This is a genomic window from Pandoraea morbifera, assembly GCF_902459575.1.
Classification (GTDB): Bacteria; Pseudomonadota; Gammaproteobacteria; order Burkholderiales; family Burkholderiaceae; genus Pandoraea; species Pandoraea morbifera.
Genome location: NZ_CABPSD010000006.1, coordinates 113,229 through 225,721, shown reverse-complemented (window position 1 = coordinate 225,721; position 112,493 = coordinate 113,229). Strand labels below are relative to the sequence as shown.

Here is a 112,493-nt window from a genome sequence, read left to right as displayed (position 1 = left end):
TTCAGACCCGCCTCGCGACCCGGGCCGCGATAGGACTTGCCCGAGCTACGATTCGCCTTGTCGAACGACGACTTGTAGATGAACGGGATGCCAAGCGCCCCCGTGATTTCCTTGAGCTGCCCCGCCACGTCGATCGTCATTTGCTCCGACTCGACGACGCAGGTGCCTGCGATCAGGAAAAACGGCTTGTCCAGGCCAACCTCGAAACCACACAGTTTCATGCAAACTCCTTGTTTCTCGCTCGCGGCGGCTCAGCCTCAGGCAGCCTTCTTGCGGGCTTGCTGACCGGCCAGCGCTGCTTCGACGTACGCCTTGAACAGCGGATGGCCGTCGCGCGGCGTCGAGGTGAACTCGGGGTGGAACTGAACGCCCACGAACCACGGGTGCACCTGTTGCGGCAGTTCCATCATTTCCGGCAGATTTTCGGTCGGCGTGCGTGCCGAGATCACCAGACCGGCAGCCTCGAGCTGCGGGACATAGTGATTGTTGACTTCGTAGCGGTGACGATGACGCTCGTTGACGGTGTCGCCGTAGATGCGCGAGGCGAGCGTGTCGGCCCTGACCGGCACGCGTTGCGAGCCCAGACGCATGGTGCCGCCCAGATCGGAGTCCTCGGTACGCTGCTCGATCTTGCCGTCGCGATCCTGCCACTCGGTGATGAGGGCGACGACCGGATGCGGCGTCGACGGCTCGAATTCCGTGCTGTTCGCGTCGGCGAGCTTGGCCACGTCGCGCGCGAATTCGATCACGGCAAGCTGCATGCCCAGGCAGATGCCCAGGTACGGCACGCGGTTCTCGCGGGCGAAACGAATCGCCTTGATCTTGCCTTCGGTGCCGCGGCGACCGAAACCACCCGGCACGAGAATCGCATCCAAATGCTTGAGCGCATCGGTACCGTCCTTCTCGATCTGCTCGGAATCGATGTACTCGATGTTCACGCGCGTTTCCGTGTGAATGGCGGCGTGACGCAGCGCTTCGATGAGCGACTTGTACGATTCGGTCAAATCGACATACTTGCCGACCATGCCGATGGTAACGTCGTGCTTCGGATTCTCGACGGCCTGCACCAGACGCGTCCACATGGACAGGTCGGCCGGCTTGGCTTCGATCTTCAGTTCGTCGCAGATGATCTTGTCCATGCCCTGGTCATGGAGCATTTGCGGAATCTTGTAGATCGTGTCGACGTCCCAGACCGAAATCACGGCATCCTGCGGGATGTTCGCGAACAGCGAAATCTTGGCGCACTCGTCTTCCGGAATCTGACGGTCGGCGCGGCACAGCAGCACGTTGGGCGAAATGCCGATCTCGCGCAGTTTCTGCACGCTATGCTGGGTGGGTTTCGTCTTGAGTTCGCCTGCGGTGGCGATGTACGGCACCAGCGTCAGGTGCACGAAGGCCACGCTGTTGCGGCCCAGGCGCAGGTTCATCTGACGGGCGGCTTCAAGGAACGGAAGCGACTCGATGTCGCCGACCGTACCACCGATCTCGACGATGGCGACGTCGGGATGCCCATCCCACGTCGAACGCGCGCCGCGCTCGACGAAGGCCTGAATTTCATTGGTGATGTGCGGAATGACCTGAACGGTCTTGCCGAGATACTCGCCACGGCGCTCCTTGCGGATCACCGATTCGTAGATCTGGCCCGTCGTGAAGTTGTTCGCACGACGCATCTTGGCGCTGATGAAGCGCTCGTAATGGCCCAGGTCGAGATCGGTTTCCGCACCGTCCTCGGTCACAAACACCTCGCCGTGCTGGAACGGGCTCATCGTGCCCGGGTCGACGTTGATGTAGGGATCAAGCTTGAGGAGGGTGACTTTGAGGCCACGCGATTCGAGAATCGCGGCCAGAGATGCGGCAGCAATTCCCTTACCAAGAGAGGAAACCACGCCGCCCGTGACAAAAACGAATTTGGTCATCGCAGTAATTGCTCGCGGGAAAGCCGGATTATACCCGAAAGCCGCCTTGCCCTCGACGTGCGGCGCGGCAAATTTTGGGCTTGACAGGCATCACGCGCGCCGCCCCGGCGCGTGCGGCATGCCCTGCCGCACGCCAACGCTTTTGCGCAGCCACCGACAGCCTCCGCCGCCCCCCGAAGCATCCCGATATTCCCATGCACGCGGATGCACACTGATGCACCCCGATGCATGTTTCTCCGGCCAGCGACAACGCGGTGTACGCCGATTCCGGGGGCCGCGCGTGGCCCCGGCTCAGGCGGCCAGCGACCGACGGTGATCGCCCCGCAACTGGGCGAGCATGTCGCGCAACGCCGATGCCGTCTCCAGTGGCCGCTCCATCGGGAAGAGGTGAGTCCCCTTCACATAACGCAGATGGGTACCGACGATGCGGCGTGTCGCGCCGATCCCCGCCTGTCGGAGTTCACGCGACTCGGTACCGGCGAGAAACCCGGCGGGCACCGGTACGCCGCGCATGGCACGCACGGCAAGCAGCGGCGGCAGCGTGAGATAGATCCGGTACTCGATCTCGCGTGCGAACGCGAGCCGTCGGGTCGCGCCCTCCCCCGTCGGCACGGTTCCGCAGTCGATGTAATCGCGCAGGACATCCGGATCCCACCCGGCGAACGCCGGTTTGCCGGCAAAGTGTCGCCATGCGGCCTCCCAGTCCGGCCAATGATCGCGCCGGCGCTTGGTCACCGCCGCGGGCGACATTCGCTCGTACAGCCCGGTAAGCATGCTCAGTCGCAACATCTGCGTACGCCAGCCGGGTGTCACGATGGGGGAATCGATCATCACCACGCCGCGCACGGATTGCGGCGCCTTGAGCGAAGCCATGAGGCTAAGAAAGCCACCAAGCGAATGCCCGACCAGCCAGACCGGTTCGCCGCCGTACTGACGATCGAGCGTGTCGACGAGTTCGTCGCGCAGACACCGCCAGCCAGGCGTGACCGGATAGCGCGGGTCGTGACCGATGCGGTCGATGGCGCGCACGTCGTATTCGTCGGCCAGCGCGCCCAGCATCTTGCGATAGACGCCTGCGGGGAAGCCGTTGCCGTGCGAAAAATGGATGATGTCTCGTGTCATGGAATTCATTATCGGGGCGAGCGATTGCCGCGCGGTCGCCAGCGGTCGATTCGGTCTCGAATCCAGCCTTGGACGTCGCCTCGACGTTGGCCGGGAACATTGCTTCGGGCCTGGCTTCGAATCCGGTTCGGCATCGCGGCACCTCGCTGTCGGGTCGCACACGCCCGACATCCTCGTCTGCGCGTGGCAAAGAACGCTGGCTGCGGAGCGCTCGCCGACCCATTCTAGCGAACCGGCCACAGCGCACCGGTAGAGGTTTCCGTCGAATCGCTCGGTCAGCACTGCTCTCACGACGCGCGCCGCCGTGTTGCCGTGTTGCCGTGTTGCCGTGTTGCCGTGTTGCCGCTTTGCTGTGTTGCGATTGGCGAAGCTGCCGAATTCAGCATTCTGGACGTCTGCGTCGCCCACGTCGGCGATTTGCCCCGACGGCCATTGCGTGCGAAGGCGGCCCCCGTCACGCGCCCATCAGCTTCGTCACGGGGCGGCGATAATCTCCGCGTGCCAATACCGTCGGCGTTGCTCGCGGAAGGATTCTGCCTCGATGCCGTTGCGATTCAGAGAGAACCGAACGCCGCCGTGAACCGCACTGTCCCAAACGGCCGCCCCGGCGGCTCGGTAGCGTTCCACGACGGACGGTCTGGGATGACGGAATCGATTCCGGTAACCCGTTTGAAACACCACGTGCTCGGGCGCGACCGCCTTCACGAACGCCAGCGTAGACGACGTCTCGCTACCGTGATGCGGCGCGAGCAACACATTGGCGTGCAATTCGGAACCAAAGCGCGCAAGCATCGCACGCTCCTGGGGGGCTTGCGCATCGGCCGCGAGCAACGCGCCGTGGCGCTCGTTGGACACCTTCAGCACACAGCTCACGCTATTGGGGCCGGCGCGTCCCGCCCATCCTGCGCGCAAGGCACTCGGGTCCGGATGCAGGAAGCGGAACGTCACGCCCTCCCATGTCCATTGCTGGCCGGCCAGGCAGGTCCGATGATCCCGTGCCGCGCGGCGCACCCGATGCTCGCCGGGCAATGACGAGAACACTTGCGCGTCCGGATACGCCCGCAAAACGCTGCGCGCGCCGCCAAAGTGGTCGTCGTGAGCGTGGCTCACCACGAGCCGGTCGAGCTGCCGCACGCCGAGTGCGCGCAGATAAGGCACGATCACACGGCGCCCTGCGTCGGTGCGGGCGCCCATTGGCGGACCGGCATCGAACAACAATGTCCGTGTCGCCGTCTCGACCAGCACGGCATTGCCTTGCCCGACATCGAGCATCGTGACCCGAAAGTCCCCAGCGCCCGGCCGAGGCGGCGACGCGAACCACGCCGGCGCAATAAGGACAAAACCAGCGCATCGCCAACCCATGAACCCGGCCAAGCCACCACGCATCCAGCGGGGGAACGGCATCAGGACGACCACCGCCCCGGCGACGGCCATGGCCAGCACCCACGTCGGGGCGACGCCCGCGCGCCACACAGCTCCCGGACCTGACGCCAGCCACGCCAGCCATTCGGCCAGCCAGACGACGACCCAATGGGCTACGGCCAGCGTCCATTGCGCCAGTACCGCTGGCAATACCAGGCTAAGCAACGCCAAAGGGGTCACGACAAGCGTCATGACGGGGATGGCCACCGCATTGGCGACGGGGCCGAGCAACGGCACCGCGCCGAACCACGCGAGCGACAAAGGCACCATGCCGATCGTGACGGCGAACTGAGCTCGCGTCGCACGGGCGACAACCGTCCATGCGCGCCGCGGTGCACTGTGCCGACCCGCCTCGCGCGCGCCGTGGCGCCCGGCGCCCGGGCGACCGCCACGCGCTGGATCCACCGCCCCGCGCCGCCTGCCCGACGCCCCGGGGCGCCACCGCCGCCCCGCCAGCACAAGCGCGGCAACCGCGCCGAAGGAAAGCCAAAGACCTGGCGCCACGACCGCCCATGGATCGAACGCCACAATAACGGCCAACGCCCACGCTAGCGCATACGAAGGCGCGGCAAATCGCCCGCTCAACAATGCAACGACGACGATCGCCACCATGCCGACCGCGCGCCGCGCGGGCACGCCCCACCCCGCCACCGCACCGTACCCGATCGCGGCCACCAGTCCGGCAACCGCCGCCGCCTTCGGCGCCGGCCACCACAACGCCAACGGAAATCGTTGGCACCCTGCGCGTCGCCACATCACGCCCACGAGCGCACCGATGGCTCCTGCCACGAGCGACACATGCAGCCCCGAGATGGCGAGCAAGTGGCCAACCCCCGTATCGGCAAAAACTTGCCAGTCGTCAGGGGCGATCTCGCCGCGCTCTCCAAGCGCGAGCGCCATCAACACGCCACCGTAACGCGCAGACGACGTCGCGAATGTCGAGGATTCGAGTGACACTGATTCCGCGGATGGCGCCGACGACACTGACGACGCTGATGGCGGTGACAATGCTGATTGGGGTGACGTTGCCGACAACCTAAGTGCCGCACGAAAGTCATCGCGCAGTCGCTCGCGTCAGGCCACCCATCGGTATCCTTGCACCGGTCCGACCTCCAGTCGCATCGCCCGCTGCCCTTGCCTTTGGCCTTGTTCTGGGGACGCCCGCCGTTTTCCGTAACCCGCGCGCACGTATCCCGACGCCCGAATGCCGCGCATCAGTGCCGTGAGCTCCGCATCGAATCCGTGCCAATTCGCAACGCCTCGCGGTGCACTGACCTTAACGGGCAAACGCCAGCGTTCCCCTGCACGCGGGACGGTACCTCGCGCCGATGCATCGTCGATGGCCTGCGGCGCTCGTACCTGATCGGACAGGCCGGTGACCTCGTTGCGCCGCCCGCCCCACGCCGGTTGTCGGGACCAAACCAGCTCGATGTGCCGAGGCATCGGCACGTCTGAGCAGGCAGGCGCGGCCCTCCCGTCGCCCCTCTCGTCACGCCCACCCTCGGCAGGTGCCGGCTTCGACGACACCCGCGTGTCGCCCTGGCCCTCGCATCCCCTGCGCGCGACGTATGCCCGGTCCACGTCGAAAGCAAATCGCACGCCGCCGTCCAGGGTTGCGGGCAATCCCGCCACCACGCCCTCGACGATCAGATCCTGCCCCTCCAGCGCCGCCGGCAGCCGGTCACCGAGTCGAAGCTCGGCGCGCCACGCCGCCCATGCATAGCCGAAAACACCGACGCAGACGGCCATCAGGACCATCGCGCATCGGTGCGGCACCCCATTTCCCGAGGCCCCGTGCCCCGCGCGCCATTTCGCACGGACCGCCGCCCAACCGACCCACACGACAAGCACAGCCGCCGCCGCACCGACGGCAGCGCCGAACCCGGCGCCGGACGGCAACACCGACGCCTGTTGAAGCCACCAGACGCCTGTCACCCAGGCAAGCAGCACCAGCCGCACGACGTCAGCGCGTCATGAATCGCGAACCGCGCGGCGCCACCGCGTCAGCGCGATCCGGCGTGGGCAACGAGGGAGTCGGCGGGCGTTGGCCCGTCGCCGGGCGCCATGGCCATGGCGCCCGACAAGCGCGGCAGCACGCGCCAGGCATTCGCGCGCGTGGCGTGGGCCAGCGCCTCGGCGGACATGCTTCGCAGATCCGCGAGCACCTGCGCGATGCGAGGCAATTCGCCCGGGCTGTTGCGCTGCTTGTAGCGCCACTCCGGCGCAATGTCCGGCGCGTCGGTTTCAAGCACGAGTGCATCGAGCGGCAGTTCCACGGCGAGGCGGCGAATCTGCAGCGCCCGGTCGAACGTCATCTGGCCGCCGAACCCGAGGCAAAAACCGCGTTCGATAAACATGTCCGCCTGCTGACGGCTGCCGTTGAACGCATGCGCGATCCCGCCACGCGGCGTGAAGATTCGCAGTTGCTTGAGCAATGCGTCCTGTGACCGGCGCACGTGAAGAATGACCGGCAGATCGAAGTCTCGCGCAATCTTCAATTGCTCGACGTAGAAGAACTGCTGGCGTTCGGGGTCGAGTGTCCTGACGAAGTAGTCCAGACCGATTTCGCCGATGCCGACGAATCGCGGATCGCCGATCGCCGCTTCCACGGCCCGGCGCAATGTCGCGATGTCCTCGTGGCGCGCACGTGGCGTGTACAGCGGGTGGATGCCAAGGGCGTAAGCGCCACCGGGCATCGCGTTCGCTGCCGCCCGTGCCGCGTCGAACGATGCGCACTCGACGGCGGGCACGACGAGCCCCGCCACCCCCGCAGCGGTGGCCTCGGCAATGACAGTGCCGCGGTCGGCGTCAAACTCGGCAGCGTCGAGATGGCAATGGGTGTCGATCCACATGGTCGGATGTCCTTGAGCGTCAATTCTAAGGGGCAGTGACAAGGCTCGCACGAAGCGCGCGGCATGGCCATCGGAGAACACCGCGTCATGGTCTAGGACGTTGCCGATTTCCTCCCCGCGCGCTGCCGCCGGAAAACGCAAAACGCCGGGGAGTCCCCGGCGTTCGCACCCTCGGCCCGTTGTCCGTTACAAACGGTTCACGCCGGCTCCAGCACGCCTTCGCGCAGCCGCAACGCCCGATCGCACCGGCGCGCCAGGTCGATATCGTGGGTCACGATCACGAAGCTGGTCCTGAGCGTCTCCGACAGCTCCAGCATGAGTTCGAACACCGTCTCGGCGGTGTGACCGTCGAGATTGCCGGTCGGCTCGTCGGCGAGCACGCACGCCGGTTGCGTGACCAGCGCGCGCGCCATCGCCACACGCTGACGCTCGCCGCCCGACAACTCCGACGGCCGGTGCTTCATGCGGGGGCCCAGGCCCACGCGCTCGAGCATCGTCTGCGCACTCGCGCGCGCCTGCTCCGTGGGCAAACGACGAATACGCAGTGGCATGGCCACGTTGTCGAGCGCGGAAAACTCCGGCAGCAGGTGGTGAAACTGGTAGACGAAGCCGAGCGACTGGTTGCGCTGCGCTGTCTTGTCCCGCTCGCGCAGCGAGGAGAACGGCTTGCCCAGCAGCGACACCTCGCCGCGCGACGGGTCGTCGAGTCCGCCCAGCACGTGCAGCAGTGTGCTCTTGCCGGAGCCGGACGCGCCAACGATCGCCACTTTTTCGCCGGCAGCGACATCGAGACTCGCGCCGTTGAGCACGGTCACGTTGAGCTGCCCCTGCCGGAAAGTCTTGTGCAGATCCCGGGCGCGCAGTACCGGGCCGTCGTAGGCGAGGTTCGGCACGGGGGCCAGGGATGGGGTCGCATTACTCATAGCGCAGGGCCTCCGCCGGTTTGACGCGCGACGCGCGCCAGCTCGGATAGATCGTCGCCAGCGCCGAGAGGACGAACGAGATCACCCCGATGCGAATCACGTCGGACGATTGCAGATCCGAGGGAAGCTCGGAAATGAAGTAGATGTCCTGGGGCAGGAAGTGAACGCCCAGCAGGTGCTCGATGAACGGCACGATGGTGCCGATATTCACCGAGATCAGGCAGCCGAGCCCCACGCCGAGCAGCGCCCCGGCAAAGCCGATGGTCACCCCCTGGACGATGAAGATCTTCATGATCGAACGCGGTTGTGCGCCGAGCGTGCGCAGGATGGCGATATCCGCATACTTGTCCGTGACCGTCATCACGAGCGACGACACCAGGTTGAACGCCGCCACGGCAATGATGAGCGTCAGGATGATGAACATCATGCGCTTCTCGGTCTGCACCGCCACGAACCAGTTCTTGTTCTGCTGCGTCCAGTCGCGCACCCACATGTTGCCCGAGAGCGTCTTGGCCAGCTCGCGCGCCACCAGCGGCGCCTGCTCCATGTCCTGAATCTTCAGCCGCACACCCGTGGGCCCGTCGAGCCGATAAAGCGTTTCGGCGTCATGCAGATCGATGAGCGCGAGCGAACTGTCGTACTCGTAGTGACCGGCAGTGAAGATCGCGACCACGGTGAACTGTTTCACGCGCGGCAGCACGCCGGCCGGTGTGATGGTTCCCTGTGGAGCGACGAGCGTGATCTTGTCGCCAATGGTCACGCCCAGCCCGCGTGCGAGCTCGCGCCCGAGCACGATGCCGAAACTGCCCGGTGTGAGATTGGCCAGGGTGCCTTCGGTGATCTGCTTGCCGAGATCCGAGACCTTGGCCTCCTCGCTCGGCACAATGCCCCGCAGCACCACGCCGCGCACGTTGTCCTCGCGCGTGAGCATGGCCTGCTCGCCCACGTAGGGGGCGGCGGCAATGACGTTCTTGTTCTGCAACGCCTCGGCGGCCGTGCGCTGCCAGTCCGGCAAGTTGCCGTCCACCGCGAACACTTCGATATGCGCCAGCACGGAGAGCATGCGGTCCCGAACCTCCTTCTGAAAGCCGTTCATCACCGAGAGCACCACAATGAGCGCCGCCACGCCCAGCGCGATGCCGGCCATGGAGATGAAGGAAATGAAGGAGATGAAACCGTTGCCGGATGATCGCTTGCCGGTGCGCGTGTAGCGCCAGCCGATCTGCCATTCGTATGGGAATTTCAAACGGATTCCTGATTCTTGATAAGGATCGATCGGAGCATGCCGGCGCCGGCGGTCTGCACCGGCTTCCGAGCCCGCGGCTCCGGTCCCTGCCCGGGGCGGCGGACGGCACGTTCCGTACCTGACGTCAGGGTCACCCAACTGCCAGCGCGAAGTTTGCCATACAATTCGCCTCGACATGGATACACCTGCCCTGCACTTTCTCCTGCCGTTCGCGCTCCCCGCGTCGGCCCATTTTCCCGCACTGCTGGCCGGATTGGAGTTGCCCGCGCTCGAAAAGTTGCTCGCGCGCGGCGTCCCGTCGGCGCAGGACGTGCCGGAAGACCCGTTCGTCCCCACGCTACCGCACGAACGTTGGCTGTCGGACGCCTTTGGCCTGCCCGGCGTGCCCGCCCGCGCGCCGCTCGCGCCGTTCATGCTGCTCGAGGACAGCGGCGCGCTCGACACCCGCTACTGGTATTGCGCGCAGCCCGCGCACATCCACATCGCCACCGACCACCTGGTGCTCACCGACCCGGCCGAGCTGTCGCTGAGCCCCGAGGAATCGGCCGCGCTCTTTGCCACGGCCCACGCGCTGTTCGCGGACGTCGGCGGCGAGCTGATCGCGCCGCGCCCCGACCGCTGGTACCTGAGCGCACCGGCGCTGGGCGAGCTGATCACGGCGTCGCCCGGGCGCGCGGCAGGCCGCAACGTCGACATCTGGCTGCCGCAGGGCAAGGCCGAGCTGACGTGGCGCAAATGGCAGAACGAAGTGCAGATGGCCTGGTACGACCACCCGGCCAATCAGGCCCGCGAGGCCCGTCGTCTTCCCCCGGTCAACGCCCTCTGGCTGTACGCCGGCGGTCAACGCATCGCCGCGCCGCGCCTGAACCGTCCGTGCGTCACGGTGCTGTCCGACGATCCCGCCACCCGCGGTCTGGCCACCCATCTGCAGATTGCCCTTCACGCCACTCGGGCCGGGCTCGCCGCGACCAACGGGCGCACCGTCGTGCAGATCGACACACTGACCGACCCGTTCCTGAGAGAAGACTGGGCACGCTGGCGCGACGCCCTCGTCGAGATCGACCAAACATGGCTCGCCCCGGCGCTCGAGCGGGTCGCGAAGGGGCAGGCCCGGGAAGTGGCGCTCACGTTGTGTGGCGACAGCCACAGTGTGACGATTCGCTCGCGAAGCGCCGATCTGCGCAAGTTCTGGCGCCGCCAATCGCTCGACGCACGCATGTCGGCCCTCGCCCGGATCGGCGAGGACGCGGCATGACCGAGATCGTCACGCGACAGGTCGACGTCACCACCGCGGACGCCCTCGCACGCGACGGCGTCCACCCGGTCCTCGCCCGGCTGTTCGCCTCGCGTGGCGTGCTGGCCAGCGAAGAGACCGAGACCGCGCTCACGCGCCTGATTCCGCCCGCGCAGCTCAAAGGGGCGCGCGAAGCCGCCGTCTTTCTTGCCGACGCCATCGCCGCGAACCGGCGAATGCTCGTGGTCGCGGATTACGACTGCGATGGCGCGACCGCCTGCGCCGTTGCCGTGCGCGGCCTGCGCATGTTCGGGGCGAAGGTCGAATATCTCGTGCCGAACCGCTTCGAATACGGCTATGGCCTCACGCCCGAGATCGTGGCGCTCGCCGCGCAAGGCAAGCAGGGCCCACCCGACGTGCTCATAACCGTGGACAACGGCATCGCCAGCCTCGACGGCGTGGCGGCCGCGCAGCGCCTCGGCATCGAAGTCGTGGTGACGGATCACCACTTGCCGGGCAGCGAGTTGCCCAACGCCCGCTGCATCGTCAACCCGAACCAGCCCGGCTGCGAGTTCCCGAGCAAGCATCTCGCAGGCGTGGGCGTGATGTTCTACGTATTGCTGGCCCTGCGCGCCGAATTGCGCGCGCGCGGCGTGTTCGACGCGCGCGAGCAGCCGCGTCTCGATACCTTGCTCGATCTGGTGGCGCTGGGCACCGTGGCCGACGTCGTGAAGCTCGACGCCAACAACCGCATTCTGGTGGCGCAGGGCCTGTCGCGCATACGCGCGGGCCGCATGCATGCGGGTATCAATGCGCTGTTCCGCGCCGCGGCGCGCAATGCCCGTCAGGCCGGCAGCTTCGACCTGGGCTTTGGGCTCGGTCCGCGCCTGAATGCCGCCGGGCGCCTGGCGGACATGTCGCTCGGCATCGAATGCCTGCTCACCGACGACGACGCCCGCGCCTGGACGCTCGCGCAGGAACTCGACGCCATGAATCGTGAACGCAGGGAAATCGAAGCCGGCATGCAGCAGGAAGCGCTGGCGGATCTCGCCCGCTTCGATCCGCGTTCGGCCACCACGCTTTGCGCGTTCAACGAGACCTGGCACCAGGGTGTGATCGGCATCGTCGCAGCCCGCCTGAAGGAAAAGTTCTATCGACCGACGATCGTGTTCGCCCCCGGCGACGACGGGCAGATCAAGGGGTCGGGCCGCTCGATCCCGGGCTTTCACCTGCGCGACGCGCTCGATCTCGTCACGAAGCGCGAGCCGGGCCTGATCGGCAAGTTCGGCGGACACGCGATGGCCGCGGGGCTGACCATTGCCGCCGACGCCTTGCCGCGCTTTCAGGCGGCATTCGAGGCGGTCGGACAGGAATGGCTCGACGAGAGGGCGCTCTCGCGCGTGATCGAAACCGACGGCGACATCGGCGACGAGTGTTTCGTGCCGCCGTTCGTGGCCATGCTCGATGCACAGGTCTGGGGCCAGGGGTTCCCGCCGCCGGTCTTTTCGGGAGAGTTCGACGTACTCTCGCAGGCCATCCTCAAGGAAAAGCACCTGAAGCTGCAACTGGGTCGCGGGCGCATGCGAATGAACGCGATCTGGTTCAATCATGCCGACACCCTGCCAAGCCGCGCGCGGTTCGCCTATCGGCTGGCGGCCGACACGTTCAACGGCGTCTCGCGCGTGCAGATGATCATCGAGCACGTCCAGGGCCAGGGTTAGGTTCGGCGCTTCCCCAGCGGGCCCCAGGGGCCCTAGGGGGCGATCGGGTGCGCCTCGGCGACATACTCGCGCATCACGCGCAGAAAGGCCTCTCGTGCCGGATGCACCTCCACGCCGCGATGACGAACGAAAAAGTTCGGCACGGCGGCAAGATCCTCCATCGCGTGGCCGACGATGTTCGCCTCCTGCCGATAGCGTTGATATATGCCGCGCGGCACGAGCGAATACCCCACCCCGGCGCCGACGCAGGCCACGATCGTCGCATAGCTGCCGTAACTCAGAATGCGCCCTGGCGTGACGGCGTTCGACGCGAGCCACTGTTCCATCGTCGCGCGATACGGACACCCTGACGGCCACATCAGCAGCGTGGCCCCCGACAGATCCGAGGCCTCTTGCACGCGGCCGGCCCGCGCGGGCGCAACCAGCACGATCGGTTCGCGATAAATCTCGTCGGCCACCACCAACGCCTGCGCCTGCGCTTCCAGGCACGCCGTGCCCGCGATCAATGCGGCGTCGACGCGGCCATGCTGAATCTCGTCGAGCAGATTGAGCGACGTATCGGTCACGAGGTTCAGGCGCACCTTCGGATAGGCCGCGTGGAAGCGGGCAAGCACGGCCGGCAGCCGCGACGTGGCCGACGATTCGATGGCCCCCAGTGAAAAATCCCCCGCCGGCTCGTTGGCCGGATTGAGCGCGGCGCTCGCCTCACGCGACAGCGCGAGAATCCTGTCCGCGTAGCCGAGCAGCGTGCGTCCGCTGGGGGTCAGTTGCAGCTTGCGGCCTTGCCTGTGAAAGAGCTTCACGCCGACCGCGTGTTCGAGCGAACGGATACGAGCGGTCACGTTCGACTGCACGCAATGCAGCGCCTCGGCCGCCCCCAGCACGCTGCCTTCGTCCACGATGGCCTTGAAGGTCTGAAGTTGCAGAAAATCCATGAGCCTCTCCTCGGCCGGGTCGCCCTGCTGCGCGCAGCGCGCAGATAAACATCGACATCGACGATGGTAGGCGACAACCATCGACACTTCAATAATAGTGAACAGAATTGTCTCAACAATTCACTTTTTTAGCGCACGAGAAAGGCATAGACTTCGGGTTATCCCTAATGCGACGTCTGCTGCGGCATCCCGCCCCGGCCAGCGCGCCGCCTCTCGTGAAGGAAGTCACATCATGTACCGCCCTCTGTCCGCCGCTGGCCACCTCAATGCCTCCGCCCCGATGGCGGCTGCGCCGGTCACGCCGCTCGGCCTGTTCTTCCGCGCCGTCGACCAATGGCGCGTGCACTATGAGCAGCAACTGCAGGCCGAAGCGCTTGCCGCGCTCGACGACACGTCGCTCGCCGACGCCGGTTACGCACGCGACGCCTTCGGACTGCGCCACGCCGCACGCTGAACACATTACCGGACCGCGGACCGTGGTCTGCGTCGCGGTCCCACGCCGACCGAAATCGCCCGAAAAGTGGGGGAAACGGGGGCTTCGCTGCGCTATAATTTCGGTTTTCCCGAATTCGCACCTGTCATAGCTCATGGAAGCCGAACGCCTCAACGCCCTCGAATCCCTGCTCGCCGATCTGCGCACTCGCGTCGGCGAGCTCAGGGGGTATCTTTGACTTCGATGTCAAGCAAGCTCGTCTGACGGAAGTCAACAAGGAACTCGAAGACCCCAACATCTGGAACGACTCCAAGCGCGCCCAGGCGCTGGGCAAGGAAAAGAAGTCGCTCGACGGCATCGTCACGAACCTGACGGAACTGGACGCCGGTCTCTCAGACACGCAGGAGTTGTTCGACATGGCCCGCGAAGAGGGCGATGAAGACTCGCTGCTGGCGCTCGAGAGCGACACGCAGGCGCTTGCCGCGCGCGTGGGCGAAATGGAGTTCCGCCGGATGTTCAACAATCCGGCCGACCCCAACAACTGCTTCATCGACATCCAGGCCGGCGCCGGCGGCACCGAAGCCAACGACTGGGCAGGCATGCTGCTGCGCCAGTATCTTCGTTATTGCGAGCGCAAAGGCTTCAAGGCCGAAGTCCTCGAAGTATCGGATGGCGACGTCGCCGGCATCAAGAGCGCCTCGCTCAAGGTCACCGGCGATTACGCGTACGGCTATCTGCGCACCGAGACCGGCGTGCACCGTCTGGTGCGCAAGTCGCCGTTCGACTCGTCGGGTGGACGTCATACATCGTTTGCCAGCCTGTTCGTCTATCCGGAAGTGGATGATTCGATCGACATCGAAATCAATCCCGCCGATGTGCGCACCGACACGTACCGTGCCTCCGGCGCCGGCGGTCAGCACATCAACAAGACCGACTCCGCGGTGCGCCTGACGCACATCCCGACCGGCATCGTCGTGGCCTGCCAGAACGATCGTTCGCAGCACCGCAACCGCGCCGAAGCCTGGGACATGCTCCGTTCGCGCCTGTTCGAACACGAGATGCGCAAGCGTCGCGCGGAGCAGGACAAGCTGGAGTCGAGCAAGACCGACGTGGGCTGGGGCCACCAGATTCGTTCGTACGTGCTCGACCAGTCGCGTGTCAAGGATCTGCGCACCGGCGTGGAAACCGGCAACACCGGCAAGGTGCTCGACGGCGATCTGGACGACTTCATCTCGGCGAGTCTCAAGCAGGGAGTGTAAGGAATGGCGTTTGTCCGCACGCTCGCCGTGTGGGTGGTGAGCGCGCTGTGTCTGCAGCACGCCGCCGTTGCCGCTCCGGCCAGTACACCGGGCGCACCGGGTGCAAGTCCCGAGACGGGACCGTACCTGCATGAATTGCTCAAGCGCCCGGATTTCTCGGGCGCTTACGCGCGCATCGTGGCGCCGCGCAATGTGCCCGCATGGGTGCGTCAGGGTGGCACGTCGACGCCGTCGCAACGTGTGAGTGTCGCCGGCAAGCCCTGGTTGCTGGTGCAAAGTTGCAAGCCGCACGACTGCCCGAGCGAGTATGTCCACATTTTGTACGAGCCGCGCTCGCAGTCGATCGCGGCGCTTTTCGTGCGAGACCCGAGTGCGGCGGCCAACGCGGGCCCGCATCAGGATCGCACCGAACTGATCTGGCTGGGCGCGCCCGATGGCTCGCTCAAGAATGCCCTGCTGCACACGCTGCGTTTTACCGAATAACCTCATCGTTCGCATCATGACCGATCAAAACACCCCGGCCCACACGGCCAATCCGGCGGGCGACCTGCCGCAGGACGACAACAAGCTCATCGCGGAGCGCCGCGAGAAGCTGCAGGCACTGCGCGCCAACGGCGTGGCCTTCCCGAACGACTTCCGACCCGAGCAGCGTGCCGGCGATCTGCAAGAGCGCTTCAAGGACGTCGAAAACGAAGCCCTCGAAGCCGAACCCGTCGCCGTGTCGGTCGCCGGTCGCATGATGCTCAAGCGCGTGATGGGCAAAGCCGCCTTCGCGACCGTGCAGGACGGCAGCGGCCAGATCCAGTTCTTCATCGGCCGCGACGACGTGGGCGCCGAGTCGATGACCGCCTTCAAGGGCTGGGACATCGGCGATATCATCGCGGCCACCGGCACGCTGTTCCGCACTCGCACCGGAGAGCTGTCGGTGAAGGTCAAGGAATTGCGACTGCTCGCCAAGGCGTTGCGTCCGCTGCCCGACAAGTTCCACGGCCTTTCCGATCAGGAAACGAAGTACCGTCAGCGTTACGTGGACCTGATCACTTCGCCGGAGACGCGCAACACGTTCCGCGCCCGCGCCAAGGCCATCGCCTCGATCCGCAAGTACATGACGGACGCCGACTTCATGGAAGTCGAAACGCCGATGCTGCACCCGATTCCGGGCGGCGCCGCGGCGAAGCCCTTCATCACGCACCATAACGCGCTCGACATGCAGATGTACCTGCGTATCGCGCCGGAGCTCTATCTGAAGCGCCTGATCGTCGGCGGCTTCGAACGAGTGTTCGAGATCAACCGTAACTTCCGCAACGAGGGCGTGTCGCCGCGCCACAATCCGGAATTCACGATGATGGAGTTCTATGCCGCCTACACGGACTACCGTTGGCTGATGGACTTCACCGAGGCACTGATTCGCAACGCCGCCGTGGACGCGCTCGGCACCGCTACCATCCAGTACCAGGGTCGCGAGCTGGACCTCTCCAAGCCGTTCCATCGCCTGACGATCGTCGAAGCGATCCGCAAGTACGCACCCGAGTACACCGAGGCGCAACTCGCCGACGTCACGTTCGTGCGCACCGCGCTCGGCAAGTACGGCGTGAAGGTCGACGCCCCGCAATTCAAGAACGCCGGTCTGGGGGCGCTGCAACTGGCACTGTTCGAAGAGACCGCCGAGAGTCAGTTGTGGGAGCCGACCTTCATCGTCGACTACCCGGTGGAAGTCTCCCCGCTCGCGCGAGCCTCGGATTCGGTGCCCGGCATCACCGAGCGCTTCGAACTGTTCATCACGGGACGCGAGATCGCCAACGGCTTCTCCGAGCTGAACGATCCCGAAGACCAGGCGGCACGATTCCGCGCGCAGGTCGAGCAGAAGGACGCCGGCGACGAGGAAGCGATGTACTACGACGCCGATTACATCCGAGCGCTCGAATACGGCATGCCCCCGACGGGCGGTTGCGGTATCGGCATCGATCGCCTGATCATGCTGCTCACCGACAGCCCGAACATTCGCGACGTGCTGCTGTTCCCGCACCTGCGCCGCGAAGACTGAGTCGCATCGACGGCGCTTGCCATCGAGCTGCGACAAACCGCCGTCTCAGCGAAGTTGAAAACGCCGCAGCATGCTGCGGCATTTTTCATTCGACGTCGGCGTCAGCGGGCCCGCGGCGGCGAGGCTCGCTGATCGACACATACGTCAGATGCGTAGCGAAGCGTACCCTGAGTCCCTTATCGTTGGCCGCCATCCCGCGAGACTCGGCGGACAACGAGGGCACCGGTTCATTCGACGGCCCCACTCGCATACCGCCCTCCCCCTGCACCGGAGCTTCCCCTGACATTGGCCGCCGGGGGTCGCGCGGCCCCCGCGCGACGACGCTCGCCGCAACATCGCCGACTCGCGCGCCGACGAATTCGCGCGCCATGTCGACCGCCGACGGCAACGTCGCCACGGTCGCCGTGCGCGCCGGGTCGGTCGATGCGACGGACGTCAGGACAGGAGAAGGGGAACCACTGGTCGGGCGCGACGAGAACACTGACATGCGAAGACTCCTCGGGGATTGGCAGCGGATTGTGCCGGTTGCGAGTCTAGGCAACGGCAGTCGGCACGCTGTCGCATCACGCGCACGACCTGCGCGAAATGGCACAACGGGGGTTTCGCATCAGAAAGCGGGGGTGCCGCGATAGGCGGATGGCCAGTCGCCATCGAGACGCAGCCAGCTACGCGAAATGGGGAGAATCGCACCGCTCGACGCTTCCTCGACCAGTTGTCGCAACGCGAGGGAGGCCAGCGTCTTCGGATCGGTGGGGAACACGAGAAGAAACGTTCGGTTGAGCGCCACGGCAGCGAACTCGCGCACCTCGAAGTGATCGACCATCGATTGGTAGAGGTTGCCGAGCACGAGTCCGCCTGCGGGTGCCATCCAGTTGCCTCGACATCCGCCGATCATGGTGCCGTCGTCGAGTCGGGCAATACCGAATTCGAAATGACGGGCCGTCCAGGCACGCGAGAGGTTCGACGCCGCCTGACTGAAGGCTTCCTCGAAGGTGAGTCCCGCAGCGTGCAGATCCCGCGCTTGCAAGCGGCGCAGGCCGCGCGGGCCGTCAAGCACGAGGGCGACGAAAACATCGTTGGAGAACGGCTCGCTGACATCGCCCGCGGGGTCATGCTCGTCCACCCAGGCACGGGTAACCACGTACGGATAGACGTGCGGATGACTGGCGGCGTCGAGCGGTGTCTCCAGTGGCGGCAGGGTATCGATCATGGGGTCACGTTCGCGGACAATGCGTGCCATTATGCGCGCGCCACCACCGCAGCGCACGGTACACGATCCACAACATCGTCAGCGGCAACAGCACGACGCCCCATTGCCCCATCGGCGGCCACAGGGCTGCGAGATACGCTTGCAACGGTACGATCCACACGAGCCAGGCAAGTGCTGTGCTGGCACCATTCAGCATCGCACGGCGCGATCGCGTCATGGGCGTACCGCCTGCCCCTGCCCCCTGGGGTAACCCGGTCAGCGCCATCAGCGGCACGATCAGCCACGCCAGTTCGTAGTAAAGCAGATAGGGTTGCGCGAGCAGCGTTGCCGTCGTCGCCGCGGCAACACGCAGCGCCGGTGGCGCCGGGGTCGTCCACAGCCATGCGGTGAAGAGCACGGATGGCAGTGCGATCACCGCGTAGAGCGCGTAAGCGCCGGACAGTTCCACGCCTTGCAGGCGCGCCATGGCGAACACGGTCGGCATCGCGTGCCAGATCCCGCCCTCGCCCTGCTGCACGACCTCGGTGTTGAACTGCGAAACCGCGAGAAAGAAGGCGCGCCATAGCGGCCAGCCCGCCCACGCCATCGACAGACCGCAAGCAACGGCACCGACGATGACCATCGTCGTCAACGCGCGCCATTGACCCGCGCAAATCCACCACAGCGGCAGAAGCAACGCCAACTGCGGCTTGATGACGAGCAATCCGCCGCAGAGCCCGGCCAACGAAGGACGCGATTCGCCATAAGTGAGCGCCACGCACATCAGCAGTAACGTCACGAGCGAGTTCTGTCCCGCGAGCAAGGCGACCCACAGGCCCGGGAACGCCAGCGCCACCAGCCACGGCCAGCCGCTTTGGCCGCGCCAGATCCTCACCGCAGCGAAGTACGCCGCCAGACTCACGACGACGTAGACCGCGTACGCCGCAGGATAGGACAGCCACGAGAGTGGCTGAATTCCCCATTGCAACGGAGGTGGGTAAAGCCAATGCCCGGCATCCGGATAGGCAGGAAAGAACCTGAGCAGCGCCGGGAACAACGTCGTCGGGTCGAAGGCGGCGAGTGGACCGAGGTGACGCGTAATCCATGACACCGTCCAGAACACGCGCAGATCGTGGCCCAGCGGTGGCATGCCATGCCCCGATGCGCCGACCGGGTCGGCGTCGGACGTCAACCAGCTGAGCGCCCATGCGCCAAGCGCCGCGAGCTGCAGCGCCAGCAGCACGGCGGCCGCCGGCACCGCGATACGCGGCAAGGCCCCGCTTCGCGCGATCGGTGCATCGACCCCGGCGCACGCCGGGGAAATGTCGGACGTCGATGCCTGACGATTCACATGACCTCCCTCGGCACTTGTTTCAGATGTTAAGGCGCGGCAGCCCCCGCGGCGCGCGCGGCGCCGTCAGAATACCAAAATTCCCTTATGATTCATTGACTTGAATTCACCGCGATCGCAACATCCGCGCACTTGCCGAGACGCAGGTTTTACATCGCGTTACAAAATGAAACGGATGCCGACTTTGCCGTGAACGACACTTTTCTCATGCGAAATCGCCCCGTGCTCGCCAGCACGCAGAAAGGGGAATCGCACTTACCGCACGATGGAGAAAACAACATGGATAACGATCTGCAACCGCGTCGCATGCACCCGCTGATTGCTGCCGCTGCCGGCAGTGTCGTGGTCGTGAGTCTGCTTGGCGTGGCCGCCATCACGGGTGTGCTGCCGCTTGCGCGAAGCACCGATGGCCCTGCCCCGACGGGCAACAGTTCGCAATACGCACTGACGTCGCCGCAATCGCAGCCGTCGTGGTCGACGCAACCGGCCGCAGCCTCCCAGCAAGGGACGCCGCCGACCCAACAAACGCAATATGCGCCTCAGCAGGCCCCGGCGCAACGCGCACCGGCGCCGCAGCCCTCCTATGCGCAACAAGGCGCCGCGCCGACGCGTCAGCAGGCGGCGACCTGCTCGACCTGCGGCACCGTGCAATCGGTGGAACCGATTCGTACGCAAGGTCAGGCAACGGGTCTTGGCGCCGTGGGCGGTGCCGTCGCCGGCGGTCTGCTCGGCAACCAGTTCGGTGCCGGCAATGGTCGCACCGCAATGACAGTGGTCGGTGCCCTTGGCGGTGGACTGGCCGGCAACGAAGTCGAGAAGCGCGTGCGATCCGAGACCGTGTATCGCGTGTACGTGCGCATGGACACCGGCAAGACCCGCTACTGGACATATCAGTCGGCGCCGGGCGTGCAACCGGGTGACCGCGTGCGACTCGAGAACAACGGTCTCGTGCGCGCGGGTTAAGACATACGTTCGATCCGCACCGGGGCAATCGCTGCGATTCGCGTGCATCGATCGTCGCCCCACTTAAAACAAAAGCCGCTCTCTCCGGAGCGGCTTTTGTTTTTTCGGCGCCCGGAGGCGGTATTCAGGCGGGCCGGTCTCGCCGGTCGCCCGCCGGTGTTCAGTCGGCCTCTTCGATCCACGCCATCTGGATGGCCTCGAGGATCTTCTCGCCCGAGCGCTCCGGAGCATCGTCGAAGCCGTCGAGCGCCATCACCCATTCCCGCAGGTCGGTAAAGCGCACGTATTGCGGGTCGACGTCGGGATGCGCCTCGCTGAGCGCGATCGCGATATCCAGCGTATCAGTCCATTTCATGGGGCAGGCTCCTGTTTCTCTCGTGTCACCGCACAACGCCGCACAGCGTTGCTCAGTGATTTTCCTTGGCGTGGTTGATCGTGTACTTCGGAATCTCGACGACCAGATCCGAATCGGCGGGCATCAGCGTCTGGCACGACAGGCGCGACGTGGGCTCGAGCCCCCAAGCCTTGTCGAGCAGATCTTCCTCTTCGTCCGCGGCCGGTTCCAGCGCATCAAACCCCTCGCGCACGATGACGTGGCACGTGGTACAGGCGCACGACAGTTCGCAGGCGTGCTCGATTTCGATATGGTTATCCAGCAGCGCACGGCACACGGACGTGCCCGGCGCGACTTCCAGCACGGCGCCTTCCGGGCACAGCTCGACGTGAGGCAATACAACGATTTGAGGCATGGCTTTGGGTTTCCGTGGGTATCTTACAGTTTGTCGATGTCGGCCACGCGCCGGCCGGCAAGCGCCGCGCGGATGCTCTTGTCCATGCGGCGTGCGGCGAACGCATCGGTCGCATGCGAGAGCGTTTCGGTCGCTGCCTTGATGGCTGCCTGATCGTCGCCAGCCGCCTTCTGCCGCAGATCTGCCAGCAGCGTGTCGATGTGCGCGCGCTCGTCGGCATCGAGCAGCTCGGGATCGGCCTGCAAGGCGCTGTCGATCGCCACGAGCAGACGCTCGGCTTCGACCTGTTGCTCGCGCAGCGCACGGGCGCGCATGTCCTGCTCGGCCGAGCCGAAGCTGTCCTGCAGCATGCGCGAGATGTCCTCGTCGGCCAGACCGTACGACGGCTTGACCTCGATCGAGGCCGCCACGCCCGAATGCATTTCCTGCGCCGAGACCGACAGCAGCCCGTCGGCGTCGACCTGATACGTCACGCGAATGCGCGCCGCGCCGGCCGTCATCGGCGGAATGCCGCGCAGCTCGAAGCGCGCGAGCGAGCGGCAGTCGGAGGCCAGTTCGCGCTCGCCCTGGAGCACGTGAATCGCCATGGCCGTCTGGCCGTCCTTGAAGGTCGTGAATTCCTGTGCGCGGGCCACCGGAATGGTCGCGTTGCGCGGAATGATCTTCTCGACCAGCCCGCCCATCGTCTCCACGCCGAGCGAGAGGGGAATGACGTCGAGCAGCAGCCAGTCGTCGCCTTCGGCCTGATTGCCTGCCAGCAGGTTGGCCTGCACCGCGGCGCCGAGCGCCACCACCTGGTCCGGATCGAGATCGACCAGCGGCTCCCGGCCGAAGAACCCGGCCACCGCCTCGCGCACTTGCGGCATGCGCGTCGCGCCGCCGACGAGTACCACGCCCTTAACGTCTTCCGGGCCCATCCCGGCGTCGCGCAGCGCCTTGCGCATCGGACCGATCGTGCGCTGCACGAGCGATGCGCCGAGCGCGGTGAATTGTTCGCGCGCAAGCGAAAGTTCGACCTTGCGCCCCGCCGACAAGGTGAGCGAGATCGTCGCCGTGACGGCGTCCGTCAGCGCTTCCTTCGCGGTACGTGCATGATCGAGCAGACTGCGAACGTCCTGCGGGGTGAGCGATGCGACATCGAGCCCTGCCGCCTCTACCGCCCAACGATAGATCGCCTGATCGAAGTCGTCGCCGCCGAGTGCGGAATCGCCGCCCGCCGCAAGCACTTCGAAAACGCCCTTGGTCAACCGCAGGATCGAAATGTCGAAGGTGCCGCCACCGAGATCGTAGACCGCGTACAGGCCTTCCGCCGCGTTGTCCAGACCATACGCAATGGCCGCTGCCGTCGGTTCGTTGAGCAGGCGCAGCACATTCAGGCCCGCCAGCCGTGCGGCGTCCTTGGTCGCCTGGCGCTGGGCATCGTCGAAATAGGCGGGCACGGTGATGACGGCGCCAACGAGATCGTCGCCGAGCGTATCTTCGGCGCGCTGACGCAACGTCGCGAGGATTTCGGCCGAGACCTCCACCGGGCTCTTCACACCACCGGCCGTATGCATTTGCACCATGCCGGGTGCGTCGACGAAGTCGTACGGCGCGTTGTCGGCGTGCGCGACATCAGCCAGGCCCCGGCCCATGAACCGCTTGACGGAGACGATGGTGTTGCGCGGATCGGTGGCCGCCGCCGCCTTGGCGTCGTAACCGATCTGGGTACGCGGACCGCCGAGATAGCGCACGACGGACGGCAGCAGCACGCGGCCCTGTTCGTCGGGAAGGACTTCGGCCACACCGCTGCGCACGGCGGCCACGAGCGAATGCGTCGTGCCCAGGTCGATGCCCACGGCGAGTCGCCGCTGGTGCGGCGCGGGGGACATGCCGGGTTCGGAAATTTGCAGAAGGGCCATGACTTTGCAATACGGGCCACACGCTCGCGCGTGCGCCCTGTTCTCAAGCAGTTCTCAGTGACATGTGACGACGCCGCACCGGGCCGTCACGCGTTTTCCAGCATTTCGATGCGCTGCGCCACATCTTCCTCGGCGCGCGCAATGAACATCAGTTGCCGCACGGCTTCCGCCGCCGGCTGCCACGCCTCGCTCTCGATCCAGTCGCCCAGCTTCGCGAGTCGCAGACGACGGTCGTCGCGCAGCGACTTCGCCAGCGCATCGAGTGCACCGACGTTGCGGGCGGCGACGGCGTCGTCGATGGCTTCGCGCCATTCCATCTGCTGCATCAGGAAATCGGGGGCCATCGCGGTATTGTTCTCCGCGCCCACGTCGATGCCCTGCAACGACAGCAGATAAGTCGCGCGCTGTAGCGGGTCGCGCAACGTGCGATACGCCGCATTCGCCTGCGCCGCCCATTGCATCGCCACGCGGCGCTCCGCGTCGCTCGCGCTGGCGAAGCGATCCGGATGCACGCGCGACTGCACGGCGCGATACGCCGCGTCGAGAGCCTCGCTGTCGAGCGTGAAACGCTGCGGCAGCTCGAACAGCGTGAAATAGTTGTCAGTCAATGCACTCATCGCGCAATCGTAAAAAAAGCGGCTCGCGCCGCCTTGTTGCCTACGCTGCCACCCGTTCGTCCCGTTGGCGACGCGCTCGTCGATCGCGGCACGCGGTGTCGGATCGTGTCATGCATCGGGCGGCTCGCCGCGTTCGCACTTGCGACACGGCAATCGCCCGCCGAGCATCGCCTCGCGGCCTTCAGGGCTTTGCGTCCACGTGCGGATCTGCCAGGGCGGAAGATGCCGGACGTGTTGACCGTGCCCGCAGGCCAGTCGCGCGACCCATTGACCTTCGTCGTCCTGCCGAAAGCCAATGATCTCGCGCAACGGCGCAGCGTCAGACGCGGAAGGACTCGCCGCAGCCGCACTCATCCTTGACGTTCGGATTATTGAAGCGGAATCCTTCGTTCAGGCCTTCGCGGGCGAAGTCCAGCTCGGTGCCGTCGATGTACGGCAAGCTCTTCGGGTCGACGATCACCTTCACACCATGGCTTTCGAAGACCGTGTCCTCGCCCGCCACTTCGTCGGCATATTCCAGCTTGTAGGCCAGGCCCGAGCAGCCGGTCGTCTTCACGCCCAGCCGCAGACCCACGCCCTTGCCGCGCCGCGTGAGGTAACGCGAAACGTGCTGCGCGGCCTTCTCGGTCAGTGTAATGGCCATGTTTGCCTGCTTCCTTTTGCGTTCCGCACTCAGGCGGCGTCAGCCGTCTGACCGTGCTTCTGCTTGTAGTCGGCGACCGCCGCCTTGATGGCGTCTTCCGCCAGAATCGAGCAGTGGATCTTCACCGGCGGCAGTGCCAGTTCCTGCGCGATCTCGGTGTTCTTGATGGCGAGCGCCTGATCCAGCGTCTTGCCCTTGACCCACTCGGTCACCAGCGACGACGAAGCGATCGCCGAGCCGCAACCGTAGGTCTTGAACTTGGCATCTTCGATCACGCCCGCGTCGTTCACGCGGATCTGCAGCTTCATCACGTCGCCGCAGGCCGGTGCGCCGACCATGCCCGTGCCGACGGCGTCATCGCCCTTTTCGAACGAACCGACGTTGCGCGGGTTTTCGTAGTGATCCAGAACTTCCTTGCTGTACGACATGGCTAACTCCTTGAATGCTCAGTGTGCGGCCCACTGGATCGAATTCAGATCGACCCCGTCCTTGTACATTTCCCACAGCGGCGACAGATCGCGCAGCTTGCCGATCTTGCTCTTGAGCAGCTCGACCACGTAGTCGACTTCCTGCTCCGTCGTGAAACGGCCCACCGTGAAGCGAATCGAGCTGTGCGCCAGTTCGTCGTTGCGACCCAGGGCACGCAATACATAAGAAGGCTCCAGCGACGCCGAGGTGCAGGCCGAGCCCGACGACACGGCCACGTCCTTGATCGCCATGATCAGCGACTCGCCTTCCACGAAGTTGAAGCTGATGTTCAGGTTGTGCGGGACACGCTTTTCCATGTCGCCGTTCACATACACCTCTTCCATTTCCGTCAGCCCCTTGAGCAAGCGGTCACGCAGCATGCGCACACGCTCGTTCTCGGCGGCCATTTCCTCGCGTGCCAGGCGGAACGCCTCACCCATGCCCACGATCTGGTGCGTGGCGAGCGTGCCCGAGCGCATACCGCGCTCATGACCGCCGCCGTGAATCTGCGCCTCGATGCGAACGCGCGGCTTGCGGCGCACGTACAGCGCGCCGATCCCCTTCGGGCCGTAGGTCTTGTGCGCCGAGAACGACATCAGGTCGACCTTCAGCTTGGTCAGGTCGATCGGCATCTTGCCGGTGGCCTGAGCGGCGTCGACGTGGAAGATGATGCCCTTCTCGCGGCAGATCTCGCCGATCGCCTCGATGTCCTGAATCACGCCGATTTCGTTGTTCACGGCCATGACCGACACGAGAATCGTGTCCGGACGCAGTGCCGCCTTGAACACGTCGAGGTCGAGCAGACCGTCGTCCTTCACATCCAGGTAGGTGACTTCGAAACCCTCGCGCTCGAGCTCGCGCATGGTATCGAGCACCGCCTTGTGCTCGGTCTTCACCGTGATGAGGTGCTTGCCCTTGCCCTGATAAAAGTGCGCCGCGCCCTTGAGGGCGAGGTTGTTCGACTCGGTGGCGCCCGATGTCCACACGATCTCGCGCGGATCGGCATTCACCAGCTTGGCCACTTCCTCGCGCGCCTCTTCCACCGCCTGCTCGGCAGCCCAGCCGAACGAGTGGCTGCGCGACGCCGGGTTACCGAACTGCTCGCGCAGGTAAGGCAACATCTTGTCCACGACGCGCGGGTCAATCGGCGTCGTGGCGCTGTAATCCATGTAGATGGGGAGGTTGAGGGTGTCGTTTTTCATGGGGTGCTCCAGGATCGTGCCGTGGCGCCTGTTATGAACGGGCCATATCGAAGACCGAATTGGGAATACGCGCAGCAATGGTCTGGTTGTTGGTGCCGGACTCGCGCGTGTCGCGCAGAACGGCCTGCTGGGCCTGCTTGCTGCGCTGCTGCTCGACGAGATCGCGCAGCGAAACGGAATCGAGATACTCGACCATCTTCTGGTTGAGCGTCGCCCACAGCTCGTGCGTCATGCAATGACCGCGATGGCCGTCCTGGCCTTTCTCGCAATTGCCCTTGCTGCCGCACTGCGTGGCGTCGAGCGGTTCGTCGACCGCAATGATGATGTCCGCAACCGTCACCTCTTCCGCGCGACGTGCCAGACTGTAGCCGCCGCCCGGCCCGCGCACGCTCTCCACGATTTCGTGGCGGCGCAGCTTGCCGAACAACTGTTCCAGATAAGAGAGGGAGATTCGCTGACGCTGACTAATGCCCGCAAGCGTCACGGGACCCGCGTCCTGGCGCATGGCCAGGTCGATCATCGCCGTGACGGCGAAACGGCCTTTCGTGGTAAGTCTCATGATGATGCAGGGGATTAATCTCGACTATTTTCGTCAAGTATAAATTCCCTACGAATTTAGTCAAGTACTTCTGGCCCACTTTTTGCGAAAGTTCCATCGTCCACTTGTGAAAATTCTCATTTTTCGGGACGAATGTCTGCCTGCGGGGAGCGCAGCGGGAACAGCAGCACCAAGGGATTGCGCAGCACGGCGCGCCAGATGGCGCGATGGAGTTGCCGGCGGTCGCCCAGTCGCAGTGCACGCGATCGGAGCGCCATGTGGAATGCTAACGCAAAACTGACGCCGACGTTGAGCAGCGCCATCGACCCGACGCCGGCCACCGCCAGCCAAAGGGCCGGGTCGTGCAGCACCGGCAGCCCCAGCACCCCGATGGACGTGGCGATCGCCCCGGTCGACAGTGTGACGTGACGGACTTCGAAGGGCAGCGCAAAAGCCGTCAGCACCGCCGGCACGAGACCGAGCATGAAGCCGAGCGTCAGGTTCCCCAGCACCGGTGCGATGTGCCGACGGCACCCGTCGGCGATGCGCGCCGCGCCGTTACGCCCGAAGACGAAGCGCAGCCGACGATTGTAGGCCAGCACGTCGCCGATGCCGTGCAGCGCGAACCAGTTGTCGGCCCAGCCGGAGATCAGGCTCGAGCACCAGAGCAGCACGCCGGTGAGTGCAGCAAAAAAAGGGGTCACGCCGAGAATCGAAAACGACGCCAGCGTGGCATGCGCCTTCTCCGGGGGGATCGTGTTCATGCCGAGCGCCGCAGACACGGCCCATTGCACCAGCAGACAGAACGGGAACACCATGGCCAGATTTCCGAAGATGGCGGCCGCCTGCGTTCGCACGAGGGCGAGTACCTCCCCGACGAAGGCGTCCATCCCGGCGGGGGTATCCACGTCATCGAGCTTGCTCGCGATGGCCGGCGCGGTCATGGCGGGCTGCTTGGTTGCCAGGGTGAAGTGACAGAAGTGCATGAAAAGAAAGCACAGCGCATAGTTCGCCCCGGCCAGGAAGCCCTCCACGATGGTGGGCAGGTGCGCACTCGTGATCATGAACTTCACATACACGGTGACCACCGTCACGAGCCCGCCGCCACAGGCCATCTTCAGCATGGTGAAATATTCGGTGCGATTGCGGGCGATGTAATGCTCTCCGGTTTCCGCACTGCGCTCTACGACCTTGCGCGCGAGCAGGCCGAACGAGGTGCGCGCAAGCTCGCCCACGCTCTGGCTGGCCTTGTTCGCGCGCACCAGATCGGCGAGCAGCTTCACCCGCGCGACGGCCCGGTCGCCACGCTCGCCCTGCGTGAGCCACGCGTCGAGCAGGCGCTCCAGGCGTCGGATTCTCGCCTTCGCTCGCTCGACCTGAAAGACGATATCCACGCTCACGCCGTTTTCGTCGAGATGCGCATAGACCTGGCGCACGGCGCGGCCACAGTCATCGAGCAGGGCACGAAACACGTTGATCTGCTGCACGAAACGCTGCGACGGCGGCGCGCCGTGGGCGAATGCCTGCCCGGCGTCCTCCAGCTCCTGCATGGCCCGCCCCAGCCGGTAGAACGGCGATTCGGTCACGCGCGGATACGGCAGGCGCGATCGAACCGCCTGTGACAGGCCGGTCGACGCAATCTGGTCGACGAGGTGATGCATCGCCGCGAGCAAATCCTGCGCGAAGGGATTCCAGTCAGTGTTCTCGTCCTCGGCCTCGCCGAAATGCAGCAGCGCGATGAGGTCGGCCAGCAATTCGGGCGGCATGGCCGCGATCCAGTCGGCGGCGCGTCCGTCGGGGAACATCAGCGAGCACAGTGCCGAGAGATCTCGGCGCGTGGGCGGCGGCGGAATCAGCGCCTTCTCGATACGCTCGACCAGGGCGCCCCAGAACCCGGGACGCACCGGCATGCCGGTGTCGCTGAGCAGCGAGATGGCGTCGCTTTCGTGGATCACGCTGCGCAGCGTGCGCGCCACCGGCAACCGCCACGCCGGATTGCGCTCGAGCATTTGCAACAGATAGCGCAAACGCGTGTGCGGGCGATACCTCACCGCCTCGCCCTCCTCCCGATCTTCGTTGACGAGCGCACCCCGCTTCTGCACCCAGTGCGCCAGTTCGATCAGCCACTGATTGCGAACGGCAAGCGGCGCGCCGGGGTCGGCGTGTGCAAGCAGTTCGTCGAGCTGATGGCCTGCGTGACGGGAGGCACGCCACTTGCGCCAGTACGAGGTAAGCGAATTGAACATCGATGGGAGAGGCGAGAAAACGGATGAAAGGAGTCGCGAAAACGCCGTTGAAACCGCGCAGGTGTCGCGAAAGCGGCAGTGACGACTGCCGCAAGGACGGTCACACGCCGGCGATGGGGCGAATGATAGCGCCATCGGCACCGCTGGCGAAATCGTCGGGAGCGACGCACACGCGCGCGAACGAGGATTCGCCCGGTGTGCGGCGGGAACGCGGCAGAGCGCGGCGCGAGAGCGGCCGATGATCCCGGCAAGCCGCTCGCGCCCGCCTCGAGCCGATCAGGCGCCCTGCCGAAGCCGTCCGAGCAGGCCGTCGATGCCGTCTTCGATGTAGTCGAGCACCGTCTCGAAGCCCTGCGCGCCGCCGTAATACGGATCGGGCACCTCCTCGGCGTCGTGCCGCGTGGCGAAGTCCATCAATCGCACAATCTTGTGACGATGCTCGGCCGGACAATCGGCCATCAGCTCAGCCACGTTGGCGTTGTCCATGGCCACGATCCACTCGAAGCGTGCGAAATCGCTTCGCTCGACGCGTCGCGCGCGCAGGGCGCTCAGGTCGTAACCGCGACGCTCGGCCGCCGCCTGCGTGCGAGCGTCGGGCGCATGACCGATGTGATAGCCGTGCGTGCCCGCAGAATCGACCTCGATCAGATCGCTCAGCCCGGCTTCGGCCAGACGGTGACGAAAGATGCCATCGGCACTGGGCGAGCGGCAGATGTTGCCCATGCAGACAAAGAGAACCGAGGTTTTTTTCATTGGAGTCAGTGAGTTGGGGGAAGCATCGAGCCAAACATGGCAGGTGCCGGAACGTCCTGTCGTCAGCCTGTCGGACTCATGACTTGCGAACCGGTTCTGAACGCCGGCTCGCCCTGCTCCCCGATCCGGCGATCGGAAGTCGCGTCGCCGCGGGGGTTCCCGAGTTTGCCCGGAAAGATCGAAAATACTTCCTTCCGAGCGCCCTGCCATTTCGTGACCTGCGCGGCAAATGCGTCGCCGACGCCCCACGCGACACGTCGGACGCGGTACGACGCGAATCATCGAAGCATCTGCGGTGGCTCGGGAGCGGGGAACGTCGATTCTGCTCGACATTGAGGCGTTCGTCGATGATTTCCCGTGCGGGCGTGACGCTCCAGCCACTGTTCAGTTCACTCCACCCGGATTGGCGATCCGCAACCTCCAGCCCCCATCGCGGCCCTTTTCCATCACGTGCGTCGCCGTGCCGCGCGTTTCGTGATCACGCCCGTCCGGCAGCGTGACGCTCAGGGTCCAGTCGAGCAGGACGAGGGCAATGTCGCCGCTCGTCACCACTCGGCGCACTTCGCTACGGATACGGGGGCGCAATGACAGCAACCGAGCCAGGCCGCCACGCAAACCGGCCGGACTTTCCCGCACCTCGAGACCCTCCGGCATCCGCATGGTGGCCATGTTGCTGAACACACCGAGCACGGCATCGAGATCGCCGGAATTCAACGCGGCATCGAAGGCGGCCGGGACCTGATCCGGCGAGCGGCAGATGACCGAGTCGCTTTCGATCGCCGCGACGAATCGCGCGATGCATCCCGCCACTTCGCCCGGCGCCTCCAGAGGTGACAAGTGCCCCGTCTCGGGAAGGACGTGCAGCGCCGCATGCGGGATGCGCGGAAGCAGTTCCGCCTCAAGCGTTTCAATGCTGTCGACCTTGTCGAGTTCACCGGAGATCACGATGGTGGGCACGTCAATCGACGCCGTCGCCGCAGTGATATCTTCGCGCATGGCAATGTCGGGCCAGGCGGCCTTGGCCTGCGGCGCCCCCCTCAGACTATCCTCGATGACTTGCTCGCGCTGAACGGCGCTCAGCGGTCTTGCGGTCAACACGTGATCGATGACGAACGACACGGATTCACGCGTTTGGTAGGCGCCCGTCAACGTCGCGCGCTGAGCGTCGGAGAGGCACGTGGGCGATGGCGGCGACGGTGCGACGAGGACAAGCCCCTGCAGGCCGTCCGGTCGGCGCGAAGCGATCAGTTGGGCGACCTTCCCACCCATCGAATGACCGATCAGAACGTAGCGCCGGAGTCCCAGGGCGTCGATGACACCTTGCGCGTCAGCGGCGAGGTCGGCAATGCGGTAGCCATCGGCGGGTGCCTCGGAATCGCCCCAACCGCGGTGATCGGTGGCAACGATTCGGTACTTGTCCGCGAGCTCGTCCGCCACCGCATCCCATGTGCGTGCAGAGCCGCCGTAGTAGTGAAGGAACACCAGCGCCAGCTCGCCGCTGCCCCGCTGGTTGACGTGAATCCGCGTACCGTTCGACTCGATAACCATGATGGTGCCCTCGGCTGTTAGTTGAGGCTCACATCGTAGATACGATTCCGTGGATTGATAATTGCCCGATTGATTTGCTCAGTCGATAATTGGGTTATCGAATTGGAGGGCAACATGGACCGACTGACGAGCCTCGCCATCTTCGTCGCCGCCGTCGAGGAGGGCAGCCTCGCCGCCGCCGCGCGCCGCTTCGGACTGTCCGCCGCGATGGCCGGCAAACACGTCAGCGCCATCGAGGCCGAGTTGAGTGCGCGGCTGCTCCATCGCACCACACGGCGCTTGAGCCTGACGGAGACCGGCCAGACATTCTACGAACGGTGCAAGCGGATTCTCGAGGCGTTCGACGAAGCGAAGCGGGAGGCGAGCGATACGCAAGCCACGGCGCGCGGTGTGTTACGCATCGCGGCGCCCGTCACGTTCGGTGTGATGCATCTGGGCGAAGTCGTGGCACGCTACCTGGCGGATCATCCGAACGTGAATGTGGAGGTGCAGCTTGGAGATCGCTATGTCGACCTCATCGAGGCAGGCGTCGACGTCGCGATCCGAATCGGCCGCCTGGAGGACCCTGGACTGGTGACGCGCAGACTCGCGCCGTGTCGAATGGCTTTGTGCGCGTCTCCCGCGTACCTGGAGCGCCACGGAACACCACGCACTCCGGAGGCATTGATGCAGGCGCAACGTTTGGCGTTCAGCGAGGCCGTGTCGGCGGGTGACTGGACATTGCACGACCGCGAGAACCGCGCGCACGTCATCGACGGACCGTGCCGGATGACCGCCAACAACGCGCAGATGCTGCTCGCCGCCGCCGTCGGCGGCGCGGGCATCGTGTACGGCCCCACCTTCATGCTCGGCGAGCCCATCCGGCGCGGCGAACTCGTGGAGTTGCTGCCGGCCTACCGCGCCGCCGAACTGACGATTCAGGCGGTTTATCCGAGCACGCGGCGCATACCGTTCAAGGTGCGACGGTTCATCGACTACCTCGCAGAGGCGTTCGGCGATGAACCGCCCTGGGATCGGAAGGCGACGCCTTAAGCCGGGCTCATCAGCTGTCAGCGCCAATCCCGGTGCCATCCGTAGCGCGGATGCCACCATCCCCAACCATAGTGCGGGTGATAGCGCCACGCATAACCCGGGCCCGGCGCAACGCCAACCGGTGCCACATAGACGACGCCGGCCGGGGCGACCGCGGCAGGCTCGACCGGTGCAACCACGCAGCCGGACAGCGACGCCCCCAGCAGCAGCAACGCGACAATCCCGAAACAAGCTTGGGCTTTCATCATGGATCCCCCGATACGCTTAGCGTGAGGTTAAGGAAACGGGGGACTTACTGCCAGCCGGGATGGCGCGCCCGATAGTATTCGACGGCGGCGACACGTTCCCTTTCTGCTTGCCGTGCCAACTGCTCGGCGCGCGCCATATGGCCGCCGAACTCGCCGCCGTGCTCCATCTGAATGACGTGCATTTCCTCGATCGACTGCTGAAGATGGTGCGTTGCAGCCATCGCCTTGTTGTGCAGCTCGTCGGCGAGCGCCGCGGTCGTGATCAGGGCCGCACACAGAATCATGGGGATGGTCTTGAGTTTCATGATGGCAGTTCTCCCGGGTTCGGTTGAAATGAGGGTGACCTGCCAAGGTAAACGCAAGCGTTCGAAGGCATGTTGACGCGCGACGGTCGTGAATTTGTAAGCCGGTATTACGCGGTATTACCCCTGCTCCGCCGCAAAGCAACCGCGAAGCCTAAACAGCCGAGCGCTGTCTTGGGTGCCCGCCACCGCGCGATTCCGATCAGGCGAGCCGCATCTCGACGTAAGGGTCATCGGCTGGCTGCCGGTCAGGAAACGCCTCCGCCCGGGGTAGGCGCCCGCGGCGGAGGCTGAACGAGTTGCGAGTCAGTGAAGCGGCGCGACGACCACCGCGCTTCGGCGCGCTTCCGCACCGGCCTTGGCGGAACATGGGGGCAGCGCCGACAGTGGGTCGCCCGAGCCGATGGACGTCTTGCCGTCGATCACCCATCTTGCCAATTGACGGCACGCCCGGGCGGCGTCGGCGCGCGCATCGAACGCGACGCCGGCATCGGGTTTGAGAGGAATGAAATTGTCGAAAGGCGCGCTGCGATGCCGGCAGAGCCCAATGAACGAGTACAGTTCCACATCGTCATTGGTTTGAATGCACTGAAGATACATCCAGACTTCAAAGCCATCCATATCACCATCGAGCATTTCCCACATCGAAGCCCCCACGGTGTTCGCACGACCTTGATTTCGGTGACCCGAGACCACCGTTCATTCATTATTTGCCGTGCAATTGACTCCCTCTCGTCTCCCATTGGAACGCAGAATCGTGACGCGGAGAAGTCGAGTATTTGCCCCTAATACGTCCGGCCTAGTTCAACCCCGGACACCCTTTCCAAACATGAGGCCGCGCTTGATTGGCAGACCTGACCAGAACCCGACGCGATGCCGCCAAGTACCCTGGATTGACCTATCTCAATCCAATGCGAAAGGGATTTCCTAACATGAATGCCGTGAAGTCGCGCGCGCAACCGCGATTTCGCCTCGGGCATTTCGCCCGTGCGTGTCGAACAACGTCAGGAGATTCGTCATGTACAGATTCATTCGCACGGCAACGGTCAAGAATGCGGCGCTGCTGCCCGCCGCACTGACATTCGCGTCGGAAGTCACGGCCCACATCAACAAGCGATATTCGTTGAACATGGCCTTCGGAACCGAACAATTCGGTTGCGCCAACATTCATTGGCACTTCGATGCCGAAAGCCTCGACAAAATGCAGCAGGTCAACGAAAAACTGATGGGCGATCGCGAATACATCGCGTTACTGGAACAGTCGCAGGGCATCTGGGCCGAAGGGACCATGCACGACGCCGTCGTGCGCCTGGCATGAAGACGCTGACGCCATGCGCCACGCCGGACCGGTGAAGCAACGACGGACCCGCGCAAACATGACTGGGCCGATGGCATGGCGGCGGCGTTTCCCCACGGGAGCGCTTCCCCGCCAATCGAACGCCAATCACCGAATTCCCGCCAACGACAACGGCGGGCGCGCGCGTCAGGCCTTCGGCCCCAATTCAGTCTCGCTGGCCCCGTCGGTGCCGAACACCAGCGCCTTCACATGCAGCAACTGGTCGCGCACCTTGGCGGCCTTCTCGAACTCGAGATTGCGTGCATGCTCCTGCATTTGCTTCTCGAGCTTCTTGATCTCGCGGGCCAACTGCTTTTCCGACATGTCCTGATAATGGGCCTGCTCTTTCGCCTCCGCCATTTCGGCCTTGGCATCCTGCGGATCGTAGACACCGTCGATGATGTCCTTTATACGCTTCTTCACGCCCTGCGGCACGATGCCGTGCGCCTCGTTGTGCGCCATCTGCTTCGCGCGCCGGCGTTCGGTCTCGTCGATGGCCCGCTTCATCGAATCGGTCATCTTGTCCGCGTACAGAATAGCCGTCCCGTTGACGTTGCGCGCCGCCCGCCCGATCGTCTGGATCAGCGAACGCTCGGCGCGCAGAAAGCCCTCCTTGTCGGCATCGAGAATCGCCACGAGCGACACTTCCGGAATGTCCAGGCCCTCGCGCAACAGGTTGATCCCGACGAGTACGTCGAAAGCGCCCAAGCGCAAATCGCGAATGATCTCCACGCGCTCGACGGTGTCGATGTCGCTGTGCAGGTAACGGACCTTCACGCCGTTGTCGGACAGGTACTCAGTCAGTTGCTCGGCCATGCGCTTCGTGAGCGTGGTCACGAGCACGCGCTCCTCCACGGCCACACGCTTGTTGATCTCCGAGAGCACGTCGTCGACCTGCGTGCGAGCAGGACGCACCTCGATGACCGGATCGATCAGACCGGTCGGCCGCACCACCTGCTCCACGACTTGTCCGGTTCGCTTGTTCTCGTAATCGGCCGGCGTGGCCGACACGAAGATGGCCTGGCGCATCTTGCGCTCGTACTCGGCGAACTTCAGCGGACGGTTATCGAGCGCCGACGGCAGGCGGAACCCGTAGTTCACGAGATTCTCCTTGCGCGCCCGGTCGCCGTTGTACATGCCATTGAACTGCCCGATCAGCACGTGCGATTCGTCGAGGAACATCAGCGCGTCGGGCGGGAGGTAGTCGACGAGCGTCGGGGGCGGCTCGCCCGGCGCCGCACCGGACAAGTGCCGCGAGTAGTTCTCAATGCCCTTGCAGAATCCCAGTTCCTGCAACATCTCCAGATCGAACCGCGTGCGCTGCTCGAGGCGCTGCGCCTCGACCAGCTTGCCCTCCTTGTAGAAGAAGTCCAGTCGCTCGCGAAGCTCGTCCTTGATCGTTTCGATCGCACGCAACACCGTTTCACGCGGCGTTACGTAATGCGACGACGGATACACCGTGAATCGCGGCACCTTCTGCCGTACCCGGCCCGTGAGCGGATCGAACAGTTGCAGTGTGTCGACTTCGTCGTCGAACAGCTCGATACGCAGCGCCAGTTCAGCGTGTTCGGCCGGAAAAACGTCAATGGTGTCGCCACGCACCCGGAACGTGCCACGCCCGAAATCCGTTTCGTTGCGCGTGTATTGCATGGCAATCAACCGCGCAATGATCTCGCGCTGCCCGAGCTTGTCGCCCTGGCGCACCGTCAGAATCATCTGGTGGTATTCGCTCGGGTTACCGATGCCGTAAATCGCGGAGACCGTCGCCACGATCACCACGTCGCGCCGCTCCAGCAGGCTCTTGGTCGCCGACAGACGCATCTGCTCGATGTGCTCGTTGACCGACGAGTCCTTCTCGATGAAGAGATCGCGCTGCGGCACGTAGGCTTCCGGCTGGTAATAGTCGTAGTAGGAGACGAAGTACTCGACCGCATTTCGCGGGAAGAATTCGCGAAACTCCGAGTACAGCTGCGCGGCCAGTGTCTTGTTCGGCGCGAACACGATCGCCGGGCGCCCGAGGCGAGCGATGACGTTGGCCATCGTGAATGTCTTGCCCGAACCCGTCACGCCGAGCAACGTCTGAAACGCCAGCCCATCTTCCACGCCTTCGCTCAACTGGGCGATGGCCGTGGGCTGGTCGCCCGCGGGGGGAAACGGGCAATAGAGCTGATAGGGAGAATCGGGAAACGTCTGGAACTTGCTTTCGTCGAGATCGTGGTCAGCCGCAGGAGTCATGGCGAGGCGCAAGCATGAAGGACGGAATCTGGCATTTTAGCGCGTCGGACGATTCCCTGACGCCGATGGGTGACAAGCCGGACGCCGCACATCATCGAATGTCACGACCGGTGGGCCGCCTTGCCGTCGCTCACGGCGGCGACAGCCGATTTCGCCGGCTTCTGGCCAATTTCTGGCGTTTCGTGGCAGTTTTCGTGCCGAAATACCGCCAATTCGCACGACGGGTCCGGGTGTTTACCACAAGCGCGGGCAATCTTCGCTAAAATACCGCGTTGGGCCGATCCCGCGTCCGTTGGCGCCGACCCGCCGCATTTTCCTTACTACCTGCCTCGAGCCGTCGAAATGACCCTCTTCTCCGCTGTCGAACTCGCCCCGCGCGACCCCATTCTTGGCCTGAACGAAGCCTACAACGCCGATCACCGTCCGAACAAGGTGAACCTGGGCGTCGGCGTGTATTTCAATGCGGAAGGCAAACTGCCGCTGCTCAAGGCCGTGAAGGCAGCGGAAGAACAACGTGTGGCCGCCGGTCTGCCGCGCGGCTATCTGCCGATGGAAGGCATTGCCGCCTACGACAAGGCCGTGCAGGAAATGCTGTTCGGCAAGGAATCGCCCGTGCTGGCCGAAGGCCGCGTGGTCACGGCGCAAGCCCTCGGCGGCACCGGTGCACTGAAGATCGGCGCCGACTTCCTCAAGCAGTTGTCCCCGAACGCCACCGTCGCCATCAGCGACCCGAGCTGGGAAAACCACCGCGCGCTGTTCACCACGGCAGGTTTCAACGTCGTGTCGTATCCGTACTACGATGCCGAGTCGCACGGCGTGAACCTGCCGGGCATGCTCGAGATGCTGGGCAAGGAACCCGAAGGCACGATCGTCGTGCTGCACGCGTGCTGTCACAACCCGACCGGCGTCGACCTGACGATGGATCAGTGGGCGCAAGTCGTGGAAGTCGTGAAGGCCCGCAAGCTCGTGCCGTTCCTCGATATCGCCTATCAGGGCTTCGGCGACGGCATCGACGCCGATGCCGCCGTGGTACGCCTGTTCGCCGCTTCCGGCCTGAACTTCTTCGTGTCGAGCTCGTTCTCCAAGTCGTTCTCGCTGTATGGCGAACGCGTGGGCGCGCTGTCGATCGTCACGAGCAGCAAGGACGAAACGACCCGCGTGCTCTCGCAGCTCAAGCGCGTGATTCGCACCAACTACTCGAACCCGCCGACGCACGGCGGATCGGTCGTTGCCGCCGTGCTGGGCAGCGCCGAGCTGCGTGCGCTGTGGGAAGAAGAGCTGGCCGAGATGCGTGAGCGCATCCGCGCGATGCGCCTGGCGCTCGTCGAAAAGCTCCGCGCCCACGGTGTGGATCGCGACTTCTCGTTCGTGATCAAGCAACGCGGCATGTTCTCGTACTCGGGCCTGACTGCTGACCAGGTCGAGCGCCTGCGCGAAGAGTTCGGCATCTATGCCGTGAGCACGGGTCGCATCTGCGTGGCCGCGCTCAATGACAAGAACATCGATCACGTCGCGTCGGCCATCGCCCAGGTGCTGCGTTAATCGCTCGCTCGGCCTCGTCACACGGATCGCGCTCATCACGCCAACTCGCCCCAGAACCGGCGCGAGTTGACGCCGATCGGAAAGCCCGCCCTCAGGCGGGCTTTTTCATGCCCGGAGCCTGCTGCGGCGCAACATCGATAGCTACCACCAATGACGGCCATTGATCAAAACTATCGACCTGATGCGTAAATGCCATATATCAGGGTTATGCTGCGTTGCACACTCGCGATAAACGGTTGCATAATTCCTCCATCATCCGCCCCAGGGCACACAACATGCTGTATCAGATTCATGAGTACAATCGTGCGTGGCTGAATCCCCTCACCACGTGGGCCAAGGCGGCGGCGACGACTTTCGTCAACCCGGGCAGCCTCCTTGCCATGATGCCGGGCGCCCCGCGCATCGCCGCCGGATACGAATTGCTGTACCGGCTCGGCAAAGACTACGAAAAACCCGAATTCAACATCAAGGCGGTCGAAGTCGACGGTCACAACATTCCGGTCGTGGAAATGACCGCGATGGAAAAGCCGTTCTGCCGCCTGCTGCGCTTCAAGCGCTACGCCGACGACGCGAGCGCCGTGGGCCAGCTCAAGGACGATCCGGTCGTGCTGGTCGTGGCACCGCTCTCGGGCCACCACGCCACCTTGCTTCGCGATACCGTCACCACGCTGCTCAAGGATCATAAGGTCTACATCACCGACTGGGTCGATGCCCGCATGGTTCCGCTCGAAGCCGGGGCGTTCCATCTGGACGACTACGTGGCGTACATCCAGGAGTTCATTCGCCATATCGGCGCCGAGAACCTGCATGTGATCTCCGTTTGCCAGCCGACCGTGCCGGTGCTAGGCGCGATCTCGCTCATGGCGTCGAATGGCGAGAAGACACCGAAGACCATGACAATGATGGGCGGGCCGATCGACGCGCGAAAGAGCCCCACCTCGGTCAATTCGCTGGCGACCAACAAGTCGTACGAGTGGTTCGAGAATCACGTGATCCACCCGGTGCCGGCGAACTACCCCGGCTCGGGACGTCTTGTGTATCCGGGATTCCTGCAGCACGCCGGCTTCGTGGCCATGAATCCGGATCGTCACCTGAAGTCGCACTGGGACTTCTATCTGGACCTCATGCGCGGCGACAACGACGACGCCGACTCGCATCGTCGCTTCTACGACGAGTACAACGCCGTGCTCGACATGGCGGCCGAGTATTACCTCGACACGATCAAGACGGTGTTCCAGGACTTCAGCCTCGCGCGCGGCACGTGGGACGTGGCCGGTCAGCGAGTGCGTCCGCAGGACATCAAGACCACCGCCCTGTTCACGATCGAAGGCGAACTGGACGACATCTCGGGTAGCGGCCAGACGCAGGCGGCACATGAGCTGTGCACCGGCATTCCCGCCAAGCGGCGGTCCCATTTCACGGCGCCTTCGTGTGGTCACTACGGCATCTTCTCGGGTAGCCGCTGGCGTAACGTGATCTATCCGCAGATCCGCGACTTCATTGCCAGGCACGCCTGATCGCACGCCGTCGATCGTCGGATAAAAACAAACCGCCGCGCGGGCCGAAGCCCCCGCGGCGGTTTGTTTTTTTCCTGCATGTCGCGACGCGAACGATCGCGGCTGCACGGCATCAGCGCGTACGCAGCGTATCGAGCAGCATCCGTGTGTTGAACGCGGAATACGACTTGCGCGACTCCCCGACCATCACGTCGCGCCCCATGACGATCGAAAGCGTGTGGCGATTCGACATCACGTAGTAACCCATGGCGGAAATCGTCACGTAGAGATCGACCGGATCGATGCCCTCGCGAATCTCCCCGCTCGCCTCGCCCCGCTTGAGCGTCTGAGCGAGCAGCTCCACGATGGGCGAGATCTGCTGACGAATTTCGGTCGACAGTCGCATCGACCTGGCTTCGTGCAGATTTTCGTTATTGATCAGTTGAATCAGCTCGGGATGCTCGGCGTAGTAATCCCACACGAAGTGGGCCAGCTCGGCCACCGCGTCGAGCGGCGCGAGCACGTCGAGTCTGAGCGCGTGTTCCGCGCGGTTGAATTCGCCATAGACCTCTTCGAGCACGGCCAGATAAAGCTGGTCCTTGTTGCCGAAGTAGTAATACAGCATGCGTTCATTGATGTCGGCCCGGCGGGCGATGCTGTCCACGCGGGCACCGCTGGAACCCCGCTCCGCAAACTCCTCGATCGCCGCGGCAAGAATGCGCTGGCGGGTACGTTCGGGGTCCCGTTTGATCTTGGTTTGGGATGTGGTCATGATCGGCCGGTCGTTCTCAACGGGCGGAATTATGGCACATCGGTTCAGTGTTTCCGCAAAATGCAGGATAATTTGACTTTCCGCAGAATCCCCCGCAAACGACGTGTCCGAAGTCACCGCGCTCGCGCAGCGCATCGATGCCCTATTGCCCCAAACGCAGTGCACCAAGTGCGGTTACGATGGCTGCCGCCCTTATGCCGACGCGATTGCCAGCGGCGAGGCCAGTTACAACCAATGCCCGCCCGGCGGCGCGCAGGGCGTGGCACGCCTGGCGCAACTGCTCGGGCGCCCCGTCATTCCGCTCAATCCGCAGAACGGCATCGAGCGCCCGCGTCCTCGCGCCGTCATCGACGAATCGCTATGCATCGGCTGCACGCTTTGCCTGCAGGCCTGCCCGGTCGACGCCATCGTCGGCGCCGCCAAGCTCATGCACACCGTCATCGAAGCGCGCTGCACCGGCTGCGATCTGTGCGTCCCGCCCTGTCCGGTCGACTGCATCGCCATGGTGCCGGTGACGGGCGAGCGAACCGGCTGGGACGCCTGGTCGCCCTCGCAAGCCGACGCCGCCCGCGGGCATTTCGAAGCCCATCAGGCACGCCTGGCGAAGGAAAAGGCCGAGCGCGAAGCTCGTCTGGCCGCCCGTGCGGCGCGTGTCGCGCAAGCCGCCGGATCGCAAGGACCGGACGCCGGCCGCGCAGCGCCTGTCGTCTCGCAGGGTGACGCGAATGTGCCGCCCCGGTCGTCCCAGGATACCGATGCCGCAGCGGCAGCCGCCCGCAAGCAGGCCATCATCCAGGCGGCTCTGGAGCGCGCCCGGCAAAAGAAGGCTGCGCTGGCGGCCGAGGGACTGGGTCCGAAGAACACCGAGAATGTCTCCGCCGCCGTGCAAGCCCAGATCGACGAAGCCGAAGCACGGCGCAAGCGTCTGGGGCTTTCCCCCGCGTCGCCCAACGGCGGCGGCGACGAACCCAAGACGGTCTGAGATGCCACACGCCACCCCGACAAAGCCACATCCGACCGACGCGCCAACGCCATGAACGACGCCAAACGCCGTGCCCTGTTCGAGACCCTGCAACGACTCAATCCGAACCCGACGACGGAGCTCGAGTACACGTCGCCGTTCGAATTGCTGATCGCCGTGTTGCTCTCGGCCCAGGCGACCGACGTGTCCGTGAACAAAGCCACACGCAAGCTCTACGCCGTGGCCAACACGCCGGCGAAGATGCTCGCACTCGGGGAAGCGGGTGTATCGGAGTACATCAAGACGATCGGCCTGTATCGCACCAAGGCGAAGAATGTCATTGCCACCTGTCGGTTGTTGCTCGACGCGCATGGCGGAGAAGTGCCGCGCTCGCGCGAGGCGCTGGAGGCGTTGCCGGGCGTGGGTCGCAAAACCGCGAACGTCGTCCTCAATACCGCCTTCGGAGAGGACACGATCGCCGTCGACACGCATATCTTCCGGGTGGCGAACCGTACGGGTCTGGCGCCCGGCAAGGATCCGCTGGCCGTGGAACTCGCGCTCGAGCGTGTGACGCCGCGAGAGTTCAGACACGACGCGCATCACTGGTTGATTCTGCACGGTCGATACGTATGCAAGGCGCGCAAACCCGAGTGCTGGCATTGCGCGATCGAACCGCTGTGCGATTTCCGACCGAAAACCCCTGCGCCGAAACCCTGACGCGCGAACGCGCTTCACTAACGACAACGGGCGGCCCCGACACCGGAGCCGCCCGTTTTGCATGACGCGCTCGCCGCCCGCCCCGGCTTCCGGGGGGGGGGCCGCACGTGCGATCGTGCGTGCGTGCCTTAGATGATGCGTGCGGCCTCGTCGAACGACAGGCGCGGATTGCGCGGGAACAGCTGCGCGTGATCGCCGTAGCCCAGGTTGCAGATGAAGTTCACGCGCCACTCGGTGCCGCCGAAGAACGTGTCATTGACCTTCTGGGCGTCGAAGCCGGCCATCGGACCGCAATCCAGACCCAGCGCTCGGGCGGCGAGGATGAAGTAGCCGCCTTGCAGCGAGCTGTTCATGTGCGCCGCGCCGGCGGCCTTGGCGGCGTCGCCCGAGAACATCGGCACCATCTTTTCGGCGCCGTTCGGGAAAAGTTTCGGCAGGTGCTCGTAGAACTTCAGGTCGAAGGCGATGATCGCCGTCACCGGTGCGGTGCGCGTCTTTTCGACATTACCCGGCGCCATGCACTCGAGCAATTTCGCCTTGGCTTCCGGGCTCTTCACGAAAACGATGCGTGCGGGCGTGGTGTTGGCCGACGTCGGGCCCCACTTCACGAGTTCATAGAGTTCACGCAGCGTCTCGTCGCTGACCGGCTTGTCGAGCCACGCGTTGTGCGTGCGGGCGTCGGTGAAAAGTTGGGCGATGGCTTCTTTGGCAATGCTGCTCATGACGAATGACCTCGGATGATGGTTGGCAAACGATGGGCGATTGTACCGTCGTCGCGCCGCGCGTGCTGAAGCGGCAAAATTCGCCGCCGCGGACCGCCCGCGCGCCCCTCATGCCCCTGAGGCAGCGCCCCGCGCGGAGAGCCAGAGCACGCCGGCGAGAATCAGCACACCGCCGCCCCACTGCGCGACGGAGAGGGTTTCGCCCAGCAACATGGCCGCGAGCAGGACCGTGACCACGGGTTCGAGCGTCGAAAGCATCGACGCACGCCCGGCCCCCAAGCGCTGCAGACCGGCGAAAAAGGTGAGAATCGCCACGACCGTCGAGCACACGGCGATGGCCAGCAGCGCCGCCCATCCGCCGTGGCTGCCAGGCCATTGCAGCGCATGGCCCTGCGAAGCGCGTATCGCCGCCATGGCGCCGAACGACACCGTGGCGGCCAGGCAGACGAGCGTTGCGGTCGCCCTGGCGTCGACCCCGCGCGTGAGGCGCGCGCCCACGACGATATAACCGGAGTAGATCAGCGCTGCCGCCACGGCCAGCGCCATGCCGAGGGGCTGCCCTTGCCCCCCGCCCACCGTCAGTGCCGTGCCCAGCGAACACAGCGCGAGCGCGCCGAGCTTCACCGGCGTGAGGCGCTCATGCAGGAAGATCGCCGCCAGAATCGTGACGAACACCGGGTAAAGGTAGAGCAGTAACGCAACGAGCGACGCCTGCGCATATTGCAGCGCGCCGAAGAAGCACAACGACTGCCCGACGTAGCCGATGCCGCCCATGAGCGCGATGCCGATCGTCTGACGCCGCGAAGGAAAGGGCACGCGCCGCACCCGGCACCAGATCAGCAGCAGCGCCGACGCGACGAGGAATCGGAACAGGAGCATCGCGTACATATCGGCCCCGGACGCCGAGGCCGCCCGCGCGAAGATGGCCATGGCGCCGAATGCCGACGCCGACAAGGCGATCAGCGCCACGCCGCCCCATGCCGACGGCGGCGGGACGGACGGCATGGCGGGAACGCCGCCGGAGGCGGCAGGCATGCGGGGGCTTTGCGACATGATTGGGTAAATTGAGCGACAATACAGCGTGTTTACACGGGTTACAGGCACGTTCCGTACGACGACCCCGCCCGGCATGCCGTGGCAATGCATGCGTCATTGTAGCCATGGCATGCCTTACCCGAACCCCACGGAGTCCCCATGTTCAATCCCAGCCGCGACGAAGTCCGGCAATTCTTTTGCACCACCTGGCAGAAGCAACGCAGCGGTGGCATTCTCACACCGCTGGAGACGATTGCCGCCGACTGGATTCAGGAACACCCCGAGTACCACGATGCGCTCGCCGATACCGAGGATGCGAGCAGTCGCGACTATTCACCCGAGGCGGGGCAAACCAACCCGTTCCTGCATCTGTCGATGCATCTGGCGATCAGCGAGCAGGTCTCGATCGATCAGCCGCCCGGTATCCGTGCCGCCTACGAGAAACTGACGAACCGCCTCGATTCGCCGCACGAGGCGCAGCACCGGATCATGGAGTGTCTCGGACAAACGCTGTGGGAAGCGCAGCGCAGCGGCCAGCCGCCGGACTCGGACGCCTATCTCCAGCGCATCGAGCAGCAGGCCTCGCGATAAAGCCTCGGCCGGACGACGGATAACGACGGTCACCCATCGGGTCACCGTCGTTTTTTGACTGCCAGGCGGCCCATCACTACCGCGACGCCGCGCCTCGCGGGCGCGCCTCGCCGGCCGTTTCGGGGGCGCTCCGGTTACTTCTTCGTGACGAGATCGCCCGGGAGCGATTCCACGTAGGCGGCGATGTCCTTCAATTCCTCGGACGTGAAGGGACGCGGCTTGCCGTCCTTGCCCACCGTGGCGGGATTGGACATGACCTGGGTCTTCATGATGGCGTTGGAGCGGCCGAACACCAGGCTCGTTTCGTTCTGGTAGGCTCGCAGCGCGTTGTAGACGTAGTCGGCGTATTGCCCTGCCAGCTTCGGATATTCGGGGGTGATCGGCGCGTTCAGATTGGCGCCATGGCAGCTCGCGCACATGCCCTTCTCCACCAGCGCCTTGCCGTTGGCCACATTGCCGGCGGCATGCGCCGAGCCGGCGGCGAACATTACGCCGACCATGAGGGGCATCAGGGATGCCGCCAGGGCGGACTTGGCCATCGCATACATCGAATGCTTCATCGTGTTCTCCTCAGCCACGCACGTTTTACTTCTGGGGATTGACCGGCGTCGACGCCGACTGCGCCGCGTAGTAAGCGGCGATGTCGACGATGTCCTGATCGGACAACGTGGCTGCGATGGCGTGCATCGACTGGAACTTGCGATCGCCCTTCTTGTATTCGTTCAGCGCGTTTTCGATGTATTTCGCGTTCTGTCCGCCGATCCTCGGCACGTGATACACCTCGGGGAACGCGGTGCGATAGTCGGGAATGCCGTGGCATCCGATGCACATGGCGACCTTGCCCTTCGCCGCTTCGATGTTTGGCGTGAGTTCGGCAGCATGCAGCGTGAGCGACGTGCCACCAAGCGCTAGCGCCATCATCGTGAGGAACTTTTTCATGGTCTTCTTGGGAACGTTTTTGGTTGGAATACCGGCCCGCAACACGCAGGTCTGCGTCCCGGCTCCAAGGCCGCCGACCTGTGAAAAAAGCAATCGATTGTAACCTACCCACCCGGGCCCGCAAACTCGGGGGTGACCCGCACAGTTCTCCGAAGTTTTTTCACAAGTCCTTGACGCAAAGGCGGATTTTCGCCGCTCAAGCGAGCCGTATGCGCAATGTCTTATACTGAACTTTTTCCCTGACCGGCCGACTGGCCGACTGTTTGCGGACGGCTCCGACCATGCGCTTTGAAGGCTCTTCCCAGTACGTCGCCACCGACGACCTCAAGCTCGCCGTGAATGCGGCGGCCACGCTCCAACGTCCGCTGCTCATCAAGGGCGAACCCGGCACCGGCAAGACCATGCTCGCCGAGGAAGTCGCCGCCGCCCTCGACATGCCGCTGCTGCAATGGCATGTGAAGTCCACGACGAAGGCGCAGCAAGGGCTATACGAATACGACGCCGTGTCGCGCCTGCGCGATTCGCAACTGGGCGACGAGCGCGTTCGCGACATCGCCAACTACATCGTCAAGGGCGTGCTCTGGCAGGCGTTCGAGGCCGACCGACCCGTGGTGCTGCTGATCGACGAGATCGACAAGGCCGATATCGAATTCCCCAACGACCTGCTGCGCGAACTCGACCGCATGGAGTTCTACGTCTACGAGACGCGCCAGCTGATCAAGGCGCGGCATCGCCCGCTCGTCATCATCACGTCGAACAACGAGAAGGAATTGCCCGACGCCTTCCTGCGCCGCTGCTTCTTCCATTACATCAAGTTCCCCGAGCCGGCGACGATGCAGTCGATCATCGACGTGCACTTCCCGAACATTCGCCGCGAACTGGTCAGCGCCGCCATGGCGACGTTCTTCGAGGTGCGCGAGATCCCGGGGCTGAAGAAGAAGCCGTCGACCTCGGAGCTGATCGACTGGCTCAAGCTGCTCATGGCCGAGGAAATCGGGCCGGAGGCACTGCGCAGCGCCGACAACAAGCTGGCCATTCCGCCGCTCGCGGGGGCGCTGCTCAAGAACGAACAGGACATGCATCTGTTCGAGCGTCTCGTGTTCATGAATCGCGCCAACCGGTAAGCACGCTGCCGTCATGCTGATCGACTTCTTCTACACCCTGCGCGCGGCGAAGCTGCCGGTCTCGGTCAAGGAATACCTGACGCTGCTCGAAGCGCTGCAGCATCAGGTCATCGCGCCCTCGCTCGACGAGTTCTACTATCTGGCGCGCCTCTCGCTCGTCAAGGACGAGAAGCACTACGACAAGTTCGATCAGGCGTTCGGCGCCTATTTCAAGGGTGTGCAACAGGTCGTCGACGCGTCTGGCGAAGTGCCGCTCGAATGGCTCAGGAAGCGCATGCAGCGCGAGCTCTCACCGGAGGACAAGGCACGCATTCAGGCGCTGGGCGGTCTGGACAAGCTCATGGAACGCCTCAAGCAACTGTTCGACGAGCAGAAAGGCCGTCACGAAGGTGGCAGCAAATGGATTGGCACCGGCGGCACATCGCCCTTCGGCAACGGCGGTTTCAACCCCGAGGGCATTCGCATCGGCGGCGAGAGCAATGGCAATCGCACTGCGGTGAAAGTGTGGGATCAGCGCGCATACCGGGATTACGATGACACCGTCGAGCTCGGCACGCGCAACATCAAGGTTGCACTGCGTCGACTGCGCAAGTTCGCGCGCGAGGGTGCGGCCGAAGAACTCGATCTCGACGACACCATTCGCTCCACGGCCGCCAACGCGGGCTGGCTCGATCTGAAGCTGGTGCCGGAGCGCCACAACAATGTGAAGGTTCTCATGCTGCTGGACGTGGGCGGCTCGATGGACGACCACATTGCGCGCACGGAAGAGCTATTCTCGGCGGCAAAATCCGAATTCAAGCATCTGGAGTTCTATTACTTCCACAACTGCGTCTACGACTTCCTCTGGCGCCAGAATCGTCGCCGCCACAGCGAACGCTTCGAGACATGGGATGTGCTGCGCAAGTACCCGGCGGACTATAAGCTGATCTTCGTGGGCGACGCCACCATGAGTCCGTACGAGGTACTGCAACCGGGTGGCTCGGTCGAGTACAACAACAAGGAAGCCGGCGCCGTATGGCTGCGCCGCTTCATCGATCGCTTTCCGCACCACGCCTGGCTCAACCCCGAGCCCGAGGCGATATGGCAGTATCGTCAATCGATTTCGGTGATCCGCCAGCTATTTGCCAATCGGATGTATCCCATCACGATCGCCGGACTCGAATCGGCCATGCGGGTACTGAGCAAGTAAGCCCGCCGTCACACGGCCGGTGCGGCACCGCTGCGGCGCCACGGCATGGCCTCGCGCTGCGGCACGACGGCGTATTAGCGGCCACCACCGACATACTACCGACGCAATAACAACGTAACGAGAGACACCTTTCCATCATGACGTCCAGCACGACTTCCCTGCCGCCGCTCCGCCCCCTGGCAGACACGTCACCGTCGGCCATCGTGGCCGGCTTCGTAGCGATGATGACGGGCTACACCAGCTCGCTGATTCTGATGTTCCAGGCGGGCCAGGCCGCCCATCTCTCGCCGGCGCAGATTTCGTCCTGGATCTGGGCGCTGTCGATCGGCATGGGGGTGACCACCATCGGGCTGTCGCTGCGCTATCGCACACCGGTGGTCGTGGCGTGGTCGACGCCGGGCGCCGCGCTGCTGATCACGTCGCTGCCCGGCGTGCCCTATGGCGAGGCCATTGGCGCCTTCATCGTCTGCAATGCGCTCATTGCGTTGTGCGGGTTGACGGGCGGCTTCGAGACGATCATGCGCCGGGTGCCGCCCGCGCTGGCGTCTGCATTGCTTGCGGGCATTCTGTTTCGCATCGGGCTGGAAATCTTCGTCGCCGCGCAACACCAGACCGCGCTCGTGCTCTCGATGTTCTTCACCTACCTCGTGGTCAAGCGCTTCGCGTCGCGCTACGCGATCTTGCTGGCGCTGATCGTGGGCACGGCCATCGCCGGCGGACTTGGCCTGCTCGACTTCAGCCACTTCCACGTGTCGCTGGCCAGGCCGGTGTGGACCACGCCATCGTTCTCGCTGGCGGCGACGATCAGCATCGCGATTCCGCTGTTCGTGGTCGCGATGGCGTCGCAGAACGTGCCGGGACTGGCCGTGCTGCGTGCCGACGGCTACAAGGTGCCTGCGTCGCCCCTGATTTCGACGACGGGCGTCGCCTCGGTACTGCTTGCGCCGTTCGGGTCGCACGGCATCCATCTGGCGGCGATCACGGCCGCCATCTGCACCGGGCGCGAGGCCCATGAAGACCCCGCCAAGCGCTACACCGCCGCGGTCTGGTCGGGCGTGTTCTATCTGATCGCGGGCACATTCGGCGCGACCATCGCCGCCTTGTTCGCAGCGTTCCCGAAGGCGCTCGTGGTCTCGATCGCCGCCTTAGCCCTGTTCGGCTCGATCATGAACGGACTGGCCAACGCGATGCACGACACGAAGCAGCGCGAAGCGGCGCTCATCACCTTCATGGTGACCGCCTCGGGGCTGACACTGCTGTCGATCGGCTCGGCGTTCTGGGGCCTGATCGCCGGCGTGCTCACGCTGGCGATTCTTCAGTGGCGTCGCGCCTGAACCGATCGCGTACCGCGCGCCGCCGCGCCGGGTGATACCATCCGGCGCGCAACGACACTTCACATCTTACGTAACCGCAGGAGCAGCAGAACCATGGCAGTGATCGAACCGACTCCGGTCTTCAAGGACAACCTCGCGCAAATCACGCAGCAAGGCATCACCATCGATGGCATCGCCCGCATCGAGTTGCACGATGCCGCCGGCGCGCTCGTCGCCACTATCGAGAACGCCCCGGGCAAGCAGGGCTCGCTCGCCGTGTATCACTACCTCAGGCAGGCATTCGGTACGCTCGACGCCAAGGCAGCGCAACACGGTCTGGCCGTGTTCGCCGAACACACGGCCGACGCGCGCAATCGTCCGGGTGCTCATCCGAACGTCGATCGCCTGCTGGCCATCGTCGCCGGCGGCGAAGCGCTGCGCATCGAGGAAGTGACCGCGTAACAACGGGCACGCAGGGGCACGCGGGGACATGCGGGAAACGGCGGAATGCCGCCGCATGCGAATGCCGCGCCACCCCAATGAAAAAGCCAGCCGGGAGGCTGGCTTTTTCGTTGCTTGCGCGCGGTGCGCTCGCGGTCAGATCGTGAGCATGGGGCCGCCATCGCCATTGGCGGACCGCAGTTGCTTGACCCAGCGCCTCGCGGGCAAGCCGGTCGCGGCTTCCACTACCTTCGCGCGCGCCTCCACGTCCTTCCATTGCACGGACAGCAGCGGTCCGTTGAAGGCCAGCACGATGACGTTGCCATCATGCACTTCCGGGAATTCGATCACGCGGTTGTCGAACGCCTGGCGCAGGCGGCGAATGTTCTTGGGATAGCTGTCGTGGTCGCCGAACAGGTTCATGGTCAGCATGCCCGGCTCGCGCAGCGTGGCGCGACACGCTTTGTAGAACGCCGGCGTGTCGTGCACCGGACCGCGTGCGGTGGCGTCGTAAAGATCGACCTGCAGCACGTCGACGGTGCCGTGATTGGCGGCGTCGGTCACGAAATCCCAGGCATCCATTTCGCGCACCTTCAGCGTACGGGAGTCGCCCGGCAGATCGAACATCGTGCGCGCGGCAACGACCACGGCCGGGTTCAGCTCGACGGCGGTGACCTGCGTACGCGGAAACTGCCTGGCGCAAAACTTCGTGATCGAGCCGGTGCCCAGCCCCAGTTGCACGACGTGCTTCGGCGCGCGCATGAACAGCAACCACGCCATCATCTGCTGCGCGTATTCGAGTTCGATACGATCAGGCTTGGACAAACGCATCGCACCCTGCACCCATTCCGTGCCGAAATGCAGGAAACGCACGCCCCCAATCTCGGAGAACGTCACCGGTGCGAAACGCGGCTTGTAGGCGGGACGCTGCGAGCGGGTGGACGGCGCGTCGGCGACGAAGGCCTCGGCTTCGATGGATTTGCGTTTGATGAGGGTCATGTGTCCTTCTGTGAAACTCGGGAAATTCCGATGGGTTCGCATTGTACCGGGTTCGCCCGGAGTACCCACGACGCCGACGCCTCAGGACACGCCAGATGCACCCGATGCACCGGACGCGCCGGATGCGCTCAACGCATGCGAAGGCCCCGATTCGCCCCTCCCCAACGCCATGCGGGACATGCCCCCAAGCACGACATGCAGCGAAACCGGCATCCGCCGATGCTGCCGAGCCCTCACGCCAGCCAGTCGCGCAACGCGAGCCACGCATCGCGCTTGGTCGCGTAGGGAATGGTGTATGCCGGGCTGCTCGACGGCAGAAGCACCACCGGCAGCGCCACGGCGCCTTGCGCGAGCGCACGCTGGCCGATGCGGGCCGCCGTTCCGCCGTTGAAGGCCACGGCGCGCAACGTCGGCAACTTGCCGATCAGGCCGGCGAGGTCGCTCCCGGCGTGCACGCGAATGTTGCTGTCGAGGCTGCCCTCGCGACGCGCCTGCGCCACGACATCCCACAAGCCGACGCCATGCGCGAGTAGCGCCTCGAGCCGCTGCGCATAGGATAGCGAAGGCAACGGTTCTCCGATCGCCTCGCCCACCAGATGCCAGAAGCGATTCTGCGGGTGCGCGTAATACTGCTGCTGCGCGAGCGAGACTTCGCCGGGCAGGCTGCCGAGAATCAGCACACGCGTTTGCGCGTCCACCACAGGCGGGAAGTTGCGTTTCAGATCGGAAAGGTTGTCACGTAATGCCATGGACGGCTCAGGCGTGCGCCTTTGATCCCGACGCGCACAGGCGCGCTCGTGCGGCTTGCCCGGTTTGTGCGGCTTCGGTCGCTTGCAGCCGTCGCCAGAAGCGCGGCAGGAAGGCTTCGGTCACCAGCAACGGCGCGCCGTGCCGCAGGAAGACCGAACGTCGCGCCCACAGCCGCGCACGCGGGTTGGCCCCGACGAGAGGATCTCGGGCGTCGTGACGGGCGCGGCCGTGCAGCCGATGGCGCGGTCCCAACGGACTCGACACCAGTACGGATCGCGTGACCGAGGGATCGTGATAGAGCAGATCGGCCAGCGGGCGCGTGCGCAAACGGCGCATCGCCTGCCAGATCGACCGGCTGTGCGTGAGCGGCGTCACGCTGTGCGCCACGACCACGGGCTCGCCGTCGAGGAGCAGGATGACGTCACGCGCCCACATCGGCGTGCGCGGCGCCACGCCGATCGCACGGCACTGATCGGCATCGGCCGGCATGACACGCTCGGCAACAACGCGCACGCTCACGCGCCCGAGCGCACCCAGGTGACGCGTAAGCGCGCCACCCCGCGTCAGCCAGTCCTTGTGACGACGCGGGAGCGCCGGCGCCGGGACAGCCTGCCAACGCCGCCCGCTAACATCGAATCGGAAAGTCATGGCTCGGCATTATAAGGGGGCTGCGCGCCCCCCTGCCTGCTCGGGACAGCGCGGGCGAGCGCCGCAGCGGCACATCGCCCGCGCGAATGCCATCAGCGTGCCGCGAGCAGCAGCGCGTTGGTGCGTTTGACGAACGCGGCCGGATCCTCCAGGCTGCCGCCCTCGGCGAGCAGCGCCTGATCGAACAGCAGATGGGTCCAGTCGGACAGATCCGCACTCTCGGCCGTCAGGCGCTTGACCAGCGCGTGCTCCGGATTGATCTCCAGAATCGGCCGGAACTCCGGCATTTTCTGGCCGGCGGCCTTCATCAGGCGCTGGAGCGTACCGCTCATGTCGTTCTCGTCCGAGACCAGGCACGACGGCGAATCGGTCAGGCGGAACGTCACGCGCACGTCCTTGGCCTTCTCGCCGAGCACTGCCTTCATCTTTTCGACGAGCGGCTTCAGGTCGTCGCTGGTCTTCTCCTGTGCGGCCTTCTCTTCGGCGTCTTCCAGCGCGCCCAGATCCAGATCGCCGCGCGCCACGCTCACGAGCGCCTTGCCGTCGAAGTCGTGCAGGTAGGAAAGCATCCATTCGTCCACGCGGTCCGTGAGCAAGAGCACTTCCACGCCCTTCTTGCGGAACACTTCCAGATGCGGGCTGTGGCTCGCCGCCACCCAGCTCTCGGCGGTGACGTAGTAGATCTTGTCCTGACCTTCCTTCATGCGGCCTACGTAGTCCGCCAGCGACACGGTCTGCTCGGCCGAATCGTGGTGCGTGCTGGCAAAGCGCAGCAGCTTGGCGATGCGCTCGCGATTCGCGTGGTCCTCGCCCGTGCCTTCCTTGAGCACCTGACCGAACGCGCCCCAGAACTGCGTGTACTTGTCCTGCTGGTTCTCGGCGAGGTCCTCGAGCAGGCTCAGCACGCGTTTCGTGCAGCCTTCGCGAATCGCCTTCACGTCGCGGCTCTCCTGAAGGATTTCACGCGAGACGTTCAGCGGCAGATCGGCCGAGTCGACTACACCACGCACGAACCGCAGGTAGTTCGGAAGCAACTGCTCGGCGTCGTCCATGATGAACACGCGCTTGACGTACAGCTTCAGTCCACCGTGCGAATTGCGGTCCCAGAGGTCGTACGGCGCGTGGCCGGGCACGTACAGCAGCTGCGTGTATTCGCTGCGGCCTTCCACGCGGTTGTGCGTCCACGCGAGCGGCGGTTGCGTGTCGTGCGCGATGTGCTGATAGAACTGCGTGTACTGCTCGTCCGTGATGTCGCTCTTGCTGCGGGTCCACAACGCGCTGGCCTGGTTGACGGTTTCGTCGGCCTCGGCCGGCACCATCGCCTGCTTTTCCGCATCCCATTTCTCGCCGCGCATGACGATCGGCAACGAGATGTGATCGGAATACTTGCGGATGATCGATTGCAGCTGCCACGACGAAAGCAGCTCGTCCTCGCCTTCGCGCAGATGCAGGGTGATCGCCGTGCCGCGCGCGGCGCGCTCGATGGTCTCGACCGAGAAGTCGCCCTCGCCCGCCGACGACCAGCGCACGCCTTCGGACGCCGGCAGCCCGGCACGGCGCGATTCGACCGTCATGCGGTCCGCCACGATGAAACCCGAATAGAAGCCCACGCCGAACTGCCCGATGAGCGCCGCGTCCTTCTGCTGGTCACCCGACAGACGCGAGAAGAATTCGCGGGTGCCCGACTTGGCGATCGTGCCCAGATGCGCGATGGCCTCCTCGCGGCTCATGCCGATGCCGTTGTCCTCGATGGTGATGGTGCGGGCGTCCTTGTCGAAGGACACACGAATCTTGAGTTCCGGATCCTGCTCATACAGCGCGGCGTTGTTGATCGCTTCGAAGCGCAGCTTGTCGGCGGCGTCCGAGGCGTTGGAGATCAGCTCGCGCAGGAAGATTTCCTTGTTGCTGTACAGCGAATGAATCATCAGTTGCAGAAGCTGTTTGACTTCCGCCTGAAAGCTCATGGTTTCTTGCGCCATGGTCGGGAACCTCGTGAATCGGTGAGATGGATGGAATGTCGACGCGAACCGCCGCCGGACGCACTTGCGCGCGCGCTGCCGCAGCGGCGGTACATGCGGGAACATAGGGACGGCCGGCCGGCATTTCAAGGCCGCCGGAAGGGTTATTTTGCGGCGAGATGCACGACGATGCGGCGCGCAACGACAAGACACGGCGATTGCCCAGCCGCAGCGGGTGGCACACACCGCATGTTGCGGGCTTCAGGCGGCCATTTCAAGCTGCCTGGCAAGGAACGTCAGCATGGCGGGGTCGCTGGAACAGGCGATATTCATGCGCATCCACGTGCTGGGCGCCTGACGCGGCGAAAACAATGCACCGGGCGCAAACAGGAAGCCAGCTTCGTGACCGGCCGCCGCGATCGCGTTCGTGTCGATGCCCGTGTCGACCCAGAGGAACATGCCCGACGTCGGATCGCCGAACATGCGCATTCCCATGCGTTCGAGGTTGCGCCGCGCGCCGTCGCGAACCTCGTCCAGACGCGAGCGCAGACGCTCCACGTGGCGCCGGTAATGCCCCTCGGTCAGCGCCTTGTAGACGATGCGCTCATTGATCTCCGGCGTGGTCGAGCCCGACAGCATCTTGTGGTCGACGAACGTTTTTGCCAACGCCGGCGAGCAGGCCACGAACGCCACACGCAGGTTGGCGGCGAGCGTCTTCGAGAAGCTGCCCATGTAGATCACGCGCTTGAGCTGATCGAGACTCGCCAGGCGCGCGACCTGCTGATGCGGCGGGCACAGGTCGCAGTAGATGTCGTCTTCGAGCACCATGAAGTCGTACTGCTCGGCGAGCCGCAGAATCTGGAATGCGCGCGCCGGCGTGAGCGAGGTGCCGGTCGGGTTCTGCAGAATCGAATTGAGGATGAGCAGCTTCGGCCGGTGCTGCTGCACCAGACGCTCCAGTGCCTGCATGTCGAGCCCGTCGGGGGCATAGGGCACCCCGACCGTATGGGCGCCCTGCGACGCGATCCGGCCGAACACGACGAACCACGCCGGATCGCCCACCAGCACGGTGTCGCCCGCGCGCACGTAAAGCCGCAGCAGGAAATCGACCGCTTGCGTAATGCCCGACGTCAGCACGATCTGCTCCGGGCGTGCGCCGATCTCCAGTTCGGCGAGCTGGGTCTGAAGCTGCATGCGCAGCGGCAGGAAACCGTGAGGATTGCCCGCCTGCAACAGATGCGCGCTCGACTGACGGCTCATCGACCGCATGGCCGACGTCATCATGTCGGCGTCGAGCCAGCTCGACGGCAGATATCCCATGCCCGGCCCGCGCTCGGGCGCCACCTGATGCAGCATGCTGCGCACGAGCCACGCCACATCGAGCGGCCCCTGAGCCACCATGGGCGCGGCGGCGTTCTGCGCCGGCATCACCGGCCGCTCGCGCACGTAGAACCCCGAGCCGCGGCGCGCTTCGAGGTAACCCTGCGCCACCAGCCGCTCATACGCTTCGACGACCGAGAAACGCGACACGCGCTTGTCTTCGGCCAAAGCGCGAATCGAGGGCATGCGCATGCCGGGCAGGAACACGCGCTCCTCGATACGCAGGCTCGCCCAATGCACGAGCTGGTCGACGAGCGTCATGCGCGCGGTATCGAGCGCTGCGTTGTCCGCGAGAACCAACGGGGAAATGCGGTTCGTTGTCGTCATCGTCCACTCACCTTCGCCGCGCCCCGGAACACAGAAGCGCGGCGCCTCACCTACGGAACCCACCGGTTGTGCCGGTGCCGGCGTTTGCGGCGGGCGCCTCCGTCAGGGGATGCCCTTTCAGCTGACAGTTGCCTCTTGACCAAAGTGTCAGACCCATTCCGCTCATGGGTCGCCACTTTACGCCAGCCAGATTCCCTGTCAATCCCGAACTGTACTGAAAATTAGATACGTATCTGTATCGGTACTGTACCGGTGTTAACCGATAAAGTGTCCTCTCAACTGGAGACCGCCATGCGTGAAATCCGACTCTTCGAACTGGACCGGGATCAGACCGTCTTCTGGCAGAGCCCGGCTGCCGACGTGCCGCAATCGATTCAGGTTCTGCAAGGCCTGTTGTGGCTGACCGTGGAGGGCGAGCGCGCCGACCACTGGTTGCGGGCCGGCGACAGTTTCGAAATCCGCGCGGGCCAGCGCGTGTGGCTGGGAACCTGGAACGAAGGCGCCCGGCTGCGCGTGAGTCAGCCGGCCACCACGCTCTCGGCCATCGCCGGATCGCGTTCACCGCGCGCCGGCCGCCTCGCCTGGCGCCTGGTATGGCGCGATCTGTCGGCTCGCCTGACGGGCCGCGCGGCGACACGAGCGCTACGCGGATGAGGCGGTATCGTGTCGCCGAGCATGCTGTCGAATGCGCGAGCGCCCCGCGAGCCGGAGTAAGCTATCGGTTTTGTCGTCTGAACCCACTATGTCCGCACCCCACGCCCTGAAACTGGATCATCTCGTTGTCGCCGCCGCCACGCTGGAGGCCGGCGAGGCGCATGTCATCGAGCAACTGGGGTTGAAGGACGTCGTGCCGCAGCGCGGCGGCAAGCACGCCCGCATGGGTACCCACAACAGCTTGCTGGGTTTGTGGGGCGGGGTCTATCTCGAGATCATCGCGATCGATCCGGAGGCACCCGCACCTGCGCGCCCGCGCTGGTTCGGGCTTGACGACGACGCAGTGCAGTCACGGCTGGCGCGTGGCCCATATCTGGCGCACTGGGTGGCGCGCGTGGAGCGGCCTCGCTCGCTGCCGCGCTGGCAGGCGCAATACCCGACGCGCCTCGCGCCGGTGATCGAAATGCAGCGCGGCGTGCTGACGTGGCGGATCGGTGTACCCGAGGACGGCAGCCTGCCTGCATGGCAAGGCGCCGGCGAGGGCTTGCTGCCGACGTTGATCCAGTGGGATTCGCCGCACCATCCGAGCGAGTCGCTGCCGTCCTCGGACTGCGCCGTGACCGCCTTGCGCGGCTTTCACCCCCGGGCGAGCGTCCTCAACGAGCAACTGCAATGGCTGGGGGGCGACGCCTTGATTCGCATTGAAGACACGCTGGTCGAGCCGTCGCTCGCCGCCGAAATCGAAACCCCCGACGGGCCGCGCACCTTGCGCTGATCCAGCGCCGCCCACGATGCCCGGCACAACGCATGGCGGGCAGACGAACCCCCGAGACACACGAGGCGACATCATGAATTCGCGCGAATCGCAGGGCATGCTGATCGGATTGATCGGCGTACTCATTTTCAGCCTGACGCTGCCCATGACGCGCATCGTCGTGGCGGAGGTCAACCCGCTGCTCAACGGACTGGGTCGCGCGCTCGTCGCCGCCATATTCGCGGGAGCGCTGCTCTGGTGGCGGCGTGAGCGCTGGCCAACGCTGCGTCAGCTCAAGCCCCTCGCCGTCACTTCGCTCGGCGTGATCGTTGCCTTCCCCGTGTTCTCCGCGTGGGCCATGAAGACGATTCCGGCGTCGCACGGCGCGGTGGTGAACGGCCTGCAGCCGTTCTTCGTTGCCATCTACGCCTACTGGCTCGGCGGCGAGCGCCCGTCGCGCGGCTTCTGGGTCTGCGCCCTGGCGGGTAGCGCACTGGTGATCGCGTTCGCACTGCGCGCCGGGGGCGGTAGCCTGCATGCGGCGGACGGTCTGATGCTGCTCGCCGTCGTCATCGGCGCACTCGGTTATGCCGAAGGCGGCAAGCTGGCACGCGAAATGGGGGGCTGGCAGGTGATCTGCTGGGCACTCGTGTTGTCAGCGCCGGTGTTGCTCGTACCCGTGGGCTGGCTCGCGTGGCATCAGCCGTGGCCGGTGAGCGGCAAGGCCTGGGGCGCGTTCGCCTATGTCACGCTGTTTTCGCAGTTCATCGGGTTTTTCGCGTGGTACGCGGGCCTCGCCATGGGCGGTATCGCGCGCGTGGGCCAAGTACAATTGCTTCAGATTTTCTTCACGATTGCACTGTCCGCCCTGTTCTTCGGCGAACAGGTCGACACCGTCACGTGGCTCTTCGCCGCAGGCGTGGTAATGACGATTGCACTCGGCAAGAACATGAAGATCGGCGCCTCGCGACTCACGGGCAAACCGGTCTGACGACGCGGCGGCGGCGCGTGCGATCCTTGCGCCGCCCCACGTCTGCCTCCTGACGCTTGCGCCTGCCCTCACGCCTTCGGCACCCGCAACGTCCGACACTCGCGGCGATAAGCAAACGCCGCACCATCCAAGCGAGACCATCATGCATGATTGGCAATATTCGGAACGTGCCCGCAATCTGACCAGCTCGGCCATTCGCGAGATCCTGAAGGTCACCGAGCGCCCGGACGTCATTTCATTCGCCGGCGGCCTGCCCTCGCCCGCCACGTTCCCCGTCGCTCAGATGCGCGCGGCCGCCGATCGCGTACTGAGCGAATCGCCGCAGGCCGCCCTGCAGTACAGCGCGACCGAAGGCTTCGCCCCGCTGCGCGAATGGATCGCAAAGCGCTACTCGCGCGACGGCCTCGCGCTCGCCCCCGAAAACGTGCTGATCACCACGGGTTCGCAGCAGGGGCTCGATCTGATCGGCAAGATCTTCATCGACGAAGGCAGCCGCGTGCTCGTGGAAGCACCAAGCTACCTCGGGGCGTTGCAGTCGTTCTCGCTGTTCTCGCCCGAATACGTGCCGGTGCCGACCGACGACCACGGCCTGCTGCCAGACGCGCTCACGCCGGCGTTGGTGCAGGGCGCGCGCTTTCTGTATGCGATGCCGAACTTCCAGAACCCGACCGGTCGTCGCCTGCCGATGGCACGCCGCGAAGCGTTGGCGGCCGTGGCCAGGCGAGACGGCCTGGCAATCATCGAAGACGATCCGTACGGCGAACTGGACTACGAAGGTCAGCGTCTGCCGAGCCTGATGTCGCTCGCGCCAGAGCACGTGCTGTACATGGGATCGTTCTCGAAGGTGCTGGCACCGGGCCTGCGCCTGGGGTTCATCATCGGGCCGCAGGCCGTCATCGCCAAGCTCGTGCAGGCCAAGCAGGCCGCCGATCTGCACACGCCGAGCCTCACGCAGCGCATCGCGTACGAAGTCGTGAAAGACGGCTTCCTCGACAAGCACATTCCGTCGATCCGCACGCTCTACGCCGCGCAGGCGAAGGCGATGCTCGCCTCGCTTGCCCGGCACATGCCGGCCGATGCGACGTGGACGACGCCCGCCGGCGGCATGTTCATCTGGTTGACATTGCCCGCCGGCATCGACACCATGCAGTTGCTGGAAAAAGCGATTGCGCAGAACGTGGCGTTCGTGCCTGGCGCCCCGTTCTACGTCGGCACGCCGCAGTCGAATACGCTGCGACTGTCGTTCGTGACGGTGCCGCCCGACAAGATCGAGGCCGGTGTGGCGCGTCTGGGTGCCCTCGTCGCCGACGCGCTCACGCGCCGCGCGGCCTGACCCGTGCACCTGCCAGGGCGGTGCCGCATGCGCGGACCTGGCGCCAGGCGCGGCAGGCGCGCCACGCCCTCGCAACGCCAGCGCGTCCGCCGGTGCCGCTCGATCGACGTCAATGACGTCCTCGTTGCGCCGGCCCGAATCTCATCAACGCCTCTGCAAGGAAGCTGTACATGTCCGTCTACGACAAACTGAAGCAACTCGGTATCGAACTCCCGAGCGCCGGCGCCCCCGCCGCCGCTTACGTCATGAGCGCTCAAACGGGCAACACCGTGTTTCTCTCCGGCCACCTGCCAAAGAAGGATGGCAAGATCTGGACCGGCAAGCTCGGCAAGGACGTGAGCGTCGACGAAGGCAAGGCCGCCGCGCGCGCCGTCGCCATCGAACTGATCGCCACGCTGCACGCACACACGGGCGACCTGAACAAGGTCAAGCGCATCGTGAAGCTCATGAGCCTCGTGAATTCGACACAGGAGTTCACCGAGCAGCACCTGGTGACCAATGGCGCCTCCGAGCTGATCGCGGAAGTGTTTGGCGACGCCGGCAAGCATGCCCGCTCGGCCTTCGGCGTGGCGCAGATTCCGCTGAACGCCTGCGTCGAGATCGAACTGATTGCCGAACTCGCGTGAATCCGGCATGCGCAAGGCGGCGCAACGTGCGCGCCTTGCGAACGGTGAATACGACAACAGCCACCCTCGGGTGGCTGTTGTGCTCTCGGCGGAAGCCGTTTTCGGCGTCGATCAAAGCGGCTTGACGTTGCCATAGGCGCGGCGCATCGCAACGGCAACGCCCAGCGAAACGACCACCGCGACCGCGAGCAGCCCGATCACACCGTACCAGCCGTGCGACTTGAGCATCACACCGGAATAACTGCCAAGCAGGCTAGAGCCCAGATAGTAGAAGAACAGGTAGAGCGCGGAAGCGATGGCCCGCCCCTGCGTCGCGCGCCGTCCGACCCAACTGCTCGCGACGGTATGCGCCCCGAAGAAGCCGAATGTGAAAATCGCGAGGCCGATCACCACACCCAGCACCTGCGACGCGAGCATCGTCAGCAACCCCACGAGCGACAGCGCGACCAACACCCACAGCAATCGCGGACGCCCCACACGGTCCGAAAGCGGCCCAGCGATGAACGAGCCCGCCACACCGATCAGGTACATCGCGAAAATCGCGCCGATCGCGGCGTGCGGCAAATGGAACGGCGGCGCCGACAGGTGAAAGCCCAGATAGTTGTAGATGCTCACGAAGCTGCCCATCATGAGACCGGCAAACAGATAGAGGCCCAGTAGCGCCGGGTCGGCCAGATGCCGGCGTGCATGTCCGAGCGCCTCGCGCACCGTCATGTGGCGCGGCGTGAATCGACGCGAATGCGGCAGGCTTCGCGCAAACTCCAGGCCCATCGCGAGGCAGACCAGGCCGATGAAGGCAACCGACACCCGCCACGAAAACATGTCGGCGACGAAGGCCGAAAGCACTCGCCCGGCCATGCCACCAAGAATGTTGCCCCCGATGTACAGCCCCATCGACATGCCGATCGAGCGCTGGTCGATCTCCTCGCTCAGGTATGCCATCGCGATGGCCGGCAATCCGGACAGCGCCAACCCCTTGAGCGCGCCGAGAATGACGACGGTCTCGAAGTTGGTGGAGAACGCGCTGGCGATCGTGAGCACCGACGAACTCAGCAACGCGATCGTCATCATGCGCTTGCGGCTCACGCGATCGGCCGCCACGCAGGTCGCGAGCAGTCCCAGCGCCATCATCATCGTCGCCCCCGACACGGACCAGCTGGCCTGCGCCGGCGTGATGCCGAACGTGGTGGTCAGCAGCGGCAGCAGCGACTGCATGCAGTACAACTGCGCAAACGTCGAGAAGCCGCCGAAGAAGAGTGCCCGGCTGATGACGGCATATTCGCGCGTGCCGCGTGCAACGCCAGCCGGAAGTGCGCAGGCCGGTGCGCCACCTGGCGCCTCGGTCTTGGGAAGAGGAAGCGAATTCGTTGATGCCATGACGCCAGCCCGCCTCGCGCGAGCCAAGGATGAAATGTATACAACGAATGATAGGGTTGCCGTTACCCACCGTCCAATATATATTTAAGTGACATTTTCATATATAAAAGCAATCAATCGAGCACTGGCAAGGGGACAGGCGTGGAACTACGGCACTTACGTTATTTCGTTACCGTGGCCGAAGTGCTGCACTTTAGTCGAGCCGCGCAAAAGCTCAATATCGGGCAGCCTCCGCTATCGATGCAGATTCGTGCCCTCGAGGAGGAATTGGGGGTGGCGCTGTTCGAGCGCTCTCAGCGACGCGTCTTCCTGACGGCGGCCGGACGCACATTCCTCGTGCGCGCTCGCCAGATCCTCGCCGATGCCGAGGCGGCGCGCCAGGAAGTCCAGCAGATTGCCGGGCTCGACGCCGGGGAACTACGTATCGCGTTCACGACCTCCGCGCCCATGACCCATCTCATGAAGCGCGTACTGACCGCTTACCGGCAACGATACCCGCGCGTGACACTCACGCTGAGCGAGTCGCCCTCGGAGCGCCAGCGCGAAGCGCTGGCCGAGCGCACGCTCGACATCGGTCTGCTACGACAGGCAGAGGACGCACCGTCCACGTCAGGGCTGCATTTCGAAACGTTGATCGATGAAGCGCTGGTGGTCGTGCTGCATCAGGGGCATGCGCTGGCGCATCGGGAGAGCCTGTCGATTTCGGATCTGGCGAACGAGGCGTTCATCATGCATCCGCCCGACGTCGGGACCGCGGTCGATGGCAAGATCCGTCGCATGTGCGAGCGCGCGGGATTCACCCCGCGCGTCGTGCAGGAAGCGCGCGAGTCCACGACGATCATCGCGCTCGCCGCCAGCGGCCTGGGCGTTGCGGTATTGCCCGAGGCAGTGCGCTGCATTCAGATCGAGGGCGTTCGCTTCAGGGCACTGAGCGAGCGCGACGCCCATACCCCGCTGCTGCTGGCGAAGCGTCGCGACGACACCAGTCCGCTCGTTCAGGCCTTCGCGGCAATGTGTCGCGAAGTGGCCGGGCAACTCGCAGCGACGCCGCGGCAGGCAGATTGAGACGGTCAGCCGCGCAGCGACGCGGCCAGCCCGATCACCACCACACCGAGCACGAGATTGAGAATCACCAGGCGGCGGATACCGTTCACCGCCGCCGCGCCGTCCGGCCAAGACTGCGCCTGCACCGCCCGCTGCAAACGGGGAAACAGGGCAAACCGGATGTGACCGAAAACGAGCATCATCACCACGCCGATACCGGCCATCGCATGCACCGGCCAGCGCGCGTGAAGCCCGCCCATGCCGAGCATCATGTGTCCGCCCGAGAGCAGGATGACCACGATGGCCACCCCGACCCAGGTGAAGAAGCGCGTGAGCGCCGCCTCCCACAACGGCAAGCGCTGCTGCGGCGAGAGCTCCGACGACGCCGGGCGCAGGCATACGAGCGCGAAGAACATGCCGCCGATCCAGACGGCAACACTCACCAGATGCAAAAACAAACTGAAGGCATAAACGCTCATGCGTGACTCCCGTCAGGATGCCGAAGGCGCGGCGGGCAACACCGGCTCGAGCGAACGCGGTTTGAACGTGGCGAACTTGACGCCCGGTGCACGACCCTTGCGCGCGCGCTTGCCGATGTTCGGCGCCAGCGATGCGCCCGAGAGGGCCTCCGATTGCAACTTGCCGCCGCGCACTTCGCCATGCACGATCACGCCGGCTTCACTGATCGGCACTACCGACACCAGCGTTTGCTTCGCTTCCAGTCCAATCAGCGTCACGCCGCGTCCACCGCCGGTGAGCGACTTCATTTCGTCCATGCCGAAGACGAGCAGGCGACCGTCGCTCGACAGGCACGCCACTGCGCTTGCACCCTGCCAGATCGGCGTCGGGGCCAACGGTTCGGCACCCTCGTCGATCGTCATGAACGACTTGCCCGCCTTCACGCGACTGACCATGTCGCCCAGTTTGGTGGTGAAACCGAAGCCCGCCGTCGTGGCCAACAGCAGTGGCTGCTCGCCCGACGCCGCATAATAGTGCAACAGACGCGAGCCCGATTCGAGCTCGATCAGCGACGTGAGGGGCACGCCGTCGCCACGCCCGCCGGGCAGTTGCGACACCGCCACCGAGTAGACACGGCCGTTGCTGCCCCAAGCGATGAGCGGATCCACGGTACGACACTCGAACGCACCGTACAAGGCGTCGCCCTGCTTGAACGAAAAGCCCTGCGCGTCGAGTCCGTGTCCTTTGAGCGCGCGGACCCAGCCCTTGGCCGATACGACGACCGTGACGGGTTCATCGACCACGCGCGCCTCGGCCACGGCACGCTTCTCCTCCTGGATCAGCGTGCGACGCTCGTCACCGAATTGCTTCGCGTCGGCTTCGATTTCCTTGATGATCAAACGCTTCATCGCGCTGTCGTTGGCCAGCAGCTCCTCGAGCCTGGCCTTTTCGTCGCGCAGCGAGGCGAGTTCCTGTTCGATCTTGATCGCTTCCAGACGCGCCAACTGACGCAGGCGAATCTCGAGGATGTCCTCCGCCTGACGCTCGCTCAGCTTGAACGCGTTCATCAGCGCGGCCTTCGGTTCGTCCGACTCGCGAATGATCCGGATGACCTCGTCGATATTCAGGAAGACGATCATGCGGCCTTCGAGAATATGAATCCGGTCGTCGACCTTGCCCAGACGGTGGCGCGAGCGGCGCGTGACCGTTTCGAAACGGAAGCCGATCCACTCGGTGATGATCTCGCGAAGCGACTTCTGTCCCGGGCGCCCGTCGGCGCCGACCATCACCAGGTTGACCGATGCGCTTGATTCGAGGCTCGTGTGCGCAAGCAGCATCGTGATGAATTCCTGCTGGTCGATGCGGCTCGACTTCGGCTCGAACACCAGGCGCACCGGCGCGTCCTTGCCCGATTCGTCGCGAACGGCGTCGAGCATGCCGAGCACCGACTGCTTGAGGTTCTGCTGCTCGGGTGTGAGCGACTTCTTGCCCAGCTTGACCTTCGGGTTGGTGATTTCCTCGATTTCCTCGAGCACCTTCTGGCCGGACGTGTTCGGTGGCAGCTCGTAGACCACCGCCTGCCACTGGCCCCGTGCCATCTCCTCGATCTTCCAGCGCGCACGCACCTTGAGACTGCCGCGCCCGCTTTCATAGGCGGATCGAATCTCCGCGGCGCTCGAGATCAGTTGGCCGCCGCCCGGGAAGTCCGGGCCCTGCACGTGCGTCATCAACTCCGCGTCGTCGAGCTTCGGATTGCGGATCAACGCCACGGCCGCCGACGCCACCTCGCGCAGGTTATGTGACGGGATCTCCGTTGCCAGGCCCACGGCAATGCCCGAGGCGCCATTGAGCAGCACGAACGGCAGGCGCGCCGGCAACAGACGCGGCTCTTCGGTCGAGCCATCGTAGTTCGGCACGAAATCGACCGTACCCGCGTCGATTTCATCGAGCAGCAGTTTCGCGATCGGCGTCAGGCGTGCTTCCGTATACCGCATGGCCGCCGCACCGTCGCCGTCGCGCGAACCGAAGTTGCCCTGACCGTCGATGAGCGGATAGCGCATCGAGAAGTCCTGCGCCAGGCGCACCAGCGCGTCGTACGCGGACTGATCGCCGTGCGGATGGAATTTACCGAGCACGTCGCCGACCACGCGCGCCGACTTCACCGGCTTGGCGTCGGCCGCGAGGCCCATTTCGTTCATCGCAAACAGAATCCGGCGCTGCACCGGCTTCTGACCATCGCAAACGTCAGGCAGGGCACGGCCCTTGACCACGCTGATGGCGTAATCCAGATAAGCACGCTCGGCGTATGCGCCGAGCGTGAGCGTGTCGTCATCCGACGGTTGCGTAAAGAGATCTTCTACTTGTTCCATAAAACCTGTGGGTTTGCTGCGAACGTTTGGCGAATGTTCGGGGAGACGTCGACCGCGAGATCATACCAAGCTCGTCGGCACATTTCGGCAAAAAGCACGTGCGAACGGCAAAGCAAGTCGCGAATTCAGATTCATGCGGGGTTGGCATCCGGACGGCGGCGTCGACTGTCCGGCGTGGCCCGGGGTCGGGACGTGCGCTAGTCCGTGGCCGGCGGCGACGACAGCGCCGACGCCGATTCCCGTGCAGCCGCGTTGGGCAACGCCGCCGGCACGACTGGCAGACCGGAGGGCGCGCCGAGGATGACGTGAATGCGCCCGTCACGAGATCCGCTCACCCGCGCCCCGCCGACCTTCGCTGCGCCCGCACGCAGTGGCGCGCCGGCGGCAGCGATGACGGGCGCGTCCGGATTGAAGCGGCGGTAAAGCTCGAGCACCGCGGCGACATAGTCGCGCGTCTCGGCGTAAGGGGGAATCTGATTGGCGTGGCGCGCCACGGCCCCTTCGCCGGCGTTGTATGACGCGAGCACGAGTTCGAGACGATTCGGATAGCGCGATTGAAGATCACGCAGGTAACGCGCCCCCGTCAGGACATTCGTCCGCGGATCGGTCAGCTTGTCGGCTACTGTGCGTCGTGCGTCGGCACGCACACCGTAGCGCTCGCCCGTGGTCGGCAGCACCTGCATCAGCCCGACCGCGCCCTTCGGCGATACGGCGTCGCTGTCGAAGCCCGATTCGGCGGCGATGACCGCCTTGAGCAGCGCCGCATCGACGTGAAACTGCTTCGACGCCTGCGCGATCAGGGGCGCGAGTTTCTTCAGATTGGGATGACGCGCCAGCGCGTCGTAAAGGCGCGACCGGTCCGCGCCGCTGACGACACCGCCCTGCGACGTGCGCAGGTCGACATTGCCGCCCGTGCCAAGCACCAGGCGATAACGTGCATCGAGCTTGCGGGCAGCAAGGTGCGCGACACCGTTCTCGTCGACATAGCCATAGAGTTCGGCGTGCGCGAGCGATGTCGCGGCAAGCAGCGCGGCTGCCAGCGCGGCGCCCGCAAAACGCCTCAGGGACGCGGGCCGACGGATCGCGCGAAGCCGATCCGTCACCGGAAGTTGATTATTGCTGGCCTTTGACATGCACCTTGATCGTCTGGCTCATGGCCGGACCGTACGACCGGTGCGCACCGTCGGCGAACTGCATCGTCAACGTGTGGTCGCCCGGCGTGAGATTGACGGTCGTCTCGGTCTGGCCCTTGCCGAAATGCAGATGCGAGTCGTCTGCGGGTACGACCTGACCTGCCGGAATCGGATCGCCGTCGATGATGAGATGGTGATGGCCGGTGTTGGGCACCCCTTCCCCGGCCGGTTTGATCGCCATGCCTTCGACGCCGAACTTGACCACCACCGGGTTGCTCACCACGGCACCATTGGCCGGCGCCACGAAGAAGACGCGCGGCTGGGCCGCCTGTGCCAGAACCGCAGTGCTGGCGCACGCCAACGCCAACGGCACGACAATGCAACGCATGGAACGCAACATAACGCGACTCCCGGTAGGGTGGAGGTTGGATTATCCCATCATGTGAGCGCTCACGCTCGTCAGGACGTGCGTGAGGCTCCCATCATAGGAAACATTGCGAGCCCTTCAGATGTCGGCTTCGACTTCATTGCCCTTGGCTTCGAGCCAGCTGCGGCGCTGGGCCGCCTCGCCCTTGCCCATGAGCATGTTCATGCGTGCGACAGTGGCATCGAAATCGAGGCCGCCGAGCGCCACCGGGCTCAGCCGGCGGGTATCAGGGTTCATGGTCGTTTCCCAGAGCTGCTCCGCGCTCATCTCGCCCAGCCCCTTGAAACGGCTGATCGACCACGCGGTCTCGCGCACCCCGTCCTTGCGCAGCTTGTCGAGAATCGACTCGAGTTCGCCTTCGTCCAGCGCGTAGAGCTTCTGCGCGGGCTTCTTGCCACGGGCCGGCGCATCCACGCGATACAGCGGCGGACGCGCAACGTAGACGTGGCCCTTGGCGATGAGTTGCGGAAAATGCCGGAAGAATAGTGTGAGCAGCAGCACCTGGATATGCGAACCATCGACGTCAGCATCGGAGAGGATGCAGATCTTCCCGTAGCGCAGGTTCGACAGGTCAGGCGTATCGTTCGCGCCGTGCGGATCCACACCGATGGCCACGGCGATATCGTGCACTTCGTTGTTGGCGAAGAGGCGGTCGCGCTCGGTCTCCCACGTGTTGAGCACCTTGCCGCGCAACGGCAGAATCGCCTGAAACTCCTTGTCACGCCCCATCTTCGCCGACCCGCCCGCCGAGTCGCCCTCCACGAGGAAGAGTTCGTTGCGCGTGATGTCCTCGGTCTCGCAATCGGTCAACTTGCCCGGCAGCACCGCCACGCCGGAACTCTTCTTCTTCTCGATCTTCTGACCGGCGCGCGTGCGGGCCTGTGCCTGCCGGATCACGAGCTCGGCGAGCTTCTTGCCGTGCTCCACATGATGATTGAGCCACAGCTCAAGCGCGGGGCGCGTGAACGACGACACGAGACGCACGGCGTCGCGACTGTTCAGGCGTTCCTTGATCTGTCCCTGGAACTGCGGATCGAGCACCTTGGCGGAGAGCACGAACGACACGCGCGAGAAGACGTCTTCGGGCAGCAGTTTCACGCCCTTGGGCTGGAGATTGTGCAGTTCGATGAAGCCGCGCACGGCCTGGAACAACCCCTCGCGCAGGCCGGATTCATGCGTGCCGCCGGCCGGCGTGGGAATCAGGTTGACGTACGACTCCCGCACCTGGGCACCGTCTTCCGTCCAGGCCACGACCCACGCGGCGCCCTCGCCTTCCGCGAAGCTGTCTTCGCTGCCGTCGGCGAAACGCTCGCCTTCGAACAACGGGATGAGCGGCTCCGCGCCGTTGAGCGATTCGACCAGATACCCTCGCAGGCCATGCTCATAGAACCAGCTCTGCTCTTCGCCGTTCTTCTCCTGGCGCAACGTGACGCGCACGCCCGGCAACAGTACGGCCTTCGAGCGCAGCAGGCGTTGCAACTCGCCCAGCGGCAATGTGGGGCTGTCGAAGTATCGGGCGTCCGGCCAGACCGTGACACGCGTGCCACTCTTCTTCTCACCACGTTGCGCCGCTCGCGAATGCAGCGCCACGCTGACGTTGCCGCCGTCGGCGAATTCGAGCTCGGAGACCTGGCCGTCGCGCCAGACCGTCACGGCCAGCCGCGTGGCCAGAGCGTTCGTCACCGACACGCCCACCCCGTGGAGGCCGCCCGAGAAGGTGTAGGCGCCCCCGGCAGCCTTGTCGAACTTGCCACCGGCGTGCAGGCGCGTGAAGACGATTTCCACCACCGGCACCCCTTCCTCCGGATGGAGGCCGACCGGAATCCCGCGACCGTCGTCCTCGACGCTCACGGAGCCATCCCTGTTCAGGGTGACGAGAATCTGCTTGCCGTACCCGCCAAGCGCTTCGTCCGACGCGTTGTCGATGACTTCCTGAATGATGTGCAGCGGGTTTTCCGTGCGGGTGTACATGCCCGGGCGTTGCTTGACCGGCTCAAGGCCCTTGAGGACCTTGATGGACGCTTCGCTGTACTGGGCAGGCGTATTTTTTTTCGACATAGCGTGACTGAATTGGGGTTCGGCGCCCGGCGATTATCCACACTTCCTGTGGACAACCACGGGGAAAACCCATTAACACATGACAAAAGTGACGCCGGATCAACGACTTGAGTTGCGGCGCCCACATAATGGGCACTCGGTGCCGTCCGACGCGCGGACGGCACCGCATGAACGCGGTCTATTGTACTGTCACTCGCAGCGCCTTCGGGCCGGCGCGCCGCGGTGCCAAGGCAGGACGGCCGGACAAACGGCCGCCTGCGTGTCTTTCGTGTCGCAAAGCCTGTTGCAACGTGACTGGCGCAATCAGGCGCTCTCGCCGCGCTGCTTCGCCTCGAGCACTTCCCAGCGTTCGAGCGCCTCGAGCAACTCCAGTTCAATCGCTTCGAAACGTTCGGACAGCGCCGCCCCCGCCGACGGATCTTTCACAAAGATCGAACCGTCCTCGAGCCTGGCGGCCGCGTCTTTCTGCTCGTTTTCGAGCGCGGCGATGCGCTCGGGCAGCGCGTCGAGTTCGCGCTGCTCCTTGTAGCTGAGCTTGACCGTGCGGTTCGTGCCGCGTCGGGGTGCGCCCGCGGCTTCCTTCGGCGCTTCGTCTGTCGGGGCACGCTGCGCCGAAAGCGCCGCCGCGCGCTCGCTTTGCACCTGCCAGTCGGTGAAGCCGCCGACATATTCGCGCCAGTGGCCATCGCCCTCGGCGGCGATCACGGAGGTCACGACGTTGTCGAGGAACGTTCGGTCGTGACTCACCAGGAACACGGTGCCGCTGTACTCCTCGAGCAGCTCCTCGAGCAGTTCGAGCGTGGGGATATCCAGATCGTTGGTCGGTTCGTCGAGCACCAGCACATTGGCCGGACGCGCGAACAACCGCGCGAGAAGCAAACGATTGCGCTCACCGCCGGAGAGCGATTTCACCGGGGATCGGGCGCGCTCCGGCGAAAACAGGAAATCACCCAGATAGCTCATGACATGCTTGCGCGTGCCGTTGATTTCGATCCAGTCGCTGCCAGGGCTGATCGTGTCGAGCAGATTGCGTTCCGGGTCGAGTTGCGCGCGCATCTGATCGAAGTACGCCACCTGCAGGTTCGTGCCCACGCGAATCTGTCCGCTGTCCGGTGCGATTTCGCCGAGGATGAGCTTGAGCATGGTGGTCTTGCCCACGCCGTTCGGCCCCACGAGACCGACCTTGTCGCCGCGCATGAGCGTTGCCGAGAAGTCGCGCACGATCACCCGACCACCGTAGGACTTGGTGACGTTCGTCAGTTCCGCGACGATCTTGCCCGACTTTTCGGCCTGCGCAACGTCCATGCGCACGTTGCCCTGGATCTCGCGACGCTCGGCCCGCTCGTTGCGCATCGTCTTGAGCCGCTCGATGCGCGACACACTGCGCGTGCGACGCGCCTCCACGCCCTTGCGGATCCAGACTTCTTCCTGCGCGAGCAACTTGTCGAACTTCTCGTTCTCCACGCGCTCGACCTCGAGCTGGGCGGCCTTGCGTTCCTGATATTGCGTGAAATTGCCCGGGTAGGAGAGCAGACGGCCGCGATCGAGCTCGACGATGCGCGTGGCAACGCGATCGAGGAAGCTGCGGTCGTGCGTGATGAACAGCAGCGCGCCGCGATAACCGATCAGCAACTCTTCGAGCCAGCGAATCGCCTCGAAATCGAGGTGGTTGGTCGGTTCGTCGAGCAGCATCACGTCGGGCTTCGCCACCCAGGCCTGTGCGAGCGAAACACGCTTTTGCATCCCGCCGGAGAGCGCGCCCACGCGAGCATGGCCATCGAGGCCGAGCTGCGCGATGGTGGTCTCCACCCGCGTCTTGAGTTGCCAGGCGTCGGCAGCGTCGAGCGACGACTGCAAACTGTTCAGGCGGGCAAGCAGCGCGTCGTGCTCCGCGCCCTCCGGTGCGTCCGCGAGCGCCGCGGCGGTGTGATCGTAGTCGGACAGCATCACGTGCAGATCGCCCAGTCCAAGCGCGACCGCGTCGAACACGCTTTGTGCCGGATCGAATTGCGGCTCCTGCGGTACGTAGACCGTGTTCAAGCCTGCCTGACGCGCAACAAGGCCGTCGTCGGGCGCGGTCAGCCCCGCCACGATCTTGAGCAGCGACGACTTGCCGGCGCCATTGCGTCCGATAAGTCCGACGCGCTCACCGGCTTCGAGCGAAAAATCGGCATTGTCGAGCAATGCCACGTGACCGAACGCCAACTGGGCGCCCGTGATGGAGTACAAGGCCATGTGTCGGGAAACGCGTGAACTGCGATGGGAGATATTGTAGTGCCGGGCGTATTGCCCCGGCCGAAATTGCGGAACCGGCGGCGGCGACATTCGCCGCGCCGCCATGCCGACGCACACCTATGGGTTGACTGGCGCGCGCACCATTTCGATGTGCATGATGCCGTCTTCGTCATAGGGCTCGCTCGCCTTGACGAATCCGAAGCTGCCGTAAAACGCCTCGAGATGCGCCTGCGCGCCGATTCGCAGCGGGGCTTGCGGCCATTTCGCTTCGGCGATGGCCACGGCGCGTGAGAGCAATTCGCGCCCAAGCCCGGTGCCCCGGTGCGACGCCGCCGTAATCACCCGCCCGATCGACGCTTCGTCGTAGGCCAGCCCCGGAGGCAACAGCCGCAGGTACGCGGCAATCCGTGGCTGATTCGACGCGTCCCGCGATTGCGCGACAAGATGCAGGCTTTGAGGGTCGCGACCGTCGATGTCCTGATACGGGCATTGCTGCTCCACCACGAACACCGCGTTGCGCGCGGCCAGAATGCGGTAGAGCAACGTGGCGCCCAGTTCATCGAACGACTTGCACATCCATTCCATTCCCGACTCCCCAGCCTTGCGACGCAAAGGCGGGACTATAGCACCGTCGCCAAACGACGATGCCGCATCTCGCACATCGGGGGGAAGGGAAAAACCGGCTTACTGATAATAGACGATGCCCTGCTCGATATCGGCCCGGGCGTTACGCTCCGCGTCGTCGAGGGCGTTGCCCTGCGTGGCGAAACCATAGGCGGTCTGCACCTGGTACGCCCCCACCTTTTCGAGGCCCTGACGGGTCGGGCGGTGAATCTCGTAGAACGCGTCCCAGCGAGCATTGTCGCGCTCGACGGCATGAACGCTGTACTGGAATTCCTGATATTGCATTGTTTTCATTTTGTATGTTTCCTGCTGCAAAAAATTTTACTGATAACTATTCCTCTCGAATCGGCTTACGGTGATGAGAGTGCAAATTTGCACAAATGTTTCCGTGAAGTGCACGCAGCGTAGCGACCGAATGTGACAAACACACGACATTCGCGTGACCGACACAAGCGACTCAAGCAACATGAGCCCTACGGGGCTCGAGAGGTCGGGTCATGTCCGATGCGCCTGAGCGCGAATGCGATGCAAGACGGTGCAAGCTCGCGTGCGCACCTGCATTGCGCAAACCTGGCGCAAGGCGGGTGAGCTGAACGACTTCCTGGTTCGGGGAACGATGACCGCTCATCCGACACGGATGGCGGCGGGAACGCCTGGACGTTCGGGGCGGCAGCCACAACGCAACGCGCGACACCTCTGTAGTGGTTTTCGTGTCGTGCGCTCGCTTTCACCGGACAGGCAACGCTGTTGCCCGGCAAGGCATACCGCTGAAGACTACCCCCATGACTCCCGGAATTGACGGGAAATCGAGTGCAGTTGGCGAATGATAGCAGAAATCGACGCGCCGTGCCGTTTGGCGCGTCGACTCGATGCCAGACGCCTGACGTCAACGGCTTGCCGAGGGCTCGTCCATCTGCCGCAGAATCCAGTACATGTAGCCGGCGAACGCGCCGAAGATGACGTGCCCCGCGACCATCGTCCAGCCACGCGATTCGATGAACCACGGGAAAAGCTGCGTCATCACATGGAAGTTCACGGCGTACACGACCAGGCCGAACACGGCGCCGGCAAGCGACACGGTCACCACGTCCGAATCCAGCCGGAACGGGGCGACGATCGCGCCCAGCACCACGCCGAGCACCACGCCGATGGCCGCGTGGACGATCAGCGCCATGGCGACGATGGAAAGATCGAACGTGGCGGGCTGGGTAATGATGCCCGGGCCGAGGACGATGGCCGCGACCATGCGCGGCGGCACCCAGGGACTCTGGCCGGAGACCAGCAGCACCATGAGCATTTCCACGGCGGAGAAAAAGGCGCAGGCGACGAAACCGGCCACGGCGGCGGCGGCCCAGTCGGGCGAGCGGTGCGTGTAGCGATGCGAGTGGAGGTGCAGTTCCATGATGTCCTCCCGGAAGGGTCACTCACAGAGCCGCCGGTGGGACCGGCAGTGTTTTCAGGATAGGACAATCCGGGCGCAGTGAAAGTCGTGCGTACCGAGCCGCGCTATATACTGGGGCCGAACCCGCCGCCGGTGGGACTTTCGGGAGATATCGCATGTCCAGTCTGATTGGCTTGCTCGTCGCTATCGTGCTCGTCGGGATCCCCGTCTGGCGCATTCTGACCCGGCTGGGCCTGTCGCCGTGGTTCACGATATTGGCCTTCATTCCGGTGATCAACATCATTTCCCTGTGGCTGCTCTCTTATGCCAACTGGCCCGGGCAGCGTGCGTCCGCGCAGGCGCCGACGGTCTAGCGCCCGCGCAGCGGTGCCTCGCTTGCGCGGGGCATCGCGCGGGCGCCAGGGGCGCCTGCGTGTCGGCACGTCGATGCTCGCCCGTGGTGCAGTGCGGTACGGTAGAATATTTGCCAAACTCCGAACACTGGACTGGCATGAGCACAGAGCTGAACGCGGCATCCAATTTCATCCGCAACATCATTGACGAAGACAATCGCTCGGGTAAATGGGGCCAGCGCGTCGAGACGCGCTTCCCGCCAGAGCCGAACGGATATCTGCACATCGGTCACGCCAAGGCGATCTGCCTGAACTTCGGCGTGGCGCGCGACTACGACGGCGTGTGCCATCTGCGCTTCGACGACACCAACCCCGAAAAGGAAGAGACCGAATACGTCGACTCGATCATCGACATGGTCAAGTGGCTCGGTTTCAGCTACCAGACGCCGCAAAAGGAGCACCTGTACTTCGCGAGCGACTACTTCGAGCAGCTCTATCAGGGTGCCGAAATCCTGATCCAGCGCGGCAAGGCCTATGTCGACAGCCAGAGCGCCGAAGACATGCGTGCCAATCGGGGCACCCTCACCGAACCGGGCAAGGATTCGCCGTTCCGCAATCGCACCGTCGAGGAAAACCTCGATCTGTTCCGCCGCATGCGCGCGGGCGAATTCGCCGACGGCACGCACGTGCTGCGCGCCAAGATCGACATGGCGTCGCCGAACATCAACCTGCGCGACCCGGCGATTTACCGGATTCGCCACGCCCACCACCACCGCACGGGCGACGCGTGGTGCATCTACCCGATGTACACGTACGCCCATCCGCTCGAGGACGCCATCGAGAACATCACGCACAGTCTGTGCACGCTGGAGTTCGAAGACCAGCGTCCGTTCTACGACTGGGTACTCGGCGAGCTGGCCGATGCAGGCATGTTCACGCGCCCCACGCCGCAACAGATCGAATTCGCACGCCTGCAACTGACGTATGCGATCACGAGCAAGCGCAAGCTGCGCCAACTGGTCGACGAGAAGTTCGTCGACGGTTGGGACGATCCGCGCATGCCCACGCTGGTTGGCCTGCGTCGCCGCGGCTTCTCGCCCGAGAGCCTGCAACTGTTCTGCGAGCGCATCGGCGTTGCCAAGTCGGCATCGTGGATCGACATGAGCATTCTCGAGCAGGCATTGCGCGATGACCTCGATCCGAAGGCACCGCGCGCGACGGCCGTGCTCGATCCGCTCAAGCTGGTCATCGACAACTACCCCGAAGGCCAGCAGGAGGACTGCCAGGCGCCGGTGCATCCGCACTTCCCGGAGCGCGGCATGCGCACGTTCCCCATCTCGCGCGAGCTGTGGATCGAGCGCGAAGATTTCCAGGCCGAGCCGGTCAAGGGCTTCTTCCGGCTCTTCCCGGGCAACAAGGTGCGTCTGCGCTACGGGTACGTGGTCGAGTGCACCGGCTTCGACACCGATGCCGACGGCAATGTCACGGCGGTGCACTGCAACTACTTCGAAGACAGCCGTTCGGGCACGCCGGGCGCGGACAACTACAAGGTCAAGGGCAACATCCACTGGGTGAGCGCGGCGCACGCGCTGGCCGCGGAAGTGCGCATCTACGACCGCCTGTTCGTGGACCCGCATCCCGATGCTGGCGAAAAGAACTTCCTCGACGCCCTCAACCCGAATGCGAAGCGCGTCACGCAGGCGTACATCGAGCCGGGGCTGATGAGCGCGGCGCCGGAGGATCGCGTGCAGTTCGAGCGTCACGGCTACTTCGTTGCCGACCGTCACGACTCTGTCCCGGGCAAACCGGTGTTCAACCGCATCGTCTCGCTCAAGGACGGCTGGGCGGTGAAGCCGGCCAAGGGTGGCGGCAAGTAAGCCTCGGCATCCCGCCCCTAACCGCAAAAACCCGCGCTCCCGAGCGCGGGTTTTTGCTTTGGTGCCTTCGCTCTGGTCTTCGCCTGAAATACCTACTATAAGGCGCCCGCACACCCGTCTGCGTCGGTTCGGCGTATGCTCGCGACCGACATCGCCGGATACCCAGTCCGGCCTCGACTCACCGAATGCGCGTTCTCATTCGCCAGCCGCCGCTTCCGACACCCGTCCATGCCCACGCTCCGCCCTTCGTCAATGCACCCGGCCACATCGACCTCGCCGGGCGCGGCGCCATCACCGACCTCACCGACCTCACCGACCTTGCTGTCGGGCGGTGGGATCCTCCAACGCTTGGCGGATGCGCTACATGGACTGGCCGCGAACTTCGCGCAAATCTATTTCATCCCGTCGGCTGGCGCCGGTGTGTTGCTGCTTGCCGTCCTTGCGCTCGCCGATCGTCCTGCCGCCCTCACCGGACTGGCGGCCAGCGCGATCGCCTCGGCGATCGCGATCGCGCTGCGACTGCCGGCCGAGCAGAGACGAAAGGGACTTACAGGCTACAACGCAGCGCTCACCGGCGTCGCGTTCGGCGCGCTTTGGCAACCCGGCGTCGCGGGCTTCGTCTGGCTCGCGGCATGCGTGGCACTAACCGTCGTCGCGTCCGCCGAACTCGCGCGACGCCGGTTTCCAGCGCTCACGGGCCCCTTCATCGGCGTGATGGCGCTCTCCTGGGCCGCACAGTCCCGGGTCGGCCTGGTGCCTCGCGCGAGCGCGCTGGCCTGCGACGCCGCCACGCCCGGATTCGTGTTCTGCTCGGTGGGACAGGTGGTCTTCATCGCGCCGCTGGTGTTCGGCCTGCTGACCTGGTACGTGCTGGCACTCTGGAACGTTCGCGCCACGCTTTGGGCGCTCGCGGCGGCGGTAGCCGTCTGGGCGGGCCTCGTATCCGCCACCTCACTCGTCTCACGGACATTGCCGACATGGCTGGCGTCGCTCAACTCGCTCAGCTCGCTCGGCCAGTCCTGGCCGTCGGTCGCGGCCCAGGCCGGGGGGATGGGGGTGAATGCGTTTCTCGCCGCATTGGGCCTCGGTGCCCTCGGTCGCCCAACCGCCCAGCGCTTCGCGGGCGCTTGGCTGGCCAGCATTCTGTGTGTCGTGCTCGGTCACGTCCTCGCGCCGACCGGCTGGCCCTACTTCACCTTGCCGTTCAATCTGGCCGTCTGGGCGGTGCTCGCCGTCACCCGACCCCGGCCGTCTTCGGCAATCGCATAAAAAAATGCCCGGAACGTGGACGTTCCGGGCACTCGCTCATCGCTAACCCCGTTTCGGGAAGCTGCCGTCTGCGCGGCCGTGGAGATGACTCAGCTTCCCTGTGTGGTTTTGGCCTGCCCTCGCTCTCGATCGCGCCCTTTCGGGCACCGGAGCATTTTCAAGTACCGCTGTTGTTATCGCTGCCTCTTCCCTGACGCTCGCCAACGCCCCCCGACGTTACGAACCGCTGCCGAAGCCCAGGCCTCTTGCGTGCCATACCGGTATCAACGGCTGTTGGCGCAAAAAGTTGACCGGGGTATACACCGATCCGTTCGCGCAGATCTCACGATCCGCCGTATCACCCGGCGTCCGGTGCCCCGGCTGACGTTGCGGGCGATTTCACGACCGCATAGCGCGTCAACGTCTCCTGACGCGCCACGTCGTGGGCGACCAACGGCTCCGGATAGTTCTGCCCCAATACCACGCCGGCATCGCGCAAGGTCTGCGCATCGGCGCGCCAGGGCGCGTGCAGCGCCTTGTTAGGCAAATCGGCCAGTTCGGGCACGTACTTTCGGATGAATCGCCCTTCGGGGTCGAACTTCTCTGACTGCGTGACCGGATTGAAGATGCGGAAGTACGGCTGGGCATCGCAACCGGTCGAGGCAGCCCACTGCCACCCACCATTGTTCGCCGCCAGGTCGAAATCGTTGAGGGCCTGCGCGAAGTACGCCTCGCCGCGCCGCCAGTCGATGCCCAGATCCTTGACCAGAAAGCTCGCCGTCACCATTCGCAGGCGGTTGTGCATATAACCGGTCTCGTTGATCTGGCGCATCGCCGCGTCGACGAGCGGATAACCGGTGCGCCCCTCGCACCAGGCCAGGAACGCGGCGTCGGCCTCCTTGCCCGCAGCCCACTCGATCGCGTCGTACGCCGGCTTGAACGCCCGGCCGTCCACATGCGGGTGATGGTGCAGGATCATGAAATAGAAGTCGCGCCAGATCAGCTCGCCGAGCCATGTCTGCGCGCCGCGGCCGGCCTCGCCACCATGCTGCATGGCGGCGTGCGCCTCACGCGCGAGCGTGCGGATCGACACGGTGCCGAAGCGCAGATGCACGGACAGATAGCTCGGCCCACGCACGGCCGGATAGTCGCGTCGTTCGTGGTAGTGCGCCATACGTGGCAGGAAGTCGTCGAGCAGTTGCTGCGCTCCCGACTCCCCTGCGGGCACCGCGATGCGGCGCGACTCGGGCACATCGAAGCCCAACGTCGCCAACGACGGTATCGCCCCCTTCACGGCGCCCGGCGGCTGGGTCAATCGCCGGAAATCGGACGGTTTCCCGTGCGGTGCGAGGTCGACCGGCCTCACTTGCCTGAGCCAGGCGCGCTGGTACGGCGTGAATACGCTGTAGGGCTCGCCCTGTGCGCTCAGAACCTCGTTCATCTCGAAGATCACATGGTCTTTCACGAGTTCGAAAGCGATACCCTGATCTTCCAGCGAGCGGGCAACGGCACGATCGCGCCTGAGCGCGGCCGGCTCGTAGTCCCGGGCGGCGAACACCGCCTGCACACCGAGTGCCCTGGCCAGTGTCGGAATCTCATGCGCCGGGTCGCCGTGACGCACGACCAACCCGCCACCGCGCGCCTTGAGGGTTTCGTCGAGCTCGCAAACACTGTCGCGAATGAAAGCGACACGCCTGTCGTCACGCGGCAGTCCGTCGAGAATGGTCGTGTCGAAAACGAACGCGACATACACCTCGGCGCAACTCGCGAGCGCCTGCGCCAGCGAAGCGTTGTCCGTGCAGCGAAGATCGCGCCGCAGCCATACCAGACCTTTGTGGAATTCGCTCATGTCAGTTCGGCGCGACACCTGCGCGCCCAATTCGGTGGAATGCGAGGACGTCCTCGCCAAATCCCGTACCATAGCGAGATCGCGGACTTTTTGCCATCGGCCTCGATTACCTCATGATTCGGAAGTTTCCGATTTTGACTCAAATGCGCGCCGCGCCGGTCCTGGCGTGTCTCGCGGCGACGCTGCTCGCCACCGGCTGCGCCACCCCATCACGACCGCAAGCCGGCGCGACGCCCGCGCATGCCCCCGCGCCCGACGCCGCCACCCTGCGCGAGCGTCACCTGGCCGCGGCCGACGCCGCTGCCAACCAATACCGCACCTGTTTGTACGGACATGTGGCGCGCTACGTCAACCTCGAGCCCGACGCCGGGCGTCTGGCCGACGAGGCCGCGGCCGAGTGCGCCCCCATCACCGAGCGATTCCTCCGGGAACGTCGGGCGGCGGTGGTGACGTACGCGTCGCCGTCGGAGGCTTCGCAGCAAGCCGAGGCTGCCACGCTCACGCTCCAGGCGGACGGCTTGCGAGTCGCGCGCGCCCGCGCCACGGAGCTTCGGGCGCTGCGGTAGATCGACAGGGGTGACCGATACCACGGGGCATTGCGGCGCGACTTACGTAGTCTCCCGAACGTGCTTTCCCTAATCGGGCAAGCCCCGATTGGCGAAAAAACGGCAGGTCACCAAAATGAAACCGCCCTCTTACGTCCTTTTGGGGGTACTGCGACAACGTCATTTGCCCGCTTCGGCGGGCATTTTTCTTCGGTATCCACAATAAATGCGCCGCCAGTGCTCCGGGCGCGGGGAGGCCGCGATGTGCATCTTCTGCCAGCGCACCATGGATGTCACGTGTTGTCGCGCTCACGGGACGCCGGCGTGTTCGCATCCGCGATGCCATTGCGGGGTTCGTCGTGTCCCAGCCATCGGTGCGCGAGCGCTTCGACCCGCCCGCCGACCGCCAGCACGATAAGCAGCAGCATCATGGCGGCCACCGCGATATGCCAGCGGCCCAGACCGCAGATGATACCGATCCCCGTGGTACTCCAGAGTGCCGCCGCCGTGGTGAACCCGTGAACCGAGGCGCCTCGGCTGGGCCGGACGATACAACCTGCGCCGAGAAACCCGATCCCCGCGACGATTCCCTGCACGACGCGGCTGACTGACGAGTTGTCGTAGGTCAGCGCCGAGCCCGGAAACGGCACCACGGCCAGCACGAACAAGGCCGAGCCGAACGACACGATCGCCAACGTGCGCAAGCCGACTGACTTGTGATGCAGATTGCGGTTCAGGCCCACGAGGCCGCCCAGGATCAGGGCCGCGGTGAGCCGCAACGTGACTTCGATGATCTCCGTCATCCTTCACCTCGTCTGGGTGCGCATTGCTGCGCGAGTCATACGTCATGTGCGCTGTCGCGCGACGCGGCCTTGGCAAGCCGCGCGCGTGCCACGTTCCCGCGATCGCCGGCGCGTCATCTACGCCTGTGATGCCCCATTATCGCCCGCGTTCGTGGACAAGGTGCGCTCAACGGCGTCCCAGTCGTCGAACAGTCGCAGTTGACGCGTCGCTTCGGCGTCGAGCATCCGCACGCCCACGCCCAGCAATCGTACGGGCCGACGCTTGCGGCCCACGGCTTCGGCCAGCAGCTCGCGGCATTGACGGGCGTCCACCCCCAACGCCCCGGCCTCGGCCGTCGTGCGCGAGAAGTCGGCAAAACGAATCTTGACGAAGACCTTGGCGATGGCGAACGGCTCGTTGCGCCGCGCGCGCTCGATGCGCTCGGCGAGCAGGCGAAGCAGTGGATCGAGGGCCGCCTCGCAGTCGGCCAGCGTGCGCAAGTCGCGCGTGTAGGTCGTCTCGACGCTGATGGATTTCCGCTCGCGGTCGGGGCTGACTTCGCGCGTGTCGATGCCTCGGCAACGCTCGAACAGCCGCTGCCCGAACACGCCGAAACGCTCGATGAGCTCGGTCAGCGAGTGGCTTCGCAAATCCGCGCAGGAATCCACGCCCAGCGCGCGAAGCTTCTCCGCTGTCACCTTGCCGACGCCGAACAGGCGCTCCACCGGAAGCGCCGCCACGAAGGCGTCCACCTCGGCGGGCTTCACCACGAACAGGCCGTCGGGCTTGCGCCAGTCACTGGCGATCTTGGCAATGAACTTGTTGGGCGCCACGCCCGCCGAAACGGTGAGTCCCACTTCCGCGGCCACGCGTGCGCGAATCTCGCGAGCCATCAGCGTGGCCGAGCCCTCGCAGCGATCGCCAAGGGTGACGTCGAGATACGCTTCGTCGAGCGACAAGGGTTCGACGAGGTCGGTGTAATCGCGATAGATCGCCATGATCCGCCGGGACGCTTCCTGGTACCGCGCCATCGAAGGCGGAATGATTCGCAAGTCGGGGCACAGCTTAACGGCCTGCGCCGAGGGCATGGCCGAGCGCACGCCAAAGGCGCGCGCCTCGTAATTGCAGGTGGCGACCACCCCGCGCTGATCCGGCTGGCCGCCCACCGCCAGAGGAATCCCGCGCAGCGACGGGTCGTCCCGCATCTCGACGGAGGCGTAGAAACAGTCGGCGTCGCAGTGAATGATCTTGCGCGTGGCGGGTGACATGGCGGGCAGCGAAAATACTGTGCAAATATACAGCATTCACGAGAGATTTGCGCCCCAACTGCGCCCCCCCCCGCCATCGCGCTCGGCACGCATCCCACTCGTCACACGCCGCACACTCGTCACATGCGCCAGGTGCGTCACACTCAACGCACCGGCAGGAACTGGAGAAACTGGGCACCCAGCAGGTTTTGCACGTAGCCAATTCCGGCGCGGCGAAATTTTTCGTCGAGCATCTCGGCGAGCAGGTCGAGCCGACCGACGATCTTGCCGAACTCGCGCTCGAAGCTCACGTTTCGCACCTCGGCGATTTCGTTCGCCAGCAACAACGGATGTCCGGCCGTGTCCTGACGGCTCGCGAGCAGCCACGCCGCGATTTCCACATTGCGCGCCGCGTTGTAGATACGCTGCGCATCGAGGCCGTCGCTCAGGTAGAACACCGTCGAGCCACCGTGCGCCGTAATGATCGTGTCCGACAGGCTGAAGATGAACGCGGCCACGCGATCCCCCTGGAACGCCGGGTCGAGCGACAGCGACAGCGCGCGCACGTCGCGCAGCGCTTTGAGCTCGGGCAGCGTGCGGCGTCCTTCGACCGCCGCGCGAAGTTGCGTCATCGCCTGAGCTTGCGACGCGGCCCCCGACTTTCGCCATTCTCTCGGATTGCGCTTGTAGAGCTTGTCGGCCAGCAGGTACAGGCTCTCGAGGTTGGCACGCATGCCCAGCGTCGCCATGCGATTGATGTCGGTCTGCGCCAGATCGCCGGTCGTCATCGGCGTGGAGCGCACCGCCCCGCGATCGGTCGGCGCGTCCTGATAAGACGCGCAGCCGGCGCACAATGCAGCGACCGTGGCGACGCCGAGCACGGTCACGGCGGTCCATCGGCGTGGCGCGACTCGGGTGAAGTCCGCGAGCCAGTGTCGTCGTTCGGGAAGTGCAAGCCTTCGGGTCATCGGAGGTCGGAGCGCCAGGCGGTGAAGTCAGCGACGACTTTACGCGATCGCCCGCCGGACTTCGCGACGCTCCCGCCCGAAAAATTGTGACATTCGGTAACGCGCCGCCGATCAGGGCACCAGTGCATCGCGCACCTGCGCGAACAACGGATGCACCATCGCTTCCTCGAGCCGGAGCACCGGGGTGACGCAACAATCGGCGTGGGCGAAGCGCTCGACCCACTCGCGCTGCGACGCGCCCGCGAAGACCGCCGCCAACTCGGCGTGCAGCGCACGCGCGTCGTCGCCGCCCACGACCTGACCGAGCGACCAGTGACGCGACTTCCATTCGTTGCGCCCCAGTACGTCGCACAGGGTCTGCCAGAACTTGAGTTCGAGCGCCCCGACTGCCATGAAGCGATTGTCGCGCGTGCGATAGACCTGGTAACAGGGCACGCCGCCGTTGAGGAGATCGCCGCCGGCGCGCGCCGTGCACCCCTGGCGATGCATCGCCACGGCGGGCACGATGTTCGAGCGAAATACCTCGTGCGTCATGGAAATATCGAGCCAGCGGCCACGACCGGTGCGTTGCGCCGACACCAGCGCCGCCAGCACGGCCTGCACCGCAGCCTGGCCGCCCCCGTAGAGGTCGCCGATCTGGAAGTTCGGGACGATCGGCGCATCGAGCGCGTCGCAGAGCTGATCGAGCACCCCCGCGTAACCGATGTAGTTGATGTCGTGCCCCGCCGCCTGCGACATCGGCCCCTGCTGCCCGTATCCGCTGATCGACGCCATCACGAGCGACGGGCGTCGCCGCGCCAGCGAGGCGTAATCGAAACCGAGCCGGGCCATCACGCCGGGACGAAACCCTTCGAGCAGGATGTCCGCGCGCGCCACCCAGTCGAGAAAAGTCGCCCGGTCGGTGTCGTCCTTGAGGTCGAGGCGCATCACGGTCTTGCCGCGATTGAGTAGCCGCCAGAACCCGCCCGGCGGCATCTCCCCGTCGCCCAGCATCATCTCGCGCGCATAGTCGCCCGCGCCCTTGTCCTCGATCTTGACGACGTGCGCGCCCAGCGCGGCGAGTCGCATGCCCGCGAGCGGGCCCGGCAGCAAACGTGTGAGATCCAGCACGGTCACACCATCGAGCGGCGCATCAGCGCCTGCATGGGAACCATCGGCTTCGGGCGTGGTGGCGGTGTCGGTCATGGCGTGGTGGCAGTCGGCGAACTCGGAGGCTCAACCGTACCTCGCCGCGGGGTTTGACCGCAACCGGCCGGCGAGCCACTTTCGTTCGGAAAATGCCGATTGCGCCCGGCCCGGCGTTGGCCTCTCACAAAACGGGACCTGCGCCGTCGGCCTCCTCGCCCTCCTCGCCCTCCTCGCTGGCGTCACCCGCGTCGCCGGCGTCTCGCGGTGTCGATGCGTGCGCGGGCCCGGCCACCACCCCCTCGTCGAACAGTCGGGCGATCTGGCTGTCGAGGTACCCCAGCTCGCGCAGAATTTCGGCGGTGTGCTCCCCGGTCGCGGGCAACGCTCGGCGCGCCGGCAGTCGCTGGCCCGCCATCGCAATCGGCAGCAGCGGCACGCGCGTGTGCTCGCCATGCTCCGTCACCAGATCGCCCAGGCCGCCGCTCGCGAGCAGATGAGGATCGTCGAACAACGCCTGCGGCTTGACGATCGGCGCGAACGGCAGGCCGTGGCGCTCGAACGCCGCCGCCAGATAGTCGGCGTCGAAGCCCTGCATCATCTCGCGCAGCAACGGCAACAGCCAGTCCCGCGCCAGCACCCGATCGTTGTTGGTGGCCAGCCGCGCGTCCTCGGCCAGATCATGACGGCCGAACACATCGCAAAAAATCCGCCACTGCGAATCGCTCACCACGGCCAGAAAGATTTGCACACCGTCGCGCGCGGCGAAGACGTCGTAGATGCCCCACGCCGAGACCCTCGCCGGCATCGGGTCGGGCGCCACGCCGGTGACGGCGAACTGCTGCATGTGCTGCGCGGCGAGCAGCACGCAATTCTCGAAGAGTGCACCCTGCACTTCCTGCCCGCGTCCGGTGCCCTTGCGCTCGTAGAGCGCCGCGAGCGCCGCGAGCGCACCGAACACGCCCCCCATGATGTCGTTGACCGATGCCCCGGCGCGCAGCGGCTGGCCGGGCGGCCCTGTCATGTACGCCAGCCCTGCCATCATCTGCACGACCTCGTCGAGCGCCGTACGCCCCGCATACGGCCCTGACAGAAAGCCCTTGAGAGACACATAGACCAGCGCCGGATTCAGGCGCGAAAGCGTGGCGTAATCCAGTCCGATCCGACGCATGCGGCCGGGCTTGAAGTTCTCGGTCAGCACGTCCGCCCTGGCCGCCAGACGCAGGATGAGCTCGCGTCCCTCCGGCCGGGTCACGTCGACGGCAAGACTGCGTTTGTTGCGGTTGAACGCCCGGAAGAAACCGGCACCGGTCCCAAGCAGACCCCGCGTCGCATCGCCGCCGACCGGTTCCACCTTGATGACGTCGGCGCCGAGATCGCCGAGCACCATGCCGCACGTGGGTCCCATGACCATATGGGAAAACTCCACGACACGAATGCCCTTCAATGGCATCGGTGTCGCAGGGGACGCGTCCTGCATCGACTATCCTCCCCAACCCGTATGCGACGCCTCACGGTGCACCCGGTCCGGCACGCTCGCGGGATGCGACGGGATTCCGTCGCGCCGCAGTTGATCGAATCCGGCGATATGCCCCGCGAGGGCACTCGCCGCCACCGTGGCCGGACTGTCCGGCCACCTCTGTTCCGCGCCCGAATTCAAACCACCGTTCGTGGACCGATGTTCAGTGATACTGGCGATTTGCCTGCGCGGCGAAGGTATTGGTCCAGGTGTCGCCCAGCCGGATCTGCGACGGTTTGACTTCGGGCGAAAACGACGCCAACGCCTTGAGCGCCGTGGCCGGGCCGCCGGCGGGCATCATGCCGTCGGGCGAGAACGCCTCGCGACAGTTGGCGAACGCCTTCAGGTAGAGCGCCTGATTGCCGAGCAAATACGATTCCGGTACTGTCCTTATCAGATCGGCCGCCGACGCGTGCTGGAGCCATTTGTCCGCGCGCACGATCGCATTGGCGAGTGCCTGCACCGTGCGCGGATGCTTCTGGATGAAGCTCTGCGGCGCGTACATCACGGCGGCCGGCATCGCGCCGCCGAACACGGCGCGCGTGCCCGCCTGGGTACGCGTGTCGACGAGCACCTTGAGGTCCCCCGACTCTTGCAGCAACGTGATCATCGGATCGACGTTCGAGACGGCATCGATCTGCCCGCCGCGCACGGCGGCGACCACCGTTGCGTTGCTCCCGACGCCCACGATCGACACGTCGCCCGGCTTAAGTCCCGCCCTGGCCAGGGCGACATTGACGAGCATGTGCGTGCTCGAGCCCGGTGCGCTCACGCCGACGCGCATGCCCTTCAGATCCTTGACCGACTTCACTTCGCCCGCCTTGGCCTTGACCACACCCAGTACCAGTTGCGGCGCCGCGCCCAGCACCACGAACGCCTGATACGTCAGGCCCTTGGTCTGCATGAGCAGCGTATGCTCGAACGCGCCGGCGCCCACGTCGGCGCTGCCGCCCACCACGGCCTGCAAGGCTTTCGAGCCACCGGCGAAGTCGTCGATGGTCACCTCCAGGCCTTCGTCCCGGAAGTAGCCGAGTTGTTCGGCGATGGTCAGCGGCAGGTAATAGAGCCCGGGCTTCCCGCCCACGGCGATGGTGATCTTCGGCTTCTCCAGCGGCTGTGCCGACGCGGCGGACGCAGCGGACGCGGCTGGCGCGCCGGGACTCAGGCTCAATGCCACGAGGCCCAGCACCATCAGCGTGAGAACGAGGATCAGTCGTCCCACGGCATCGCGCACACGGCGCGCGTCGGCTTGTCTCATCGCGTGTCTCCTCCCGCCCGATGCGGGACACAGGCGCGCTCCGGCTCGTCGGCCGGAATCGCTATCGGCCCGGAAAGCATCGCCTCGTGATGTCAAGGCGACAAGTTGTGTTTCGGCATGCCACGCATCGCCGTTCGCGATGTCTGGAAGCACGCCTGCCGCCCCGACGCCTTTGCTCGATGCGTCGCCCTACCCCCGCCGCAAACCCTTCGACCGTCTCGGTGACGCTTCGCGCCCCCGCAAGCGGGCGGGGGCCGCAAGGGTTGGGTGACGTCGCCCGACCGCTCGTGCCGTCATCGGTTGTGCTCGTGCGGCACACTTGCTCCGTCGGTCACGTTACGCGCGCACAAGTGGTCGACCAGCATGCGCGAGGCTACCGGCAAAGCGTCGTAGCGTCGCACACACACAATCAGCCGGCGCTGCGCCCACGCGTCGGTAAGCGGCACGATGCTCAGCGCCTCCCCGTCCGTCACCTGCGAGTAGATACCCACCGCCTCGCGCGGGACCACCGCCAGACCGAGGTTGGCGCGCACCATGCGGCACACCGCTTCGAAAGTCGAGACGTGGATGCGAAACTTCACGGTCTTGCCCTGCTCGGCGGCCAGACGTCGCAGCACGGTGTACATGGCGCTGTCCGGATGGACGCCGACGTGGTCGTAGTCGAGCGTCTCCGCGAAGGCGAGTTGGGCAGCGCCCGCCAGCGCGTGATCGCGGTGGAGCACGGTGACGATCTGGTCGTGGCGGTAGGGAAACACTTCGACGTCGCGAGTGTCCACGGCGTCCCAGCAGATGCCGATGTCGGTGGCGCCGTCGGCGACCCCGCGCACGACCTGCGCGCTGGTGTGCTCTTCCAGGTCGACCTTCACGCCCTCGTGCCGGCGCAGGAACGCACCGAGTTCGTCGGGCAGCGTCTCCACGATGGACGACACGTTGGCGAAGATGCGGATGTGGCCGCGCACCCCGCTGGTGTATTCGGACAAATCGCCCTGCATCTTCTCGAGACTGCGCAGCACGTTGCGCGCGTGATGCAGCAGGGCTTCCCCGGCGGGCGTGGCGCGCACCCCCCATTTATGGCGTTGCAGCAGCGCCGACCCCACCAGCGATTCCAGGTCGTTGATCCGCTTGCTAACGGCGGACGGCGCGATGAACTCGCGCTCGGCCGCGCGCGCGATGCTGCTTTCCTCACACACCGCCACGAACAACCGCAGCGACACCAGATCGATCCGCCATAGCGCCATGCCTGTCTCCCGGAGGCACTGCATTGACAGCGAAATTGCGACGTGTGTGGCAAAAACGCCACACGGCGCCGCGCCTGACGACACAGGAAAACACCACCGAACATCACAAGGACGAGCGCCGCCGACGGCATCCGCCTCGTGCAACGGCTCAGGAGGAAGGCACCCACGGCGCCCGGTGACACGAATCCGACTTCAGCCCGACAGGTTGCACGCCGCCTTCGGGCGTCGTGCGCCCGTGTCACATGACGTGCCTGTGCCGGTCCCTCCCAGAGCCACCGCTAGCGCATCGCCCCTGCGAGCAGGACGGTGCTCCAGCCCCCGTCCGCCGTGTTGAGCGATACCTCCGGCGGTGGTGCCGACGCCAAGGCCATGAACAGCCAACATTTGCAAATGATGATCGCAATCATTTTGTCGCCGCTCGGATATCCCGGTTTCGTCGCCGGGTCTGATTTGACTATAGTGCGGCGCTATCGGGGCGGCAACTCCCAATCGTTTCGGAAAGCGACGGCGGCGACGTTCGAGTCGCCGGCAATGCTGAGCGTCTTGTGAGGCCGTTGGATCAGGTACGTCGCGCGATCGCGCGCGCGAGCACCAGCACCGGCAACAGACCGACGAGCACGAGCGTGAGGGCCGGCACGGCGGCTTCGGCGAGCCGTTCGTCGGCGGCGAGATGGTTCGTGACGACCGCGAGCGTGTCCATGTTGAAAGGTCGCAGTGCGAGCGTGGCGGGCAGCTCCTTCATGACATCGACGAAGACCAGCAGCGCCGCCGTCAGCACGCTCCCGCGCAGCAGCGGCAGATGCACGCGACGCAGCATCGACCAACCGCCCACGCCGAGGCTGCGGGCGCTCGCATCGAGATTCGGCGCAATGCGTGCGAATCCGGCATCGACGCTTTGCAGCGCCGCCGGCAGGAAACGCACGAGATAGGCGTAGACCAACACGCCGCCGGTGCCTGCAAGGACCAGGCCGTTGGCACCGAACACGTGGCCGAGCCAGGTGTCGAGGTGCAGCACCGGCGTGAGGATGCCCAGCGCGATGACCGCGCCGGGTATCGCGTATCCCACGCTCACGAGGCGCACGGCGATTCGCGTGACACGTCCCGGCGCCAGCCGCTTCGCGTAGCCCAGCACCACGGCAAAGACACTGGCGACCAGGGCGGCGACCGCCGCCAGACGCACGGTGTTGTAGACCCATTCGCCATAACGGGGCCAGGGCACCTGATCGAGTTCGGACACCGCCAGCCGCAGCATGATGAACGCGGGCAGCACGAAGCCGATGACCAGCGGCAACGCGCAAACGACGGTGGCCAGCGCGGCCCGCGCGCCGCGCAGCCGGGTGCGGCGCGCGGTCGTCGGCGCCCGGCCGGGCGTCCCGTAGTACCTCAGCCTTGCCCGGCTGCGCGCCTCCGCGATGAGCAGAACGAGCACCGCGAGCAGCAGACAGGCCGAGAGCTGCGCGGCCGCCACACGGTCGCCCATCGAGAGCCAGGCGCGGTAAATGCCAGTGGTGAAGGTGGGCACGCCGAAGTACGCCACCGCGCCATAGTCGGCCAGCGTCTCCATGAGCACCAGCGCCACGCCGGCGACCAACGCCGGTCGCGCCAGCGGCAACGCCACCCGCACGAAGGCCCGCGCCGGCGAGCAGCCCAAGGTCCGCGCGGCTTCGAAGAAGCGCTGGCTGTGCTCGAGGAATGCAGTGCGCGCCAGCAGATAGACGTAGGGGTAGAACGCGCCTGCGAAGACCCAGGCCGCCCCATACCACGAGCGTACCTCGGGGAACCAGGCAACGCGATCGACGACCAGCCACCGACGCAAGACACTTTGCACCGGCCCGGCGAACTGGAGAAAGTCGGTGTAGGCATACGCAGTGACGTAGGCGGGCATCGCCAGCGGAAGGATCAACGCCCATTCGAGCACGCGCCGCCCGGGAAAGGCGTAGTGCACCACCAGCCAGGCACTCGCCACGCCCATCGCCAGCACGCCCGCGCTGACGGCGAGTGAAATGCGCAGCGAGTTCAGAGCATACTCCGGCAGCACCGTGTCGAGCATATGGGCAAGTACGGCCCGCGTGTCGGCATCGCCCGTCCCGAGCGCCGCCACGATGCCGATCATCGGCACGAGCACGATCAGCGCGGCGCCCCATGCCACCAGCCGCCACGTCCATTGACCCGCCCCATGTCGCGCGCGCCGATGCGGTGCGAGCGGCGACACGCGCATTGGCGAGGCCGCGATCGGCGCCACCTCTTCCGAGGGAACGGCAGGACAATCGGCGGAGACAGGCTCGGAGGCGGCGCGTGACACAGGCGTCGATGACATCAGCAATTCAGTAGTGGAAAACGTTGATCGGGGCACGGCGCGCGATGGTCCAACGCCTGACGCGGACCCGCCAAATCGAACCTTGCGTCGCCGTTTGGCATCGCCTGACGGGAACCGGTGCAGACTCACCGGTCTAAAGCGATGTAAATTATACGCATTCGCAATTGTGACTCTGACGCGGTGAGGCACGGAAAGTGCCCCGCCCTGTCGAGCCTCCTGCCGCTCCCGCCCCCGCTGCCACGCCCATGCCGCTGCCCTACCTGTTGCTTGACCATATCTCGGTGAATTACGACACCGCCGGCCACGCCCACACTGCCGTGCGCGATCTGTCGCTGTCGCTCGCGCGAGGTGAGATCGGTTGTCTGCTCGGCCCATCGGGCTGCGGCAAGACGACCGTGCTTCGCGCCGTGTGCGGTTTCGAGCCGCTGGCAGGCGGGCGCATCGTGCTCGACGGGCACGAGGTCGCCAACGCGCAGTCGAGCGCACCGCCGGAGCGGCGCCATGTCGGCGTGGTGTTTCAGGACTACGCGCTGTTTCCGCACCTGAGCGTCGCGCAGAACATCGGCTTCGGACTCACGCGCCTGCCGCGCGCCGAGCGCGAAGCTCGCGTGGAGATGCTGGCCGAGCGCGTCGGGCTGGCCGGGGCGTTGCGCAAGTATCCCCATGAATTGTCGGGCGGGCAGCAGCAGCGGGTGGCGCTGGCCCGTGCACTGGCGCCGTCGCCGGCGCTGTTGTTGCTCGACGAGCCGTTCTCGAATCTCGATCTCGATCTGCGCGAACGCCTGGCGGTGGAGGTGCGCGAGATCATCCGCGCGAGCGGCGCGACGGCGATCCTCGTCACGCACGACCAGCACGAAGCCTTCGCCATGGCCGATCGCATCGGCGTGATGCATGCGGGCGCGATCGCCCAGTGGTCGCCCGCCCGGGAACTGTGGCGTACACCGGCCAATCGCGTGGTGGCCGATTTCATCGGGCGCGGCGCGCTGATCCCCGGCAGCTTCCGGGGCAATGCCGACGGTGGCGGCATCTCGCTCGAACTCGGCGAAATCGCGATCCCGCCGTCGATGGCCGACAAGTTGCTGCGCAGCGCGCCGAAGGGCGCGTATCCGGTCGATGTCGACGTGCTGCTGCGCGCCGACGACGTTTCCCACGATCCGGCCAGTCCATTCGAAGGCACACTGGTGCGGCGCGCCTTTCGTGGCGCCGACCAGCTTTACACGCTGCGATTGGCGTCGGGCCGCGAAGTCGTGGCCCGCGTCGACGGCGAACTGACACATGCGCCCGGCGAGCGGGTGGGGCTTCGCCTGACGGTGCAGCACCCGGTCGCCTTCATCGCGCGGGACGCGACCGTCTGAAGGGCCTGGCGAGCCGCGACGGGGCGCGCAACGCGCCAGTGACGCCCTGGCGACGGCGCGCGTAACGTGCCGCGCAGCACGCCGGCGCGCAGAGGCTGGTAAAATCCGCCAAAACGGATGGGCCTATGAAACAGTACCTCGACTTCATGCGCCATGTACTCGAACATGGCACAGACAAGACCGACCGCACCGGCACGGGCACGCGCTCGGTGTTCGGTTATCAGATGCGCTTCGACCTGCAGGAAGGCTTCCCGCTCGTCACCACCAAGAAGGTGCACATCAAGTCCATCGTGCACGAACTCCTCTGGTTCCTTCAGGGCAGCACGAACGTGCGCTATCTTCAGGAAAACGGGGTATCGATCTGGAACGAATGGGCCGATGCCGACGGTGAACTCGGTCCGGTCTACGGGGCGCAATGGCGCTCGTGGCCGACGCCGGATGGCGGTCATATCGACCAGATCACGCAACTCGTCGACCAGATACGCCAGACGCCGGACTCGCGTCGCCTGATCGTCTCGGCCTGGAACGTGGGCGAGATTCCGCGCATGGCCCTGCCGCCTTGCCACGCGTTCTTCCAGTTCTACGTCGCGGACGGCAAGCTGTCGTGCCAGTTGTATCAGCGCAGCGCCGACATCTTCCTTGGCGTGCCGTTCAACATCGCCAGTTACGCCCTGCTCACGCACATGATGGCGCAGCAGACCGGGCTGGACGTGGGCGATTTCATCTGGACCGGCGGAGATTGCCATCTCTACAACAATCACCTCGAGCAAGTGAATACGCAGCTCGCGCGTGAACCGTTCCCGCTGCCCAGACTCGAGATTGCGCGCAAGCCTGATTCGATCTTCGACTATCGCTTCGAGGACTTCCAGATCACAGGATACGAAGCGCATCCGCACATCAAGGCGCCGGTGGCCGTATGACGATTCTGACGCTGGTCGTCGCCCGCGCCGAGAACGGCGTGATCGGGCGCGACAATCAATTGCCCTGGCGCCTGCCCGAGGATCTTGCCCACTTCAAGCGCACCACGCTCGGCAAGCCGATCGTGATGGGTCGCAAGACGTACGACTCGATCGGACGTCCGCTGCCCGGTCGCCGCAACATCGTGGTCTCGCGCAACCCGGCGCTGATGATCGAAGGTTGCGATGTGGTCGGCTCGCTGATCGACGCGATGCGCCTGTGCGTCGGGGCCGAGGAAATTTGCCTCATCGGCGGCGCGCAGTTGTACAGGGAGGCCCTGCCGAGTGCCGACAAGGTGGTGGTGACGGAAATCGCCAAGGCCTTCGAGGGCGATGCGCACTTTCCCGACCTGCCTGCGGCGCAGTGGCGCGAGACGGCGCGCGAGACGCATCATTCCCCTGCCCCGAATGACTTCGATTACGCGTTCGTGACCTACGAACGGATCTGACGTCCCGGCGCGCGCCCGCTCGCGCGCCGGCGCGATCCTGGGCATTCCCGCTTTTGCGCGGCCTGGCTTCCCTTGCTTCCCGCGCGGCCTCGCTCCGGCTCCCACGCTCCTCTCGCCCCGCTTCCCGGCTTCGCCCTTGCCGTCAGGCGCTGAGATTTTCGTGCGGCGCTGCCGTCCCCGCTTCGAATTGGTCGCCCATGTGCATGGACGTGGCGCGCGAGACAAACACCCGGTCGCGGCCAAGTCGCTTGGCCGCGTACAGCGCTTCGTCCGCGACCGAAACGAGACGCTCCGGCGTGTCGTTGACCGCCCCCTGTACCGGCACGTGCGTCGCGCAACCGACACTGATCGTGACCAGCCCCGTCGGGCCTGTTCCGGGCTTGGCCAGCGCACGCACGCTTTGCGCCACGCGCGTTGCCACGAAACTTGCGCCTTCGGCGTCCGTTTCGGGCAGGACGATGACGAATTCCTCCCCGCCGTAGCGAGCGACCATGTCGGCGGGTCGATGCGTTGCGCGCAGAAGCGCCAACGCCACTTGCCCGAGGCATTCGTCGCCGACGACGTGTCCGAATTCGTCGTTGTAGCGTTTGAAGTGATCGACGTCGACCATGAGAATCGACAAAGGATGCCCTGAGCGGCGAGCCTGTTCGAACTCGCGCGGGAAGCGCTCGTTGAAGTAGCGGCGATTGAAGATGCCGGTCAATGCATCGCGGTTGCTGTATTCGATCAGGCGCAGATGGGCTCGCGTCAGTTCACGGTACAGGCGCGTGACCTCCCATACCAGCACGCATACCAGCACGCCCGGCGCCGACATGCTGAACAGGCGCGCGAGATACCATCCCAGCGAGAATTTGACGGTGCTCATCAGGCTGAGCACGGTGTCAGTCACGCAGGCGAGAACCGCGAGCGCCACCCACAGGTCGAGCACCGTTCGCACGCGTCCGAGCGCGAGCACGGCGCCCAGCACCACGAGGTTGACCACGAGCAGCACGACGCCCGCGCCGCTGGCGGAGAACGCGCCCGGCACGCTCGCGGGCGTCAACGCCGGCGGCAGCGGCACCGCCAGCGCCGTCAGGCATAGCAAGAATCCCACGGCCACCGGCAGGCCGACATAGATCCAGACGGCGCGCCCGGCCGATGGCCATTGTGTGACGACCTGCGGCGTGAAGCGATGCCGCGCGATCATCGCGATCAGCACGAGCATGGGAAACCCGGCGTGCCAGAAGACCCAGATCCAGCCCGATGTCGTCGGATGCGCGGCTAACAACCCCTGTGGGGCGAACAGGCCAGGATAGGTGATCAGTTGCATGGCGACGGTCAGCGCCATGAAGGCGTAGGCGCCGGCCAGCCAACCGAATGCCGGCCAGCGATTGACCTGGAACTGCGCGCCAAGCAGGAACGCGGCGATGGCGGCGGTCGTGAAAACGGTCAGGCCGCACATCGGGAGAAAAGGCGCCACTGCGGGCAGCGCCATCGTGGCGTTGGGCGCGGCCAGTATCAGGGCGGCGAACACGACGATCGCCAGGCAGCCGGCCAACGCCCGCTGCGCGCGCGACGCACGCTCCATCAGAAAGCCGTCCATGAGGGCCCCTCCTGCCAGTCGCGGGTCGGTGTCTGGAGAGTTGTTGGAATGACACGCTTCGACGCAGTGCAATCGAGCCCCGAACGGGACCGTTGATGCGGCAAGCATGCACCAATTCCTGGTGAATGCCAACCGTCACGACAGTGCGCCCGTGGCCGGTGGCTCCCCCCGCATCATGGACGTCGTTCTCGCGGCGCCCCCAAGGAAACGCGTCGAGCAGCGTGGGAAGGATGACCTGCGGATCGCATGCCCGGACGCACGTGAACGCATCGAAGAACGCCCGCGACTCGGCCGGACACGTGTGAAGCGATGCGTGAGGCTCGGCGAGTGGCGCCCGTACGGTGACGCCGGAAGGTGAAACATTTCAAACGCCGGTTGTCGATCGTACCGAGCGCGTCAGAGGACGAGAATCACGCTCACCAAAGCAAAGCGCGCCGCCCCCTGCTCCCGGGTGAGGCGACGCGCTTGCGTTGTGTTGCGTTAGCAAGTTGCCACGCGAAAACCGCTGGCCGCTCGATCGGGGATCACCCGCCCAGGTAAGCCTCCAGCACGCGAGGGTTGCCGAGCAGATTCCGCCCCGTGTCGTCGAGCACGACCTTGCCCGTCTCAAGCACGTAGCCGTGCTGGGCAATCTTCAGCGCCTGCCGCACGTTCTGCTCCACCAGGAAGATGGTCAGGCCGTCGGCATTGATCTCCTTGAGCGTATTGAAGATGCCCTGCACGATGATCGGCGCCAGCCCCATTGACGGCTCGTCGAGCAGCAGCAAACGCGGACGAGCCATCAGCGCGCGACCGATCGCCAGCATCTGCTGCTCCCCGCCCGACAGGTTGCCCGCCATCTGATCGATCCGCTCCGCAAGGCGCGGGAATCGCTGGAGCACCTTGTCCAGGTCCGGCTTCACGTTCTGCTTGTCGCGACGCGTGTACGCGCCCAGCTCCAGGTTCTCGCGCACACTCATGGTCGTGAGCGTGGCGCGCCCCTCGGCAACCTGCACCAGACCGCGCTGAACGATCTTGTTCGGCGCCAGTCCACCGATCTCCTCGCCCTCGAACAGGATCGATCCCGCCTGCTTCCGGATGAGGCCGGACAATGCGAGCAGCGTGGTCGACTTACCTGCGCCGTTGGCACCGACGAGCGAGGTGATCTCATGCTCGCGCAATGCAAAATCGACGCCCTTGACCGCCTCGATATGCCCATAGGCGACCTTCAGGCCCTTCACTTCGAGCAGCGCGCTCATGCCTTGTCCTCCGCGCCGGCCGCCAGTGCGGCCACATCGTCGTCGTCATCGCGCCCGAGATAGGCTTCGATGACTTGCGGGTTGTTCTTGATCTCGTCGGGATTGCCCTCGGCGATGATGCGCCCAAAGTTGAGCACCGCGATCCGCTCGCACAGGCCCATCACGAAGCGCATGTCGTGCTCGATCATGAAGATCGTGTAACCGCGCGCCTTGATGTTCTCGATCTCGCTCATGAGATCGACCTTCTCGCCCGTGTTCATGCCGGCGACTGGCTCGTCGAGCAGCAGCAGCTTGGGCTCGGTCGCCAGCGCGCGCGCCAGTTCGAGCTTGCGCTGATCGCCGTACGACAGGTTGTCGGCAATGTCGTAAGCCTTATGGTCGAGCTTGACCCACGAGAGCAGCTCATGCGCACGCTCGCGCGATCGCTTCTCCATGTCGCGGAACCCCGGCAGCGAGAGCAGCAAGCCGGCGGGTCCGTAGGTGAGATGGCGATGCATGCCGACCACCACGTTCTCGATCAGCGTCATCTCCTTGAAGATGCGAATGTTCTGGAACGTACGGGCAATGCCGCGCTGCGTGATCCGGTGCGGCTTCTCACCCACGAGGCTCGCGCCGTCGAACGTGATGCTGCCGCCCGTGGGTTGCAACAGCCCGGTGATCAGGTTGAATACGGTCGTCTTGCCGGCACCGTTCGGGCCGATCAGGCCGAAGATGGTGCCCTGCGGCACTTCGATGTTCACGTCCTGCAGCACATGAAGACCGCCGAAACGCTTGGAAATATTGGAAAGCTTGAGCATGTCGTGTCCCCTGTCCGCTTACGTGGAAGAGGCCGAGCGCGCCTTGCCGGCACGGAACCAGCGGCGAAAGCGCATCGGATCCCAGATACCCTTGGGCAGGAACAGCACGATCAGCACCAGGATCAGGCCGTTGACCACAAGGCGGAAGTCGTTGAACGCACGCAGCAACTCGGGCAGCAGCGTGAGAATGGTGCTGCCGAGCACCGGTCCCGCCAGGCCATTGATACCGCCGAGAATGGCCATCGTCAGGATCTCGACGCCACGATCGAAGCCAAACTCGTTCGGCCCGATGAAGAACGTCAGATGCGCATTCAGCGCGCCCGCCAGACCGGCCAGCACGGCGCCCAGCACGAACGCGAGCATCTTGTAGCCGGTGACGTCGATGCCCATGAGACCCGCCGCCGTTTCATCCTCCTTGATGGCCTCGAACGCACGGCCCACCTTCGAGCGACGCAGGCGCCACAGTACCGCGAGCGTGATCACCACCGCCCCTGCCACGTGCCACCACTGCGTGAGCTGCGGAATGCCATTCAGGCCCAGCGCGCCACCGGTCAGATCCTCCGTGTTCAGGATGAGCACGCGCACGACTTCGCCGAAGCCAAGCGTTGCCATCGCCAGATACACGCCCGACAGGCGCAGCGTGGGCTTGCCGATGATGAAGGCCACGATCGCGGGTGCCGCCATGCCGCCCGCGAGCGAAACGGCAAACGACGTCTCGTAGTTCATCGTGAGCAGCGCGGCAGTGTAGGCGCCGATGCCCATGAACGCGGCGTTGGCCATGGCCAGCATGCCGCACGAGAGGGTGAGATAAATCGACAGGGCCAGCAGCGCGTTGGTGCCCAGGGTGAGCACCAGATTGCTGTAAACCGCCCAGAAATTATTGAACCAGTCCATTGCGCCCCCGTGATTACGCTTTGCGTTCGAGCACTTTGCCGAACAACCCCTGCGGACGCACCAGCAGGATCAGGAACAGCAGGCCGAACGCCACGGCGTCGCGCATGTTCGAGCCGATGTAGGCCACCGAGAGCACCTCCGCAAAACCGAGGAACAGGCCGCCGATCATCGCGCCACGAATGTCGCCCATGCCGCCCAGAATGATCACCGCGATCCCCTTGTGCAGCATCGGCTGCCCCATGAGCGGAAACACCGCATTCGAGTACAGGCCGATCAGCACCCCCGCCATGCCACCGAGGCCCGCCGCCGCAAACGACGTCGCCAGGAACAGCCCCTCCACGTTGATGCCGAGCAGATACGCCGCCTTCGGCGATTCGGCAATGGCGCGCAGCGCGCGCCCCAGTTGCGTCTTCTTGATCGTGGTGATCAGCACGGCCATGAGCGCGAACGAGATGAAGATGATCGCGAGCTCGAGCACGGTCATGTGCACGCCGGCCACCGTCAGGGTGTCTTGCGATACGACGTCGTAAGGAAAACGCAGGTTCTCCGCGCCGAAGATGCCCTGCACGCCGTTGTTGAGCAAAATGCCCACGCCAATGGTGGCGATCATCGGAATCAGGTGAGGCGCGCCGCGCTTGCGCAGCGGTTTGAGCACCAACACGTCGATGAGCAGGCCGAGCAGGCCCGCGACGATCACCGCGGTGACAATGGCCGCCCACAGCGGCAGGTGCAGGCGCACGACAGCCTGCAAGGCGGCATAGGCGCCAACCATGAAGACCGCGCCGTGCGAGAGATTGATAACGCCGAGGATGCCGAACACGAGTGTGAACCCGAGCGCGAACAAGGCGTACACGCACCCGAGGGAGAGCGCGTTGACGAGTTGCTGTTCCAGCATGGTGTGTATTCCAGCCTGAGGGACAAAGGCGCAAACCGCGCGGGGGTGCGGTGTGCGCCAGAAACGCCGATGGGCGTAGCGCCTTTCGGCCCTACGCCCATGCGGACTTCTTCAAGTACTGCCGGGCTGCTTACTTCTCGATGACGTACTTGCCACCCTTCGTCACGCTGACGATCGGTGCCTGTTGTGCATCGTAGCCGGCCGGCTTGCCGTTCTTGCCCATGGCCTGACGGAAAGCGAACTTGCCCGTCGCACCGTCATGCGTGACCTTCGGCAGCGCGTCGCGCAGCGCCTTGCGGTCGGCTTCCAGGTTGCCCGAAATCTTCACGCTCTTGATCGCACTGGCGGCGATGTACATCGCGTCGTAGGCCTGTGCGGCAAACTGGTCCGGGGCCACGTTGTATTTGGCCTTGTAGGCGCCGATGAACTTCGTGTTGGCCGGCGTGCCGTTCTCGATCGACCACGGGCTACCCACCCACAGGCCATCCGAGCTGCCCTTGGCCAGGTCGAACACCTTGACCGAGTTCATGCCGTTGCCGCCAATGAACGGCACGTTGATACCCAGCTGACGGGCCTGCACCATGATCGGCGCACCTTCGGCGATCAGGGCCGAAAGCACGATGGCGTCGGGATTGCTTGCCTTGATCTTCGTGAGCTGCGCCTTGAAGTCCACATCGCCCTTGGCGAAGGTCTCGGTCGTCGTGACCGGGATCTTCAGGTCGGCGAGCGCCTTCTTGAAGTTGTCGTAGCCGCTCTTGGTGAAGACGTCGTCGTTACCATAGAGTACGGCCACCTTCTTGATGCCGGTATGCTTGGCCGCGACCTTGATGGTCTCGGGCAGCACGTCGGCTTCGGTCACCGAGTTGCGGAAGATGTAGTCGCCGATCGACGTAATGCCGTCAGCCGTGTTCGAGGTACCGAACGCCACCGTCTTGCCCGCCTGAGCGATCGGATCGGCCGCCTGTGCCGAGTTCGACAGCGTCGGGCCGAAGACCATGAGCACCTTGTCCTGGAAGATCAGCTTCTTGAAGACGTTGATCGCCTCTTCCTTCTTGCCCTGCTCGTCTTCGATCTGAAGCACGAGCTTGTTGCCGTTGATGCCGCCCGCGGCGTTGATTTCGTCGGCTGCAAGCTGGAAGCCGTTCTTGATGGCCGCGCCGTACTGCGCAGCGCCGCCCGACAGCGCTTCGGCCACGCCGATCTTCAGATCGGCTGCGTGGGCCGCAGCCACCATCCCCGTGGCGACAAGTGCGCACAGCAACTTGGTCATGGTGCTTTTCATGAGTCCTCTTCCTCCAATACCTAGTCTCTAGTTATGAGAAGGCGCGCCTTATGAGCGCGCCCATTACCCTAACCACCGCATCCACTCTTAAGCCGTAGCTTAAGAAAACTCCTAAGCATAACGCAAACTGCTTGCAACGGACACGACAAATGGGGTTTTGCCCCGTTCTGGCGCATAAATGCAACGTGTTTATGGCGCCAGAATCCACTTTTGCAGCATCAATGACCGGCGATGGTCATTTGTTCAATCAGGATTGACCCGACTTCCTTGGTTCCGCGCACGAGCGTGTCGGCGCCGATGGCCACGATCTGCCGGAACATGTCGTTCAGATTACCGGCCAGCGTGATCTCCTCGACCGGATACTGAATCTCGCCGTTTTCGACCCAGAAGCCCGACGCGCCGCGGGAGTAGTCGCCGGTAACGTAGTTCACCCCCTGCCCCATGAGCTCGGTCACGAGCAGGCCCGTGCCCAGCTTGCGCAGCATGGCGCGAAAGTCGTCGGTCGGCGCGGTCAGCTTGCTGAACATACGCAGGTTGTGCGATCCGCCCGCGTTGCCGGTTGTCTGCATGCCGAGCTTGCGGGCGGAATAGGTCGACAGGAAGTATCCCTGGACAACGCCGTCGCTCACCACGTCCCGCGCGCGCGTCCTCACGCCTTCCTCGTCGTAAGGCGCACTGCCCATCGCGCGCGGTACATGCGGGTCCTCGTGAATGCCCACGTGATCGGCAAACACCGGCTTGCCGAGTGTGTCGACCAGGAACGTGGCCTTGCGGTAGAGCGCCCCGCCGCTCACGCCCTGCACGAAGGCGCCGAGCAAGCCGGCCGCAAGCGGTGCCTCGAACAGAACGGCGCATTTCCGGGTGGAAAGCTTGCGGGCGTGCAGGCGCGCGAGCGCGCGCTCGGCGGCGTAGCGTCCCACCGCTTCCGGCGACGCGAGGTCGCCCGCGGCGCGCTTGGACGAATACCAGTCGTCGCGCTGCATGTGGCTGCCCGACCCCGCGATCGGCGAGACCGACAGGTAGTGACGCGAATACGGATAGCCCGACAGGAAGCCCCGTGTCGTGCCCAGCATGAACTGGGAGTGCTGCGCCGATACGCCGGCGCCTTCGGAATTGCGGATGAGCGGGCTCACGTCGAGCGCCGCCTTCTCGGCGCGGCGCGCCAGTTCCACGGCTTCGTCGGCGGTGATGTCCCAGGGGTGGAACAGCGACAGATCCTGCGGGTGCATCTCGAGCAGTTCGGTCTCGGCGAGGCCGGCGCAGTCGTCCTCGGCCGTGAAGCGCGCGATGTTGAACGCAGCGTCGACGGTGTCGTGCAAGGCCTTGCGCGAGAAGTCCGACGTGCTGGCGTTGCCGCGCCGCTGACCGATGAAGACCGAGACGCCCACCAGCTTGTCGCGGTTGCGCTCGATGGTCTCGACCTTGCCGCGTCGCACCGAAACCGACAGCCCGTCGCCCTCGGAGATCTCGGCCGCCGCGTCAGTGGCGCCGAGCGAACGGGCGTACTGCAATACGTCGCTGACGATTTCCTTGAGTTGATCCTGGGTATGCGTGAAGTGCTGGGTCGCTTGGGACATCGGCGCGATTCGGTCAGTGGCTGATTAGGAACCGCCATCTTAGCGCGAGTTGCGCGCCGTCGTGCACAGGCCGGACAACTATTTGGACGCCGCGCGCCGCGCTACAATAGCGCCCATGACGCACATTCAACGCTTTAACCGTATCGCCCACAGCGAGCTTTCCGACGAAGGCCCCAGCAAATCCCAGCGCAAGCGCGAGTCGCACGCCTTGCAGGATCTCGGCGAAGAACTGGTCAACCTGGCCAAGGACGCGCTCGCGCGCGTGCCGATGCCGGAAAATCTCGAACAGGCGGTGCGCGACTGCCGCAAGATCACCGCCCACGAAGGCCGCCGCCGGCAATTGCAATACGTCGGCAAGCAGATGCGCACCCTGCACGAGTCCGAAGTCCAGGCCATCCGGCAAGCCCTCGACGTCATCAAGGGGGTATCGAAGGCGGAAACGGCCAAGCTGCACGCGCTGGAACGCTGGCGCGAGCGGCTGCTCGCCAAGGACGAGGCCCTCACCGAGCTGGTCGCCCAGCACCCGGGGGCCGACGCGCAGCAACTGCGCACGCTCATTCGCAATGCCCGGCGCGAACAGGCCGCGCAGAAGCCCCCCAAGGCGTTTCGCGAGCTGTTCCAGGCACTCAAGGATTTGATGGGGGCCGGCACGCCCGACACCGAAACTTCGGACGACGCGCAAAGCGATCTGCCGGAATTCCCAACCCGCGAGGAAGACTGATGGTCGCACGCTCCCATCCGGACGAACTTCGCGTCGGCCTCGTCTCGATCAGCGATCGGGCGAGCCAGGGCACCTATGAAGATCAGGGCATCCCTGCGCTTCAGGCGTGGCTCGGCACCGCACTCACATCGCCGTGGGTGGCCGAGACCCGCCTGATCCCCGACGATGCCGACGGCATCACGGCCACCCTGATCGAGCTTGTCGACACGATGCAGTGCGACTTGGTGCTCACGACTGGCGGCACCGGGCCGGCGCGGCGCGACGTCACGCCGGAGGCCACCCTGCGCGCGGGAACGAAGGAAATGCCGGGGTTCGGCGAACAGATGCGCCAGATCAGCCTGCGTTTCGTCCCGACCGCGATTCTGTCTCGACAGGTCGCCGTGATTCGCGAGACGCCGGCCCACGCCGCGCTCATCATCAACCTGCCCGGGCAGCCCAAATCGATCAAGGAAACGCTCGAAGGGCTGCGCGATGTCGACGGCAAGCCCGTCGTGCCGGGCATTTTTGCCGCCGTACCCTACTGCATCGATCTTATCGGCGGCCCGTACATCGAAACCGATGACGCGGTGTGCAAGGCCTTCCGTCCGAAAAACGCGATTCGGGCGCCGAAGTCGTCCTGATCGCGCGCGCCGGGGCCGCGTGCCGGCCTCGCGATCGATTTCCCGCAGCTTCCATGCAAAACGCCAGCAAGATCGCTGGCGTTTTTTGTGTCCGGCGGGGCTCAGTCCGGGGTGGCTGCCGGGGCATCGGCGGTACCGGGCACGGCGGTTTTCAGGAAGTGCTCGCGGTAGTACACCAGTTCGTCGATGGACTCGTGGATGTCGGCAAGCGCGGTGTGGGCTGCCCGCTTGGTAAAACCCTTGTAGACGGTCGGCTCCCAGCGGCGGCACAGCTCCTTGAGGGTGCTGACGTCCAGGTTCCGGTAATGGAAGAACGCCTCGAGCCTGGGCATGTAACGCGCCATGAAGCGGCGATCCTGGCAGATCGAGTTGCCGCACATCGGCGACTTGTTCGGCGGCACGTACCGGGACAGGAACTCGATCAGTTGCGCCTCGGCGGACGCTTCGTCGATCGTCGATGCCTTCACGCGATCGATCAGGCCCGAGCGGCCGTGGGTCGACTTGTTCCAGTCGTCCATGCCGTCGAGCACGGCGTCGGACTGATGAATGGCGAATACCGGCCCTTCGATACGCCGCGTGAGCGCTGAATCGGTCACGACCACCGCAACTTCGATAATCCGGTCGCTGTCGGGCTGCAAACCGGTCATTTCCATATCGAGCCAGACCAAATTGAACTCGGCGCGCGCGAGCGTCGTTTCGGCTTCGACGGGCGTGGGATTCCGGGATGGGATAACGGACATGATCGGAAGACTCTGGAAAACAGATCGATGGAAGACCGGCACGGCGCCTCGCCGGTCGAAAGAACTTATAATTCTCGCATACTTCAGATTCCCCAAAAGCGCATGTTCACTTATCTCTTCGTGATCTTCCTGCTGGCGATGGTCATGACCAAGCTCTGGCTCGCGGCCCGTCAGGTTCGCCACGTGGTCGCCCATCGGGCGGCGGTACCCGAGCGGTTCGCCGACACGATCACGCTGACCGACCACCAGCGCGCGGCCGACTACACGGTGGCGCGCACGCGCCTGGGCATGGCGGAAATCTTCGCGCAGGCGGTACTGCTCGTGGCGTTCACGTTGCTGGGCGGACTGAACCTGCTGCATGTCGGCATCTCCGCGTGGCTCGGCGAGGGTTACGTCGGCCAGATCGCGCTGATTGCCGCGGTCCTGCTGATCTCCGGCCTCGTGGACCTGCCATTCACCTACGTGCGGCAGTTCGTCATCGAGCAGCGCTTCGGCTTCAACCGCATGTCGCTCGGCCTGTTCATCGCCGACATGCTCAAGGGCACGGCCGTCGGGGTGGTGCTCGGCCTGCCGCTGTTGTTCGTCGTGCTCTGGCTCATGGACCGCGCCGGCCCCATGTGGTGGCTTTACGCGTGGGTCGTCTGGGTTGCCTTCAACCTCTTCGTCCAGTTCATCTTCCCGCACGTGATCGCGCCGATGTTCAACAAGTTCGAGCCGCTTGCGGACGCCTCGCTGGCACAGCGCATCGAGGGCCTGATGAAGCGGTGCGGTTTTGCGGCGCGTGGCCTGTTCGTGATGGACGGCTCGAAGCGTTCGGCCCACGGCAATGCGTACTTCAGCGGATTCGGCCGAGCCAAGCGCATCGTTTTCTTCGACACGTTGATCGAACGTCTGTCGCCGGCGGAGATCGAAGCGGTACTCGCGCACGAGCTCGGACACTTCAAGCGTCGCCACATCACCAAGCGCCTGATCGTCGCCTTCGCCCTTTCGCTGGTGTTCCTGGCACTCCTGGGCTGGCTGGCCGGCCGCACCTGGTTCTATACGGACCTCGGCGTAATGCCCTCGATGACCGGCAGCAACAACGCCCTGGCACTGATCCTGTTCTTCCTCGTGCTGCCGGTGTTCGGCTTCTTCGCCAGTCCGCTGGGCAGCCTGACCTCGCGCAAGCACGAGTTCGAGGCGGACGCCTTCGCCGCGAGCCAGACACAGGCCAGCGATCTGGTCAACGCGCTCGTGAAGCTGTATCAGGATAACGCGTCGACGCTCACGCCCGACCCGGTCTATACCGCGTTCTACTATTCGCATCCCCCGGCGTCGCAACGCATCGACCGACTGCTGGGGCACGCATGAAGCGCGGGTTCAAGGGCAAGGCCTCGCCAATCGAGGCAACGGCGACGGCCACAGAACGACGTCTTGGCCGTGTGGCGGCGGCTCACGGCCGCCACTACGTCGTGGAAGCCGATGACGGCGAAACGGTGCTGTGCTTTCCGCGCGGCAAGAAGAGCGAAATCGCGGTCGGCGACGAAGTCGCATGGGCACGCACGGGCGATCAGGGCGTGATCGAGGAAATTCTTCCGCGGCGCAATCTGCTCTATCGCTCGGACCAATTCAAGAGCAAGCTCTTCGCGGCCAACATCGACCAGCTGGTCATCATGCTGGCGACCGAACCTTATTTCAGCGAAGACCTGCTCGGCCGTGCACTGGTTGCCGCGGAAGCCAATGGGTTGCGTCCGCTGATCGTGCTCAACAAGACCGATGTGACTGGCGCGTTGCCAGCCGCGCGCGAGCGGCTGGCGCCCTATCGCGCCCTGGGCTACGAAGTCCTCGAGCTGTCCGTGCGCGCCGCCCCCGAGGCGGCCACCGCCCTGCTGCTACCGCGTCTCGCGCATCAGGCGTCGCTGCTGCTTGGGCAATCGGGCATGGGGAAATCGAGCCTCGTCAACCTCGTCGTCCCCGATGCGGATGCCGCGACGCGCGAAATTTCCACCGTGCTCAATTCCGGCAAGCACACGACCACGTTCACCCGAATCTTTCATTTGCCGGACGGCGGATTACTCATCGATTCGCCGGGCTTCCAGGAGTTCGGTCTGCACCACCTCAAGGAAGGCGCGCTTGAGCGCGCGTTTCCCGAGTTCCGCGCGCTGCTCACGGGATGCCGGTTCTACAACTGTCATCATCTGAAAGAGCCCGGCTGCGCGATCCTCGAAGCGGTGGCCGACGGGCGAATTTCCGAGCAGCGCCACGCCCTCTATGCGCAATTGGTGCACGAGTCTGAGCAGCAGATTCCCTATTGAAGCATTTCGTGAGAACGCTCGGGGCCGTGGACGCCACTGGGCACCGAAGCAAAAAAACCCCGCATCAGCGGGGTTTTTTGTCCGGTGCACTACCTGGCCGGGTCAGCCAAGCCAAACGGCAAGCGTCAGCAACAGAAGCAGCAGCATCCACAACAGCACGGCACGCCACACGAGCCCCACGGCGGCCTGCAGCGTGCGAGGCGTACATTCGCTTCCCACCGGCAAGACCGCGTCGTCCCCCTGATTGAGCGCATCGACACTGGACACTTCCGCGAGCGGCCCGGTCAGCCGTGCACCCAGGGCTCCACTGCCGGCCGCCAGCAGAATGCCTTCGTTTTCGTTAGGCCATTGCTTGGCATAGTGGCGCCAGGCGTAGATCGCGTCTTCAAAGTTGCCGACGATGGCAAAGCCGATGGCTGTCAGACGTGCCGGTACCCAGTCGATGACGTAGAACGCCTTGCGCGCAAAAGCGCCGAACGCGGGGCTGCGATCCGGTGCGGGTTCGGTCCAGCGCCGCGACAGGTATTCAGCCAGTCGGTACAGCACTGCCCCCGCAGGCCCGATGGGCATCAGGAACCAGAAGAACACGCCAAAGACATGTCGATGCGATGCGATAACCGCATGCAGCAGCGTGTGACGCACAATCTCGTCGACCGGCATGTCGACCGTATCGATGCCGATCCATTGACGCAGGATCTCGCGCGCCTCACTGACGTTGTCGTTGTTCAGCGCGACGTGAATGTCGGTGAAATAGTGACTGAACTGTCGAAATCCCATCGTCAGATACACGATGAGTACGTTCCACGCGAAGCCGAGGAAGATGTTGACCCGCATGAGCAGGTAGTAGACCACGGCGACAACCAGGACGAACGGCAGCACGACGACCAGCCACGCAAGCACGCCATGACGCGGTTGCCCGGCATCGAACGTTTGCGACGTATGCGTCGCATGGGAGCGAATCAGGTTGTAGACCGGGTTTTGCGTGGAGAGGGCACGCACCTGCTCGAGGATCAGCGCGAGGAGTACTGAAAAGAATGTCATGCGTGCGATCAGATCATCGGACGGAATGGTGTAACGATAGCACAGCTAGCCGGGAATGCCCGTCCCATGCGGCCTGGCGCCGCGCGGCATCGTCAGGCAGACAACCTGCGCAAACGCGCGTTACGTCGCGTCAGGCCCGCAAAAGCTGGTAGAAGTTTCGCAGCATGCCTGCCGTCGCGCCCCAGATGAAATACTCCCCTCCGGCCGGCTTGGGGTAGGGCATCGCGTAAAAGCGCCGCTCCCCGACCTGGTAATGGAACACACGAATCTGGTGATGCGCGGGATCCATCAGGAATGCGAGCGGCACCTCGAATATCTCGTCCACCTCACCGACGTCCGCTACCAGATCGAACGGCGGCTTGACCAGACCGACCACGGGCGCGACACGGAAACCGGTCCCCGTCACGTAATCCGGCAGACGCCCGATCACTTCCACCGCGCGCGAATCGAGGCCGATTTCCTCGCGCGATTCGCGCAAGGCCGTCGCGATCAACGACGGATCGTCGGGTTCGCGACTGCCCCCCGGAAAGCTGACTTGCCCGGCATGCGTGCTCAGGTGCTGCGTTCGGCGCGTGAGCAGTACGGTAGTGCCATGCGGGCGCATGACGATCGGCACCAGCACAGCGGCGGCGCGAGGCGTAAACAACGACGGGGAAATCAACTCGATGTTGCCGGTCTCCGGCGTCCAGACCGGTGGGCTGGCGAGACGATCGCGCAACGCCTCTGGCGTCAGCCGCTCCGCCGGCACCGGCTCACCCTCGCCCGTCGAGACGATGGGTAACGCTTCTGGATGCAGGATGAGAGGTGGCGCCACGTAGACCTTTGAACGATGAGCAACCTCGCTATTTTAGCGAGGAAGCAAAAAATGCGTGCACGCGAAGAAAATGCCAATTCCATGGCAATTCCCCGCATACCCCCATCATGACGCACCGCCACATCGACGCCACGCCGCCACGCCGCCATGCCGGGCCCATGACGAAAAAAGCACCCCGAAGGGTGCTTTTTCCATGCGGCTTTGGCTGCGCCCGGCCACGAGGTCGCCAGGCGTAGCGGCGTCCGGCTTACTCGGCGGCAGCAGGCTTGCTCTTGAACGAGAGCTTTTCCTTGATACGTGCCGACTTGCCCGAACGCTCACGCAGGTAGTACAGCTTGGCGCGACGAACGTCACCGCGACGCTTGACTTCGATACTGGCGATCAGCGGCGAGTACGTTTGGAACGTACGCTCAACACCTTCACCCGACGAAATCTTGCGCACGATGAAACCCGAGTTCAGGCCACGGTTACGCTTGGCGATCACAACGCCTTCGTAAGCCTGAACGCGCTTGCGGTTACCTTCAACCACGTTCACGTTGACGATCACGGTGTCGCCCGGGGCGAATTCGGGGATCGTCTTGTTCGCGGTCAAACGCGCGATTTCTTCCTGCTCGATCTTGGCGATCAGATTCATTTACCACTCCTAGTGCCATCGTATCGGCGTTCCATACCGGCACCACGCCGGCCCCGACAGAGGATGGGTTCAAACCGAGTGCCGTCCCCATGACGACACCCGCTGCCTAGCCGGCCGACGCATCATTCGCATCGGCCTTCAGGCTTGCAAGCCATGCCTCGTCGGCACGACTCAACAAACCGTTGGCACGCGCGCTCTCGATCAGGTCGGGGCGCTTGCGCCAGGTATTGGTCAACGCCTCGCGGCGTCGCCACTTCTCGATCTCGGCATGGTGCCCGCCCAGCAACACATCGGGCACCCGCACACCTTCGTACTCTTCCGGACGCGTGTAATGCGGGCAATCGAGCAAGCCGTTGACGAAACTGTCCTGCTGCGCCGACTGCTCGTCGTTCAGTGCGCCCGGCAGGAGCCGGATCACCGAATCCATCAGCGCCATCGCAGGCAGCTCACCGCCCGACAGCACGAAGTCGCCAACGCTGACTTCCTCGTCCACCACACGATCGATCAAACGCTGATCGATGGCTTCATAACGTCCGCAAAGCAGGATCAGTCCCTGCTCCTGCTCGCTGAGCTCGACCACACGACGATGTGTCAGCGGCTTGCCCTGCGGCGACATCAGCAACACGCGAGCCCGCGGCACGCCGGCTTCGGCTTGCGCGGCCTTCGCGGCGGCGATCGCGTCGTCGAGTGGCTTGGCCAGCATCACCATGCCCGGGCCGCCACCATAGGGGCGATCGTCGATCGTGCGGTAATTGTTGTGCGTGAAATCACGCGGATTCCAAAACCGCAGACCGTAGCGCGACTGCTTCAGCGCCCGGCTGGTGACGCCCCAGTCGGTCAGCGCCCGAAACATCTCGGGAAAAAGCGTGACGACGTCAAACTGCATCAGACCGGTTCCGTCCAGAGGTGCCCGGACGCAACTGCGGCCGGGCGATCAATCGGTAATTCAGTAATCGAGACCCCAATCGACCACGATGCGCCCCGCTTCGACATCCACGGTCTGCACATACTGGCCGACGAACGGGATCAGACGCTCGGCAGCCTTCGCCGGTTTGTCGTCGGCGGCCGGACTCTCATAGGCGACCCGCAACACCGTGTGCACGCCGTTGTCGAGCAACCCGACAACCTTGCCAAGCGATTCGTCCTGCAAATTCGTGACCTGGGCGCCAATCAGGTCGACCCAGTAAAACTCGTCGTCGCCCGCGCTCGGAAACGCACTGCGCGGCACCCAGACCTGAAGTCCCTTGAGCGCCTCGGCTGCCGTCCGGTTGTCGCTGCCGCGAAGCTGCGCGACGACGGTTCCGGAGTGCGCCCGGCTATACATCACATCGGCCTTGGAATAGGTCGATTCGCCGGGGCGGCGGAAATACCAGCAATCCGCGGACAACAGGCTCTCGCCCTCGCCCGTGTGCGGCTGCACCTTGATCCAGCCGCGAATGCCATAGGCGTCGCCGATGTAACCCAGCTCGACGAGATCGTCGGGCGCTTCGGTCACCGGGGTGAGCACCTGTTCGGCACGTGTGCCGGCGGCACGTCGTGCCTCGGCACCGATTTTCAGCGGTACGCGCTCTCGCGCGGGTCGGGCAGAACGAACCATGCCAATCCAACGTTGTGACGAACACACGGCGATGCCCGCTCCGGATCACTCGGGAGCAGGCACCGCCGTTCAATTCTCATGCCGTCGGCACGCCGACAGCAATGCGTACAGCTTGATCAGTGCAACGCTCAGGCAGCAGCCTTGGCGCCTTGCTTGATCAGACGAGCCACGGTCGGCGACAGTTGTGCACCAACGCCTTGCCAGTACGTCAGACGGTCCTGAGCAATACGCAGACCTTCCGTGCCTTCGGCAGCGACCGGGTTGTAGAAGCCAATACGCTCGATGAAGCGGCCATCGCGACGGTTACGCGAGTCGGTTGCAACGATGTTGTAGAACGGGCGCTTCTTCGCGCCGCCGCGAGCAAGGCGGATAACGACCATGATAAATCCTTGTGAATCCAGAAGTGTTCGGACAGAAAACGCGTGATTATAGCGCAAAACCCTCGTCAAAACAAACACTTCCCCAGGCGCCGGGCGCCCGACGCTCAGCCCCGTCCCGATTGGGCGCGTCGCGCGTTTCCCCGGGGCCCTTGGGACGGCGATGCCGGCCGCCGCAGGCGCTGGTCTACAATGCATCCATCCTTTGAGCGAAGCGAGTCCGGCATGCGACGAATTCCCGATGGACGGCACCGCGTCCGGCGCACCCCGACGACGACATGGCTGGCACGGCTTGCGGGGCAGATCGCCGGAAGCGTCCACCGCGCATCCCCGGTCCATCTATTGGCAAGTGTCGTATTCGCGCTGTCCCCCTCGCTTTCGAGCGCTCGGGACGCCCTCCCCATCGAACGTCTGGCCCTCCCACCGGGTTTCTACGTCGAAGTGCTCTCCGATCAGGTTCCCGGCGCCCGCGGCATGTCGCTCGGACCGAAGGGCACGCTGTTCGTCGGCAGCCGAGGACAAGGCAAGGTGTACGCCATCACACTCGATCCCTCGCGCGCCTATGCGGCCAAGGTGAGAACCATCGCCTCGGGGCTAAACATGCCCGTGGGCGTCGCCATGCGCAATGGCGCGCTATATGTCTCTGCCGTGTCCCGCATTCTCAGGTTCGACGATATCGAGAATCGCCTCGACAATCCCCCGAAGCCGGTCGTCGTCTTCGACAAGTTACCGGCCGACACACACCATGGCTGGCGCTATATCGCCTTTGGCCCCGATCAACGGCTGTATGTCGGCGTCGGCGCGCCGTGTAACAGTTGCCGGCGCGACGAGAACCGCTACGCCATGATCGGCAGCATGAAACCGGACGGAGGCGACTGGCGGGTCGTTGCCCGTGGCGTGCGCAATACCGTGGGTTTCGACTGGCAGCCCGGCACGAACACCCTCTGGTTCACCGACAATGGCCGCGATGAATTGGGCGACGATGTCCCGGATGACGAACTAAACAGGCTCACGCGGGCCGGCGAGCACTTCGGCTATCCATACTGTCATGCAGGGGATGTGGCCGATCCCGAATTCGGGCGCATGAGAACGTGCGAGGCATTCACGCCGCCGATGGCCAAACTGGGACCTCACGTGGCCGCCCTCGGCATGCGCTTCTATACGGGCAGGCAATTCCCGCAGGACTATCGCGGCAGCATCTTCATCGCGGAACACGGCTCCTGGAATCGAAGCCGCAAAGTGGGCTATCGCGTCGTACGCGTGGTACTCGACGCCAGGGGTGCCGTCACGAAACAGGAGGTGTTCGCGCAGGGCTGGCTGGGCGACGACGACGTCGTCTGGGGCCGCCCTGTCGACCTGCTGACATTGCCCGACGGTTCGCTGCTGATCAGCGACGACTACGCGGGTGCGATCTACCGAATCACCTACCGAAAGCCATGAGGTGCCCGGATGACGACGAGCCATCGACACACCCGCTGCTCGCTGCTCGCTGCTCGCTGCGAAACCGCAACGAAACCGCAACGAAGGCGCAACGAAGGCGCAACGAAGGAACTGACCCGCCCCCGGGCGGGTCAACGAGTCACGGTACTCACGGCGCCGTTCGGACACGCCATGCGCGGTCCATCGTGACAGCTTCGCCGTTCCTGCCCTCTGCGCAACTACTCCCATACAAAATCATGAACCAACGCCGACTCTCGCTCCTGCCCTCCTCGTTTGCGACCTATCTGGCCGCCCTGCTGGTGCCTGCCGCCCTGCTGGCCGGTTGCGCGGCGCCCCCGGGCGGCGGTGCCAATCCGGCATCGGCGCCGTCAGGTAACAACACGGCGGCCGCAACCAGCGCCGCCGATCTGATCGGCACGTGGCAACTCACGAATTGGGAGGGCCCGACCAACCTCCCGAGCCTGCCGGAAGGCCGCATGATCAACCTGACGTTCAATGACAAGGGCGCCTTTTCCGGCACCGGCGGTTGCAACCGGATTTTCGGGCAGTACAAGGTCGGTCCCGGCAATGGACAATTGACGATCGAGGCCCCGGCTTCGACCCGAATGGCCTGCCAGGATTCGATGACGTTCGAAGACCGCTATCTGAAGGCGCTGCCCACGGTCACGACCTTTGAACGGCGCGGCACGCAGTTGACGCTTGCCACCTCGAATGGCGAAAAGCTCACCTACGCGTCCCAGACGCTGCTCAATCGAACCGTTGCGGGCGCCGGTGGCGCAGCGAAGACCGAAGACCGCGTGCTCGACGTCGACTCGCAAATGGCCGACTGTGTCGGCGTCGCGCCGCGCAAGTGCCTGCGGGTTCGCAACGCCGACGATTCGGGCAACTCTCCGTGGGAACTGTGGTACGCCCACATCGATGGATTCGACTGGAAGCCCGGCGTAGAATACCGCGTGAAAATCCACGGCGAACCCGTCGCCAATCCGCCCGCCGACGCTTCGAACATGCGCTGGACGCTGGTCGAAGTCATCCGCGAAACGCCTGCCCGATAACCATTCCAAATGAACGCAGTCGCTTACAAATCCAAAACCCTGACCGCCGGCCTGGCGATGCTGTTCGGCACGCTCGGCCTGCATCGCTTCTATTTGTACGGTCTGCGCGATCGCTTCGGCTGGGCCCATATCGCGGGCTCGGCCTGCGGTGTCGCCGGTTGGGGGCTTTTGGTCACGAGCGAGCTGCGTTCTCCCGCGGGCTGGGTGCTGACTATCCTGGGCGCGATGTCGCTGTTCTCGGCGTTCCTCGCCGCCATCGTCTACGGACTTCGTCCGGACGAACGGTGGAACGCCCAGTTCAATACAGGCACCCAACTGAAGTCGCGCTCCGGCTGGACGGCCGTCATCATCGTTGCCGTGTCGCTGTTCGTGGGGGCGATGCTCATGATGGTCGGATTTGCCGTCGCGTTCCAAACCTATTTTGAAACGCACGACACGCCGAACCGCCTCTCGCAGTAATTTGCGCAACCGCCCCACGTGAGCACACCGAACAACCCCATCCCGGATTTCAGACCGACACTCGGCTTCGTCGGTGCCGGGCGTGTCGCCCGAGCGCTCGCAAGCGCCGCGGCGAACGCTGGCTACGAAGTGACGGTGATCGCCAGTCGCCGGCTCGACGCCGCGCAGCGCGTGGCCGATGCCATACCAGGATGTCGCGCCCTCGCGATAGACCGTCCGGAGGCGATGGGGGCCGTGTTCGGGCACGCCGATCTTGTCTTCCTGACCGTGCCCGACGATGCCATCGCGTCCTGCGTGTCGCATCTCGCACCTCACGCGGGCCAGGCTTTGGTCCATTGCAGCGGGGCGTCGGAAGTTGCGCTGCTCGCGCCGGCGGCGCGCCACGGCGCACGCATCGGCGGATTTCACCCTCTATTCCTCTTCGCCGGCCTCGACGACGACGCCACCCGCCTGTCCGGCAGCGCCATCACGATCGAGGCCGAGGGTCCGCTCGATGATGCGCTGCACGCCCTGGCAAGCGCGATAGGCTGCCGCGCCCTGTCCATTCCCGCAGGC

General features: G+C 65.0%; 111 protein-coding genes and 1 pseudogene (2 of these 112 cut by a window edge). 41 read left to right on the top strand and 71 right to left on the bottom strand.

Features of this window, described 5'->3' with window-relative positions; all coding sequences use genetic code 11:
* The 8 genes from kdsA to PMO31116_RS12530 all read right to left on the bottom strand — a co-directional run.
* A protein-coding gene (kdsA, locus tag PMO31116_RS12565) for a 3-deoxy-8-phosphooctulonate synthase (RefSeq protein WP_150567008.1) crosses the window boundary here: on the bottom strand, positions 1-221 show its start. 634 nt of this gene lie to the left of the window's left edge; 221 of the gene's 855 nt are visible here — the first part of the coding sequence; it begins with the start codon at positions 219-221; its stop codon lies beyond the left edge, outside the window.
* 36 nt (positions 222-257) lie between these two features.
* Positions 258-1,916 (bottom strand): CTP synthase, encoded by a 1,659-nt coding sequence (pyrG, locus tag PMO31116_RS12560; protein WP_150567007.1) that lies wholly within the window; start codon positions 1,914-1,916, stop codon positions 258-260.
* A 291-nt stretch (positions 1,917-2,207) separates the two neighbouring features.
* Positions 2,208-3,038, bottom strand: a complete 831-nt coding sequence (locus PMO31116_RS12555) for an alpha/beta fold hydrolase (protein WP_150567006.1) — start codon at positions 3,036-3,038, stop codon at positions 2,208-2,210.
* Positions 3,039-3,512: 474 nt separating this feature from the next.
* A complete protein-coding gene (locus PMO31116_RS12550) occupies positions 3,513-5,444 on the bottom strand; it encodes a DNA internalization-related competence protein ComEC/Rec2 (protein WP_281350153.1) in 1,932 nt (643 codons plus the stop codon).
* Between the two features lie 90 nt (positions 5,445-5,534).
* Positions 5,535-6,419 carry a DUF4131 domain-containing protein gene (locus PMO31116_RS12545; RefSeq protein ID WP_150567004.1) on the bottom strand — a complete coding sequence of 295 codons (885 nt, stop codon included), beginning with the start codon at positions 6,417-6,419 and terminating at the stop codon, positions 5,535-5,537.
* Between the two features lie 44 nt (positions 6,420-6,463).
* Positions 6,464-7,312, bottom strand: a complete 849-nt coding sequence (locus PMO31116_RS12540; protein ID WP_150567003.1) for a TatD family hydrolase — start codon at positions 7,310-7,312, stop codon at positions 6,464-6,466.
* 197 nt (positions 7,313-7,509) lie between these two features.
* On the bottom strand, positions 7,510-8,235 hold the full coding sequence (lolD, locus tag PMO31116_RS12535; RefSeq protein ID WP_150567002.1) for a lipoprotein-releasing ABC transporter ATP-binding protein LolD: 726 nt from the start codon (positions 8,233-8,235) through the stop codon (positions 7,510-7,512).
* Positions 8,228-9,481, bottom strand: coding sequence for a lipoprotein-releasing ABC transporter permease subunit (locus PMO31116_RS12530; protein WP_150567001.1), 1,254 nt, complete (start codon positions 9,479-9,481; stop codon positions 8,228-8,230). The genes lolD and PMO31116_RS12530 overlap by 8 nt, the downstream gene beginning before the upstream one ends.
* Positions 9,482-9,656: 175 nt before the next feature.
* Between PMO31116_RS12530 and PMO31116_RS12525 the strand changes: the two genes are divergently transcribed.
* Positions 9,657-10,736: a regulator gene (locus tag PMO31116_RS12525; RefSeq protein WP_150567000.1), complete on the top strand. Its 1,080-nt coding sequence runs from the start codon at positions 9,657-9,659 to the stop codon at positions 10,734-10,736.
* The gene (gene recJ, locus PMO31116_RS12520; RefSeq protein WP_150566999.1) at positions 10,733-12,436 is read left to right on the top strand and encodes a single-stranded-DNA-specific exonuclease RecJ; all 1,704 of its coding nucleotides are present in this window, start codon (positions 10,733-10,735) and stop codon (positions 12,434-12,436) included. The genes PMO31116_RS12525 and recJ overlap by 4 nt, the downstream gene beginning before the upstream one ends.
* A gap of 32 nt (positions 12,437-12,468) precedes the next feature.
* Here recJ and PMO31116_RS12515 read toward each other — a convergent pair whose 3' ends face one another.
* Complete coding sequence (locus PMO31116_RS12515) at positions 12,469-13,371, bottom strand: LysR family transcriptional regulator (protein WP_174971244.1); 903 nt, start codon at positions 13,369-13,371, stop codon at positions 12,469-12,471.
* Between the two features lie 232 nt (positions 13,372-13,603).
* On the opposite strand from PMO31116_RS12515, the gene PMO31116_RS12510 reads away from it, so the two are divergent.
* From PMO31116_RS12510 to lysS, 4 genes are all read left to right on the top strand, one after another.
* Positions 13,604-13,825, top strand: a complete 222-nt coding sequence (locus tag PMO31116_RS12510) for a hypothetical protein (RefSeq protein WP_150566997.1) — start codon at positions 13,604-13,606, stop codon at positions 13,823-13,825.
* A gap of 133 nt (positions 13,826-13,958) precedes the next feature.
* Positions 13,959-15,063, top strand: a protein-coding gene (gene prfB, locus PMO31116_RS12505) for a peptide chain release factor 2 (RefSeq protein WP_174234927.1) whose coding sequence is annotated in 2 segments (ribosomal slippage) — positions 13,959-14,030 and positions 14,032-15,063 — 1,104 coding nt in all. Because the reading frame shifts where the segments join, the coding sequence is not laid out codon by codon here.
* A 3-nt stretch (positions 15,064-15,066) separates the two neighbouring features.
* Positions 15,067-15,546 carry an Ivy family c-type lysozyme inhibitor gene (locus PMO31116_RS12500; RefSeq protein ID WP_150566996.1) on the top strand — a complete coding sequence of 160 codons (480 nt, stop codon included), beginning with the start codon at positions 15,067-15,069 and terminating at the stop codon, positions 15,544-15,546.
* A gap of 16 nt (positions 15,547-15,562) precedes the next feature.
* On the top strand, positions 15,563-17,107 hold the full coding sequence (lysS, locus tag PMO31116_RS12495) for a lysine--tRNA ligase (protein ID WP_150566995.1): 1,545 nt from the start codon (positions 15,563-15,565) through the stop codon (positions 17,105-17,107).
* 607 nt (positions 17,108-17,714) lie between these two features.
* Here the strand turns inward: lysS and PMO31116_RS12490 are convergent.
* Positions 17,715-18,317, bottom strand: coding sequence for a hypothetical protein (locus PMO31116_RS12490; RefSeq protein ID WP_150566994.1), 603 nt, complete (start codon positions 18,315-18,317; stop codon positions 17,715-17,717).
* Positions 18,318-18,321: 4 nt separating this feature from the next.
* Positions 18,322-19,647 (bottom strand): glycosyltransferase family 87 protein, encoded by a 1,326-nt coding sequence (locus tag PMO31116_RS12485; RefSeq protein WP_150566993.1) that lies wholly within the window; start codon positions 19,645-19,647, stop codon positions 18,322-18,324.
* A gap of 279 nt (positions 19,648-19,926) precedes the next feature.
* On the opposite strand from PMO31116_RS12485, the gene PMO31116_RS12480 reads away from it, so the two are divergent.
* Complete coding sequence (locus PMO31116_RS12480; protein WP_150566992.1) at positions 19,927-20,610, top strand: glycine zipper 2TM domain-containing protein; 684 nt, start codon at positions 19,927-19,929, stop codon at positions 20,608-20,610.
* A gap of 160 nt (positions 20,611-20,770) precedes the next feature.
* Here PMO31116_RS12480 and iscX read toward each other — a convergent pair whose 3' ends face one another.
* The 12 genes from iscX to PMO31116_RS12420 form a co-directional block, all read right to left on the bottom strand.
* On the bottom strand, positions 20,771-20,965 hold the full coding sequence (gene iscX, locus PMO31116_RS12475) for a Fe-S cluster assembly protein IscX (RefSeq protein ID WP_150566991.1): 195 nt from the start codon (positions 20,963-20,965) through the stop codon (positions 20,771-20,773).
* A gap of 52 nt (positions 20,966-21,017) precedes the next feature.
* The gene (fdx, locus tag PMO31116_RS12470; protein WP_150566990.1) at positions 21,018-21,359 is read right to left on the bottom strand and encodes an ISC system 2Fe-2S type ferredoxin; all 342 of its coding nucleotides are present in this window, start codon (positions 21,357-21,359) and stop codon (positions 21,018-21,020) included.
* A gap of 23 nt (positions 21,360-21,382) precedes the next feature.
* A complete protein-coding gene (hscA, locus tag PMO31116_RS12465) occupies positions 21,383-23,260 on the bottom strand; it encodes a Fe-S protein assembly chaperone HscA (protein ID WP_150566989.1) in 1,878 nt (625 codons plus the stop codon).
* Positions 23,261-23,346: 86 nt separating this feature from the next.
* Positions 23,347-23,877 (bottom strand): Fe-S protein assembly co-chaperone HscB, encoded by a 531-nt coding sequence (hscB, locus tag PMO31116_RS12460; protein WP_150566988.1) that lies wholly within the window; start codon positions 23,875-23,877, stop codon positions 23,347-23,349.
* Positions 23,878-23,985: 108 nt separating this feature from the next.
* Positions 23,986-24,231 carry a DUF3565 domain-containing protein gene (locus PMO31116_RS12455; protein ID WP_150566987.1) on the bottom strand — a complete coding sequence of 82 codons (246 nt, stop codon included), beginning with the start codon at positions 24,229-24,231 and terminating at the stop codon, positions 23,986-23,988.
* Positions 24,197-24,520: an iron-sulfur cluster assembly protein IscA gene (iscA, locus tag PMO31116_RS12450; protein WP_023596698.1), complete on the bottom strand. Its 324-nt coding sequence runs from the start codon at positions 24,518-24,520 to the stop codon at positions 24,197-24,199. Before iscA ends, PMO31116_RS12455 begins: the two co-directional genes overlap by 35 nt.
* A gap of 29 nt (positions 24,521-24,549) precedes the next feature.
* Positions 24,550-24,948: a Fe-S cluster assembly scaffold IscU gene (gene iscU, locus PMO31116_RS12445; protein ID WP_150566986.1), complete on the bottom strand. Its 399-nt coding sequence runs from the start codon at positions 24,946-24,948 to the stop codon at positions 24,550-24,552.
* Between the two features lie 18 nt (positions 24,949-24,966).
* On the bottom strand, positions 24,967-26,190 hold the full coding sequence (locus tag PMO31116_RS12440) for an IscS subfamily cysteine desulfurase (protein WP_150566985.1): 1,224 nt from the start codon (positions 26,188-26,190) through the stop codon (positions 24,967-24,969).
* Between the two features lie 31 nt (positions 26,191-26,221).
* On the bottom strand, positions 26,222-26,749 hold the full coding sequence (gene iscR, locus PMO31116_RS12435; protein ID WP_023596701.1) for a Fe-S cluster assembly transcriptional regulator IscR: 528 nt from the start codon (positions 26,747-26,749) through the stop codon (positions 26,222-26,224).
* A gap of 116 nt (positions 26,750-26,865) precedes the next feature.
* Positions 26,866-28,974 (bottom strand): site-specific recombinase, encoded by a 2,109-nt coding sequence (locus PMO31116_RS12430; RefSeq protein WP_150566984.1) that lies wholly within the window; start codon positions 28,972-28,974, stop codon positions 26,866-26,868.
* Positions 28,975-29,250: 276 nt separating this feature from the next.
* Positions 29,251-29,727, bottom strand: coding sequence for a low molecular weight protein-tyrosine-phosphatase (locus PMO31116_RS12425; RefSeq protein ID WP_150566983.1), 477 nt, complete (start codon positions 29,725-29,727; stop codon positions 29,251-29,253).
* Positions 29,728-30,111: 384 nt separating this feature from the next.
* The gene (locus PMO31116_RS12420) at positions 30,112-31,275 is read right to left on the bottom strand and encodes an alpha/beta fold hydrolase (protein WP_150566982.1); all 1,164 of its coding nucleotides are present in this window, start codon (positions 31,273-31,275) and stop codon (positions 30,112-30,114) included.
* Between the two features lie 114 nt (positions 31,276-31,389).
* Between PMO31116_RS12420 and PMO31116_RS12415 the strand changes: the two genes are divergently transcribed.
* Complete coding sequence (locus PMO31116_RS12415; RefSeq protein WP_150566981.1) at positions 31,390-32,307, top strand: LysR family transcriptional regulator; 918 nt, start codon at positions 31,390-31,392, stop codon at positions 32,305-32,307.
* A gap of 17 nt (positions 32,308-32,324) precedes the next feature.
* Here PMO31116_RS12415 and PMO31116_RS12410 read toward each other — a convergent pair whose 3' ends face one another.
* The 3 genes from PMO31116_RS12410 to PMO31116_RS12400 form a co-directional block, all read right to left on the bottom strand.
* Positions 32,325-32,555, bottom strand: a complete 231-nt coding sequence (locus PMO31116_RS12410; RefSeq protein ID WP_425494790.1) for a hypothetical protein — start codon at positions 32,553-32,555, stop codon at positions 32,325-32,327.
* 44 nt (positions 32,556-32,599) lie between these two features.
* Positions 32,600-32,860: a hypothetical protein gene (locus PMO31116_RS12405; RefSeq protein ID WP_150566980.1), complete on the bottom strand. Its 261-nt coding sequence runs from the start codon at positions 32,858-32,860 to the stop codon at positions 32,600-32,602.
* A gap of 303 nt (positions 32,861-33,163) precedes the next feature.
* Complete coding sequence (locus PMO31116_RS12400; RefSeq protein WP_150566979.1) at positions 33,164-33,502, bottom strand: hypothetical protein; 339 nt, start codon at positions 33,500-33,502, stop codon at positions 33,164-33,166.
* Between the two features lie 373 nt (positions 33,503-33,875).
* Here PMO31116_RS12400 and PMO31116_RS12395 point away from each other — a divergent pair, with 373 nt between their 5' ends.
* A complete protein-coding gene (locus PMO31116_RS12395) occupies positions 33,876-34,175 on the top strand; it encodes a hypothetical protein (RefSeq protein WP_150566978.1) in 300 nt (99 codons plus the stop codon).
* 165 nt (positions 34,176-34,340) lie between these two features.
* On the opposite strand, the gene uvrB is transcribed toward PMO31116_RS12395, so the two are convergent.
* The gene (gene uvrB / locus PMO31116_RS12390) at positions 34,341-36,428 is read right to left on the bottom strand and encodes an excinuclease ABC subunit UvrB (RefSeq protein ID WP_150566977.1); all 2,088 of its coding nucleotides are present in this window, start codon (positions 36,426-36,428) and stop codon (positions 34,341-34,343) included.
* 14 nt (positions 36,429-36,442) lie between these two features.
* On the opposite strand from uvrB, the gene PMO31116_RS12385 reads away from it, so the two are divergent.
* The 3 genes from PMO31116_RS12385 to PMO31116_RS12375 all read left to right on the top strand — a co-directional run bounded on the left by PMO31116_RS12385 (position 36,443) and on the right by PMO31116_RS12375 (position 39,487).
* On the top strand, positions 36,443-36,691 hold the full coding sequence (locus tag PMO31116_RS12385; protein WP_150566976.1) for a hypothetical protein: 249 nt from the start codon (positions 36,443-36,445) through the stop codon (positions 36,689-36,691).
* Positions 36,692-36,770: 79 nt separating this feature from the next.
* Positions 36,771-37,970, top strand: a complete 1,200-nt coding sequence (locus PMO31116_RS12380; protein WP_150566975.1) for an amino acid aminotransferase — start codon at positions 36,771-36,773, stop codon at positions 37,968-37,970.
* Positions 37,971-38,245: 275 nt separating this feature from the next.
* Positions 38,246-39,487, top strand: coding sequence for a polyhydroxyalkanoate depolymerase (locus PMO31116_RS12375; protein ID WP_150566974.1), 1,242 nt, complete (start codon positions 38,246-38,248; stop codon positions 39,485-39,487).
* A gap of 112 nt (positions 39,488-39,599) precedes the next feature.
* On the opposite strand, the gene PMO31116_RS12370 is transcribed toward PMO31116_RS12375, so the two are convergent.
* Complete coding sequence (locus PMO31116_RS12370) at positions 39,600-40,238, bottom strand: TetR/AcrR family transcriptional regulator (protein ID WP_150566973.1); 639 nt, start codon at positions 40,236-40,238, stop codon at positions 39,600-39,602.
* Positions 40,239-40,341: 103 nt separating this feature from the next.
* Between PMO31116_RS12370 and rsxB the strand changes: the two genes are divergently transcribed.
* A complete protein-coding gene (gene rsxB, locus PMO31116_RS12365; protein WP_150566972.1) occupies positions 40,342-41,220 on the top strand; it encodes an electron transport complex subunit RsxB in 879 nt (292 codons plus the stop codon).
* A gap of 51 nt (positions 41,221-41,271) precedes the next feature.
* A complete protein-coding gene (gene nth / locus PMO31116_RS12360) occupies positions 41,272-41,916 on the top strand; it encodes an endonuclease III (RefSeq protein ID WP_150566971.1) in 645 nt (214 codons plus the stop codon).
* 128 nt (positions 41,917-42,044) lie between these two features.
* Here nth and PMO31116_RS12355 read toward each other — a convergent pair whose 3' ends face one another.
* Positions 42,045-42,638, bottom strand: a complete 594-nt coding sequence (locus tag PMO31116_RS12355) for a malonic semialdehyde reductase (RefSeq protein ID WP_023596716.1) — start codon at positions 42,636-42,638, stop codon at positions 42,045-42,047.
* A 108-nt stretch (positions 42,639-42,746) separates the two neighbouring features.
* On the bottom strand, positions 42,747-43,643 hold the full coding sequence (locus tag PMO31116_RS12350; RefSeq protein WP_150567078.1) for a DMT family transporter: 897 nt from the start codon (positions 43,641-43,643) through the stop codon (positions 42,747-42,749).
* A gap of 189 nt (positions 43,644-43,832) precedes the next feature.
* Between PMO31116_RS12350 and PMO31116_RS12345 the strand changes: the two genes are divergently transcribed.
* Positions 43,833-44,264 (top strand): DUF1841 family protein, encoded by a 432-nt coding sequence (locus PMO31116_RS12345; protein ID WP_150566970.1) that lies wholly within the window; start codon positions 43,833-43,835, stop codon positions 44,262-44,264.
* Between the two features lie 134 nt (positions 44,265-44,398).
* Here the strand turns inward: PMO31116_RS12345 and PMO31116_RS12340 are convergent, their stop codons facing one another.
* Both PMO31116_RS12340 and PMO31116_RS12335 read right to left on the bottom strand, forming a co-directional pair.
* Positions 44,399-44,764: a c-type cytochrome gene (locus PMO31116_RS12340; protein WP_425494791.1), complete on the bottom strand. Its 366-nt coding sequence runs from the start codon at positions 44,762-44,764 to the stop codon at positions 44,399-44,401.
* Between the two features lie 85 nt (positions 44,765-44,849).
* Complete coding sequence (locus tag PMO31116_RS12335) at positions 44,850-45,203, bottom strand: c-type cytochrome (protein WP_023596719.1); 354 nt, start codon at positions 45,201-45,203, stop codon at positions 44,850-44,852.
* A gap of 281 nt (positions 45,204-45,484) precedes the next feature.
* Between PMO31116_RS12335 and PMO31116_RS12330 the strand changes: the two genes are divergently transcribed.
* From PMO31116_RS12330 to PMO31116_RS12315, 4 genes are all read left to right on the top strand, one after another.
* Entirely contained in the window at positions 45,485-46,327 is an 843-nt protein-coding gene (locus tag PMO31116_RS12330; protein WP_023596720.1) for an AAA family ATPase, read from the top strand.
* Between the two features lie 13 nt (positions 46,328-46,340).
* On the top strand, positions 46,341-47,516 hold the full coding sequence (locus PMO31116_RS12325; RefSeq protein WP_150566968.1) for a vWA domain-containing protein: 1,176 nt from the start codon (positions 46,341-46,343) through the stop codon (positions 47,514-47,516).
* A 137-nt stretch (positions 47,517-47,653) separates the two neighbouring features.
* Complete coding sequence (locus PMO31116_RS12320; RefSeq protein ID WP_150566967.1) at positions 47,654-48,850, top strand: benzoate/H(+) symporter BenE family transporter; 1,197 nt, start codon at positions 47,654-47,656, stop codon at positions 48,848-48,850.
* A gap of 99 nt (positions 48,851-48,949) precedes the next feature.
* Entirely contained in the window at positions 48,950-49,291 is a 342-nt protein-coding gene (locus tag PMO31116_RS12315) for a DUF2322 family protein (protein WP_150567077.1), read from the top strand.
* Positions 49,292-49,426: 135 nt separating this feature from the next.
* On the opposite strand, the gene PMO31116_RS12310 is transcribed toward PMO31116_RS12315, so the two are convergent.
* From PMO31116_RS12310 to PMO31116_RS12290, 5 genes are all read right to left on the bottom strand, one after another.
* Positions 49,427-50,269: a class I SAM-dependent methyltransferase gene (locus tag PMO31116_RS12310; RefSeq protein WP_150566966.1), complete on the bottom strand. Its 843-nt coding sequence runs from the start codon at positions 50,267-50,269 to the stop codon at positions 49,427-49,429.
* A gap of 233 nt (positions 50,270-50,502) precedes the next feature.
* The gene (locus tag PMO31116_RS12305; RefSeq protein WP_150566965.1) at positions 50,503-51,018 is read right to left on the bottom strand and encodes a DNA-deoxyinosine glycosylase; all 516 of its coding nucleotides are present in this window, start codon (positions 51,016-51,018) and stop codon (positions 50,503-50,505) included.
* 7 nt (positions 51,019-51,025) lie between these two features.
* Positions 51,026-51,667 carry a chorismate--pyruvate lyase family protein gene (locus PMO31116_RS12300; RefSeq protein WP_246185267.1) on the bottom strand — a complete coding sequence of 214 codons (642 nt, stop codon included), beginning with the start codon at positions 51,665-51,667 and terminating at the stop codon, positions 51,026-51,028.
* A gap of 92 nt (positions 51,668-51,759) precedes the next feature.
* Complete coding sequence (gene htpG, locus PMO31116_RS12295) at positions 51,760-53,646, bottom strand: molecular chaperone HtpG (RefSeq protein WP_150566964.1); 1,887 nt, start codon at positions 53,644-53,646, stop codon at positions 51,760-51,762.
* Between the two features lie 240 nt (positions 53,647-53,886).
* Positions 53,887-55,332: an aminotransferase-like domain-containing protein gene (locus PMO31116_RS12290; protein ID WP_150566963.1), complete on the bottom strand. Its 1,446-nt coding sequence runs from the start codon at positions 55,330-55,332 to the stop codon at positions 53,887-53,889.
* A 291-nt stretch (positions 55,333-55,623) separates the two neighbouring features.
* Here PMO31116_RS12290 and PMO31116_RS12285 point away from each other — a divergent pair, with 291 nt between their 5' ends.
* The 5 genes from PMO31116_RS12285 (at position 55,624) to PMO31116_RS12265 (ending at position 59,690) form a co-directional block, all read left to right on the top strand.
* Positions 55,624-55,986, top strand: a complete 363-nt coding sequence (locus tag PMO31116_RS12285) for a DUF2917 domain-containing protein (RefSeq protein ID WP_150566962.1) — start codon at positions 55,624-55,626, stop codon at positions 55,984-55,986.
* A gap of 88 nt (positions 55,987-56,074) precedes the next feature.
* The gene (locus tag PMO31116_RS12280) at positions 56,075-56,761 is read left to right on the top strand and encodes a VOC family protein (protein WP_150566961.1); all 687 of its coding nucleotides are present in this window, start codon (positions 56,075-56,077) and stop codon (positions 56,759-56,761) included.
* Between the two features lie 73 nt (positions 56,762-56,834).
* On the top strand, positions 56,835-57,731 hold the full coding sequence (locus PMO31116_RS12275) for a DMT family transporter (protein WP_150566960.1): 897 nt from the start codon (positions 56,835-56,837) through the stop codon (positions 57,729-57,731).
* A 142-nt stretch (positions 57,732-57,873) separates the two neighbouring features.
* Positions 57,874-59,064 carry an aminotransferase-like domain-containing protein gene (locus PMO31116_RS12270; RefSeq protein ID WP_150566959.1) on the top strand — a complete coding sequence of 397 codons (1,191 nt, stop codon included), beginning with the start codon at positions 57,874-57,876 and terminating at the stop codon, positions 59,062-59,064.
* 170 nt (positions 59,065-59,234) lie between these two features.
* On the top strand, positions 59,235-59,690 hold the full coding sequence (locus tag PMO31116_RS12265; RefSeq protein WP_023873801.1) for a RidA family protein: 456 nt from the start codon (positions 59,235-59,237) through the stop codon (positions 59,688-59,690).
* Positions 59,691-59,801: 111 nt separating this feature from the next.
* On the opposite strand, the gene PMO31116_RS12260 is transcribed toward PMO31116_RS12265, so the two are convergent.
* The gene (locus PMO31116_RS12260) at positions 59,802-61,067 is read right to left on the bottom strand and encodes an MFS transporter (protein WP_150566958.1); all 1,266 of its coding nucleotides are present in this window, start codon (positions 61,065-61,067) and stop codon (positions 59,802-59,804) included.
* Positions 61,068-61,208: 141 nt separating this feature from the next.
* Here PMO31116_RS12260 and PMO31116_RS12255 point away from each other — a divergent pair, with 141 nt between their 5' ends.
* Positions 61,209-62,132 (top strand): LysR substrate-binding domain-containing protein, encoded by a 924-nt coding sequence (locus PMO31116_RS12255; RefSeq protein WP_150566957.1) that lies wholly within the window; start codon positions 61,209-61,211, stop codon positions 62,130-62,132.
* A 5-nt stretch (positions 62,133-62,137) separates the two neighbouring features.
* Here PMO31116_RS12255 and PMO31116_RS12250 read toward each other — a convergent pair whose 3' ends face one another.
* The 9 genes from PMO31116_RS12250 to PMO31116_RS12210 form a co-directional block, all read right to left on the bottom strand.
* Positions 62,138-62,590, bottom strand: a complete 453-nt coding sequence (locus PMO31116_RS12250) for a CopD family protein (RefSeq protein ID WP_023596734.1) — start codon at positions 62,588-62,590, stop codon at positions 62,138-62,140.
* Between the two features lie 12 nt (positions 62,591-62,602).
* Entirely contained in the window at positions 62,603-64,939 is a 2,337-nt protein-coding gene (gene parC / locus PMO31116_RS12245) for a DNA topoisomerase IV subunit A (protein WP_150566956.1), read from the bottom strand.
* Between the two features lie 197 nt (positions 64,940-65,136).
* On the bottom strand, positions 65,137-66,072 hold the full coding sequence (locus PMO31116_RS12240) for a lytic transglycosylase domain-containing protein (RefSeq protein WP_150566955.1): 936 nt from the start codon (positions 66,070-66,072) through the stop codon (positions 65,137-65,139).
* Positions 66,053-66,472 (bottom strand): DUF4399 domain-containing protein, encoded by a 420-nt coding sequence (locus PMO31116_RS12235; RefSeq protein WP_174971241.1) that lies wholly within the window; start codon positions 66,470-66,472, stop codon positions 66,053-66,055. The genes PMO31116_RS12240 and PMO31116_RS12235 overlap by 20 nt, the downstream gene beginning before the upstream one ends.
* Before the next feature lie 105 nt (positions 66,473-66,577).
* A complete protein-coding gene (locus PMO31116_RS12230; protein WP_150566954.1) occupies positions 66,578-68,557 on the bottom strand; it encodes a DNA topoisomerase IV subunit B in 1,980 nt (659 codons plus the stop codon).
* A 303-nt stretch (positions 68,558-68,860) separates the two neighbouring features.
* Entirely contained in the window at positions 68,861-70,792 is a 1,932-nt protein-coding gene (locus PMO31116_RS12225; protein WP_150566953.1) for an ATP-binding cassette domain-containing protein, read from the bottom strand.
* 117 nt (positions 70,793-70,909) lie between these two features.
* A complete protein-coding gene (locus PMO31116_RS12220) occupies positions 70,910-71,377 on the bottom strand; it encodes a GNAT family N-acetyltransferase (protein ID WP_150566952.1) in 468 nt (155 codons plus the stop codon).
* Between the two features lie 99 nt (positions 71,378-71,476).
* On the bottom strand, positions 71,477-71,710 hold the full coding sequence (locus tag PMO31116_RS12215; RefSeq protein ID WP_150566951.1) for a hypothetical protein: 234 nt from the start codon (positions 71,708-71,710) through the stop codon (positions 71,477-71,479).
* A gap of 592 nt (positions 71,711-72,302) precedes the next feature.
* The gene (locus tag PMO31116_RS12210; protein ID WP_150566950.1) at positions 72,303-72,818 is read right to left on the bottom strand and encodes a hypothetical protein; all 516 of its coding nucleotides are present in this window, start codon (positions 72,816-72,818) and stop codon (positions 72,303-72,305) included.
* A gap of 155 nt (positions 72,819-72,973) precedes the next feature.
* Here PMO31116_RS12210 and PMO31116_RS12205 point away from each other — a divergent pair, with 155 nt between their 5' ends.
* From PMO31116_RS12205 to PMO31116_RS12195, 3 genes are all read left to right on the top strand, one after another.
* Positions 72,974-73,171 carry a hypothetical protein gene (locus tag PMO31116_RS12205; RefSeq protein WP_023596743.1) on the top strand — a complete coding sequence of 66 codons (198 nt, stop codon included), beginning with the start codon at positions 72,974-72,976 and terminating at the stop codon, positions 73,169-73,171.
* A gap of 137 nt (positions 73,172-73,308) precedes the next feature.
* On the top strand, positions 73,309-75,027 hold the full coding sequence (locus tag PMO31116_RS12200) for a glutamine--tRNA ligase/YqeY domain fusion protein (protein ID WP_150566949.1): 1,719 nt from the start codon (positions 73,309-73,311) through the stop codon (positions 75,025-75,027).
* Between the two features lie 135 nt (positions 75,028-75,162).
* Complete coding sequence (locus tag PMO31116_RS12195) at positions 75,163-76,296, top strand: urea transporter (RefSeq protein WP_150566948.1); 1,134 nt, start codon at positions 75,163-75,165, stop codon at positions 76,294-76,296.
* A 337-nt stretch (positions 76,297-76,633) separates the two neighbouring features.
* Here the strand turns inward: PMO31116_RS12195 and PMO31116_RS12190 are convergent, their stop codons facing one another.
* Positions 76,634-78,124 (bottom strand): cryptochrome/photolyase family protein, encoded by a 1,491-nt coding sequence (locus PMO31116_RS12190; RefSeq protein ID WP_150566947.1) that lies wholly within the window; start codon positions 78,122-78,124, stop codon positions 76,634-76,636.
* 113 nt (positions 78,125-78,237) lie between these two features.
* Between PMO31116_RS12190 and PMO31116_RS12185 the strand changes: the two genes are divergently transcribed.
* Positions 78,238-78,690: a hypothetical protein gene (locus PMO31116_RS12185; protein ID WP_150566946.1), complete on the top strand. Its 453-nt coding sequence runs from the start codon at positions 78,238-78,240 to the stop codon at positions 78,688-78,690.
* A 272-nt stretch (positions 78,691-78,962) separates the two neighbouring features.
* Here PMO31116_RS12185 and PMO31116_RS12180 read toward each other — a convergent pair whose 3' ends face one another.
* From PMO31116_RS12180 to PMO31116_RS12150, 7 genes are all read right to left on the bottom strand, one after another.
* Positions 78,963-79,472: an MgtC/SapB family protein gene (locus tag PMO31116_RS12180; RefSeq protein WP_150566945.1), complete on the bottom strand. Its 510-nt coding sequence runs from the start codon at positions 79,470-79,472 to the stop codon at positions 78,963-78,965.
* Between the two features lie 117 nt (positions 79,473-79,589).
* A complete protein-coding gene (gene dinB, locus PMO31116_RS12175; protein WP_150566944.1) occupies positions 79,590-80,720 on the bottom strand; it encodes a DNA polymerase IV in 1,131 nt (376 codons plus the stop codon).
* A 143-nt stretch (positions 80,721-80,863) separates the two neighbouring features.
* Entirely contained in the window at positions 80,864-81,667 is an 804-nt protein-coding gene (locus PMO31116_RS12170) for a hypothetical protein (RefSeq protein WP_246185266.1), read from the bottom strand.
* Between the two features lie 111 nt (positions 81,668-81,778).
* Entirely contained in the window at positions 81,779-82,852 is a 1,074-nt protein-coding gene (locus PMO31116_RS12165) for a CaiB/BaiF CoA transferase family protein (RefSeq protein ID WP_150566943.1), read from the bottom strand.
* Positions 82,853-82,976: 124 nt separating this feature from the next.
* Positions 82,977-84,272: a CaiB/BaiF CoA transferase family protein gene (locus PMO31116_RS12160; protein WP_246185265.1), complete on the bottom strand. Its 1,296-nt coding sequence runs from the start codon at positions 84,270-84,272 to the stop codon at positions 82,977-82,979.
* 202 nt (positions 84,273-84,474) lie between these two features.
* Positions 84,475-85,569, bottom strand: coding sequence for an ABC transporter substrate-binding protein (locus tag PMO31116_RS12155; RefSeq protein WP_150566942.1), 1,095 nt, complete (start codon positions 85,567-85,569; stop codon positions 84,475-84,477).
* 293 nt (positions 85,570-85,862) lie between these two features.
* Complete coding sequence (locus PMO31116_RS12150) at positions 85,863-86,807, bottom strand: LysR family transcriptional regulator (RefSeq protein ID WP_150566941.1); 945 nt, start codon at positions 86,805-86,807, stop codon at positions 85,863-85,865.
* A 330-nt stretch (positions 86,808-87,137) separates the two neighbouring features.
* Here PMO31116_RS12150 and PMO31116_RS12145 point away from each other — a divergent pair, with 330 nt between their 5' ends.
* Positions 87,138-87,356: a hypothetical protein gene (locus PMO31116_RS12145; protein ID WP_150566940.1), complete on the top strand. Its 219-nt coding sequence runs from the start codon at positions 87,138-87,140 to the stop codon at positions 87,354-87,356.
* A gap of 10 nt (positions 87,357-87,366) precedes the next feature.
* Here PMO31116_RS12145 and PMO31116_RS12140 read toward each other — a convergent pair whose 3' ends face one another.
* Positions 87,367-89,124 carry an ABC transporter permease gene (locus PMO31116_RS12140; RefSeq protein ID WP_150566939.1) on the bottom strand — a complete coding sequence of 586 codons (1,758 nt, stop codon included), beginning with the start codon at positions 89,122-89,124 and terminating at the stop codon, positions 87,367-87,369.
* Between the two features lie 245 nt (positions 89,125-89,369).
* Between PMO31116_RS12140 and PMO31116_RS12135 the strand changes: the two genes are divergently transcribed.
* The 3 genes from PMO31116_RS12135 to PMO31116_RS12125 all read left to right on the top strand — a co-directional run bounded on the left by PMO31116_RS12135 (position 89,370) and on the right by PMO31116_RS12125 (position 91,884).
* Entirely contained in the window at positions 89,370-90,479 is a 1,110-nt protein-coding gene (locus tag PMO31116_RS12135; protein ID WP_150566938.1) for an ABC transporter ATP-binding protein, read from the top strand.
* Between the two features lie 125 nt (positions 90,480-90,604).
* Positions 90,605-91,399 carry a thymidylate synthase gene (locus PMO31116_RS12130; RefSeq protein ID WP_023596759.1) on the top strand — a complete coding sequence of 265 codons (795 nt, stop codon included), beginning with the start codon at positions 90,605-90,607 and terminating at the stop codon, positions 91,397-91,399.
* Positions 91,396-91,884 carry a dihydrofolate reductase gene (locus PMO31116_RS12125; RefSeq protein WP_150566937.1) on the top strand — a complete coding sequence of 163 codons (489 nt, stop codon included), beginning with the start codon at positions 91,396-91,398 and terminating at the stop codon, positions 91,882-91,884. Before PMO31116_RS12130 ends, PMO31116_RS12125 begins: the two co-directional genes overlap by 4 nt.
* Positions 91,885-92,026: 142 nt before the next feature.
* Here PMO31116_RS12125 and PMO31116_RS12120 read toward each other — a convergent pair whose 3' ends face one another.
* The 8 genes and pseudogenes from PMO31116_RS12120 to pmbA form a co-directional block, all read right to left on the bottom strand.
* Positions 92,027-93,466, bottom strand: a complete 1,440-nt coding sequence (locus PMO31116_RS12120) for a sensor domain-containing diguanylate cyclase (protein ID WP_150566936.1) — start codon at positions 93,464-93,466, stop codon at positions 92,027-92,029.
* Between the two features lie 214 nt (positions 93,467-93,680).
* A pseudogene (locus PMO31116_RS24420) lies at positions 93,681-93,812 on the bottom strand (S-adenosylmethionine decarboxylase); the annotation flags it as partial.
* A 178-nt stretch (positions 93,813-93,990) separates the two neighbouring features.
* Positions 93,991-94,704: an ABC transporter ATP-binding protein gene (locus PMO31116_RS12110; RefSeq protein ID WP_150566935.1), complete on the bottom strand. Its 714-nt coding sequence runs from the start codon at positions 94,702-94,704 to the stop codon at positions 93,991-93,993.
* Positions 94,701-95,501 carry an ABC transporter ATP-binding protein gene (locus PMO31116_RS12105; protein WP_150566934.1) on the bottom strand — a complete coding sequence of 267 codons (801 nt, stop codon included), beginning with the start codon at positions 95,499-95,501 and terminating at the stop codon, positions 94,701-94,703. Before PMO31116_RS12105 ends, PMO31116_RS12110 begins: the two co-directional genes overlap by 4 nt.
* A gap of 18 nt (positions 95,502-95,519) precedes the next feature.
* The gene (locus PMO31116_RS12100; RefSeq protein ID WP_150566933.1) at positions 95,520-96,395 is read right to left on the bottom strand and encodes a branched-chain amino acid ABC transporter permease; all 876 of its coding nucleotides are present in this window, start codon (positions 96,393-96,395) and stop codon (positions 95,520-95,522) included.
* A gap of 13 nt (positions 96,396-96,408) precedes the next feature.
* Positions 96,409-97,290: a branched-chain amino acid ABC transporter permease gene (locus PMO31116_RS12095; RefSeq protein ID WP_150566932.1), complete on the bottom strand. Its 882-nt coding sequence runs from the start codon at positions 97,288-97,290 to the stop codon at positions 96,409-96,411.
* A gap of 130 nt (positions 97,291-97,420) precedes the next feature.
* Positions 97,421-98,572, bottom strand: a complete 1,152-nt coding sequence (locus PMO31116_RS12090; RefSeq protein ID WP_150566931.1) for an ABC transporter substrate-binding protein — start codon at positions 98,570-98,572, stop codon at positions 97,421-97,423.
* A 218-nt stretch (positions 98,573-98,790) separates the two neighbouring features.
* The gene (gene pmbA, locus PMO31116_RS12085; protein ID WP_150566930.1) at positions 98,791-100,149 is read right to left on the bottom strand and encodes a metalloprotease PmbA; all 1,359 of its coding nucleotides are present in this window, start codon (positions 100,147-100,149) and stop codon (positions 98,791-98,793) included.
* A 115-nt stretch (positions 100,150-100,264) separates the two neighbouring features.
* Between pmbA and yjgA the strand changes: the two genes are divergently transcribed.
* Together yjgA and mog are read left to right on the top strand one after the other, a co-directional pair.
* A complete protein-coding gene (yjgA, locus tag PMO31116_RS12080; protein ID WP_150566929.1) occupies positions 100,265-100,870 on the top strand; it encodes a ribosome biogenesis factor YjgA in 606 nt (201 codons plus the stop codon).
* A complete protein-coding gene (gene mog / locus PMO31116_RS12075) occupies positions 100,870-101,490 on the top strand; it encodes a molybdopterin adenylyltransferase (RefSeq protein WP_150566928.1) in 621 nt (206 codons plus the stop codon). The genes yjgA and mog overlap by 1 nt, the downstream gene beginning before the upstream one ends.
* Positions 101,491-101,591: 101 nt before the next feature.
* Here the strand turns inward: mog and orn are convergent, their stop codons facing one another.
* Positions 101,592-102,230 (bottom strand): oligoribonuclease, encoded by a 639-nt coding sequence (orn, locus tag PMO31116_RS12070; protein WP_150566927.1) that lies wholly within the window; start codon positions 102,228-102,230, stop codon positions 101,592-101,594.
* A gap of 102 nt (positions 102,231-102,332) precedes the next feature.
* On the opposite strand from orn, the gene PMO31116_RS12065 reads away from it, so the two are divergent.
* Positions 102,333-103,580, top strand: coding sequence for a M48 family metallopeptidase (locus tag PMO31116_RS12065; protein ID WP_150566926.1), 1,248 nt, complete (start codon positions 102,333-102,335; stop codon positions 103,578-103,580).
* A complete protein-coding gene (gene rsgA / locus PMO31116_RS12060) occupies positions 103,577-104,524 on the top strand; it encodes a ribosome small subunit-dependent GTPase A (protein ID WP_150566925.1) in 948 nt (315 codons plus the stop codon). Before PMO31116_RS12065 ends, rsgA begins: the two co-directional genes overlap by 4 nt.
* Before the next feature lie 102 nt (positions 104,525-104,626).
* On the opposite strand, the gene PMO31116_RS12055 is transcribed toward rsgA, so the two are convergent.
* The 6 genes from PMO31116_RS12055 to rpsP all read right to left on the bottom strand — a co-directional run bounded on the left by PMO31116_RS12055 (position 104,627) and on the right by rpsP (position 108,990).
* A complete protein-coding gene (locus PMO31116_RS12055; protein ID WP_150566924.1) occupies positions 104,627-105,565 on the bottom strand; it encodes a CobD/CbiB family protein in 939 nt (312 codons plus the stop codon).
* A gap of 130 nt (positions 105,566-105,695) precedes the next feature.
* Positions 105,696-106,379 carry a CoA pyrophosphatase gene (locus PMO31116_RS12050; protein ID WP_246185264.1) on the bottom strand — a complete coding sequence of 228 codons (684 nt, stop codon included), beginning with the start codon at positions 106,377-106,379 and terminating at the stop codon, positions 105,696-105,698.
* Positions 106,380-106,626: 247 nt separating this feature from the next.
* Positions 106,627-107,013: a 50S ribosomal protein L19 gene (gene rplS / locus PMO31116_RS12045; RefSeq protein ID WP_023873771.1), complete on the bottom strand. Its 387-nt coding sequence runs from the start codon at positions 107,011-107,013 to the stop codon at positions 106,627-106,629.
* 106 nt (positions 107,014-107,119) lie between these two features.
* Positions 107,120-107,899 (bottom strand): tRNA (guanosine(37)-N1)-methyltransferase TrmD, encoded by a 780-nt coding sequence (trmD, locus tag PMO31116_RS12040; RefSeq protein ID WP_150566923.1) that lies wholly within the window; start codon positions 107,897-107,899, stop codon positions 107,120-107,122.
* 60 nt (positions 107,900-107,959) lie between these two features.
* Positions 107,960-108,610 carry a ribosome maturation factor RimM gene (rimM, locus tag PMO31116_RS12035; protein ID WP_150566922.1) on the bottom strand — a complete coding sequence of 217 codons (651 nt, stop codon included), beginning with the start codon at positions 108,608-108,610 and terminating at the stop codon, positions 107,960-107,962.
* A 128-nt stretch (positions 108,611-108,738) separates the two neighbouring features.
* Positions 108,739-108,990 carry a 30S ribosomal protein S16 gene (gene rpsP, locus PMO31116_RS12030; protein ID WP_017234865.1) on the bottom strand — a complete coding sequence of 84 codons (252 nt, stop codon included), beginning with the start codon at positions 108,988-108,990 and terminating at the stop codon, positions 108,739-108,741.
* 339 nt (positions 108,991-109,329) lie between these two features.
* Here rpsP and PMO31116_RS12025 point away from each other — a divergent pair, with 339 nt between their 5' ends.
* From PMO31116_RS12025 to PMO31116_RS12010, 4 genes are all read left to right on the top strand, one after another.
* On the top strand, positions 109,330-110,427 hold the full coding sequence (locus tag PMO31116_RS12025; RefSeq protein WP_246185263.1) for a PQQ-dependent sugar dehydrogenase: 1,098 nt from the start codon (positions 109,330-109,332) through the stop codon (positions 110,425-110,427).
* A 236-nt stretch (positions 110,428-110,663) separates the two neighbouring features.
* Positions 110,664-111,479 (top strand): META and DUF4377 domain-containing protein, encoded by an 816-nt coding sequence (locus PMO31116_RS12020; protein WP_174971235.1) that lies wholly within the window; start codon positions 110,664-110,666, stop codon positions 111,477-111,479.
* Between the two features lie 9 nt (positions 111,480-111,488).
* Positions 111,489-111,938 (top strand): TM2 domain-containing protein, encoded by a 450-nt coding sequence (locus tag PMO31116_RS12015; protein WP_150566919.1) that lies wholly within the window; start codon positions 111,489-111,491, stop codon positions 111,936-111,938.
* An 18-nt stretch (positions 111,939-111,956) separates the two neighbouring features.
* Positions 111,957-112,493 carry the 5' portion of a Rossmann-like and DUF2520 domain-containing protein gene (locus PMO31116_RS12010; RefSeq protein WP_150566918.1) on the top strand. Its footprint extends 417 nt past the window's final position, so the window shows 537 of its 954 coding nt (coding positions 1-537); the start codon lies at positions 111,957-111,959; the stop codon falls past the right edge of the window.

Bases quoted from the DNA above. Each gene is read 5' to 3' on its own strand.
- PMO31116_RS12020 (WP_174971235.1), top strand. From the start codon at position 110,664: ATGAACCAACGCCGACTCTCGCTCCTGCCCTCCTCGTTTGCGACCTAT.
- PMO31116_RS12160 (WP_246185265.1), bottom strand. From the start codon at position 84,272: ATGCAGGACGCGTCCCCTGCGACACCGATGCCATTGAAGGGCATTCGT.
- uvrB (WP_150566977.1), bottom strand. From the start codon at position 36,428: ATGACTCCTGCGGCTGACCACGATCTCGACGAAAGCAAGTTCCAGACG.
- PMO31116_RS12135 (WP_150566938.1), top strand. From the start codon at position 89,370: ATGCCGCTGCCCTACCTGTTGCTTGACCATATCTCGGTGAATTACGAC.
- PMO31116_RS12345 (WP_150566970.1), top strand. From the start codon at position 43,833: ATGTTCAATCCCAGCCGCGACGAAGTCCGGCAATTCTTTTGCACCACC.
- PMO31116_RS12130 (WP_023596759.1), top strand. From the start codon at position 90,605: ATGAAACAGTACCTCGACTTCATGCGCCATGTACTCGAACATGGCACA.
- PMO31116_RS12230 (WP_150566954.1), bottom strand. From the start codon at position 68,557: ATGTCGAAAAAAAATACGCCTGCCCAGTACAGCGAAGCGTCCATCAAG.
- PMO31116_RS12285 (WP_150566962.1), top strand. From the start codon at position 55,624: ATGCGTGAAATCCGACTCTTCGAACTGGACCGGGATCAGACCGTCTTC.
- PMO31116_RS12290 (WP_150566963.1), bottom strand. From the start codon at position 55,332: ATGACGACAACGAACCGCATTTCCCCGTTGGTTCTCGCGGACAACGCA.
- PMO31116_RS12190 (WP_150566947.1), bottom strand. From the start codon at position 78,124: ATGAGCGAATTCCACAAAGGTCTGGTATGGCTGCGGCGCGATCTTCGC.
- PMO31116_RS12425 (WP_150566983.1), bottom strand. From the start codon at position 29,727: ATGAAAAAAACCTCGGTTCTCTTTGTCTGCATGGGCAACATCTGCCGC.
- hscB (WP_150566988.1), bottom strand. From the start codon at position 23,877: ATGAGTGCATTGACTGACAACTATTTCACGCTGTTCGAGCTGCCGCAG.
- PMO31116_RS12370 (WP_150566973.1), bottom strand. From the start codon at position 40,238: ATGACCACATCCCAAACCAAGATCAAACGGGACCCCGAACGTACCCGC.
- PMO31116_RS12265 (WP_023873801.1), top strand. From the start codon at position 59,235: ATGTCCGTCTACGACAAACTGAAGCAACTCGGTATCGAACTCCCGAGC.
- pmbA (WP_150566930.1), bottom strand. From the start codon at position 100,149: ATGTCCCAAGCGACCCAGCACTTCACGCATACCCAGGATCAACTCAAG.
- PMO31116_RS12430 (WP_150566984.1), bottom strand. From the start codon at position 28,974: ATGTTCAATTCGCTTACCTCGTACTGGCGCAAGTGGCGTGCCTCCCGT.
- PMO31116_RS12375 (WP_150566974.1), top strand. From the start codon at position 38,246: ATGCTGTATCAGATTCATGAGTACAATCGTGCGTGGCTGAATCCCCTC.
- PMO31116_RS12015 (WP_150566919.1), top strand. From the start codon at position 111,489: ATGAACGCAGTCGCTTACAAATCCAAAACCCTGACCGCCGGCCTGGCG.
- PMO31116_RS12555 (WP_150567006.1), bottom strand. From the start codon at position 3,038: ATGACACGAGACATCATCCATTTTTCGCACGGCAACGGCTTCCCCGCA.
- PMO31116_RS12155 (WP_150566942.1), bottom strand. From the start codon at position 85,569: ATGAGACAAGCCGACGCGCGCCGTGTGCGCGATGCCGTGGGACGACTG.
- PMO31116_RS12280 (WP_150566961.1), top strand. From the start codon at position 56,075: ATGTCCGCACCCCACGCCCTGAAACTGGATCATCTCGTTGTCGCCGCC.
- PMO31116_RS12100 (WP_150566933.1), bottom strand. From the start codon at position 96,395: ATGGACTGGTTCAATAATTTCTGGGCGGTTTACAGCAATCTGGTGCTC.
- PMO31116_RS12180 (WP_150566945.1), bottom strand. From the start codon at position 79,472: ATGACGGAGATCATCGAAGTCACGTTGCGGCTCACCGCGGCCCTGATC.
- PMO31116_RS12260 (WP_150566958.1), bottom strand. From the start codon at position 61,067: ATGGCATCAACGAATTCGCTTCCTCTTCCCAAGACCGAGGCGCCAGGT.
- rimM (WP_150566922.1), bottom strand. From the start codon at position 108,610: ATGGTTCGTTCTGCCCGACCCGCGCGAGAGCGCGTACCGCTGAAAATC.
- PMO31116_RS12150 (WP_150566941.1), bottom strand. From the start codon at position 86,807: ATGGCGCTATGGCGGATCGATCTGGTGTCGCTGCGGTTGTTCGTGGCG.
- PMO31116_RS12420 (WP_150566982.1), bottom strand. From the start codon at position 31,275: ATGGTTATCGAGTCGAACGGTACGCGGATTCACGTCAACCAGCGGGGC.
- rplS (WP_023873771.1), bottom strand. From the start codon at position 107,013: ATGAATCTGATCGCCAAGATCGAGCAGGAAGAAATCGCGCGTTTGACC.
- PMO31116_RS12105 (WP_150566934.1), bottom strand. From the start codon at position 95,501: ATGCTCAAGCTTTCCAATATTTCCAAGCGTTTCGGCGGTCTTCATGTG.
- PMO31116_RS12065 (WP_150566926.1), top strand. From the start codon at position 102,333: ATGTTCACTTATCTCTTCGTGATCTTCCTGCTGGCGATGGTCATGACC.
- PMO31116_RS12200 (WP_150566949.1), top strand. From the start codon at position 73,309: ATGAGCACAGAGCTGAACGCGGCATCCAATTTCATCCGCAACATCATT.
- PMO31116_RS12525 (WP_150567000.1), top strand. From the start codon at position 9,657: ATGGATACACCTGCCCTGCACTTTCTCCTGCCGTTCGCGCTCCCCGCG.
- PMO31116_RS12515 (WP_174971244.1), bottom strand. From the start codon at position 13,371: ATGGATTTTCTGCAACTTCAGACCTTCAAGGCCATCGTGGACGAAGGC.
- PMO31116_RS12165 (WP_150566943.1), bottom strand. From the start codon at position 82,852: ATGACCGACACCGCCACCACGCCCGAAGCCGATGGTTCCCATGCAGGC.
- PMO31116_RS12250 (WP_023596734.1), bottom strand. From the start codon at position 62,590: ATGAGCGTTTATGCCTTCAGTTTGTTTTTGCATCTGGTGAGTGTTGCC.
- PMO31116_RS12405 (WP_150566980.1), bottom strand. From the start codon at position 32,860: ATGAAACTCAAGACCATCCCCATGATTCTGTGTGCGGCCCTGATCACG.
- PMO31116_RS12215 (WP_150566951.1), bottom strand. From the start codon at position 71,710: ATGAAAACAATGCAATATCAGGAATTCCAGTACAGCGTTCATGCCGTC.
- PMO31116_RS12320 (WP_150566967.1), top strand. From the start codon at position 47,654: ATGACGTCCAGCACGACTTCCCTGCCGCCGCTCCGCCCCCTGGCAGAC.
- dinB (WP_150566944.1), bottom strand. From the start codon at position 80,720: ATGTCACCCGCCACGCGCAAGATCATTCACTGCGACGCCGACTGTTTC.
- fdx (WP_150566990.1), bottom strand. From the start codon at position 21,359: ATGCCTCAAATCGTTGTATTGCCTCACGTCGAGCTGTGCCCGGAAGGC.
- PMO31116_RS12055 (WP_150566924.1), bottom strand. From the start codon at position 105,565: ATGACATTCTTTTCAGTACTCCTCGCGCTGATCCTCGAGCAGGTGCGT.
- parC (WP_150566956.1), bottom strand. From the start codon at position 64,939: ATGGAACAAGTAGAAGATCTCTTTACGCAACCGTCGGATGACGACACG.
- PMO31116_RS12110 (WP_150566935.1), bottom strand. From the start codon at position 94,704: ATGAGCGCGCTGCTCGAAGTGAAGGGCCTGAAGGTCGCCTATGGGCAT.
- PMO31116_RS12490 (WP_150566994.1), bottom strand. From the start codon at position 18,317: ATGATCGATACCCTGCCGCCACTGGAGACACCGCTCGACGCCGCCAGT.
- PMO31116_RS12125 (WP_150566937.1), top strand. From the start codon at position 91,396: ATGACGATTCTGACGCTGGTCGTCGCCCGCGCCGAGAACGGCGTGATC.
- recJ (WP_150566999.1), top strand. From the start codon at position 10,733: ATGACCGAGATCGTCACGCGACAGGTCGACGTCACCACCGCGGACGCC.
- PMO31116_RS12385 (WP_150566976.1), top strand. From the start codon at position 36,443: ATGAAGGACGGAATCTGGCATTTTAGCGCGTCGGACGATTCCCTGACG.
- hscA (WP_150566989.1), bottom strand. From the start codon at position 23,260: ATGGCCCTTCTGCAAATTTCCGAACCCGGCATGTCCCCCGCGCCGCAC.
- PMO31116_RS12205 (WP_023596743.1), top strand. From the start codon at position 72,974: ATGTCCAGTCTGATTGGCTTGCTCGTCGCTATCGTGCTCGTCGGGATC.
- PMO31116_RS12455 (WP_150566987.1), bottom strand. From the start codon at position 24,231: ATGAGTGCGGCTGCGGCGAGTCCTTCCGCGTCTGACGCTGCGCCGTTG.
- lolD (WP_150567002.1), bottom strand. From the start codon at position 8,235: ATGAGTAATGCGACCCCATCCCTGGCCCCCGTGCCGAACCTCGCCTAC.
- PMO31116_RS12220 (WP_150566952.1), bottom strand. From the start codon at position 71,377: ATGGAATGGATGTGCAAGTCGTTCGATGAACTGGGCGCCACGTTGCTC.
- PMO31116_RS12310 (WP_150566966.1), bottom strand. From the start codon at position 50,269: ATGACCCTCATCAAACGCAAATCCATCGAAGCCGAGGCCTTCGTCGCC.
- PMO31116_RS12340 (WP_425494791.1), bottom strand. From the start codon at position 44,764: ATGGTCGGCGTAATGTTCGCCGCCGGCTCGGCGCATGCCGCCGGCAAT.
- PMO31116_RS12095 (WP_150566932.1), bottom strand. From the start codon at position 97,290: ATGCTGGAACAGCAACTCGTCAACGCGCTCTCCCTCGGGTGCGTGTAC.
- PMO31116_RS12270 (WP_150566959.1), top strand. From the start codon at position 57,874: ATGCATGATTGGCAATATTCGGAACGTGCCCGCAATCTGACCAGCTCG.
- rpsP (WP_017234865.1), bottom strand. From the start codon at position 108,990: ATGGTCGTTATCCGCCTTGCTCGCGGCGGCGCGAAGAAGCGCCCGTTC.
- PMO31116_RS12380 (WP_150566975.1), top strand. From the start codon at position 36,771: ATGACCCTCTTCTCCGCTGTCGAACTCGCCCCGCGCGACCCCATTCTT.
- PMO31116_RS12300 (WP_246185267.1), bottom strand. From the start codon at position 51,667: ATGACTTTCCGATTCGATGTTAGCGGGCGGCGTTGGCAGGCTGTCCCG.
- iscU (WP_150566986.1), bottom strand. From the start codon at position 24,948: ATGTCGTACAGCAAGGAAGTTCTGGATCACTACGAAAACCCGCGCAAC.
- PMO31116_RS12500 (WP_150566996.1), top strand. From the start codon at position 15,067: ATGGCGTTTGTCCGCACGCTCGCCGTGTGGGTGGTGAGCGCGCTGTGT.
- PMO31116_RS12120 (WP_150566936.1), bottom strand. From the start codon at position 93,466: ATGGACGGCTTTCTGATGGAGCGTGCGTCGCGCGCGCAGCGGGCGTTG.
- rsgA (WP_150566925.1), top strand. From the start codon at position 103,577: ATGAAGCGCGGGTTCAAGGGCAAGGCCTCGCCAATCGAGGCAACGGCG.
- PMO31116_RS12330 (WP_023596720.1), top strand. From the start codon at position 45,485: ATGCGCTTTGAAGGCTCTTCCCAGTACGTCGCCACCGACGACCTCAAG.
- PMO31116_RS12225 (WP_150566953.1), bottom strand. From the start codon at position 70,792: ATGGCCTTGTACTCCATCACGGGCGCCCAGTTGGCGTTCGGTCACGTG.
- PMO31116_RS12140 (WP_150566939.1), bottom strand. From the start codon at position 89,124: ATGTCATCGACGCCTGTGTCACGCGCCGCCTCCGAGCCTGTCTCCGCC.
- PMO31116_RS12440 (WP_150566985.1), bottom strand. From the start codon at position 26,190: ATGAAAAACGACACCCTCAACCTCCCCATCTACATGGATTACAGCGCC.
- mog (WP_150566928.1), top strand. From the start codon at position 100,870: ATGGTCGCACGCTCCCATCCGGACGAACTTCGCGTCGGCCTCGTCTCG.
- PMO31116_RS12240 (WP_150566955.1), bottom strand. From the start codon at position 66,072: ATGTCAAAGGCCAGCAATAATCAACTTCCGGTGACGGATCGGCTTCGC.
- iscA (WP_023596698.1), bottom strand. From the start codon at position 24,520: ATGGCCATTACACTGACCGAGAAGGCCGCGCAGCACGTTTCGCGTTAC.
- PMO31116_RS12350 (WP_150567078.1), bottom strand. From the start codon at position 43,643: ATGCCGTCCGTCCCGCCGCCGTCGGCATGGGGCGGCGTGGCGCTGATC.
- PMO31116_RS12410 (WP_425494790.1), bottom strand. From the start codon at position 32,555: ATGATGAAAGCCCAAGCTTGTTTCGGGATTGTCGCGTTGCTGCTGCTG.
- PMO31116_RS12170 (WP_246185266.1), bottom strand. From the start codon at position 81,667: ATGACCCGAAGGCTTGCACTTCCCGAACGACGACACTGGCTCGCGGAC.
- PMO31116_RS12090 (WP_150566931.1), bottom strand. From the start codon at position 98,572: ATGAAAAGCACCATGACCAAGTTGCTGTGCGCACTTGTCGCCACGGGG.
- PMO31116_RS12415 (WP_150566981.1), top strand. From the start codon at position 31,390: ATGGACCGACTGACGAGCCTCGCCATCTTCGTCGCCGCCGTCGAGGAG.
- PMO31116_RS12395 (WP_150566978.1), top strand. From the start codon at position 33,876: ATGTACAGATTCATTCGCACGGCAACGGTCAAGAATGCGGCGCTGCTG.
- PMO31116_RS12185 (WP_150566946.1), top strand. From the start codon at position 78,238: ATGATTCGGAAGTTTCCGATTTTGACTCAAATGCGCGCCGCGCCGGTC.
- iscR (WP_023596701.1), bottom strand. From the start codon at position 26,749: ATGAGACTTACCACGAAAGGCCGTTTCGCCGTCACGGCGATGATCGAC.
- nth (WP_150566971.1), top strand. From the start codon at position 41,272: ATGAACGACGCCAAACGCCGTGCCCTGTTCGAGACCCTGCAACGACTC.
- PMO31116_RS12400 (WP_150566979.1), bottom strand. From the start codon at position 33,502: ATGTGGGAAATGCTCGATGGTGATATGGATGGCTTTGAAGTCTGGATG.
- PMO31116_RS12480 (WP_150566992.1), top strand. From the start codon at position 19,927: ATGGATAACGATCTGCAACCGCGTCGCATGCACCCGCTGATTGCTGCC.
- orn (WP_150566927.1), bottom strand. From the start codon at position 102,230: ATGTCCGTTATCCCATCCCGGAATCCCACGCCCGTCGAAGCCGAAACG.
- PMO31116_RS12355 (WP_023596716.1), bottom strand. From the start codon at position 42,638: ATGAGCAGCATTGCCAAAGAAGCCATCGCCCAACTTTTCACCGACGCC.
- htpG (WP_150566964.1), bottom strand. From the start codon at position 53,646: ATGGCGCAAGAAACCATGAGCTTTCAGGCGGAAGTCAAACAGCTTCTG.
- PMO31116_RS12235 (WP_174971241.1), bottom strand. From the start codon at position 66,472: ATGTTGCGTTCCATGCGTTGCATTGTCGTGCCGTTGGCGTTGGCGTGC.
- trmD (WP_150566923.1), bottom strand. From the start codon at position 107,899: ATGCAGTTTGACGTCGTCACGCTTTTTCCCGAGATGTTTCGGGCGCTG.
- lysS (WP_150566995.1), top strand. From the start codon at position 15,563: ATGACCGATCAAAACACCCCGGCCCACACGGCCAATCCGGCGGGCGAC.
- PMO31116_RS12325 (WP_150566968.1), top strand. From the start codon at position 46,341: ATGCTGATCGACTTCTTCTACACCCTGCGCGCGGCGAAGCTGCCGGTC.
- PMO31116_RS12210 (WP_150566950.1), bottom strand. From the start codon at position 72,818: ATGGAACTGCACCTCCACTCGCATCGCTACACGCACCGCTCGCCCGAC.
- PMO31116_RS12510 (WP_150566997.1), top strand. From the start codon at position 13,604: ATGTACCGCCCTCTGTCCGCCGCTGGCCACCTCAATGCCTCCGCCCCG.
- iscX (WP_150566991.1), bottom strand. From the start codon at position 20,965: ATGAAATGGACTGATACGCTGGATATCGCGATCGCGCTCAGCGAGGCG.
- PMO31116_RS12305 (WP_150566965.1), bottom strand. From the start codon at position 51,018: ATGGCATTACGTGACAACCTTTCCGATCTGAAACGCAACTTCCCGCCT.
- PMO31116_RS12275 (WP_150566960.1), top strand. From the start codon at position 56,835: ATGAATTCGCGCGAATCGCAGGGCATGCTGATCGGATTGATCGGCGTA.
- pyrG (WP_150567007.1), bottom strand. From the start codon at position 1,916: ATGACCAAATTCGTTTTTGTCACGGGCGGCGTGGTTTCCTCTCTTGGT.
- PMO31116_RS12195 (WP_150566948.1), top strand. From the start codon at position 75,163: ATGCTCGCGACCGACATCGCCGGATACCCAGTCCGGCCTCGACTCACC.
- yjgA (WP_150566929.1), top strand. From the start codon at position 100,265: ATGACGCACATTCAACGCTTTAACCGTATCGCCCACAGCGAGCTTTCC.
- PMO31116_RS12540 (WP_150567003.1), bottom strand. From the start codon at position 7,312: ATGTGGATCGACACCCATTGCCATCTCGACGCTGCCGAGTTTGACGCC.
- PMO31116_RS12335 (WP_023596719.1), bottom strand. From the start codon at position 45,203: ATGAAAAAGTTCCTCACGATGATGGCGCTAGCGCTTGGTGGCACGTCG.